We start from the raw sequence: 113,022 nt of genomic DNA, 5'->3' as shown, positions 1-113,022 counted from the left end.
CACCGCTGCGGCCGTTGGCCACGCCAGAAGGCGGGGTCCGCCCTCTCACCAGCGGCGAGATCGCAATGGCGCGGCTGCTCTTCAAGGACGCGATCGACTACAGCCGGGTGAAGGTCCACAACGACGAGTACCTTCCCTTCGGCTTGCAGCCCGACGACACGGCGATGACGCCCAACGGGGAGATCTATTTCAACAAGAAGCACTTCAAGGAAGACTTCTCATCAACCGACGTCTACACCAAGCAGTGGTTCATCCACGAGATGGTGCATGTCTGGCAGTACCAACTCGGTTACCCGGTGCGGCTGCGTGGTGCCATCCGCATCGGGTTGGGCTACGACTACGAGCTCAAGGCTGGCGCCAAGCTGGGCGACTACAACATGGAGTCACAGGGCGACCTGCTGGCCGACTACTTCGCGCTCAAGCACCTGAACGCGCCGCAAGCGATGCGCCAGGCGCAGTTCGCGCAACAACTGGCCCTTTTCGAAGAGGTGCTGAATGCCTTCCTCACCAACCCGTCCGACACCGCGAACCTGCCTTGACGCGACGCTGGCGCTGGCCTTGTGCGCCGCGCTCGGCACGGCCTGCGCGACCTCGCGGGTAGGCGACGCCGAAGTGCGGCTTCAGGAGGGGCAGCCCTGCTTCACGATCAGCGCCAAGGAGGCTGCGCGCGGGCCCACGATCCGCTTGCAGGCGGTGATGGTCAGTGACGTGTCGGTCAGCCCGGTCGCCGAGGTCTGGTCGGTACTGCTGGATGCGCAGCGCCTGGAGACGATGTCGTCGGCCAGCTGCTTCGCCTACGGCCAGGCACCGGACGGCGCAAGCGCGCGGCCCGCGACTGCACCGATGCTGCAGCCCGGCCGGGTCTACCAGGTCTACCTGAACATCCGCTCATCGGACCGGTCCGATCCCACGCGGGGCTACATGGCCAAGTTCTGCCTGGCGGCCGATCCAGCCGATCCCTCCGGGCCTCGCCGTTTGATGCCAGTGCTCTACGGCACGCGCGCCTGGGACGAGGGCTTCTGCCGCTGAACCGCCTCACGGCGGCCTCACCCCGACGTCAAGTCGACCTCACGCCGGAGCGTGGCAGACCATCTCGATGTTGTGCCCGTCCGGATCGATGACGAAGGCCGCGTAGTAGTTCGGGTGGTACTTCGGACGCAGCCCGGGCGGTCCGTTGTCCCGGCCGCCGGCGGCCAGGGCGGCGCGATGGAACGCATCGACCTGCTCGCGCCGCGGCGCCACGAATGCGATGTGCAGGTGGGCCGGCGTCTCGGTGGTCTCGAACAGGCATAGCGAGGACTCGCCGCCGGCGCTCAGTTCCGCGCCGTAGGAGGGCTCGCCCTCCCCGACCACCGACACGCCGATCGGCGCCAGCGCCTGCAGGTAGAAGGCCTTGCTGGCGGCGTAGTCGCGGACACCGAACTTGACGTGGTCGAACATGAAAGCTCCTGTGCTTGGAATGACGCGACGCGGCGGGGAAGCGATGGCGCCGGCCCGGCGCTCAGCCCCAGTGCTCCGCGTCCGGCGGCGGCACGACCCAGGCGTGCATGCGGTCCTCGTAGACCGACACGGTGGGCGCGGGGAAGGTCGGATCGGCGAAGGCGCCGACGGGAATCGCGATGAAGTCCGGCAGCGCCTCGGGCTCGTAGAAGACCGTCGAGCCGCAGTCTGGACAGAAGTGGAAGCGGGCCCGCGTTCCCTCGTCGCCGACGCGCACGTATTCGGTCGAGCGGCCGGCCACCGTCACCTCCTCGCGGCGGAAGCGCGCCTGCTGGCCGAAGACGCTGCCGGTGCGGCGCTGGCAGGCCAGGCAGTGGCAGATGGACACCCGCACCGGCTGGCCCACGACGCGCGCGCTGAGCTGGCCGCAACAGCAGGCCGCGAGGCGCTCGGGCCCGCGATCGGAAGGGGATGAGGTCATGGGGCTCGACGATAACGGCCTGCCGCCGCAATGCAAGACGCGCCGCGATCTCCCGACAGGCGGCGCGTCCATTCAGCTCGACGTCGAGGCCGAAGGCCAGGCGCCAAGGCCCCGGCCTCTGGCTCGGTCCGGGCTCAGCGCGACAGCTCGACGCGCTGCGCGTTCAGGCCGTCCGACACGATGAACTCGAAGCGACCGCCGGTCGGCAGCTCCTGCGTGTCCAGCGTCACCTCGCCGCCCTGCAGGTCCTGCGCCAGGTTCAGGCGGCGGGTGCCGTCGGTCCAGGTCACGCTCAGGAAGGGCGTCGCCTCGGCATCCCAGCGCAGCGTGGCCTTGCCGCCAGCTTCCTTGACCTGCACCTGCGCGCGGCTGCTGCCGGTGGCCAGCGCCTTCTGGCGCGCGTTGCTCACCCGGGCCTGCGCCTGCGCCAGCGTCGCGCCGTCGCTCAGCACGCTGATGCTGGCGATGTTGTCGACCTTGGGCACCAGCACGCTAAAGTGCAGCAGCTCGCCGTCATGGTCCACCGACTGCGGCGTGAAGCGCTGCTCGACGATCTGGCCGCCGGCCGTCTGCACGCGCAGCAGGTAGGCGCCGCCGCTCGCGTCGGGCCTGGCCACCAGCGTCTTGACCGGGTTGATCTCGACCTGCTTGCCCCGGATGCTGCCGCTGACCAGCAGCACGTCCTGCGTCGCCACCGGACGGTCGCCGTCGGCGCCCGCGGCCGTGCCCTTGACCTGCGCAGCGGCCGTTTCGGCCGGCGTCAGGAAGGTCTGCATGCGGCGGTAGTTGTAGTCCGAGAACACCGTGCCGCCGCAGTAGCTCATGATGTCGTGGCGGTCGGTCGGGCGCGGGTCGTAGAACGCGTTCACGTCCGACAGGTAGCTCCAGACGTAGCGGCCCGGCTTGCCCAGGTTGGCGTCCGGATACGGATAGTTGGGGTCCGGCGAACCCGCGCCGCCGCAGGCCGCGTGCGGCAGCGAGAAGTTGTGGCCCAGCTCGTGCGCCACCACGTCGCGCACGGTGTCCGGTGCGCTCGGCATGTCGAAGCCGACGGCCGAGCTGCCGGGCATGTAGCCCAGGCCCGCCAGGCCCCAGGTGCGCTTGGGGATGAAGCCGAAGTAGTAGTCCTGGCGCGCGGCGCCCTCGATGCGGTGCAGGTCGTTGAGCTCGCCCAGGATCTTGCCGAAGGCATCGCTCCAGCCCGAGTCCGTGGTCGGCAGCGTGGTCACCTTGGACGACACGAAGGTCGGATGCGAGCGCAGCGTCACCGACGACACCGGGAACAGCGCGCGCAGGTGCGCGGTCTGGTCGGCCGGCAGCTGGCCGGTGGTGCCGGCGATGCGCACCGGGATCGGGATGAAGCGCATCGGCGTGCCGCCGCCCACCCGCGGCGTGAAGCTCTGGGCCGCGGCGCCGGCCACGGTCACCGTGACCTTCAGGCCGCTCTTCACCAGCTCGGCCGGGACGGTGACGCTGTAGGCGTCGTCGAAGGACTGCGTCTCCGACACGGTCGTCGGCAGGCCGCGCCGCGGCGCTGCCAGCGGCAGGTCGCGGCTGCTGCCGTCGACGGTGTTGTCGACGCGCACGACGCCGGTTGGCGCGGTGGTGCCGGCCGGCGCGGTCACGTTGACCTTCAGCAGCGTGGGCTTGTTGGCGACCAGCACCAGCTGGCTGTCACCGCTGGCGTAGAGCATCGACTGCGCGAACTGCACCGAGGCCAGGGTCACCTTGGACGGCGCCGCGGGCGGCGTCACGCGCATCGAGGACACCGCGTCGTTCAGGCCCAGACCGACCAGGTTGGCGCTGTCCGCCGTCAGCGTGACGGTGGTGCCGCGCAGGTCCCTGTCGGCGAAGAGCTCGACCTTGTAGCCGGCCGGCACGCGGATCGACGAGATGCGGTCGTTCCAGGCCGCGCCGATCCAGCTGGTGCTGGTGCTGGTGCACAGGCTGGCGCCGGCATAGTTCACATGCTCGTAGAAGCACACTTGCGCGCCGGCGGCCGCCGCGGTGGCGCCGGAGGTGGCGCCGCCTCCGGGCAGACGCGCCTCCTGGACCGACGCGTCGTCGGAGGATCCGCCGCCGCAACCGGCGAGCACGCCGGCCAGCGCCAGCGACAGGGCCAGCGGATGCAGGCGGGGAGCGCCACCGGGGCGCGTCGAAGTGATCGTCATGGAATCCGTCCTCCGGGGATGTGGGGTGCCTCAAGGGCGGCGGATTATTCGGAGCGCCCCTCACACGCCCTGCAACCGAAGGCGCCGATTCGTAAGCGGCAGCAAGCGGCGGCCGGGCCACGTGCTTTACAGGACAGACACGAAGGGCCGCGCGCCCGCAACGCCCGGTTGCATCGGATACGACGCGCGCGTCGCCGATTCAGGGGAGCGCGGCAGCGTCACCGGCTCACTCGGCGCTGAAGCCCTTGCCGGTGGCGGCCCAGTAGATGCCGCCGAACAGGTGGTGCTGGAACCGCTCGTCGCCGTAGGAGGCGGGCAGGTGGCCGAGGGCGGTGTAGAAGCTGCGCCCGCCGTCGACCTGCTGGTACCAGCTGATCGGGTGGCTGGCGCCCATGGGCGCGACCGGCTTGCCACCCCATTCGGTGGCGGGCTGGTAGGTCCGCTCGTCCACCGTCAGCAGCACCTTCAGGCCCTCCGACCGGGGCGGCCCGAACTGGTACCACTCCTCGGTGAAGAGGAAGCGCCGCGGGAAGCGGTCCATGCCGGGGAAGTTGCTGTCCTGCACCACCAGCGTCGCCGTCTGGTTGGCCGGATGCGCCTGGAACATCCGCCCCACCAGGCGCCCATACCAGGGCCAGCCATGTTCCGTGTCCGCGGCGCTGTGCACGCCCACGAAGCCGCCGCCGGCGCGGATGTAGCGCTCGAAGGCCGCCTGCTGCGCCGCGTCCAGGACGTCGCCGGTGGTGAGGAGGAAGACGACGGCCTGGTACTTCGCCAGTTCCTGGTCGTTCATCACCCGGTTCGCATCCTCGGTCCAGCACACGCCGAAGTCGTGCAGCTGCCCGAGCCGCTGGATCGCCGCCACGCCGGCCGGGATGGACTCGTGATGCCAGCCCGCGGTCTTGCTGAAGACCAGCACCTTGAACTGCTCGGCCAGTGCCAGCGGCGTCACGGCCAGCAGGCCCAGCGCCATTGCGAAGAAGCGGAGACGCTGGCCCATGGAGCTTCCTGGTCGAGGGGACGAAGGCGCGATGATGCCAGGACCGCGCGCCCGGCGAGCGCCGCGGGCGGCGCAGAATCCGCCGCATGAGCACCGACATCCCCCGCCCCCTCACCCTCGTCACCGGCGCCAGCCGCGGCATCGGCGCCGCCACCGCCCGGCTGCTGGCCCGCCAGGGGCACGACCTGGCGCTCAACTACCGGCACGACGCCGCCGCGGCGGAGGCGGTCGCGCAGGACGTCCGCCGCCTGGGCCGGCGCGCGCTGACCGTGCAGGCGGACGTCGCCGATCCGGCGCAGGTCGAGGCGATGTTCCGGCAGGTCGACGAGGCGCTCGGCCGCGTCACCGGGCTGGTCAACAACGCCGGCATCGTGGCGCCCGCCACCTCGCTGGACGGCATCACGCCCGAGCGGCTGCGTCGCATGTTCGAGGTCAATGTCTTCAGCGTCGTCTTCTGCACGCAGCAGGCGGCGCTGCGCATGAGCACCGCCCGCGGCGGCGCCGGCGGCGCGATCGTCAACCTGTCGTCGCGCGCGGCGCAGCGGGGCTCGGCGGATCTCTACAGCGACTACGCCGCCAGCAAGGGGGCGGTCGACACGCTGACGCTGAGCCTGGGCCAGGAGCTGATCGGCCAGGGCATCCGGGTGAACGGCGTCCGGCCCGGGATCATCGAGACCGAGATCCATGCCGACAGCCGGCCCGCCGCCGACTTGCCGGCCCTGCTCGCGGCGGCCGCCGCCACCGTCCCGATCGGGCGGCTGGGCCGGGCGGAGGAGATCGCGGAGGCGATCGCCTGGCTGCTGTCCCCGGCGGCGAGCTACACGGTGGGCGCGACCCTGGACGTGGCGGGCGGCCGCTGACGCGGTCTTCCTGGAGCGCCAGCGCTGCTTCGACGGAACCGATGGGCGCCGGCTGCCGACGGTCTGTCCGGCGCCGATGCAGTTCGCGCCGTCGCGATGCGGCTTCGTCGCCCGCCGCTCGAAAGGCGCGGCGGCGATGACGACACTGACTCCATCGACACCGCACACCGCTTCAGGAGATCGACATGAGCACCACCCGCCGCCTCGCCCTCGCTTCCGCCACCCACACCACGGTCAAGGCCGTCGCCTTCGGCGCCGTCGCCGCCCTGACGCTGGCGCTGGGCATGGCCCACGCCCAGGGCCAGCGCGAGTTGCGCGCCTCGGTCATCACGCTCGATCCGGTGGTGATCTCGGTCAAGCGCGAGCAACTGCCCACCGTCGTCATCACCGGCCGCCGCGACGCGTCCGCCGACACGCAGGTGGCCTCGATCCAGTGAGCCCGCGGGCCGCTGTGTCGGCGGCGCGATCCGCGCCCGGACGCCGTCGGATCGCTCCCTGCAGAACGCCCGGCATGCCGGGCGTTCTGTCGTTCCGGGCGGCCGATTTCCGGTCGTCCGCTCGTCCGCGGATTTGCGCGTCCGATCAGGCGGTCACGCCGGGCCGGACGGCAGCGGGCAAGGTCCAGGGTCGGACACCCCGCTCGCGGGCGTCCATCCGATGACGCCCTGGGCATTGCGGACCTTCACGGCGGTCGAGGAGCACGAGCTGCGCCCCAGCACGACCAGGTCGGCGCTGCGTTCCAGCGCGAGCGGCACCGGCCCGAACCGTCCCGCCACGACGTCGAGGGCGTCCGCTTCCGTCCGATAGATCGAGACGGCCTGCGTGGTCCAGGACGGATCGTCCGATGGCGCGGGCGACTGGCAGGCCGTGAGGCCGAGGGTGGCCAGGCCGGCCGCCGCCATCCGAAAACGCTGCATGTCGAGGTCTTTCATGTCCAGGCACCAGGGGTCGCGGGCAGCCGCCGTGGACAGCGCCGCCCGAGCGACGCGCATTCTCCCCTGCCGGCGTCCCGCCCTCACCGTGACCGACGGCCGGCCTCCCTGCCTTGCGGCATCATCGCGGGCCATCGGTCCAACCCTCTTCCGGAAGCCAGCATGAGCACAGCGCGCTTTTATCCCATCGGCACCCCCGGCGTCCCCTGGGGCGACGCGGAACGGACTGCCTGGCGCGAGCGCCAGGTCCGGCATCGCCGCCACGACCAGGACGTGGTCCCGCGCGTCGAGGCGCTCGCCGACGATTTCGAGATCGTCCGCTATGGCGAGCTCGCCTACGGCGACGACCGCTACCCCCTGCTGGCGCTCAAGAGCCGCGACTGGCGGCCGGACCTGCCCGTCGCGCTGGTCACCGGCGGCGTCCATGGCTACGAGACCAGCGGCGTGCTGGGCGCGCTGGGTTTCGCCGAGGACCACGCGGCGCGCTACGCCGGCCGCGTCAACCTGCTGGTCGTGCCCTGCGTCAGCCCCTGGGCCTATGAGCGGATCTGCCGCTGGAACTACCACGCGGTCGATCCCAACCGCAATTTCGGCGCGCGCCGCGAGGCCGCGGAGTCGAGCGCGCTGATCGCGCTGGTCGAGCCGCTGGCGGGCCGGTTCCTGCTGCACATCGACCTGCACGAGACCACCGACACCGACGCCACCGAATTCCAGCCGGCGCTGGCGGCCCGCGACGGCAAGGAGCCCGACCGCGACGGCGTGCCGGACGGCTTCTACCTGGTCGGCGACAGCGAGACCACGCGGCTCGATTTCCAGCAGGCCGTGATCGAGGCCGTGCGGCGGGTGACCCACATCGCGCCGCCCGACGCGCAAGGCCGGATCATCGGCTTCCCGGTGATCGCGGACGGCGTGATCGAGTTCCCGGTGCGCCAGTCCGGCCTGTGCGCGAGCCTCACCGGCGCGCCCTTCACCACCACCACCGAGGTCTATCCCGACAGCCCGCGCACCACGCCGGACGAATGCGTCGCGGCGCAGGTGACGGCCGTGTGCGCGGCGCTGGATTTCGCGCTCGCGCACGCGCATTGAAGCGGGGCTCGCCCCCGCTCAGTTCACAACACCGGCCGCCGGCGCGAACAGCCGACATTGGCGGACGTGTGTGCCGATTCGCCGCGGCCTTCACTGACCGAAGAACACGCGCCGCACGAAGCGCGTCGCATCCTCGCGCGAGGCCTGGAAGGCCGCCTCGTTGCGGCCGACGTGCGCGCCGCGCGTCATGCACGCGTTGATGAACGCCGTCAGTTGATCCGACGGGATCACCTGCCCGGTGCGCTCGGAGGTCACCACCCAGGTCGGGATGTCGGTGCGGATGACGCCGCAGGCGTAGCCGCTGGTCGCATCGGCCCGGTAGCGCACCGGCAGCAGGCTGTCCCACGCATGATGCGCATCGGCGTAGCGATGCGTCTCCACCGGCGTGCCCAGCGTGGCGTACTCGGCGGCCAGAGCCTCGCAGGGCTCCGGATGCGTGTAGTCGTCGGCGGCCCCGACGAGGTTGAGCAGCGGCGCGCGCGTCAGGTTCGGCGAGGTATAGATCTGCGAGCAGCCGGCATAGGTCGCGATGTGCAGCGCGAAGGCCTGGCCGGTCTTCACCACGGCCCGCAGAAACGGCAACTGCGCCGTCTGCAGCGCCACGGTGCCGCCGCGCGAGAAACCCATGACGCCGATGCGCCTGGCGTCGATGCGGGGGTCGGCCGACAGCAACCGCAGCGCCTGGAAGGCGTCCATCACGTTGGCCGCGGCCGGCACGCTGGTCTGGTCCGCCGCGGTCGACGACACGCCTCGCGGCGCGAAGCTGTCGACAATGAAGGTCGCCACGCCGATGCCGTTGAAGGCCTGGACCCACTGCTGCAGACCCGGCCCCACGCCATCGCTGCCGTGCGCGAGCACGATCGCGGGCACCGGTCCGGCAACACCGGCCGGCAGGCTCAGATCGCCCCATACCGGCGTCGGCACCCATTGCGCACGGCGCTCGCGCGCGAGGTCGAAGAGCGACTTGGGCGTGAAGCTGTCGAACGCGATGCGGGTGCTGTCGTCGGCGCGCGCGGCCGTGACGGACAGGCCGAGCACGCACACGGAGACCAGGACTCGGAACAGTCGATGCATGAAGCCCTCGGGCAGTGAAGGAACGCGGCGGGGCGCCTGGCCGGCGCTCCTCGTGAGCGAGGCCGCCACACGGGACGTGAGCGACCGCCGGAGGTTAACCGCGTGCCGCCGCGCGGCCGACTCTTCGGTTGTCCCACCCTTCGGGCACACGAGACCGCGCCACGGCGCTGCAGCCCTTCGAAGCAGCCGCTCTCCCTGCCCTTTCCCTCCTCGCGGGGGCGAGGGCGTTCATGCCGATACAGACATTCCCCGCCGAAGGCACCGACACTCGCGTCCCATGAACAAGTTGAACCGGCTCCTGCACGATGTCCTGCCCGCCTGGGCCGCCGAGTGGCTCGACCTCCTGGTCCCACTGATCGAGGTCATCCTGATCGGTCTGGGCGCCTGGCTCGTGATGCGCATCGCGCGCCACCTCACCCGCAAGCTCACCAGCGCCTACGCCTTGCCCGTGACCGTCGCCACGGTCTTCCTGCGCTCGGTCGCGGTGCTGATCTATGGCGGCGCCGTGCTCTGGTCGCTGGAGCGTTTGGGCGTCTCCGGCGCCGTCCTCTGGACCGCCTTCACCGGCTTCGCGACCGTGGGCGCGGTCGCGTTCTTCGCCGCGTGGAGCGTGCTGTCCAACCTCTTCTGCGCGCTGCTGATCTACGTCACCCGCGCCTTCCGCATCGGCGACGTCGTGGAACTGCTGGAATCTGGCGACAAGCCCGGCGTGAAGGGCCGCGTGGTCGACATCAACCTGGTCTACACGACGCTGCTCGAAAGCGGCGACCCGGCCAGTGGCACCAGCCTGCAACTGCCCAACAGCCTGTTCTTCCAGCGCGCGCTGCGGCGCTGGCACGGCTCCGCGGCCGACGGCGCGATCCTGCCGGCGCAACAGATCAGGCTTGAATGACTGTCGGGTGTGAGCCCGGACATGGCTGGAAGTTCAGGGTTTCTTCAGGAAGGGCTGCGTAACCTGCCGCTCGTCGCGTCGCACTGGCGGCCCGGCCTGTCCGCTTGCCCGTCCAGTCCCCAAGGAGCCCCCATGGATCCCGACCCCAGTTGTCGACGCCACGCGGCACCCGCCGCCGCCCCTCGCCGATTCCCTTCGCCGCGAGCGACGACCGTCCGGATCCCTCCAGCCCACGCTTGAGGGGCGTCCTGCGGCCGTCGCCCGCAGGAGCCCCTCATGCTGCCTCTCCGTTTCCTCCGCATCACCGATCGCGGCACGCCACGGTCGTTCACGACCCCGGCCTGCCTGCTCCTGCTCGCCAGCGCGCCGCTCTGGCTCGCCGGCTGTGACGACTCCCCGGCCCACGCCGCCTCCGCCCCGCCCGCCGCGACCGCCGCGACGGCATCCGCGCACCGCGAGGGCGCGGACATCGTGGTGCCGGCGGACTCGCCGCTGCGCGAGCGCCTCGTGGTCGCCGCGGTGCGGAGCCAGGCGGTCGAGCAGCCCATCGCCGCGCCCGGCACGATCGAGGCGCTGCCCGACCACCTCGCCCGCATCGCGCCGCCGGTCACGGGTCGCGTGGTGGGACTGCACCGCGCGCTGGGCGATCCGGTGCGCGCGGGCGACGTGCTCTTCACGCTGGACTCCTCCGACCTGAGCGCGGCCCGCGGCGATGCGGCCAGGGCGCGCGACGCGGCCGCCCAGGCGAGCCGTGACCTCGACCGCCAACAGCTGCTCTTCGACGCCGACATCGCCGCGCGCAAGGACCTGGAGGCCGCGCAGCTCGCCCGCGCGCAGGCGGCCAACGACCTGCGCACCGCGCAGGCCCGGCTCGCGCAACTGGGCGCGAGCGCGGAGGACAACGCCGGGCGTCGCCTGTCGGTCCGCGCGCCGCTGGCTGGCCGCGTCATCGAGATGAACGCCGCGCCGGGCGGCTACTGGAACGACGTCAATGCGCCGCTGATGACGATCGCGGACCTGAGCCGGGTCTCGGTGACCGCCGCCGTGCCGGAGAAGGACCTGGCCAGGATCTTCGTCGGGCAGTCGGCCCAGGTCGTGCTGAACGCCTATCCCGACGATCCGCGCGCCGGCACGGTGCGCTACATCGGCGAGGTGCTGGATCCCGACACCCGCACCGTCAAGGTCCGCCTGATCCTGGACAACGCCGACGGCCGCCTGCGGCCCGGCATGTTCGTGAAGCTGCGCTTCGCCGGCCCCTCGCACCCGGCACCGGTGGTGCCCGCCTCGGCGCTGCTGCAGGAGGGCCTGTTCACGCGCGTCTTCGTCGAACGCGCGCCGGGTCGGTATGTCGCCCGCGAGGTGAGCGTCGGCGCCGCGCTGGGCGACCAGGTGGAGATCGTCTCGGGCCTGCGGCCCGGCGAGCGCGTGGTCGTGCGCGACGGAGTGCTCCTCCATGATTGAGCGCCTCGTCACCCTGTGCTTCGACCGCCGCGGCATCGTCTGGCTGGTCTTCGCCTTCGCCGCGCTCTACGGCGTCCACAGCTTCCGGCAGCTGCCCATCGAGGCCTATCCGGACATCGCCGACGTGACCTCGCAGATCGTCACCCAGGTCAACGGCCTGGCCGCCGAGGAGGTCGAGCAGCAGATCACCATCCCGATCGAGCGCGCCCTGCTCGGCACGCCCGGCATGCAGGTGCTGCGCACGCGCAGTCTGTTCGGCCTGTCGCTGGTGACTGTGGTGTTCCAGGACGGCGTCGAGGGCTACTGGTCGCGCGAGCGGCTGCAGGAGCGCCTGGCCGAGCTCTCGCTGCCCTATGGCGCGCGGCCGGGGCTGGACCCCTACACCTCGCCCACCGGCGAGATCTACCGCTACACGCTGGAGAGCCCCACGCGCAGCCTGCGCGAGCTCTCCGAGCTGCAGGCATGGACCGTCATCCCGCGGCTGAAGAAGGTGGCGGGCGTCGTGGACGTCACCAACTTCGGCGGACTGACCACGCAGTTCACGCTCTCGCTCGATCCCGCGCGGCTGACGCAGTACGGCCTGACGCTGAGCCAGGTCGTGGACGCGCTGAACGCCAACAACAGCAGCGGCGGCGGCAGCGTGATCGACCGCGGCGAGCAGTCCTACGTCGTGCGCGGCGTCGGCCTGCTGCGCTCGCTGCAGGACATGGGCCACGTGGTGGTGAAGACGGCCGCCGGCGTGCCGGTGCTGGTCCAGGACCTGGGCGAGCTGCGCCTGGGCGAGGTCGAGCGCCGCGGCATCCTGGGCAAGGACACCGACGGCGACACGATCGAGGGCATCGTGCTGCTGCTCAAGGACACCAACCCGTCGCGCACGCTCGATGGCCTGCATGCGGCCGTCGACGAGCTCAACACCGCGCTGCTGCCGGGCGACGTCAAGGTCGTGCCCTACCTCGACCGCGCCACGCTGATCGAGGCGACGGCCCACACCGTCGGCCACACCCTGGTGGAAGGCATGGTCGTCGTCACGCTGGTGCTGCTGCTCTTCCTCGGCAGTCCACGCGCGGCGCTGGTCGTGGCCGTCACCATCCCGCTGGCACTGCTGGCGGCCTTCATCTTCATGCACCACGCCCATGTGCCGGCCAACCTGCTGTCGCTGGGCGCGATCGACTTCGGCATCCTCGTGGACGGCGCCGTCGTGGTCGTCGAGCACCTGCTGCGCCGGCGCGAGCAGGCGGCCGACCGGCCGCTGACCCCGCGCGACGCGATCGTCGCGACGCTGCAGGTGGCGCGGCCGATCTTCTTCGGCATGGCGGTGATTGCCGCGGCCTACCTGCCGCTGTTCGCGTTCGAGCGCATCGAATACAAGCTCTTCAGCCCGATGGCCTACGCGGTCGGCGCGGCGCTGGTGGGCGCGCTACTGGTGGCGCTGACGCTCACGCCGGCGCTGGCCTGGCTGGCCTTCCGGCGACCGCGCCCGCCCTTCCGCAACCGGCCGCTGGAGGCGCTGCAGGCGCGGTATGCCGCCTTCCTCGCGCGCGCCGTCGGACGCGGCCGCTGGCTGGCGGCGGCCCTGGCCGCGTCGGCGCTGGCCCTGGCCGCGCTGGCCGGCACGATCGGGCGGGACTTCCTGCCCTACCTCGACGAGGGCTCGATCTGGCTGCAGGTCCAGATGCCGCCCGGCATCACGCTGGAGAAGGCCGCCGGCATGGCCGATGCGCTGCGCCGCGCGACGCTGGAGTTCCCCGAGGTCGCCCACGTGGTCACGCAGACCGGCCGCAACGACGACGGTACCGACTACTGGACGCCCTCCCACATCGAGGCCAGCATCAGCCTCACGCCCTACGAGCGCTGGACCGCGCCGGGCGGCAAGCAGGGCCTGATCCGGCGCCTGGCCGAGCGTTATGCCCGCATGCCGGGCTACAGCGTGTCCTTCATGCAGCCGATGATCGACGGCGTGCAGGACAAGCTGTCGGGCGCGCACAGCGACCTGGTGGTCAAGGTCTTCGGCGACGACCTCGACGAAGGACGCCGCATCGCGGCCCGGGTGGCCGAGGTGCTGCGGACGGTGCCGGGCGCCGCCGACGTGGCGGTGGACGTCGAGCCGCCGCTGCCCAACCTGCGCATCGACCTGGACCGCGCCGCCGCGGCGCGGCTGGGCATCAACGCCGCCGACGTCGCCACGCTGGTGTCCACCGGCATCGGCGGCGCGGCCATCGGGCAGGTCTACGTCGGCGAGAAGAGCTACGACATGACGGTCCGCTTCACGCCCGAGTCGCGTGCCAGCCCGCAGGCGATCGGTGATCTGCGCCTGACGGGGGCCAATGGCGCGCAGGTGCCGCTGTCGGACGTCGCGCGCATCCGCACCACGGTGGGCGAAAGCGTCATCGTGCGCGAGATGGGCCAGCGCCATCTCATCGTGCGGCTCAACACGCGGGGCCGCGACCTGTCGAGCTTCCTGGCCGAGGCCCAGCCGGCGCTCGAGCGGCAGGTCCGTTTCGACCGCCAGCGCTGGCGCCTCGAGTGGGGCGGGCAGTTCGAGAACCTGCAGCGCGCGCTGCAGCGCCTGGCGGTGATCCTGCCGCTGACGCTGGGGGTGATGCTGCTGTTGCTCTTCGGCGAGTTCCGCAACCTGCGCCAGCCGCTGCTGGTGCTGGGGGTGGTGCCGCTGGCGATGATCGGCGGCTTCGCGGCGCTGCACCTGCGCGGCATGACGCTCAACGTCTCCAGCGCGGTGGGATTCATCGCGCTGTTCGGCGTGGCCGTGCTCGGCGGCGTACTGATGGTGGCGCAGATCAACCGGCTGCGGCGCGACGACGGCCGGCCGCTGCGCGAGGCGGTGCTCGAAGGCGCCGCCGGCCGCATGCGCCCGGTGCTGATGACGGCGGCGGTCGCGGCCTTCGGCCTGACGCCGGCGATGCTGGCCACGGGCCTGGGCAGCGACGTCCAAAGGCCGCTGGCCACGGTCGTCGTCGGTGGGCTGGTGACGGCGACGCTGCTCACGCTGCTGCTCCTGCCGGCCCTCTACCACGCGATCGAAGCGCGCGTGGAGCGCGCCGCCGCCCGGCGTGCCGCGCAGGCGCCGCTCGATCACGACCACGACCCCGCATCGGAACCCCTGGCATGAAGCGCCTCATCTTTCTCTCCCCTCGCCGCGAAGGCGCCGGCATCAGCGCCAAGACCACGGGCCAGCGACAGCGTTCGACCAGCCGCCGTGACACCCTGGTCCTGGCAGCCGCGCTCATGACCGGCTTCCCGATGACGTATGCGTCAACGCCGGACGCCGACACCAACGCCACCGGCGTGCCCTTCGCCGCCTACCTGGACGCCGTGGAGCGCTTCAGCAATACGATCGCCGCGCAGCGCGAGGCGGTGGCGGCCGCACGCGCGGGCGTGCCGATGGCGGGACTGCGGCCCGATCCGTCGCTGTCGCTCGGTGTCGGGCCGGCGGAACTCGGCCGGGAGGTGCGCCCCAAGCCGCGTCTGGCGCAGAGCATCGGGCTGAGCTACACGATCGAGACCGGCGACAAGCGCGAGCGCCGCGTCGCGGCCGCGCGCAGCCAGGTGAGCGCCGACGAGGCCGCGCTGGCCGGCGCCGGTCGCCAGGCCGCCGCCGACGCGGCCGCCGCCTTCATCGAGGCCTGCCGCACGCGCGAGGCGCTGCAGCGGCAGGAGGTCTCGCTGGCCGCGCTGGGCGACATCGTCCGGATGAACGAGCGACGCCATGGCGCCGGCGATCTCGGCGGCCTGGAACTGCTGCAATCGCGCAACGAGCGCGATCAGTTCCTCGCCACCGTCGTGCGCGCGAGGGCCGACGCCCGGACCGCGATGGAAGCGCTGGCCGCGCCGCTGGGTCGCCGCTGGCGCGAGGCCTTCGGCGACGCGTCGCCGCTGTGCACCTTCCGGGACGGACAGGCGCCCGAGGGACTCGACGGCGTCGAGGGCATCGAGGGCACCGGCGGCTCGGTCGGCATTCAGGAGAGCCATGAGGACGAGGCGCTCGATGCCCTCGTGGCGCGAGCGCTCGATCAGCGCGACGACGTGCGCATCGCCCGCGCGGCGGTGGACAGCGCCCGTGCCGCCGCGGACCTGGTCCGCGCCAACCGCTGGGTCGATCCGAGCGTCAGCCTCAGCTACGGCTACACGCCACAGGGACGTCGCGGCGTGGCGGCGGACGGCTCGGCGGTCGATCCCTCGCCGCGGTCCAACACCGTGTCGGTCTCGGTCTCGGTGCCGATCCCGCTGTCGCGGTTGGACCGCGGCGACCTGGTGCAGGCCGAGTCGGCCGTCACCCAGGCCCTGCTCGCGCTGCGCCAGACCGAGCTCCAGGCGCAGGCCGACGTCCGCGCGACCCACGCCCAGTACCGCGCCGCGCTCGAGAACCTGACCCGCTACCGCGACGCGACCCTGGGCGACGCGCGGCGCGTGGTGGAAGGCTTGCGCCTCTCGTACCGGCACGGCGCTGCCTCGCTGCTGGAGCTGCTGTCGGCCCAGCGCGCGGCGGACGACACCGAGCTCGCCTACCTGCAGGCGCGCAGCGAGCTCGCCGCCGCCACCGTGCGGCTGCAGCTCAGCCTCGGCCGCGCGCCGGCGCCTTGAGCCAGCGGGGAAGCCGACGGGGAATCGCGCCGGCATGCGAGACTGCCGCCCATTCGGAGAGAGGCGATGAGGATTCTTCTGGTCGAGGATGACCGCAAGGCCGCGGGGCTGCTGGTGCGCGGCCTGCGCGAGGAGGGTTTCGTGGTGGACCACGCGGCCAGCCTGGCCGAGGCCGACGAGGCTGCCTTCGTGACCACCCACGACCTGATCGTGCTGGACGGCATGCTGCCCGACGGCGACGGCGTCACCCTGTGCCGCACGCTGCGCGCGCGCGGCCAACAGGTGCCGGTGCTGATGCTCACCGCCCGCGACGCGCTGTCCGATCGCGTCGACGGCCTGAACGCCGGCGCCGACGACTACCTGACCAAGCCCTTCGAGTTCGAGGAACTGCTGGCGCGGCTGCGCGCGCTGCTGCGGCGCTCGGACATGACGCGGCCGCCGGTGCTGGTCGCGGACGACCTGCGCCTGGACCCGGCCTCGCTGCAGGTCACGCGCGCGGGGCGGCCCATCGAGCTGACGCCCAAGGAATTCGCCCTGCTGCAGGCGCTGATGCGGCAGCCCGGCGCCGTGGTTCCGCGCCAGCGCCTGGCCGAGCAGATCTGGCACGGCGACCCGCTGGCGATCGACAACCTGATCGACGCCCACATGAGCAAGCTGCGGCGCAAGATCGACGCGGCCGGCGCCCGGCCGCTGATCGAGACGGTGCGTGGTCGCGGCTTCCGGCTGCGGGGACCGGACGATGCTTAGCTTCCGCCGTCGGCTGGCGCTGCTGCACGTGGTCGTGGTCACCACGGTGCTGGCGGTGGCGGCGACGCTCACCTACCTGAGCCTGGTCACCGCCCTGCGCGCCCAGCTGGACGGCGCGCTGCTGGCCCTGGCGGAGCAGGAAGCCAGCATCCTCGCCGCCAGCCCCGGCCTGCCGGTCGCCGTGCACGAGCCCGGCACCACCGCCGCGCCACCGCCCTACGCGCGGCTGGACCGGCTGGTGCAGATCATCGGCCCGCGCGGCGAGGTGCTCGCGCGCAGCGCCAACCTCGGCGCCGCGTCGCTGCCGAACGAGGCCGCGCTGCTGGCGCGCCTGGCCCGCGGCGAGACCGTCTTCGAGCACCTGGCCTTCGGCGACGAGCCGACACGCCGCGTGTCGGTGCCGGTGCATGGCGGCCGCGCGCTGGCGGTGCAGGTGGCCGGCTCGCTCGACGACGTCGACCATGCCGTCGCCTCGGCGGGCTGGGTGTTCCTCGTCATGAGCCTGGTGCTCGTGGTGGTGCTCACCACCGCGGGCGCGCAGCTGACCGGCCGCGTCTTCGGCGCCGTCGACGACATCGTCCGGCAGGCGCGGCGCATCGGCGGCCGCACCCTCGCCGAGCGGCTGCCGCATCCCGGCACGCGCGACGAGATCGGCCGGCTGATCGACACGCTCAACGACATGCTGGCCCGGCTCGAGCACGCCTTCGAGGCGCAGCGCCGCTTCACCGCCGACGCCTCGCATGAGCTGCGTTCGCCGCTCTCCCGGCTGCGCACGGAGCTCGAGATCACCCTGCGCCGGCCGCGCGGCGCCGACGAGTATGTCCAGGCGCTGCGCTCGGGGCTGGAGGACGTCGCGCGGCTGACGGCGCTGGTGGAGGAACTGCTGACGCTGGCGCGGCTGGATGCCGGGCAGGACTCGGCGCCGGTCGCACCGGTGGCCATCGGCCCGATCGTCGAGGCCGTCGTGCGGCGCGCCCGGCCCGCGGCCCAGGCACGCGGCATGACGCTGAGCCTGGCGGGCGCTGAGAACCCAGGTGCGGATGCGCTGGAGGCAAACGCGGCGGCCCGCGTGCCGCGCGAACTGCTGATGCTGGTCGCGACCAACCTGGTGGAGAACGCGGTCAAGTACGGCGCCGCCGGCGGCTCGGTGCTGGTCTCGGTGGTCGCGCGGCCGGACGGGACGGAACTGGTCGTCGAGGACGATGGCCCGGGCCTTCCCGCCGAGGAGCGCGAGCGCGTGTTCGAGCGCTTCTACCGGGGCGCCGCGGCGCGCGCGGCGGACATCGAAGGCACCGGCCTGGGGCTGGCGCTGTGTGACCTGATCGTGCGCGCCGCCGGCGGGCGCATCGAGGTGGGCGTCTCCCGCTGGGGCGGCGCGCGGTTCTCGGTGCATCTGCCGGCCGGCGACGCCTGAGCGCCGCCGCGCCGGCGCCCGTTCACATGTCGCGTCCGTTGAAGTGCGTCACCGGAATGCCGTCGAGCTCGATGCCCTCCAGGCAGCGGACGTTGATCGCCGCCATCGCGTTGCCCTTCGGGTCGGTGCCCTCGGCATAGGGATGGATGCCGCACACCGCGCAGAAGCGGTGCTTGATGGCGTGCTTGTTGAACTCGTAGGTGCTGGCCGCCGCCTCGTCGGTCTTCAAGCGGAATTGCCCGCGCGGCACGAACCACAGCAGCGAACCCTTGCGCTGGCAGATCGAGCAGTTGCAGGCCATCGCCCCGTCGATCTCGCCGTCCACCTCATAGGCCACCCGGCCGCAATGGCAGCTGCCCTGGTACGTCGTCATGTCGTCTCCGCTCGGTTTTATTGAAGCGGCCGACCTTACCTCAGCCGGGCGCGCGCCGCGCGTCACTTGAGCATCAGCTCGACGTCCTGTCCCGGATCACCGCAGCCATCCAGGCGCAGCCGCAGGAAGTCCAGGTCCATGTGCAGGTGCTCCACCAGCTCCGGCACCGCGAGCTCCAGCGCGGCGATGCGGTCGGACTGCTGGTCGCAGGCATCGGCGAGCACCTCGGCCAGGTGCAGGATCGCCGCCAGCATCGAGAACGGCCGGATCTCCAGCGGCGCGTTGGCGTCCTTGAAGGCCTCGACCAGGTCGGCCGGGAAGTGCCAGTGCGCCGCCAGCGCCGCCGTCACGTCGGCATGCGTGCAGCCGAAGCGATGCATCTCCAGCGAGAACCGGCTGCCCGGCTCGGCCGCGTGGGCCTCGACGTCGGCGACCTGGTCCGGCTCGCTCATCGCCATCATGAGCTGCCCGGTGCGCAGCATCAGCCCGGCGAGGTAGGCGGTGTCGGCATCGCCCTGCAGCAGCTTGGCCAGCAGGCGCGCGTAGCCGGCGGTGCGCACGCTGTGGCGCCAGAAGCGCTGGCGGTCCAGGCCCTTCACCTCGGGGAAGGTGGCGGAGATGCTGGCCGCCATCGCGAGGTTGCGCAGCGTCTCCAGGCCCAGCGCCATCGCGGCGTCCTGCAGCGTGCCGATCGTGTGGGAGGGGCTGTAGCGCGCGGAGTTGGCCAGCCGCAGCACCTTGGCCGCCAGCGTGGAATCCTTGCCGATCAGCTCGGCGATCTGGCCGAGCGAGACGCCGTCGTCGTCCAGGCTGCGCAAGAGCTTGCGCCCGACTTCAGGCATCACCGGGAGGCTGGCGTGCCCCCCGAGGAAACGCTCCGCGCTGGCGGAAACGGGAGTCGTGGGGGTCATGCTGGCAATCGTCACGGCGGCCTCCTCTGGACGCGACGGCAGGTGGAGGCGAGTCTATGCCGCCCGGCCGCAGCGCGCCAGCGCCAGCAGCGCCACCGGGTCCAGCAGGCCGATGCGGTAGCCCTGCACCGCCAGGATGCCCCGGTCGGCGAGCTGCCGCAGCGCGCGCGACAGCGTCTCCGGCGAGATCGACAGCCGCGCCGCCACGTCGCGCTTGCGCTCGGCCAGCCGCACCTCGGCCGACCCGCCGGCCTGCGCCAGCAGCCAGGCGGCGATGCGCGCGGTCGCGTCCTTCGTGGTCAGCCCGCGCAGCGCGTCCTGCGCCTCACGCAGCTGCGCCGCGCTGGCGCGCAGCAGCGCGGCCAGCACCGGCGGCTGCGAGCGCAGCCACAGGGTCGCCGCCGCCATCGGCCACTCCATCACCAGCGCGGTGGCCGAGACGATCCGCGCGTCTTCCTCGTAGCGCCCGTCCAGCCAGGCGGTGTGCAGGTCCAGCCAGCACGGGCCGGCCAGCGGGCCGCCCGCCACGACCCGCCCTTCGCAGAGCGCCACCATCGCCACCGCCGCGTCCCCGCGGCGGAGCGCCAAGTCGCCGGCCCGGCAGCGGCGCACCCGCGCCATGCTGGCCAGCGCGGACCAGTCGTCGGCCTCCAGCAGCACATCGCCGAGCAGTGCGCGCCACGGCACCGGATGGGCGGGACCCGGCATCAGGGCGGCGTTGTGGGCCGCATCGCCTTCCGCGGCGGCGGGCGACGAGACGCCGCGAGCAACGGGCGCGGCGGGATCGGACAGGAAGTCGGCGGTCACGGGGCATTCTCGGAAACCGGGGATGCCGGACTGTCGCGGGACTGGCCGGAAATTGCCATGAGGGAGGTCAACATCCGAGCGATCGGACGCCTCCCGGATCAGCGGATCAGCAGCGCGCGGAAGTCGTTGACGTTGGTCTGCGTCGGACCGGTGATCAGCAGGTCGCCGAGCGCCTCGAAGAGCGCGTAGCCGTTGTTGGCGGCCAGCAGCTCGGCCGGCTTCAGGCCCAGCGCGCGGGCGCGCTGCAGCGTGCTCGGGCTGAGGAAGGCACCGGCGTTGTCCTCCACGCCATCGATGCCGTCGGTGTCCGCGGCCAGGCCCCAGACGCCCTCCTGCCCGTCCAGCGCGATCGCGCAGCCGAGCACGAACTCGCCAGCACGACCGCCGCGCCCGGGCTGCGGCACCAGCGTCACCGTGGTCTCGCCGCCGGAGAGGATCAGGCAGGGCCTGGCGAAAGGCTCGCCATGCCGCGCCACCGAGCGCGCCAGCGCCGCATGCACGCGGCCGACCTCGCGCGACTCGCCCTCGATCTCGTCCGAGAGCACGTGCGCGGTCAGGCCGAGCGCGCGCGCCGCCTCGGCCGCGGCCAGCAGGCTCTGACGCGGCGCGGCGATGATGCGCTGCTCATGACCGTCGAAGCAGGCGTCGCCCGGCTTGGGCGTCTCCCAGTCGCCGCGCTCCAGCGCCTCGACCGCCTGCGGCGGCAGCGCGATGCGATAGCGACGGCAGATGGCCAGCGCGTCGGCGCAGGTCGTCGCGTCGGGCACGGTCGGGCCGGAGGCGATCACCTGCGGGTCGTCGCCGGGCACGTCGGAAATCATCAGCGTGAGCACCTTGGCCGGCGCGCAGGCGGCGGCCAGCCGGCCGCCCTTGATCGCGCTGAGGTGCTTGCGCACGCAGTTCATCTCGGCGATGTTGGCGCCGCTGGCCAGCAGCGCGCGGTTCACCGCCTGCTTGTCGGCCAGCGTCAGCCCGGGCGCCGGCAAGGGCATCAGCGCCGAGCCGCCCCCGGAGATCAGGCAGATCACCTGGTCGTCGGCGGTCGGCCGGAAATCGCGCACCAGCTGCATCATCCGCGCCGCGGCCCGCTCGCCGGCGGCGTCGGGGACCGGGTGCGCGGCCTCGACCATCTCGATGCGCCGCGGCTGGTAGTCCGGCGGGATGTGGCCGTAGCGCGTGATGACCAGCCCGCTCATCGGCGCGGACGCGGGCCAGGCCGCCTCCATCGCCTGCGCCATCGAGCCACCGCCCTTGCCCGCGCCGATCACCAGCGTGCGGCCCTTGGGCGGCGGCGGGAGATGGCCGGCGAGGATCTTGCCCGGCAGCGCGCGATCGACCGCGACGCGGTAGAGGTGCTTGAGCAGCGCGCGCGGGTCGTCGAGCGGCGCCCGGGTCCGTGCGTCCGTAGCTTCCGGGGCGTCCGCCGCGTTCGATGACGCCGAGCGCGCCGATGAAGCCACCGGCGACGAGGATGCGTCGCCGGACGCCAAGGAAGCAGCAGGGCCGGCGGCGCCGGAGGCGGCGGCCCGCGCCGCGTCGGAGGTGGAGCTCATGGGCGCCGATTGTGGGCAGCGACCGCTCAGCCGGCGTCCGTAGTGCTACCGACCTCGTGGTTGCCCATGACCTCGAGCGCGCGCACCAGCGCCGAGTGGTCCAGCTGGTCCCAGCCCTGCGCCGCGGCGGCCTGCATCAGCTGCGCGGTGCCGGCGGTGTTGGGCAGCGCCAGGTTCATCGCCTTGGCGCTCTGCAGCGCCAGGTTCAGGTCCTTCTGGTGCAGCGCGATGCGGAAGCCCGGGTTGAAGGTGCGCTTGATCATGCGCTCGCCATGGACTTCCAGGATGCGGCTGGAGGCGAAGCCGCCCATCAGCGCCTCGCGCACCTTGGCCGGATCGGCGCCGGCCTTGGAGGCGAAGACCAGCGCCTCGCCGACGGCGGCGATGTTCAGCGCCACGATGATCTGATTGGCGACCTTGGTCGTCTGGCCGGCGCCCGCGCCGCCGACCCGCGTGATGTTCTTGCCCATCAGCTCGAACAGCGGCTTGATGCGGGCGAAGGTGGCTTCCTCGCCGCCGACCATGATGGACAGCGTGCCGGCCTTGGCGCCGACCTCGCCGCCGGAGACCGGCGCGTCCAGCCATTCGGCGCCCAGTGCCTCGATGCGCCGCGCGAAGTCCTTGGTCGCCATCGGCGAGATGGAGCTCATGTCCACGACGGTCTTGCCGGCGCTCAGGCCCGCGGCCACGCCGCCCTCGCCGAACAGCACGCGCTCGACGTCCGGCGTGTCCGGCACCATCGTGAAGATGACGTCGGCGCGCTGCGCGACTTCGGTCGCGCTGGCGCAGACGGTGGCGCCGGTGGCGGTCACTTCCTCGCGGACCTGGCTGCGGGTGTGCACGAACAGCGCATGCCCGCCCTGCGCGAGGCGCACCGCCATGGGCGCGCCCATGATGCCCAGGCCGATGAAGCCGATCTTGATGCTCATGAGGGTCTCTCTCTTTCAGTCCTTGAACTTGTCTCGCAGGGCCTGCGTCGCGGCGCGGAACACGCCCAGGTCGCTGCCGACGGCCACGAAGGTCGCGCCCTGCTCGAGGTAGCGGCGCGCGTCGGCCTCGACCGGCGCGAGGATGCCCACCGGCTTGCCGGCGGCGCGGCAGGCGGCATGGATGCTCGCCATCGCGGCCTGCACCTCCGGATGCTGCGGATGGCCGAGGTGCCCGTAGCCGGCCGCCAGGTCGGAGGGGCCGATGAAGACGGCATCGACGCCCTCGACCGCGGCGATCTGCGCGGCGGCGGCCACGCCGGCCGGGCTTTCGATCTGCACGATCACGGCGATCTGCTCGTTGATGCCCTGGAAGTAGCCGGGCACGGTGCCGTAGCGGTTGTTGCGCTGCGAGACCGACACGCCGCGGATGCCCTGCGGCGGGTAGCGCGTGGCGGCGACCGCGGCGGCGGCCTGCTCGGCGGTCTCGACGAAGGGGATCAGCAGGTTGGAGAAGCCCGCGTCGAGCAGCCGCTTGATCTCGACGGCGTTGTTGCTGCTCGGCCGCACGACCGGCGCGCTGACGCTGTCCTTGAGCGCCATCAGCTGCGGCACGAAGCTGCTGACCTCGTTGGGCGAATGCTCGCCATCGAGCAGCAGCCAGTCGAAGCCGGCCACGCCCAGCACCTCGGTGCTGATCGGGTTGGCCAGCGAGCACCAGCAGCCGATCAGGCGCTCGCCGGCGCGCAGGCGCTGGCGCAGCGTGTTGGGGAAGCTCGAATAGGGCGTGGTCGGCGTCGGCATGACTGGACTCCTCACTGCGTCATCAATCGAGCTTGAGCCCGCTCTTGGCCACGACGCCCGCCCACTTCTTGCGCTCGGCATTGAAGAAGGTGTCCATCTCGGCCGCGTTCATCGTGTTGACCTCGGCGCCCTGGGCGGCCAGCCGCGCGCGCACGTCGGGCGAGCGGATGATGCTGATCAGCGCGGCGGACAGCTTGTCGACATGGGCCTTGGGCATGCCGGCCGGGGCCAGGATGCCCTGCCAGGTGCCGGACTCGAAGCCGGTGGCGCCCTGCTCCGCCAGCGTGGGCACGTTGGGCAGCAGCGGCACGCGGGTGGCCTTGCTCACGCCGATGACCTTGAGCTTGTTCTGCTGCACGAAGGGCAGCGTCGCCAGCATGCCGTTCATCAGCACCTGCGTCTGGCCGGCGATCGTGTCGGTGACGGCCTGCGAGCCGCCCTTGTACGGGATGTATTCCCACTTCGCGCCGGTCAGGCTGGCGACCTGGTAGCCGGCCAGGTGCGGCGCGCTGCCCATGGCGGTGACGGCGAAGTCGATCTTGGACTTCTTCGACAGCTCGACCAGTTCCTTCAGGTTGCTGGCCGGCACCGAGGGATGCACCACCAGCATGTGCGGCGAGTAGGCCAGCATCGCCACGCCGCGCAGGTCCTTGGACGGATCGAAGGGCAGCTTGGTGTAGAGCGAGGGGCTGATGGCCAGCGCGCTGACGTCGCACAGCATGACGGTGTAGCCGTCGTTCGCCTTGGCGGTCTGGTCCGCGCCCATGTTGCCGCTGGCGCCGGGCTTGTTCTCGACGATGACGGTCTGCTTGAGCTGCTCCGACAGCAGCGGCGACAGGATGCGCGCGATGATGTCCGAGGAGCCGCCCGGCGTGTACGGGACGATGATCCGCAGCGGCTTGGCGGGCCAGTTCGCCTGCGCGAAGGCGCTGGGCGCGAGGCCGGCGATCGCGCCGGCGGCGGCCGCGGCGAGGACCGCGCGACGCGCGACGCGGGCCTGCCCGGTCGTCATGGACTTTTTGGTGTTCGTGTTCTTGGCGGTCTTCTGATCGTGCATGTCTCTCTCCATGTGGGAAGCCGCACTCGCGCCCCGCGTGGGAACGGTGAGGCTCCGGGGGTTGGTCCTCAGCGGACCATGCAAGGCTTCTTCGGATCGAACTTCCAGCCCGGAATCAGGTGCTGCATCGCGACCGCGTCGTCGCGCGCGCCCAGCCCGTGCTTCAGGTAGAGCTGGTGGGCGGCCTCGACGGCCTGCATGTCGAGCTGCACGCCCAGGCCCGGCGCGGTCGGCACCGCGACCTCGCCGTCGACGATCTTCAGCGGCCGCTGCGTGAGGTGCTGGCCGTCCTGCCAGATCCAGTGGGTGTCGATCGCGGTGAGGCGTCCCGGCGCGGCGGCCGCGGCATGCGTGAACATCGCCAGCGAGACGTCGAAGTGGTTGTTGGAATGCGAGCCCCAGGTGAGGCCGAAGTCACGGCAGGTCTGCGCCACGCGGACCGCGCCGGACATCGTCCAGAAGTGCGGGTCGGCCAGCGGGATGTCCACCGACTGCAGGCTCAGCGCGTGCGTGAACTGGCGCCAGTCGGTGGCCACCATGTTGGTCGCGGTGGGCAGTCCGGTGGCGCGGCGGAACTCGGCCATCACCTCGCGGCCGGAGAAGCCGTCCTCGGCGCCGCAGGGGTCCTCGGCATAGGCAAGCACGCCGCCCAGGTCGCGCAGCAGGCGCACCGCGTCCTTGAGCAGCCAGCCGCCGTTCGGGTCGAGCGTGACGCGCGCCTCGGGGAAGCGCGCCTTCAGCGCGCGGATCGCCTCGACCTCTTCCTCGCCGCGCAGCACGCCGCCCTTGAGCTTGAAGTCCTTGAAGCCGTAGCGCGCCTGCGCGGCGACGGCCTGCTCGACGATGGCCTCGGGCGTCATCGCGACCTGGTGGCGCACCCGCAGCCAGGCGTCGGCGGGGGCGTCGCTGCCCGGCTCGTCGTCGGGCGTCTTGTAGGCCATGCCGGTCCTGGCGCGGTCGCCGACGAAGAACAGGTAGCCCAGCATGGCGACGCGGTCGCGCTGCCGGCCCTCGCCCAGCAGCTCGCACACCGGCACGCCCAGGTGCTGGCCCAGCAGGTCCAGCAGCGCGCATTCGACGGCGGTCAGCACGTGGATGGTGGTCCGCAGGTCGAAGGTCTGCAGGCCGCGGCCGCCGCTGTCCAGGCCCTGGAACCGCTCGCGGACCTGCGCCAGCAGCGCGTTCCACTTCGCCACCGGCTGGCCGACGAGCAGCTCGCCGGCCTGTTCCAGCGTCTTGCGGATGGGCTCGCCGCCGGGGATCTCGGCGATGCCGACGTGGCCGGCGTTGTCCTCCAGGACCAGCAGGTTGCGGGTGAAGAACGGCGCGTGCGCGCCGCTCAGGTTCATGAGCATGCCGTCGTGGCCCGCGACGGGGATCGCGCGGGCGGACGTGACGAGGGGACTGCTTGCGCTCACAGGGGGCTCCTGGTCGGGATCGCGGGAACGGGGATCAATCGGCGGTGATCTTGCGGGTCTCGATGACCTGCTTCCAGCGGGCGAATTCGGCCTTCTGGAAGCTTTGCGCCTGGTCCGGCGTGTTGGCGACGATCTCGATGCCGATGTCGGTGAACTTCTGCTTCACGGCGGGCTCGTGCAGCGCCGCGACCAGGTCCTTCTGCAGCTGCGCGCGCACCGCCGGCGGCAGGCCGCGCGGGGCGGCCACGCCCTGCCAGGAGTAGACGTCGGCGCCCTTGATGCCGGACTCGGCCAGCGTCGGCACGTTGGGCAGCACGGCCGAGCGCTTGTCGCCGGTGACGGCCAGCGCGCGCAGCTTGCCGCCGACGATGTGCGGCAGCACCGCGTTGACGTTCTGGAAGGAGGCGTCGACCTGCGCGCCGAGCAGGTCGGTGATGGCCGGCGAGCCGCCCTTGTAGGGCACGTGCAGGCCGTTGGTGCCGGTCTGCAGCCAGAAGAGCTCGGCGGTGAGGTGGTCGGAGGAGCCGTTGCCCGAGGAGGCGAAGGTCATCTTGCCCGGGTCCTTCTTCAGCGCGTCGATGACGTCCTTGACGCTCTTGAGCGGCGAGGCCGCCGGCACGACCAGCACGTTGGGCGCCTGCATGGCGACGGTGAGCAGGTCGATGTCCTTGAGCGCGTCGTACTGGACCGCCTTGAGCAGGTGGGGCGCGATCACGAACGGACCGAGCGAGGACACCAGCAGCGTGTAGCCGTCGGCCGGCGCGCGTTTGACCTGCGAGGTGCCGAGCGTGCCGGTGGCGCCGGGGCGGTTGTCGACGATGACGGTCTGGCCCCACTTCTTCTGCAGCTCGGCGCCCAGGGCGCGGGCGAGCATGTCGGTCGACCCGCCGGCCGGGAAAGGCACGACGAGGGTGACGGGGTGGTCGGGGAAGCCGTTGGCGTGGGCCAGGGTGGCGGTGCACAGGGACAGGACGGCGGCGCCGAGGGCGGCGCCGGCCTTGACGGCCAGGCGGCGGGTCAGGACGGTCATGGTTTGTCTCCGGGAAGGAACCGTGGAAGCCGCTCTTGATGCGCCCCGTGCTCAGTCCGAAGCGGCGGTGGCGGCCTTGTTGTCAGTCATCATACAAGTTGAGTTCCGGCGGTGACAAGGCGCGTACACCGCTCCGCTGCTCAGGGAAAACGCGCACAACCCCCTATTGCAGTCGCCACGCAACCCATAAAAACTATGGCATCGGCGCGACACGAATGCCGCAGTGCTTCCTGGGAAAGCCTACGATGCAACCCATAAAAATTACGGGGAGCAACGAGGCACGGAGGCACGACCGTCGTGACGTTCAAGCGACTGACCCTTCCTCAACTACAGCGGCACATCCGTCAGACGGCGCGAGACACCGGTCTGATCTTCCTGACCACGCACGCGAGGGTGCGCATGCGCGAGCGGCAGGTCGGCAATGAGGAAGTCTTTGACTGTCTTCGACTCGGACGATTGCTCACGCCAGCAGAGGAAGACCTGAAGACGGGCCATCTGGTGTGCCGGATGAACTGGTATGGCTCATGGCGCGAGCTGGCGGTCTGCGTGGCCCTGGATGACGCAAGGCCCGGGCTTCTCGTGGTGACCGTGATCGCCTAGCAGGGAAATGAAGATGTATCACTACACCGAATGTGGACTCGACAACGTGTGGCTCGTGAATGGCTACAACGAGATCGACACCGCCTACGGAAAGGCCTACTCGGTCACCGCGGCCGACGAACTGCTGCGGGAGATCGCCATCCAGGTCGCCCGTAAACCTGGGCGTCTCACCGGGAAAGAGTTCCGCTACCTGCGCGTTCATATGCGGCTCTCGCAGGCCGCGATGGCGAAGGTCCAAGGCGTCAGCGAACAGAACGTGAGCCTCTGGGAGCGACACGGCAAGATTCCCAAGGCCAATGACACGCTGCTGCGTCTGTACTTCCTGGCGCACGCGTCGGGAGACGAGTCGGTGAGGTCCGCCTTCGACCGGATCATGACCGTCGAGCGCCTGGTCAATCAGAAGATCGTCGCCACTTCCGGCCGGAAGGGGTGGAGGTTCAAGGTGGAAGAGGCGAAGAAGGACGACGACGTGGCGAAGGCCAGCGCCTGAGCCGCCGGCAAGGTCCGGTCAGCGCTGTTCCTGCAACGCCAGCGCCGCGCGCCGGCGGCGTTCGCGGCTGTTGGCCAAGTGGGTGCGCATGGCCGCGCGCGCGGCCTCGGCGTCGCGCGCGGCGATCGCGTCGAGGATGCTTTCATGCTCCGCGTTCACGCGCAGCAGATAGTCGCGCTGCGCGATCGGGTCCTCGTCGCCGGCGGCCTGCAGGCTGGCCAGGCGCGCCCGCGGGATGCTCGGCGCGCCCAGCGTCGCCATCAGTTGCTCGAAATGCGGATTGCCCGTCGCGCGGGCGATCTCCAGGTGGAACTGGAAGTCCGCCGCCACCGCGTCGCGGCCCGCCAGCGCCGCTTCCGCGAAGGCGCCCACCGCCGCCCGCATCGCGTCCAGGTGCGCGTCCCCGCGCCGCTGCGCCGCCAGCGCCGCGGCTTCGGTCTCGACGCCGATGCGCAGTTCCAGCACCGCGACGACATCGTGCAGCGTCGCCATCTGCTCGGCACCGATGCGGAAGGGCCCGCCCTCCCCCAGCCCCAGCACGAAGGTCCCGATGCCATGCCGCGTCTCGACCAGCCCGGCCGCCTGCAGCTTGGAGATCGCTTCCCGGACCACCGTCCGGCTGACCTCGAACTCGGCCATGATCGCCGCTTCGGTCGGCAGCTTGTCACCGCTGGCCAGCGCGCCCGCGCGGATGCGGTCCTCCAGCGCCCGGACAAGTCCGAGGGCCAGCGATTTCGGGCGGGTACGGGTCAGCGGCACAGTCATCAGGGGCTCAGTTGTACGACAACATCGGTCCACGCGACAACCGCGTTATCGCGGTGTCGCGCCGATGCAGCGCGAAAAGGGAATGGGACGGGAACGAAGAAGGCCGCGATTGTCCCGTGCCTGAGCCGCCCGGGTTCAGGTGTCGAGCGGGAACTTCGCGCAGCCCAGCCGCGCCGAGATGTCGCGGCTGGCCGCCTGCAGCATCGCCACCACCTCGGGCGCCTTGGCCTCGTCGTAGCGGAAGGTGGGGAAGCTCACGCTCATGCCGGCGATGGGCTGGCCCAGCCGGTCGAAGATCGGCACGCCCAGGCAGCGGATGTGGTCGTCGAATTCCTCGCGGTCCTCGCCGAAGCCCTGCGCCTTCACCCGCTCCAGCTCGGCCTGGAAGGCGGCCGGCTCGGTGATCGTCTTGTCGCGGAAGCGCTGGAACTCCGCGCCGGCCAGCACGCGCGCGCGGCGCTCCGGATGCTCCCAGGCCATCAGCACCTTGCCGATCGCGGTGCAGTGCAGCGGCGCGCGGCGACCGATGCGCGAGTACATGCCCAGCATGTGCCGGGAGTCGACCTTGTGGACGTAGATGATCTCGCTGTCGATCAGCGTGCCCAGGTGGACCGTCTCGCCGGTGGCGTCGGCCAGCATCTGCATGTGGTGCTTGGACAGGTCGACCAGGTCCGGATACTGCAACGCCTTGGCGCCGATCTCGAAGACCTTCATCGCCAGGCCGTAGCGCTCGCTGTCGGACTCCTGGTGCACGTAGCCCAGGGTCTTCATCGTCTGCAGGAAGCGGTAGACCGTGGCCTTGGGCATGGCCAGCCGCACCGAGAGCTCCGAGATGCCGGTGTCGCTGCGTTCCGACAGGGCCTGCAGGATGGCAAAGACCTTGAGCACCGCGGCCACCGACTCGGGCTGCTGCTTGCCATCGTTCAGATCGTCATCCATGCGCAACGTGTTCCTGGAAAGGGAAGATTTCACCACAGCCGGCCGGTGCCCGCGCCCGCGCGAACCCGGGCCGGCACCTCGGTCGCGGCCTCGATGGGCAGGCGGTACGGCGGCGTCCAGCCGGCCTCGCCGGCGACCGGCCGGTCCGGATTCGCGGCACGGAGCATGCCCACCAGGTCGATCGGCTCGCCGTTGAAGCGCGAGCCGCGGTCCTCGATCCGGTCGCCCTTGAGCAGCCGCGCCACCCGCCCCGGCGCGATGCCGGCCGCCGCCTCCCAGGCGTTGGCCTCGCTCAGCACCTGCGACTCGAGGCCCGCGCCGATCGAGTAGGCGTAGGGATAGTCCCCCGCCGGCGCCGGCAGGTAGAGGTTGTTGGCGACATGCACCTGGCCGTAGCGCACCCGCGGCGCGCGCTCCTTCACCTGCTCCCACAGGTTGTGATGCAGCGTGACGCGCAGGTGCCCGCGGTCGTCGCGATGGCCGTCGCCGCCGCCGATCAGCATGGTCTTGTCGTGGCGGCGGAAGACGTTCCAGGACACGGTCACGAAGTCGGAGCGCCGCGTGATGTCCAGCAAGCCGTCATGGCGCTGCATCCGCTGGCCGAGCACCACCGGCTCGCGCGGATCGGGCCGGGCGCCGTCGTCGAAGACGCAGTGGTCGATCCACACCTGCGTCGCCTCGCGCAGCGAGACGGTGTCGTACTCGGAGTTCCATTCGCCATGCCCGTTGTCGTTCGGGTCCCAGGCGGGGAAGAAATCGTAGGCATCGGAGAAACGCAGGTTGCGCAGGATCACCTGCGAGACCTTCTCCAGCATCAGCGAGCCGTTGTCGAATCCGGCATCGGGCGTGAGGCCGACGATCGTCGTGTTGGACGGCACCTTGACGACGACCTGCGCCGCCTGGCGCCGCGCGGACCGCTTGCGCGCCTCCTCGAGCGGCCCTTCGGGCGGGCGACGACCCCAGGTGGCCGGGTCGTACTGGCGCGCGAAGGCGTCGAGATCGAAAGCCGGATCGCGGAAATCCTCGATGCCCAGCGGGCGGCCGGACGCGTCCGCCGCCAGGTCGATGCGCGCCGCCAGCGCGATCAGCTTGGGCGTGTCGCCGAGCGCCAGCGCGGCATCGAGCTCGGCCCGCGTGCGCACGACGCGGATGGCCTCGGCCTTCGCCTTCGCGCCGCCTGCCGTGCCGCCGTTCATCGAGGCCCAGCCATCGCCGGGCGCGATCGCGTCGAAGGCCGCGGCGGGCACCGCGTCGGGGGACGCGGCTGGCGACGCGGCGGTCGACGCGACATTGCGGTACTCGGCCATGCGGTTGGCCGCTTCGCCGGTCGCGGCGAAAGGGCGGCGCGAGGTCGAGGCCGCCCAGGCCGTCAGATGAGGACCGAGCTGGCTGTCCCGGATCACCGCCTGGCCGTTGGGCGCCGACGGCGACCGGCGCCATTCGCCGGCCTTCACGCCGCGGTCCCAGGCCCGGCCCAGGCGCACGCTGCCCGGCGCGACGCCGGGCTCCGCCACCCAGCGTGTGCCCTGCACGAGGAAGCCGCGCGGCACGCCATCGGGCGTGCTGGGCGCGAGCACGACGCCGCCCTGCCCCGGCGAGCGCCGTCCGGCGCGGCTCACGATGACGCTGTCGTCGATCACCAGCGTCGCGCCGCCGAAGATGAAATCGACGTCGCCGCGGATCTCGCCCGCATGCACGAACACGCGCGATTCGCTCGCGAGGTCCTCACTGGCGCGCTCGGCATAGAAGGTGTCCTGGTGCCCGAGCAGCCGCACCTGCTCGAGCTGGATCCGGTCGCCGCGCGTCATCAGCGCGACGGCCTGCGCGCCGCCGCTCTCGCCGACGCCCGGCGGGTACCCCTGCCCGGCGCGCACGGGGTCCATCGCATCGTTGGCGATGGTCAGCCGCGCGAGCTGCACGTCGTCGCTGAACAGCATCACGCTGGCGCTGCCCGGTGTCCCGAAGGTCTCCGCGTCGAGCAGCGGCATGCAGCGGTGCGCGACGGCGCCGCGCGCCTTCGGCAGCGCGTTGTAGCGGCACTCGACGATCACGACCTCCGCGGGATCGCCACGCCCATACAGCGTGAACGGCGCCTTGTCCTGGATGCAGAGCGGCTCACGATAAGTGCCCGGCTTGACGAGCACGTAGGCGCGCGCCGGGGCCGCCGATCCGCCCTGCCCCTTGGCCGGCAAGGCATCGATCGCGGCCTGGAGCGTGCGGTGCGTGCCGCTCCCATCGGCGGCGACGACGAAGGTCGGCGTCCAGCGCGCGGGATCGAGCGTCTGCGGCCGCCAATCACCGAGGTAGCGCGCGGCCGTGGCCTGGGCGGCCGCGTCGTCGCCGAGTTGCGGCCGGTCCTGCGCCCACGCGGCCTGCAGCGCCGCCACGCACAGCCCCGCCATCACCGCGCCACGCCAGCCCCGCATCACAGGTCCGCCAGGTACAGCGCCGGCTCGCCCTCGGCATCGGCGCTGAACAGCACCTGCCGCTCGTCGGGCGTGAACGACGGATGCGGATGCGTGACCTGCCGGTTGCCCTTGTAGACACGCCACGAGCTGTCATGCCGCGCCACGCGCCGTTCGGTGCCGGCCTTCAGGTCGAACAGGTGCAGGAAGGGATCGGTCGCGATCTGGTGGCTGCCGGTGTCGGCGACATCGGCTGGCGAGTCGCAGCCATCGCCGATCAGCAGCGTGCCGTCGTGGTTGCTCATCAGGTGCGAGCAGGGTGGCATCTTCGTGAGGCGCCGGGATTGAAGCGTCATGGGATCGAGCGCGCAGATCCATCGATCGCGCTGCCCCTTCAGGTAGGAGACGTAGATCATCGCGGAACCGTCCGGCACCCAGAACTCATGGGTGCAGCTTTCGCCCTTGTCTTGACGCCGCCCGCACCGGACGTTGCCGCCGTCCTCGTCGACGAACCACATGCGCGCATCCACCAGGTCGTGCGGCCCTTCGTGGCAGTACGCGACCGTGTGGTCGTCGCCGGGTCGGTACTGCGGATGGCCCAGCCAGCCCTGCTGCTCGAGGATCACCTCGCGCGCACCGGTGGCCAGGTCGATGCGGATCAGCCGGCAGCGCGGCTTCGCATGGAACATCTGGTGGAACTTCTGCCAGTCGCTGAGCGGGAACCAGTCGCTCGCGGCGATCTCGATGCCGACCATCTTCGTGCAGGCGCTGTTCGAGACCCAGGTGCCGTAACCCACCCAGCCCTCGGGCACGGTGTAGACGACCTCCTCGCTCAGGTCGCGCAGCGCCAGGCGGATCAGGCGCCGCTCCGCGCGGACGAAGTACAGGTGCTGGTCGTCGGGGCTCAGGAAGCCGCCGAAGGTGTTCTCGCCCGCCTGGTCGGTGAGCTGCGTCGCGACCTGCGAGCCGAGGTCCAGCAGGTGGTAGTTCCAGCTCGAGCCGGGCCCGAACTCGGCGCCGAAGATCAGCCGCTGCCCATCGTTGGTGAAGCACTTCTGATAGAAGTAGTTGCGGTGGCAGGTCACGTCGGTGGGCGTGAGCCGGGTGACGCGCGCACCGGTATATGGGTCCTCGCGGGTGACGAAGCGCAGCTGGCGTTCGGTGGCTTTCATGGTCGCTTTGATCCTCGGGAAGACAGGTTCACTTGATCCGTTGCAGCAGGGCCTGGCCTTCGCCGACCAGGCGGCGCGCGGCGTCGACCTCGGTGGTCTTGCCATAGGCGACGGTCTCGAAGACCTCGCGCATGAACTTGTGCAGCCGCGCATGCTCGAACAGCGGCGCCGGGCGCTTGAGCCGGCCCGACTCGCGCTGCGCCTTGATCTGCTCATGCGCCGCGACCTCCAGCGGCGGCAGGGTGCCGGCCGCCTTCAGCTGCTCGAAGGGGCCACGCGCCGACGGCAGGCCGCGCGTGCGGCCGAGCACCGTCGCGGCCTCGGGGTCGGTCAGCAGGAAGTTGACGAGCCGCGCGGCCAGCTCGGCCCGGCCGTTCTTCTCGGCATGGCGGCTCACCGCGTACATCACCGTGGGCCGGCCGAACATGCCGCTGTCCAGCGCGCCGGGCAGCGTCGGGAAGTCGCCGAGCACCAGCTTCTGCTGCTTGTCCAGCGTCGACGCGCGCAGCCCGATCACCGAGTCCCAGGTGTAGTTCCCCGCCCAGCGGCCGACCACCCAGTCGGGTTGCTGCTCGGTCGGCTTCTCGGCGCCGCCCAGGCTCGCGCGCAGCGGCAGCGGCGTGGCGACGTGCTCGGTGACGAGCCGCTTGTAGATGCGGACCCAGTCCAGCGCGGCCGCCTCGTTCATCGCCACGCGCGGCGACGCGGGATCGACATAGGGCGTGCCGTGGCGCTGCTGCACCCAGGCCTGGGAGAGCAGCATCATGTCGTACAGCTCGCCGTCCAGCGGGTAGGCGTCCTGGCCCAGGAGGCGGCGGAAGGCCGGTCCGGTGGCGAAGAGCTCGTCCCAGCTGCGCGGCAGCGCGAGGCCCGCACGATCGAAGGCCGCCTGGTTCCACAGCATCACCCGCGCGCTGAAGGACACCGGCAGTGCGTTGAGCTTGCCCGCGACCTCGCCATACGCGAGGTCTTCCCGGTCGAACTGGGCCAGGTCCAGCAGCGCCGCATGCCGGTGCAGGTCGGCGAAGCCGTTGCCGCGCTTGCTGAACATCGCCAGCCAGGCCCAGTTGATCTGCATGACTTCGGGCTCGGAGCCGCCGGCGATCTGCGTCGTCAGGCGCTCCAGGTAGCCGTTGAAGCCCATGTATTCGGCCTTCACCCGCACGCCGTGGCGGCGCTCGAAAAGCGCCAGCGCCTTGAGCGTCGCTTCGTGCCGGCCCGCGCCGCCCCACCAGGCGAAGCGCAGCACGGTGGCCTTGTCCTGCGCGCGCAGCACCGCCGGCGCCGTCAGCGCGGCGCCCAGCCCCGCGGCGGCGACCGCGGCGCCGCCTGCCGCCAGACCCAGCACCTGTCGTCTCGGCAGGCTCATGCGCGCGTCCCCAGCGCGGCGGACATCAGGTTCACGCCACTGCCCGCGTCGAAGAGGTGGCAGGCCGACAGCTGCAGATGCAGCGTCAGCGCATCGCCGCGCGCCAGGCCCTGCAACGCGATCGCCTGCTCGGCCGGGATGCGCGCCGTGATCGGCAGCGCGCCCAGCTCTGCATGCAGGTAGACCTCCGAGCCCATGTGCTCGGTGAAGCGCAGCCGCGCCGTGACGCCGACGCTGTCGCCCTGCACGCGCGGCGCCAGGCCGATGTGCTCCGGCCGCAGGCCGAAGGTCACCGCCGCATCCGCCAGGCGCGGCAGCGCCGCGATGCCCGCTGCCTTGTCCGCGGGCAGCGGCAGCCGCGCGCCGCCGACCTCGACGGCCAGCCCGGTGTCGGTGGCTTGCAGGCGCGCCTCGAGCAGGTTCATCTCCGGCGAGCCGATGAAGCCGGCGACAAAGGCGTTGGCCGGCCGGTCGTAGAGCGCCGTCGGCGTGTCGACCTGCTGGATCACGCCCTCCTTGAGGACGCAGATGCGCTCGCCCATCGTCATCGCCTCAACCTGGTCGTGGGTGACGTAGATCGTGGTGGCGGGCTGCTGGCTGTCGCGCAGCGTGCGGTGCAGCTCGGTCAGCCGCACCCGCATCGCGGCGCGCAGCTTGGCGTCGAGGTTGGACAGCGGCTCGTCGAAGAGGAAGACGTCCGGCTTCTTCACGATCGCCCGGCCCACCGCGACGCGCTGCGCCTGGCCGCCGGACAGCTGCTTCGGATAGCGGTCCAGCAGGTGCTCCATCTCCAGCAGCTTCGCGGCATGGCGCACGCGCTGGTCGAGCTCGGCCTTGGGCGTGCCCGCCAGCTTCAGGCCGAAGGCCAGGTTGTCGTAGACCTTCATGTGGGGATACAGCGCGTAGTTCTGGAACACCATCGCGATGCCGCGCTGCTTGGGCGCCAGCGCGTTGACGGCGCGGTCGCCGATGCGCAACTCGCCGCCGGTGATGCTCTCCAGCCCCGCGATCATCCGCAGCAGCGTCGACTTCGCGCAGCCCGAGGGGCCGACGAAGACCATGAACTCGCCGTCGCGCACCTCCAGGTCCACGCCGTGCACGGCCTTGAATCCGTTGGGGTACACCTTCTCGACCTTGTTGAGGCTCAGTCTTGCCATGCCGATGTCCTTGTCAGCCTTTGACGCCCGAGGACGTCGCGCCCTCGATGAAATGCTTCTGCGCCGCGAAGAACACGGCGATCGACGGGATCAGCGCCACCACCGAGATCGCGATCACGTTGGCCCACTCGACCTCCTCGGTCGCGCCGATGCTCATCTTCAGCGCCAGCGAGACCGGGTACTTCTCCACCGAGGCCAGGTAGATCAGCGGGCCCATGAAGTCGTTCATCGTCCAGATGAACTGGAAGACGATCACCGAGATGATGGCCGGCTTGAGCAGCGGCACGATGATGTGCCACAGCAGCTGCAGCGCATTGCAGCCGTCGATCTGGGCGGCCTCCTCCATGTCGCGCGGGATGCCGCGCAGGAACTGCACCAGCATGAAGACGAAGAAGGTGTCCGTGGCGAAGGCCGAGGGCACGATCAGCGGCAGGTAGGAGTCCAGCCAGCCGATCTCGCGGAACACCAGGTACTGCGGCAGGCGCAGCACGATCAGCGGCAGCATCATCGTGGCGATCATGATGCTGAACAGCAGCTTGCGGCCCCAGAACTCGAAGCGCGCGAAGGCGTAGGCCACCAGCACGCAGGAGATCACCGTCACGACGATGCGCGGGATCGTGATCAGGAAGCTGTTCAGGAAGTAGGTCGCGAAGGTGTACTCGGTGCTGGTCTTCCAGCCCTTGGCGTAGGCGCCGAAGTCGAAGCGGTCGGGCCAGAAGCCGGCGGAGCTGAAGATCTCGGCGTTGCTCTTGAAGGAGGCGCCGACCAGCCACAGCAGGGGGTAGAGCATCACGATGGCGACCGCGGCCAGCGCCAGGTAGCGCAGCGGGCGGTTGCCGCGGTCGCGGCCCAGGGTCAGGGTGGGCGCGGTGCCACTGCCGCGGCCCTCACCCCCGCCCTCTCCCGCAAGCGGGAGAGGGGGTTGGATGGGCGTACTGCGACGCTGGGGGGAGGGAAGGCGGCTCATCGCTTCGACTCCTTCTCGCCCGAATAGAAGACCCAGTACTTCGAGCTCCAGAAGGACAGCGCCGCCAGTCCGCCGACGAGCGCGAACAGCACCCACGACAGCGCCGCGCCGTAGCCCAGGTTGAAGAAGCGGAAGCTCTGGTCGTAGATGTAGAGCGCCAGCACATAGGTCGAGTGCAGCGGGCCGCCCTCGGTGATCATGTACGGGCCGTTGAATTCCTGGAACGCGTGGACCATCTGCATGATCACGTTGAAGAAGATCACCGGCGTGATCAGCGGCACGGTGATCTTCCAGAACTGCTGGGCCTTGCTGGCGCCATCGCACTCGGCCGCCTCGTACAGCGAGATCGACACGTTCTGCAGCGCCGCCAGGAAGATCACCATCGCCGAGCCGAACTGCCACGTGAACAGCAGCACGATGGTCCACATCGAGTAATGCTCGTCGGCAAGCCACGGGATCGGCTCGAGGCCGAGCTTCACCAGCACCAGGTTCACCAGCCCGTTGCGCGCGAAGACGAAGCGCCACAGCACCGCCACCGCGATCGAGCCGCCGAGGATGGACGGGATGTAGAACGCCGCCCGGAAGAAGTTGATGCTGCGCAGCTTGAAATTGAGCACGTGCGCGATGAACAGCGCGAAGCCCACCCGCAGCGGCACCGCCAGCAGCGCGAAGAGCAGCGTCACGCCCAGCGACTTGCGGAACAGCGGGTCCGCGGTGGCCAGCTCCTCGTAGTTGCGCAGTCCCACGAATTGGGGCGGGTCGATCAGGTCGTACTGCGTGAAGCTGAGCGCGAAGCTCATCACGAAGGGGAAGAGCTTGAACAGCAGCACGCCCAGCACGAAAGGCAGGACGAACAGGAAGCCCAGTCGCTTGTTCTCATACATGAGCCGTGTCTCCGTCGGCGGGCGCGCGGGGCCTCTGCGGGCCCCGTCGCGCCGAACATGGCGTCAGCGGGCGAGCCACCCGCCGTCGACCGCGACGGTATACCCGTTCACGTAGTCCGAGGCCTTGGAGGCGAGGAACACCACCGGCCCGGCCAGGTCGTCGGGCACGCCCCAGCGGCCCGCGGGGATGCGGTCCAGGATCGCGGCGTTGCGGCTCTCGTCCTGGCGCAGCGCGGCGGTGTTGTTGGTGGCCATGTAGCCGGGCGCGATCGCGTTGACGTTGATGCCGTGCGCCGCCCATTCATTGGCCATCAGCCGGGTGATGCCCATCACGCCGCTCTTGCTGGCGGTGTACGAGGGCACCCGCACGCCGCCCTGGAAGGACAGCATCGACGCCACGTTGATGATCTTGCCGCCGCCGCCCTGCGCGAGGTACTGCCTGGCCACGGCCTGCGAGAAGAAGAACACCGTCTTGAGGTTGAGGTCGACGACGTCGTCCCAGTCCTTCTCGCTGAAGCGGATCGCATCCTCGCGCCGGATGATGCCGGCGTTGTTGACCAGGATGTCGACGCGGCCGGTCAGCGACTTGGCCTCGGCCACCAGGCCCTCGATGCAGCTGATGTCGCCGAGGTTGGCGCGCAGGTCCAGGAAGCGCCGGCCCAGGCGCTCGACCTCGGTCCGGGTCTCGACCGGGTCGGACACGTTGACGCCGACGATGTGCGCGCCGGCCTGCGCCAGCGCCACCGCCATGCCCTGCCCCAGCCCGGTGTTGCAGCCGGAGACGATGGCCACGCGGCCATCGAGTTGGAAGTTGTCCAGGATCATCTCGTTCATTCCCTTGGTCGGGTGGGGTCGCGAGCCGCGGCGCTTCAGCGCAGCGTCGTCATCGGCACGTGGTCCATGTCCTTGAAGACCTGGTTCTCGCCGACCATGCCCCAGATGAAGGTGTAGGCCTGGGTGCCGACGCCGGAATGGATGGACCAGCTCGGGCTGATCACCGCCTGCTCGTTGCGCACGACCAGGTGGCGGGTCTGCGTCGGCTCGCCCAGCATGTGGAAGACCACCGCGTCGGCCTTCATGTCGAAGTAGAAATAGACCTCCATGCGGCGGTCGTGCTGGTGGCAGGGCATGGTGTTCCACAGGCTGCCCGGCTCCAGCTGCGTCATGCCCATCAGCAGCTGGCAGGTCGGCAGCACATCGGGCACGAGGAACTTGTAGATGGTGCGGCGGTTGCTCGTCTCGGGTGCGCCCAGCGTCTCGGGCGAGGCCTCGGCCAGCGTGACCTTGCGCGTCGGATAGGACGTGTGGGCCGGCGCGCAGTTGAAGTAGAGCTTCGCCGGGTTGGCGCCGTCGACGCTCTTGAACTCGACGATCTTCGCGCCCTGGCCGATGTAGAGCGCCTCCCGCGGGCCGACTTCGTACTGTGTGTCGTCGACGAAGACGCGGGCCGCGCCGCCGATGTTGATCAGCCCCAGTTCGCGGCGCTGCAGGAAGTAGTCGGTGCCGGTGTGCTTGCCCAGGTCCGCCGAGAAGGTCACCGGCTGGGTCACCGGCATGATGCCGCCGACGATGATCCGGTCGATCTGGCTGTAGGTCAGCGTCGCGCGGTCGGGCTGGAACAGCTCCTCGACCAGGAACTGGCGGCGCAGGCCTTCGGTGTCCAGCGTGCGGGCATGCTCGCTGTGGATGGGTTGGCGGATGTCCATGTCTTCCTCGGTGCGGTGGGGGTGTCCGAGCCGCGCGGCATCGCGCGGCGGCGGAAGGAAACACCCGGCATCGGGGTGCTTCCGGCGACTGATGGGAGCGAAGCGTACGGGCCTGCGGACTTTCCCGGAACTATGGTTTCTATGTAGTGAACCGCTGTTTCAATTTTTCGCGACCTCGCTATAGTTGCTCGCAACGACGGCCGGGACCCTCCCGGCGCCAGCCGCACCGGCGCTTGCCGGGATCGCGAGGAGACCGCCCCGATGAATCCGTATTTCCTGAACGACGACGCGCCCTGGACCGAGCTTGGCGACGGCATCCGCCGCAAGATCGTCGGCCACACGCCGGAGCTGATGTCGGTGCTGGTGCAGTTCGACGAAGGCGCCATCGGGACGCCGCATGCGCACGACGCGCATGACCAGATCGCGTTCGTCCTGAGCGGCTCCTTCGCCTGCGAGGTCGGCGGCGTGAAACGCACGCTCAAGCCGGGCGACGCCTTCGTCGCGCCGCGGCTGACGACGCATGGCGTCGTCGCGCTGGAGCCCGGCAGCACGCTGCTGGACCAGTTCTCGCCACGGCGCGAGGACTACCTCTGACCCCGACCTGACCCCAGGGTCCGCGCGCGGCGCGGATCGCAGACATCCGCAGTACCGAGGCGGCGATCGCACTGCAGCGACGGCCGCTCCCGACCTGCCGGCGCCCTGCGTGCGCCCGCGACCGACCGATGCCGCGAGAGCGAGGGCCACGATCCCGAGCCCGCGGCCGCAGAAGCACCTTGGAGACAACGTCATGCCCCACCGTCATGGGACTCGCCTCGGGACGACCTCGTCCGATCGTCAGCGCCGCGCGCATCGCGCCGCGTCGCCCACGCCCCGCCTGACCCGCCTCGCCGCCTGCCTGCTGGGCACGGCGACGCTCACGCTGCCCGCCTGGAGCCAGGACCAGGCCGCCCCGGCACCGGCCGCGCCGGCGGCCTCCGCCGCCGCCAGCGACAAGGCGCTCGAGACGGTGGTCGTCACCGGCATCCGGGCGTCGCTGGAAAGCGCGCTGAACGCCAAGCGCCAGGACCGCGGCATCGTCGACGTCATCAAGGCCGAGGACATCGCCAAGTTCCCCGACACCAACCTGGCCGAATCGCTGCAGCGCGTTCCCGGCGTCGTGATCGACCGCGACGCCGGCGAAGGCCGCAACATCACGGTGCGCGGCCTGGGCGCCGACTTCACCCGGGTGCGCATCAACGGCATCGAGGCGCTCGCCACCACGGGCGGCACCGACAGCTCCGGCGGCGCCAACCGCTCGCGCGGCTTCGACTTCAACGTCTTCGCCTCCGAGCTCTTCAACACCATCACCGTGCGCAAGAGCAGCTCGGCGGAAGTGGACGAAGGCTCGCTCGGCGCGACGGTGGACCTGCAGGCGGCGCGGCCCTTCGACTTCAACAAGCGCGTGATCACCGCCTCGGTGAAGGCGCGCTACAACGACCTGGCGCGCGAGACCGACCCCCGCGCCGCCTTCCTGATCAGCGACGTCTTCCTCGACAAGCGGCTGGGCGTGCTGGTGTCCGGCGCGTACTCGAAGCGCCGGCTGTTCGAGGAAGGCTTCTCCACGGTGCGCTGGGACAACGGCCCATCCTCGGGCGGCTGGTGCTCGCCGCAGGGCACGACGCCCGCGAATCCCGCCACCACCGCGGCCAACTGCGGCCCGGCCGCGCAGGGCGTGCCGCGCCTGCCGGCGTCCGCCGGCGCGAGCTCGGCCTACAGCCTGGCCAGCAGCGCCGACAACTTCCACCCGCGCCTGCCGCGCTACGGCCGACTCACCCACGACCAGGACCGGCTGGGCCTGACCGGCTCGGTGCAGTTCAAGCCCACCGACCGCACGCTGCTCACCTTCGACATGCTGTATTCGAAGCTGGATGCGACGCGGCGCGAAGACTTCCTCGAGGCGATCTCCTTCAGCCGCACCGCGAGCCAGGGCGGCAAGCCGCAGACCAGCGTCGTCGAGGCGCAGTACGCGCCCAACGGCGCGCTCCAGTACGGCGTCTTCAACGGCGTCGACATCCGCGCCGAGTCGCGCTACGACGAGCTCACCACCACCTTCCGCCAGCCCAGCCTGACGCTGGAGCAGGAGCTCACCGACCACCTCAAGCTCAATGCCAAGGTGGGCCGCGCGGACTCCAAGTTCCGCAACCCGGTGCAGACCACGGTCACGCTGGATGCGCTCAACGTCAACGGCTACACGCTGGACTTCCGCAACGACGACCGCCTGCCGGTCATCAAGTACCCGTTCGACCCGACGGTGTCGAACGGCGCGCTGCAGGTCGTCGGCGTCCCGCAGGTCAGCACCGGCACGCAGCCCACCACGGTCGCCAACACGACCACCAGCGAGGTCCGCATCCGGCCGCAGGGGGCCAACAACCGCAACGACATCGCCCACCTGGATCTGGCGTGGGAGGTCCTGCCCGACACGCTGACCCTCAAGGCGGGCTACGACTACAAGAAGTACAGCTTCGACACCTACGAATTCCGCCGCATCAACCAGAACGACACCATCTTCTCGCCGGCCGCCGGATCGGGCGTGCTGACGACGATGCTGACCAACTTCGGTCGCGGCCTGAGCCTGCCGGCGGGCACGCCCACGTCCTGGGTCATTCCCGACCTCAAGGCCATCGCCGCCGCCTACGACATCTACTGCAACTGCCTCAAGAGCGGGCCGGCGGGCGGACCGGGCGACTTCACCCTGTCCTCCATCACCAACGGCAATGCGCGCGGCAACAACCGCGCGGTGGTCGAGCGCGACCGCGGCGGCTTCGTGCAGGCGGACTTCGAGGGCCGCGTGCTGGGCCTGCGGATGCAGGGCAACGTCGGCGTGCGCTACGTCGTCACCGAGCAGGAGGCCACCGGCTACCTGGCCACCGGCGGCGGCACCGAGGTCGTCATCGGCCAGAAGTACAAGGACTGGCTGCCCGCGCTGAACGTCTCGGCCAACCTCACCAAGGACCTCATCGCGCGCTTCGCCGCGGCCAAGGTCATGGCGCGTCCGCAGCTGGGCAACCTCAACCCGGGCGGCACCATCAGCACCACGGGCACCTTGTCGATCACCACCGGCAATCCGTATCTGAAGCCCTTCCGCGCCAAGACCTTCGACGGCAGCCTGGAGTGGTACTTCGGCCGCAATGCCTTCATCGGCGTGGGCGTGTTCCAGAAGAACATCGACACCTACATCCAGAGCCTGCGCACCAACGCGCCGTACAACCAGACCGGCCTGCCGCTCTCGCTGCTGCCCTCCAACTTCACCGGCGAGGAGGTCTTCCAGCTCACCACGCCGATCAACACCCCGGGGGGCAAGCTGCGCGGCATCGAGCTGAACTACCAGCAGCCGTTCACCTTCCTGCCGTCGTGGGGGCGCAACTTCGGCACGGTCCTCAACTACACCTACGTCAAGTCGAAGATCACCTACCTGGTCTCGCCGACCAGCAACGCCACCATCACCGACGACCTGCTCAACATGTCGCCGAAGTCTTGGAACGCCACGCTGTACTACGACGACGACACCTTCAGCGCCCGGGTCTCGGCCTCCAAGCGCTCGTCCTTCCTGACGCGGGTGCCGGGTCAGAACAACAACGACGTCGAAGGGAAGAACGCCACACTCAACGTGGACGCGTCGATCTCCTACAAGATCAACGACCGGCTCACGGTCACGCTGGAGGGCGTCAACCTGACCAACGAGGCGAACGACCAGTTCATCTCGCGGGCCCGCAACAGCCCGGTGGTCTATCACGTCACCGGCCGCGAGTTCCTGCTGGGCGCCAGCTACAAGTTCTGAGCCACCTCCGCCCTCCCCGCAGCCAGCGAGCCCTTCCACGAAGTGCACGCTGGTCATGGGGTCCGGGAAGGGCTGGGGGTTCCCGGACGGGACGCCCCCTGCCCTGGCCGGGCCCGCGCTCAGAAGTCGCGCAGTCGAGGAACGTTTCGGAGTACAACAACGACCGCCCACCGGCGCTGGCCAAGCGCCGACTCTCCACGGGGCATGGGGCTCCCTCCGGGACCCCCAAGCCCCATTCCGGTCGCACACCCTTGGAGGACTCATGAAGAAGGCATGGCTCGCTGCGCTCAGCGTCGTGGCTGGCGTCGCACAGGCGCAAACGCAAGCACCGGCGCCATTGCCATCGCCGCCGTCGTCGCTGCGCGTGATCCTTGTCGGCGATTCGACGATGGCCACGAAGAGCGGCTACGGCGACGCGCTGTGCGCGCGCTTCCAGCCCGAGGTGAGCTGCCTCAACCTCGCCAAGGGCGGCCGCAGCACGAAGAGCTTCCGTGCCGAAGGCCTGTGGGACCAGGTGATGGCGCTGCTGCGCGAGCGGCACGAGGGCCTGGCCGACGTGGTGCTGATGCAGTTCGGCCACAACGACCAGCCCGGCAAGCCGGGCCGCTCGACCGACCTCCAGACCGAGTTCCCCGCCAATCTCGCCCGCTACATCGACGACGTCGCGCCGACCGGCGCGCGCCTGGTGATGCTGACGCCGCTGACGCGACGCAGCTTCGACGCACAGGGGCGGCTCGACAACGCGCTGCGTCCCTGGGCCGAGGCGATGATCCGCGTCGCCACCGAGCACCGCGTGCCGGTGATCGACCTGAACGCGATCAGCCATGCCGCGGTGCAGGCGATGGGTGAAGCGGAGGCCGACACGCTCGCGATGGCGCCCAAGCCGATCGATGCGCCCGCGCAGGGCGCCTCCTCGCCCGAACGCGCCGGCGCGGCCAATCCGGTGTTCGATCGCACCCACCTGGGCGCCAAGGGCGCGCAGGTGTTCTCGGCGATGGTCGCCGGGCAGTTGCCCGTCGCGATGCCGGAACTTCAGCGTTGGCTGCGCTGAGCGAATCAGCCATGGATGGGAGATCTCCGATGACTCGACGCGTCGCCGTGATCGGCGAATGCATGCTGGAACTCAAGGGCCAGGCCTTCGGGCCCATGACCCAGGGCTATGGCGGCGACACCTTCAACACCGCCGTGTACCTCAAGCGCTGCGGCGATGCGGCCGGCGTGCAGGTGGCCTATGCGACCGCCCTCGGCGACGACGGCCTGAGCACCGGCCTGCTGGAGCGCTGGCGCGACCAGGGCATCGACACCCGGCTGGTGCGGCGGATCCCCGGACGCATGCCCGGGCTGTACCTGATCGAGGTCGATCCTGCCGGCGAGCGCAGCTTCCACTACTGGCGCGACACCGCCGCGGCGAAGGCGTATTTCGATGAGGCCGTCAGCCCGCTCGAGCGCCATGCCGAGGACTTCGACGCGCTCTACCTCAGCGGCATCACGCTGGCCGTGCTGCCGCCCGCGGGGCGGGAGCGGCTCTTCGCGCTGATGGAGCGCCTGCGCGCACGCGGCGCGCAGGTGGTGTTCGACAACAACTTCCGCCCGCGCCTATGGCCCGACCGCGCCGCGGCACGCGCCGCCTTCGAGCGCGCGTTCTCGCTGGCCACGATCGCGCTGGTGACCGCGGACGACCATCAGGCGCTGACGGGCCTCGACTCTTTGGAGGCTGCGATCGCGCAGGCACAGTCGCTGCCAACGCCGGAGATGCTGATCAAGCGCGGTGCATCGCCCACGCTGGTGCACAGCGCGCAGGCGCCCGGGCACTGGGCCGAGGCGCCGACGGAGGAAGTGGCGCGCGTCGTCGACACGACCGCCGCGGGCGATGCCTTCGCGGGCGGCTACCTGGCGCGGCGCCTGGCCGGCGCGGATGCGGTGAGCGCGGCGGTCTTCGGCAATCGCGTCGCGGCGCGGGTGATCCAGCATCCGGGCGCAATCATTCCGATCGAGGTCATGGGCGATCTGGTCTGAGCGAGTGGCTCCGGCCAGGAGCCTGCGGCGGCGTCAACGCTCCTTGAACCAGCGTCCGAGCGTCGCCCGCTCCTCGTCGGTGATGCCGGTCGCGTTGTTGAGCGGCATGCTCTTCTGCACGACCACCTGCTGGTAGATCTCGGCCGCGTGCTGCTCGATCAGCCGCGGCTCGTGGAACTGGATGCGCTTGGGCGCCAGCGCCGCGTTGTGGCAGGCCAGGCAGCGGGCGGCGACGATGGCCTTCACCGTCTCGAAGGACACCTTGCCGTCGGCCGCCGTCGCGGTTGCCCCCGTCGAGGCGGCGCCGGGCGTGGCCGGGGCGCTCAGCGCGGGGGCCGCGGTCACGGGCACCATCGCCGGTTGCGGTGCGAGCCACGCGATCAGTCCCGCCAGCAGCATGACAACGGCCACCAGCAGCGGCCAGGCATCGACGCCCTTGTGGCGCTTCACGAACCAGGTCCGCACCAGCGCGCCCACCAGCATCAGCAGCACCAGCACCAGCCAGTTCTGCGGATGGCTGTAGAGCATGCCGTAGTGGTTGGACAGCATCGCGATCAGCACCGGCAGCGTGAAGTAGGTGTTGTGCACGCTGCGCTGCTTGCCGCGCTGGCCGTGGACCGGGTCCACCGGCCGACCGGCCCGCATGTCGGCGATCACCTGCTTCTGGCCGGGGATGATCCAGAAGAAGACGTTCGCGCTCATCATCGTGGCGATCATCGCGCCGGTGATCAGGAAGGCCGCACGCCCGGCGAAGAGCTGGCTCGCGCCCCAGGCCGCGGCGACGATCGCCACGGCGACCAGTCCGAGCACCACGCCGTCGTTGCCGATCGAGCCGTCGGCCTTGCGACCGAAGCGCCGGCAGATCTGGTCGTAGACGATCCAGCCGCCGGCCAGGAAGCCCAGCGCCGCGGCCACCGCCGCGCCGGCGCTCCAGTCATGGACGCGCTTGTCGATCAGGTAGGTGTCGGCGTTGAACAGGTAGAGCAGCGCGAACAGCGCGAAGCCGCTCATCCAGGTCCAGTAGCTTTCCCAGTAGAACCAGTGCAGCTCCCGCGGCAGGTTGGCGGGCGCCACCATGTATTTCTGCGGGTTGTAGAAGCCACCGCCGTGCACCGCCCAGAGCTCGCCGTCCACGCCCTTGGCCTTCAGGTCCTCGGCCTGCGGCTTGAGCAGGTGGTTGTCCAGCCAGACGAAATAGAACGAGGCGCCGATCCAGGCGATGGCCACGATCACGTGCAGCCAGCGCAGCAGCAGATTGGCCCAGTCAAGCAGGTAGCTGTCCATCAACGAACGTTGAGCAAGTTCCGGACCACCACTGCGGGCGCTGTGAACCGGCAAGCGTCGCGCTGAGAAAAACTGGGCGCCGCGGCGACGTTGAGGAGCGGAGTGTATACAGTTTGGTGCGCTAAGGAGGTCGCTGGCCCTCACCCCTGCCCTCTCCCGCAAGCGGGAGAGGGAATAGATGGCGGGCCTGCGCCAGGAGGGAGAGGAGTCGGGCGGAGGGAGAGCTCAGCGGGGCTCGGTCGGCGTCTGCATCGCCTGGGCGACGACCGAGAGCGCCACGATCTCCGGCTGCTTGCCCACGATGCCCGGAATGCCGATCGGGCAGGTCACGTGGGCGAGTTCGGCCGGGCTGAAGCCCCGTGCCTCCAGCCGGTGCCGGAAGGTCGCCCACTTGCTCCTGCTGCCGATCAGACCGATGGAGGGCAGGTCGCGGGCCTCGCGCTGGCGCTTCAGGCACGCGGCCACGATGTCCAGGTCCTCCGCGTGGCTGAAGCTCATGATCAACACCTGCGAGCCGGCCGCCAGCGTCGGCACCGCGCCCTGCACCGGCTCGGACTGCTCGGCGCGGACGTTGTCGGGCAGCGTCTCGGGGAAGACGCCCTCGCGGCTGTCGATCCAGTGGACCCGCACCGGCAGCCGGGCCAGCAGGTCCACGATCGCGCGGCCCACGTGGCCGCCACCGAACAGCGCGATCGGCCGCCAGCCGCTCTGGTCGCCCAGGCGCTCGGCAAGGCCCGCGATCGACCGGGCGTCCAGCCACTCGAAGCCCAGCCACACGACGCCGCCGCAGCACTGGCCCAGCGACGGCCCGAGCGCGAAGCGCTGGCGCGCCTCCATCACCCGGCCCGCCGCAAGCGCGGCGCGCGCCTTGGCGATCGCATCGAATTCCAGTTGACCGCCGCCGATCGTGTTCACCACCTCCGACGCGGTCACCGCCATCCAGGCCCCGACCTCCCGCGGCCCGCTGCCCTGCAGCGTCTCGACGCGCACCAGCACCGCCGGCTCGCGCGCGAGCTTCAGGGCCAGGGTCTGCCAGGGCCGCATCGGTCGCCTCAACTGCCCCGGTAGGTGGAGTACGACCAAGGGGTGGTCAGCAACGGCACGTGGTAGTGCGCCGCCGGATCGGCGATGCCGAAGTCCAGCGGGACCTCGTCGAGGAATGCGGGCTCGGGCAACTCGACGCGCTGGCCGCGGAAATAGGCGGCAACTTCGAACACCAGGCGGTAGCGGCCCGCGCGCAGCGCCTCGTCCGCCAGCAGCGGCGCGTCCGCGCGGCCGTCGGCATTGAGCGTCAGCGCCTGCAGCAGTTGCGGCCCGCCCGCCTCCAGCCGGTACAGCCGCACCGCCATGCCGGCCGCCGGCCGGCCGTGCATCGTGTCCAGGACGTGTGTGGTGAGCTTGCCCATCGGCGCCTTCGATGAATGGGAGGAATGAAAGCGCAAAGTGTATACACTCTGGGACACACCGCCCACCCCATCATGAACGCCCGCGACCTCGACGCCAGCGCTTCCGTCACCGAGCGCATCACCGCCGCCATCACGCAGGCCATCGTCGAGCGCCGCCTGATGCCGGGCACCAAGCTGGTCGAGCAGCAGCTGGCGGACATCTTCGACTGCTCGCGCACGCTGGTGCGCCAGGCGCTGAACCAACTCAGCCGCGACCGGCTGGTGAAGCTGGAGCCGGCCCGCGGCGCCTTCGTCGCGCAGCCCAGCGTCGAGGAGGCGCGCCAGGTCTTCGAGGTGCGCAAGATGCTGGAGGCGGCGATGCTGACCCACCTCTGCCAGCGCATCACCCCGGCGCAGATCAAGCAGCTGCGCGCCCACCTGAAGCAGGAACGCGACGCCATCGGCCGCACCGACGTGCCGGGTCGCACGCGGCTGCTGGCGGACTTTCATGTCGTGCTGGCCCGCATGCAGGGCAACGAGGTGCTCGCGCAGTTGCTGACCGACCTGCTCTCGCGCAGCTCGCTGATCGCGCTGATGTACCAGAGCTCCCATTCCGCCGCCGAATCGCAGTCCGAGCACGAAGCCATCGTCGACGCGCTCGAGGCCCGCGACAAGCGCGCGGCGCTGAAGCTGCTCGAGGCGCATCTCGGCAACGTCGAGGCCAACCTGCGGCTCGATCCTCGCGTGCAGGACCTGAAGTCGGTCCTCCAACCCTGACCCCGCCCCGCCCATGAAGCCCGTCGTCTCCCCTGGTTATCCCCGCGACCTCGTCGGCTACGGCGAACACCCGCCGCATGCGCAATGGCCCGGCCAGGCGCGCATCGCGGTGCAGTTCGTCCTCAACTACGAGGAAGGCGGCGAGAACTCGGTGCTGCACGGCGACGCCGGCAGCGAGCAGTTCCTGTCCGAGATGTTCAATCCGCCCGCCTTCCCGGCGCGCCACCTGAGCATGGAGGGCATCTACGAATACGGCTCGCGCGCCGGCGTCTGGCGGCTGCTGCGCGAATTCGAGAAACGCGCGATGCCGCTGACCGTCTTCGGCGTGTCGATGGCGCTGGAGCGGCATCCGGAGCTGACACGGGCCTTCGTCGAGTTGAATCACGAGATCGCCTGCCACGGCTGGCGCTGGATCCATTACCAGCAGGTCGACGAGGCCACCGAGCGCCAGCACATGGACATCGGCATGGACATCATCCAGCGCCTGACCGGCGAGCGGCCGTCGGGCTGGTACACCGGCCGCGACAGCCCGCACACGCGGCGCCTGGTCGCCGACTTCGGCGGCTTCGAGTACGACAGCGACTACTACGGCGACGACCTGCCCTTCTGGCTCAACGTGCGCAAGACCGATGGCACGCTGGCGCCGCAGCTGGTCGTGCCCTACACGCTGGACTGCAACGACATGCGCTTCGCGCTGCCGCAGGGCTTCAGCCACGGCGACGAGTTCTTCGAGTACCTGCGCGACAGCTTCGACGTGCTCTACGCCGAGGGCGCCGAGGCGCCGAAGATGATGAGCATCGGCATGCATTGCCGGCTGCTCGGCCGGCCCGGCCGCATGCGCGCGCTGCAGCGCTTCCTCGATCACGTCGAGAAGCATGACCGCGTCTGGATCGCCCGCCGCGTCGACATCGCCCGCCACTGGCGCGCGACGCATCCATTCGATGCGGACAAGGCCTTCGTCTGGGGCTGAGGCCCCGGATCCTTCGAGTCTTCCGAGCCGCCGATGAGCCCCACCGCCGTTCCGCCCTCTCCCGTCCTGTCCCTGCCCGCGCTGAACGCGGCGGGCGAGGACGCCTTCGTCGCGCTGCTGGACGGCGTCTACGAGCATTCGCCCTGGATCGCGCGACGGGCCTTCGCCGCGCGGCCCGCCGAAGGCTTCGCGAGCCTCGCCGCGCTCAAGCATGCGCTGGCCACCGTGGTTCGCGAGGCCGCGATCGACGAGCAGCTCGGCCTCATCCGCGCGCACCCGGAACTCGCCGGCAAGGCGATGGTCGCAAAGTCGCTGACCGCCGAGTCCACCCACGAGCAGCGCACCGCCGGCCTCACCGCCTGCACGCCCGAGGAGTTCGCGCGCCTGCAGCAGCTGAACGCCGACTACAACGCGCGCTTCGGCTGGCCCTTCATCCTGGCGGTGCGCGGCCCGCGCGGCGACGGCCTGTCGCGCCAGCAGATCATCGACACCTTCGCGCGGCGCCTGAACGCGCATCCGGACATCGAGCGCGCCGAGTGCCTGCGCAACATCCACCGCATCGCGGAGATCCGGCTCAACGACAAGTTCGGCGTCGAGCCCCAGCTCGGCAACCAGGTCTGGGACTGGGCGGAATCGCTGGCGCGTTTCTCCGATCCAGGCTTCGCCGAGAACGGCCAGCTCACGGTGCTCTACCTGACGCAGGCCCACCGGGCGGTCGCGGCGCAGCTCGCCGACTGGATGCGCGAGTGCGGCTTCGACGAGGTCCGCATCGATGCCGTCGGCAATGTCGTCGGCGTCTACCACGGCGAGGACCACGGGCAGCCCGGCGAGGCGCCGCGCCTGCTCACCGGCAGCCATTACGACACGGTGCGCAACGGCGGCAAGTACGACGGCCGGCTCGGCATCCTCGTGCCCATGGCCTGCGTGCGCGAGCTGCATCGCGCGGGCCGTCGGCTCAAGCATGGCATCGAGGTGGTCGGGTTCTCGGAGGAGGAAGGGCAGCGCTACAAGGCGACCTTCCTCGGCTCCAGCGCGTTGGTCGGCCGCTTCGATCCGGCCTGGCTGGACCAGGCCGACGCCGATGGCGTCGTGCTGCGCGACCTCATGCGCGACGCCGGCCTGCCCGCGACGATGGACGCCATCGAGGCGCTGCGGCGCGATCCGGCGCGCTACCTCGGTTTCGTCGAGGTCCACATCGAGCAGGGGCCGGTGCTCAACGAGCTCGACCTGCCGCTGGGCATCGTCACCTCGATCAACGGCAGCATCCGCTACCTCGGCGAGGTGCGCGGCCTGGCCTCGCACGCGGGCACCACGCCGATGGACCGGCGCCGCGATGCGGCCGCGGCGGTCGCGGAGCTCATCCTGTATGTCGAGGAACGCGCCGGCGCGGTGCCTGAAGTCGTCGGCACCGTCGGCCAGCTGCAGGTGCCGAATGGCTCGATCAACGTCATCCCCGGCCGCTGCCGATTCAGCCTCGACCTGCGCGCGACCACCGACGCCGCGCGCGATGCGCTCGATGCCGACGTGCGTGCGCGCCTGGCGCAGATCTGCGAGCGGCGCGGTCTGAGCTTCACGCTCGAACGCACCGAAGCTGCCGCCGCCGCCCCGAGCGACGCGCATTGGCAGTCGCGCTGGGAGCGGGCCGTGAACGCCCTCGGCCTGCCCGTCCACCGGATGCCGTCGGGCGCGGGCCACGACGCGATGAAGCTCCACCAGGCGATGCCGCAGGCCATGCTGTTCCAGCGCGGCCTGAACCTGGGCATCAGCCACAACCCGCTGGAGGCGATCAGCAACGACGACACCGAGCTCTGCGTGCGCGCTTTCCAGGCGCTGCTCGACGACCTCTGAATCCCGTCAGGTCGCCGCGCCAGCTCGCCCCGTCCGATCGTCCGCCGCCACACCGTCCAGGCCGCATCACCTTCCGTCATCGCTCCGCGCTTCAGGATTGCCTCCCCATGACCGCTTCCCCGCCCTCCCTGCATGACGCGCTCGACGCGTGGATCGACGCCCACTTCGACGACGAAGTGCGCTTCCTGCAAGCGCTGGTGCGCGTGCCTACCGACACGCCGCCGGGCAACAACGCGCCACATGCGGAGCGCACGGCCGAGCTGCTGGCCGAGATGGGCTATGTCGCCGAGCAGCATCCCGTGCCGCAGGCGCAGGTCCGTGAGTACGGCCTGGAATCGCTGACCAACCTCATCGTGCGACGCCGCTTCGCGGACGGGGGGCCGGTGATCGCGCTGAACGCGCATGGGGACGTCGTGCCGCCCGGAGAGGGCTGGACACACGACCCGTACGGCGCCGAGGTCGTTGACGGCCGGCTGTACGGGCGCGCGTCGGCGGTCAGCAAGAGCGACTTCGCGACTTACACCTTCGCGCTGCGGGCGCTGGAGGCGCTGGGCGCGCCGCTGCAGGGCGGCGTCGAACTGCACTTCACCTACGACGAGGAATTCGGCGGCGAACTGGGTCCGGGCTGGTTGCTCCGGCAGGGGCTGACGAAGCCGGACTACCTGCTGGCCGCTGGCTTCAGCTACCAGGTGGTGACCGCGCACAACGGCTGCCTGCAGATGGAAGTGACGGTGCACGGCAGGATGGCGCATGCCGCGATTCCGGACACCGGCATCGATGCGTTGCAGGGCGCGGTCGTGATCCTCAATGCGCTGTATGCGCGCAATGCCGAGTACCGGCGCATCACGTCGCAGGTCGAGGGCATCAAGCATCCCTATCTGAATGTTGGCCGCGTCGAGGGTGGCACCAACACGAATGTCGTGCCGGGCAAGGTGACCTTGAAGCTGGACCGCCGGATGATTCCGGAGGAGGACCCGGTGGTGGTCGAGGCCGAGATCCGCGAGACGATCGCGACGGCGGCGGCGTCGTATCCCGGCATCGAGGTGGACGTGAAGCGCCTGCTGCTGGCGCGCTCGCTGAAGCCGTTGCCGTCCAACCGTCCGCTGGTCGAGGCCTTGCAGCGTCATGGCGAGTTGATCTTCGGCGAGCCGATTCCCACCTCTGGCACGCCGCTGTACACCGATGTCCGTCTGTATGGTGAGCACGGCGTTCCTGCGGCGATCTATGGTGCGGGTCCGCGCACGGTGCTGGAGTCGCATGCCAAGCGTGCGGACGAGCGGGTCGAGCTGTCGGATCTTCGTCGTGCGACGAAGGTGGTTGCCCGCACCTTGCTGGACCTGCTCCAGAAGCGCTGACCGCCGCCTCCCGGGCCCCTCACCGTACGCCGCGGTGTCTGAGGCGTGCATGGCGGGGGCCGGCGGCGAAGCCGAGCGTTCCATCTGACTGGAGCGCCGTCTGTGTGAGCGACGCGAGCCGAAGGTGAGCAGAGCGAGTTGGCGCGTCCGCTCGGCTTCGCCGCCGGCCCCCGCCATGCTCGCGCGCTCGGCCCTAGAATCCCCCGCGTCATGCGTCTGCGATTCCCCTCTGCTTCCACCCGCTGGATGGCCGTCCTGGTCTTCTGGTTGGCGGCGGTATTGCCCTCAGCCTCGATGGCAGCGCAGGCCTTGAGCGGGGAGTTGGCACCGTGGACGCAGATTTGCCGATCCAGCGTGGTGGGTCCGCGGGCTGCCGAGTTGCGTGAGGGTTTGGCGGGCAGTGGTGTGGAGGATCAGGATCACGTGCTGTTCCAGCACTGTGCGTTCTGTCATTTGCATCAGGATGCGTTGCCGCTGCCGCCGGTACCGGGTGTGTTGGCGCTGCGGGTTGAGTTGCGTGAGGGTTTGCCGGAGCGGTTCTTCAGCGCGGCGATCACTGCGCATGTGTGGCGGAGGGCGCCGGCGAGGGCGCCGCCTTCGGTGGTTTGAGGCCGCTGCATCGGTGAGGTTCTGCAGCAAGGGGCACCGCATCGGGCGGGAGCTCCCACCCTCACCCCTCCCTCTCCCGCCCTGCGGGAGAGGGTGAAAAACGGGGAGCTGAGGGAGAGGCCCGACCGTGGGCTCTGCAGGAAACAGCTTTTCCGGTGCTCCTTCATTCCGTTGGAGTCCCTTCATGCAAAGACATTTCCGTGCGCGCCGCCTGCAAGTCGGCGTGCTTGCCCTGCTTGCGGGCGCCTGCGCCGCCACCGCCGCGGCAGACGACACTGTGCGTCGCACCGCGTCCCCCAGCACCGACCGAGTCGACGACACCGGGCTGCGTGCCGCATCCCTCGGCGTCGTCCGGGTCGATGGCGCAGCGCCGACCTCCCTCCCCAGCCGCATCCCCACGACGATGGAGGGCGTTTCGGGCGAGGACATCGCCCGCGACATCAACGCCACCGATGCCGAGGATGCGCTCAAGTACCTGCCCAGCCTGCTGGTGCGCAAGCGCTACATCGGCGACTACAACCACGCGGTGCTGTCCACGCGCGCCTCCGGCACGGGCAACAGCGCGCGATCGCTGGTCTATGCGGACGGCATCCTGCTGTCCAACCTGCTCGGCAATGGCGCCACCTTCGCGCCGCGCTGGGGGTTGGTGTCGCCCGAGGAAATCAGCCGCGTCGACGTGATGTACGGGCCGTTCTCGGCGGCGTATCCGGGCAACGCGGTGGGCGCGGTGGTCGACTACCAGACCCGCATGCCCACGCGCTTCGAAGCGCACGCGCGGGTTGGCTACAGCCATCAGCCCGATGGCCTGTACGGCGCGCGGCGGAGCTACGACGCGAAACAGGCCAGCGCCTCGATCGGCAGCGCCGACGGCGCGTTTGCGTGGTGGCTGCACGCCGGTCGCACCGACAGCGAGGGCCAGCCGCAGACCTTCGCGACCCGGTCTGTGAGCAGCTCGGCCGCCAATCCGGCCGCCCCAACGGTGACAGGCGCAGTGCCAGGGCTGAACCGCACCAATCAGCCGTGGCTGCTGCTCGGCAGCGGCACGCAGTACGACACCGTCCAGGATCAGGCGAAGCTGAAGCTGGCCTACGAGCTGGCGCCGGGCCTGCGGGCGCTCTATGTCTTCGGGCTGTGGAGCAACCGGTCGGATGGCCGCTCGCGAAGCTTCCTGATTGACGCCAGCGGCCAGCCGGTCGACCACCGCTACGGTGGCGGCCTCACGCAGCCGGTCAACATCGACGGCCAGAGCTACACGCTGGCCGCGAGCGACTTCCCGCAGACACGGGATGAGCTCGAACACCGCATGCATGCGCTCTCGCTGAAGCGGCGCGTCAGCGACGGGCTCGGCTGGGAGCTGTCGGGCAGCGTCTACGACTACCTCGCCGATCGCTCGCGCGCCTATGCGCCGACGCAGAAGGCCAGCGACGGCGGCCGCCTCACCGACCAGGCCGGCACGGGGTGGAACACGCTGTCCGCCAAGCTGACCTGGACGCCGGCGGGCAGCGATCACGCGATCGATGCCGGCCTCTCGCAGGAGCGCTACCAGCTGCGCACGCGGGTGTCCGCGCTCAGCGACTGGCGCTGGGGGGCGGCGGGCGCGCAGACCTCGCGCTTCGAAGGCGACACGCGCGTGCGGGCCGTCTTCGCGCAGGACGCCTGGAGCTTCGCGCCGGACTGGACCGCGGTGCTGGGCCTGCGCGGCGAGCGCTGGCAGGCCTTCGACGGTCTCACGCAGGCCGCTGCCGACGCCACGCCGCATCGGCACGAGGATCGCGCCCGCACCGCGTGGTCGCCGAAGGCGGCGCTGTCCTACGGCCTCTCCGAGCACTGGGTGCTGAAGGCCAGCACCGGACGCGCGGTGCGCTTTCCCACGGTGAGCGAGTTGTTCCAGGGCGGCTTCGACCCGGCCGGCAACTTCATCAACAGCAACCCGCTGCTGAAGCCCGAGCGCAGCTGGACCAGCGAGCTCAGCGCCGAATGGACGGGCCGAGGACGCGACAGCCTGAGGATCACGCTGTTCCACGAAGACAGCCGGGATGCGCTCTATTCGCAGATCAATCCGGGCGTGAGCACCTCGACCAGCACGGTGCAGAACATCGATCATGTGCGCACGCGCGGAGTGGAGTTCAGCGGCACGGCGACGTTGCCACAGCGGGTCACGCTGACGGGCAGCCTCACATTCGCGGACTCGATCATCCTGGCCAACAGCGGCTACGCGGCGGTGCCCGGCGACACGATCGGCAAATGGCAGCCGCGCGTGCCGCGCTGGCGGGCGACGCTGCTGGCGCAATGGCAGGCGCGGGACGAGCTGAGCCTGAGCCTGGGGGCGCGCTACAGCGGCAAGCAGTTCAGCGCCCTGGACAACAGCGACGTCAACGGCTTCGCCTACATGGCGGCGAGCAAGTACTTCACCGTCGATACGCGGGCCCAGTGGAAGATCGACCGCCAGTGGACGCTGGCCGCAGGCGTCGACAACCTCAACAACTGCCGCTACTGGAACTTCCATCCGTATCCGGGACGGACCTTCCAGGTGGAAGCGAGGTGGGATTACTGAGGGGCTGCTTCAGCCAGGTGGCCACAGCCTCGCCGTGTGGATGATCCGCGCGATCCAGAGCACCTCGTCTTCCACGCGATAGACGATGCGGTAGCGTCCCTTGACAAAAGTCTCTCGAGTCTCGAAGTCTTCCCCTCGCGTCCCCAAGCCTGGCTGGAACGCCAGCAGGGACAGCTTCCTGAGGAACTCCTTCCGCATCTTTCGGGCGGCGAAGGGGTTCTCGTGGAAGATTCGAATGAGGATGTCGAAGAGTTCTGTCTGGGCAACTCGGCTGAAGGCGACCTTCACCGTTTCGACGGGAGGTCCTCGGACCCCGCCGCTCCGAGAAGCTGGTCCAGCGACTTCTCGACGTCCTCCCACGAGACCGTCTCGCCGCGATGGATCTCGGCCAGGCCGGCCTCGATCATGCGGAACTCCTTCGCACGTTCGCTGGAAGGATCGTGGTACTCGGCTGAGCTTCGGAACAGCGCGGCGCGGATCATCTGCTCGACCAGTTCGTCGACCGTGAAGCGAGCGCGCCGCGCTCGCTCCTCAAGTTCGCTTTTCAGTTCCGCTGCAATGTGAACGGTCAATGCGGAGAGCTTGCTCATATACGGACTGAAGTCGATGCGCTCAAGGAGGGCATTCATTCTGCACCTGCACTTTCCAACAAGGAGGAGAAGAGCAGTCTGAGCGCGCTGGCGACAACCCGGATTCAGCCAGCCGCCCAAAACGACTGGGACCAGTCAGCGCTCGCCGAAAGTCGACCACTTTGAGCCAGTCCCTCACGCCACAGCCCGGCGCGGTCGCCGCTGGCCGACGCCCTCCGAGCCCCTCGGTGTTTCCCCGCCCTGACCAAAGGCACCCCCGGGTGGGCCGGGCACAATGCCGGCCCACCGCCCCGCCCGGCCACGAGCCCCGCGGGGCGGCTCCCCGACTCTCAGGAGCACACCGCATGCATTCCCGTCTCACGCTGACCGCCGCGCTGGTGGTCGGACTCGGCGCCAGCGCGGCCGCCACCGCGCAAACCCCCGCGCCCGCCGCTGCCTCCGCCACCGCCTCGCAGGGCCTGAGCTACCCGGTCACCCGCAAGGTCGAGCAGACCGACAACTACCACGGCACCACCGTGGCCGATCCGTACCGCTGGCTCGAGGACGACAACAGCACCGACACCAAGGCCTGGGTCCAGGCCGAGAACGCGGTCACCGACAAGTTCCTCGCCGCGATGCCGCAGCGCCTGCCCGCGCGCAAGCTCTACACCGACCTCTACAACTTCGAGAAGTTCGGCGTCCCCTACAAGGAAGGCGGCCGCTACTTCTGGACCCGCAACGACGGCCTGCAGCAGCAGGCGGTGCTCTACACCGCGCGCAGCCTGAAGGACACGCCGCAGGTCGCGCTCGATCCCAACACGCTGTCCAAGGACGGCACCGTCGCCCTGACCGGCGGCGCCGTGTCGCGCGACGGCAAGCTGATGGCCTACGGCACCGCCGGCGCCGGCTCCGACTGGCAGACCTGGAAGGTCCGCGACCTCGACACCGGCAAGGACCTGCCCGACACCATCGAGTGGGTCAAGTTCTCCAGCGCGTCCTGGACGCCCGACGGCAAGGGCTTCTTCTACTCGCGCTACGACGCGCCCAAGGCCGGCGCGGCCCTCACCGGCGCCAACTACTTCCAGAAGGTGTACTACCACCGCCTGGGCACGGCCCAGTCCGCCGACGTGCTCGTCGCCGAGAACCCGGCCGAGAAGGAATGGGGCTTCAACGTCGAGGTCACCGACGACGGCCGCCTCGCGCTCATCAATGTCTGGAAGGGCTCGGCCCGCAAGAACGGCCTGATGCTGCTGCCGCTGGACGGCCAGGGCGGCTACGCCGGCGCCAAGCCGGTCCCGCTGACGCTGAGCTTCGATGCGGAGTACAGCCCCGTCGTGCTCGACGGCCAGCGCCTGATCGTCAAGACCGACAAGGACGCGCCGCGCGGCCGCCTGATCGCGATCGACCTCGACAAGGACTGGACCGCCAAGGATCCCAAGACCTGGACCACGCTGGTGCCCGAGACCAAGGACGCGCTGACCGCCGCGAGCGGCGTCGGCGGCCACCTGGTGCTGAGCTACCTGCAGGATGCCTCGACGCTGGTGCGCCTGCATGCGCCCAGCGGCAAGCATGTCCGCGACCTGCAGCTGCCGGGCGTCGGCACCGCCGCCGGCTTCGGCGGCAAGTGGAACGATCCCGAGACCTTCTTCAGCTACACCAGCCTGACCACGCCGGGCGAGATCTGGCGCCTGGACGCGAAGACCGGCCGCGCCGAGCTCTTCAAGCGCACCCAGACCGCGTTCGACGCCAGCCAGTTCGAGAGCAAGCGCGTCTTCGTCACCAGCAAGGACGGCACGAAGCTGCCGATCTTCATCGCGCACCGCAAGGGCCTGAAGCTGGACGGCAGCAACCCGACGCTGCTCTACGGCTACGGCGGCTTCAACGTGCCGATGACGCCCGGCTACGGCGTCACCGCCGCGACCTGGATGAAGATGGGCGGCGTCTACGTGCTGGCCGTGCTGCGCGGCGGCGGCGAGTACGGCGCCGGCTGGCACGAGGCCGGCACCAAGCTCAAGAAGCAGAACGTCTTCGACGACTTCATCGCCGCCGGCGAGTACCTGGTCGCCAACAAGTACACCCAGCCGGCCAAGCTCGCCATCAACGGCGGCTCCAACGGCGGCCTGCTGGTGGGCGCGGTCGTGAACCAGCGTCCGGAGCTGTTCGGCGCGGCGGTGCCGCAGGTCGGCGTGATGGACATGCTGCGCTTCCACAAGTTCACCATCGGCTGGGCATGGACCTCGGACTACGGCAGCTCGGAGAACGCGGACGAGTTCAAGGCGCTGCTGGCCTATTCGCCGCTACACACGATCAAGAGCGGCCCCGGCGTGCGCTACCCCGCGATCCTGGTCACCACCGGCGACCATGACGACCGCGTCGTGCCGGCCCACAGCTTCAAGTACACCGCGACGCTGCAGGCCGCCGAGACCGGCCCTGCACCCAAGCTGATCCGCATCGAGACGCAGGCCGGCCATGGCGCCGGCAAGCCGACCTCCAAGATCATCGAGGAGCGCGCGGACATCCTGGCCTTCATCGCCAACACCTTCGGCATGGACGTCAAGTGAGCTGAGGACCTCCGCGTCCCGATCGGCGCCGGTGCGCGCGCCACGGCGCCCTGCCAGCGGAAATGGCGGTGAAATCCGGCCAGTTGTTTGGCCGGATTTGGGGCCTGTTCTTCGCGGCTCGCCGGCGCGCCCGGCGGCGATGATGCGAAGCATGAAGACACGCCGCACGCCCGCCTGCCCGCAGACCACGCTCCCGCGTCCCTGCTCGCATACCTGCCCGGCCAGGCCCGCCCCGGCGCGGTCGCGACGCGACTGACGTCCTCCCCGATCCACGCGCCCAGGCCGCGGCCCCTCGCGGGTCGCCTCATGGCCGGCGCGCACGCGCTTCCGAATCGCCACGCCGCAGCGCCACGCCCTCGCAGTCAGGGTGTCCAGGCGGCGTCCCAGCGCTCTTGCCCGGCCCTTCTCACGAGGGGCCGGGCTTCTTTTCTTCCGGCGCTCAGCGCTTTTCCAGCGCGTAGGCGCGCACGTGGTCGCCAGGCTTGGTGCCCGTGGACCCATGCCCACCGGCGACCACCAGCAGGTACTGTCGCCCGTCCGCGCCGAGATAGGTCATCGGCGTGGCCTGGCCGCCTGCGGGCAGACGGCTTTCCCACACCACGCGGCCGTCGTTGACGTCGTAGGCGCGGACGTAGTCGTCCATGCTGCCCGACAGGAAAGCCAGGCCGCCGGCGGTCATCAGCGGTCCGCCCAGGCTGGGCACGCCCAGGCGCAGCGGCAGGGGCAGCGGCGAGAGGTCGCGCACCGTGCCGTTGCGGTGGCGCCAGACGATGCGGCCCTCGTTCAGGTCGACACCGGCCACCGTGCCCCACGGCGGCGCCTGGCACGGCACGCCCAGCGGCGAGGTGAAGGGCTTCATCCGCGACGCGAAGGGCGCGCCGAAGTTCTCGTTCAGCGCCGGCAGCGAGCCGCTGGGCGGTCCCTCGTCCTGCACCAGCTGCGAGCTGTCGTCGCGGCGCGGCACCAGCTGCGAGGTGAAGGCCAGCACCGCCGGCGTCGTGAAGGCGATGCCGCGCACCGGATCGACGGCGATGCTGCCCCAGTTGAAGACGCCGAAGTTGCCGGGGTTGATCAGCGAGCCTTGCGTCGACGGCGGCGTGAAGCGGCCCTCGTAACGCAGGCGGTGGAAGGCGATGCGGCACCAGAGCTGGTCGAACATCGTCACGCCCCACAAGTCGCGCTCGCGCAGCACCGGCGGGTTGAAGGAGATCGCCGAGACCGGCTGCGTCGGCGCGGTGAAGTCGCCCGCCGCGGCGCCCTGCGGCGCCGGCGTCTCGGTCACCGGGAACACCGGCCGGCCATCGCGGCGATCCAGCACGAACAGCTCGCCCTGCTTGGTCGGCTGCACCAGCGCCGGCACCCGGGCGCCGCGCACCGTCAGGTCCACCAGCACCGGCTGCGCGGGCACGTCGTAATCCCACAGGTCGTGGTGGACCGTCTGGAAGACCCAGCGCAGCCGGCCGGTCGCCAGGTCGAGCGCCACCACCGAGGACGAATGCCGCTCCACCGCCGCCGAGCGCTTGCCGCCCCACTGGTCGGGCGGCTGGTTGCCCATCGGGAGGTAGACCAGGCCGAGGTCCTCGTCCACGCTGGCCACCGACCAGCTGTTGGGCGAGTTGGCCGTGTAGGTCTGCCCGGCCGGCAGCGGCGCGGTCGCATCCGGGTTGGCCGAGTCCCAGTTCCAGACCAGCGCGCCGGTCTCGATGTCGTAGGCGCGGATCACGCCGGACTGTTCCTTGACCGACGCGTTGTCCAGCACCGTGCCGCCGACGATCACCAGCCGCCGCGTGACGACCACCGGCGAGGTCGAGTAGTACGCGCCCGGCTTGGCGTTGGGCATGCCGGCCCACAGGTCGACCGCGCCCTGCCGGCCGAAAGCGGGGCAAGGCTTGCCGGAGGCGGGATCCAGCGCGATCAGGCGCGCGTCGGCCGTCGGCATGAAGAGCTTGGCCGCGCAGGCCGGCGCTTGCGCGCCGGCGGCGGCCATCGGATCGGGCGGCGGCTGGTAGGACAGGCCCCGGCAGGTCAGGTGCTGCAGCGCGAGTTCACCGCGCACCTGCGGATCGAAGCGCCAGAGCTCGCGGCCCGTCGTCGCGTCCAGCGCCAGCACCGTCTGGTGCGGGGTGCAGAGGAAGAGCCGCTCGCCGACCTTGAGCGGGGTGACCTCGAAGGTGGTCTCCTTCGGGTCGCCGGGCCGGCCGCGGACATCGCCGGTGCGGAACTCCCAGGCGAGCTTGAGGTCGCCGACGTTGGCCGGCGTGATCTGCGCCAGCGGCGACCAGCGCTGGCCGAAGCCGGTGCGGCCGTAAGCGTGCCATTCACCATCGGGCACAGCCGCGGCGCCCGAGGCCGCCACGCCCGGGGGACGCGCCGCGCCATTGGCCGGCATCGTGCCCTCCAGCGCGTGCAGGTCCCGCGTCCAGGACACGACGGCCACGACCACGAAGGCGCCCAGCGCCGCGGCCAGCACCAGCGCCGTCGGACTGCGCCACGCGACGCGCCGCGGATCGTCCACCGGCAGGTGGCGGCGCATCGTCGGCACCAGCGCCAGCAGCACTGCGCCGAGGACGAAGGGCACGCCCAGCCGCGCGCCCAGCGGCCACCAGTCCAGGCCCGCCTCCCACAGGCTCCATGCCAGCGTGGCGAGGAAGTAGAGCGCGTAGCCGAACACCGCCTCGCGCAACCGGCCCCACATCAGCGCGCCGATGAGGGCCCAGGCCAGGCCCGACAGCGCATAGAACCAGCTGCCGCCCAGCGAAGCCAGCAGGCCGCCCGCGGCCAGCATGACGAATCCGAGGATCAGCAGCACCACGCCGAGGACGCGGGCGAGCCAGGGCACCGGGGCGGGAATGGGGGCGAGGACATTCGACATGTCGCCGAAGCGGCAATCGACATGCCGATTGCCCACGGCCGCTGTGGACAAGTCGTGGGAAAAGCTGAGGCCGGCGCCTTCAAGCCCTTGATCCGCCAGGACCTTTCTTGCGCTGCCTCAATTTCAGGCAGCACCCTCGGCGCAGCGGCCTTCCGGGGAGCTTCACGCGCGGTTCACGCCGCCGTCGACCTCGAGCCGCCCTTCGACGCGCAGCAGCGTCTCCAGCGCCTGGCTGCGCAGGCCGTAGAAACGCTTGATCTCGTCGAGCTGCGACAGCAGCTCCACGCGCCGCGCCGGGGACAGGTCTTGCGGCCGCTTCACCGCCAGCACCATCTTGTTCTTGCTGGTGTGCTCCAGCGCGATGAACTCGATGACCTGCGTGTCGTAGCCCATCAGCTCCAGCAGCAGCGCGCGCAGCGAGTCGGTGACCATCTCGGCCTCCTGGCCCAGGTGGATGCCGTGCTGCAGCAGCGGCCGCAGCGCGGCCGGCGTGTTCATCTGCGGCCGGATCTCCTTGTGGCAGCAGGGCGCGCACATGATGATCCGCGCGCCGCTGCGCAGGCCGAAGTGCATCGCGTGGTCGGTCGCGATGTCGCAGGCATGCAGCGCGACCATGACGTCCAGCGGCTGGTCGCCGCGCTCGCGCACGTCGCCATGCTCGAAGCTCAGTCCCGCCAGCCCGTGCCGGGCCGCGGCCGCGTTGCCCAGCGCCACCATGTCCTGCTTGAGCTCCACGCCCTGCACCTGTGGCACCAGGCCCTGCGCGCGCAGCCAGTCGTGCATCGCGAAGGTCAGGTAGCCCTTGCCGGAACCGAAGTCGGCCACCCGCACCGGGCGGTCCGCGCTGGCCGGCGCGTCCAGGCCCGCCTTGCGGACCGCGGCGCCGAAGATCTCGATGAACTTGTTGATCTGCTTCCACTTGCGAGCCATCGCCGGCACCAGCGCGGCCTGGCCCTTGAGCTCGTGGGTGACGCCCAGGTCGCGCCAGAAGGGCTGCGCCATCGACAGCTCGCGCGGCTTGGCGCGGTCATGGCCGCCGGGCGCGATCGAAGCGCCCTCGCCGGCCGGGCCGTCGGGGCCGGCCGGGCCGCCCGCCTGCGGCGCGGCCTTCTTCCCCACCTGCAGCAGCGGCTTGCCCTTGCGGCTGAAGCGCAACTGGACCTCCTCGCCGAGCGTGTCCAGGTGGGCCTGCTGGAAATCGCGGCCCAGCAACTGCTCCAGCAGCGCCAGGCCTTCCTCCAGCGGATGGTTCTTGGTCACGTCCTTGGTCTTGTGCCGCCACAGGAAGCTGAGCGCGCGCTCGCCGCGCAGTTCGATGTCGCGCACCGTCAGGCGCTCGATCGAGGCGTCCTCGCCCTCATGGCGGCCCAGCAGCAGGCGCTGGAAGCGGCGCTCGGCCAGCGCGGTGCGCAGCAGGCGCAGGAAGCGCTGGCGCTCGTCGGGCGCAGGCGTGTCGGGAACAGGGGAGCTGAACAGGGGATTTCCGGCGGACATGGGGCCGGATTGTCCCCTGTCCGGCTCAGGCCGGCCGGTCCAGGACCTGGCGGGCGCGCTCGAGCGCCTGCATCAGGTCGCTCACCGCCAGGCGGCGGCACAGCGCGTCGACCCGCGTCCCGTAGGCCGCCTCGCTCAGGCCCAGGGCCTCGGCCTGCTGGTCCGGGCGCGGGCGGCCCAGCAGCCCGAAGAGCAGTTCGGCGTCGGCCTGCGGCAGGTCCAGCGCCTTGGCCAGCATCGCGATGCTGGCGGCCTCGTCGGCTTCGCGCAGGACCAGCAGCCAGTGGCCGTCGCCGATGACCTCCGGGTCGGCGGCCATCAGCGCGAAGCTCAGGCGCTGGCGCGGCGCGCCGGAGGGCGGCGCCACGGTCAGCGAGGACGGCGGCGCGCCGGCGCGCCGACGCAGCGTCTCGCGGTGCAGCCAGGCCAGCACCTCCGGCGGCAGGCGCGCATGGTCCGACCACGGCGGCGGGAAGTAGGCGCCCATCAAGGCCCGCGCCTGCGGCGTCTGCCAGGCGCAGTGGCCGTCGCGCTCGCGCACCGTCATGCTGGCCGTCGGCCGGCGCGGCGCCGCCGTGCCCGTGCCGCGCGCCGGGCGCAGCAGGCGCTCGATCCGCATCAGCAGCTCGCTCATGCGCACTGGCTTGATCAGGCACTCGGCCGCCCCGGCGGTCAGCAGCGCGCCGATCCGCGGCGGGTCCTGCGGCCGGCTCAGCGTCAGCACCGGCGCCGGGCCGGCGGCCAGCCGCCGCAGCAACGCCAGCGGGCCGTCGCCCGGCAGGTCGGGCAGGGTCATGTCCATGATCACCAACGAGGGCCGCGCGCCCAGGCCGTCGACCGCCGCGATCGCATCCGCGGCGCGGAGCAGCTCGTAGCCGCTCTCCTCCAGCACGGCGGCCAGCGGCTGCACGCTCAGCGCCTGCACGACCAGCAGGCGGGTGCGGGCGTCGGCGCCAGTGCCAGTGCCAACGCCTGCGCCATCACCCATGCCCGAGGAGCCAGGAGATCCGGTTCCCGTCCCGGAAGCGCTGGCATCGACGGCCTCTTCGGTGCGGGCGGGCGGCATGTCGGCGCGCGGCTGGGGGGGGCGAGGTGGCGGGAGCGGCAAGGACGGCATGCGTTCCACCATACAAATCCCATGCCCGCTTCTCAAGGGGACGGGACCGGGCCGAAGCCTCGAATTCCAGGGCCTTCGCCCCGGTCGCGCGGCGATCGGCCCGCAGGGGCTGACGCACAATGGCCGGCGCCATGGACGATACCCCCGCCTCGCCCGACGTCGACCCGACCGCCCCGCCGCCCGACGGCGGCGCGGTCGCGCCCGCCGCCACGCCCGCCCCCGCCGCGCCGGCCGCGCCGTGGGAAGGACCGTCGCCGGACGTCGTCGCCTGGCTGCTGGTGAACTGGCACAACAAACATCCGCTGGCGCGTCGCATCGGCATCGCGGACGTGCACACCGTCGGTGCCGTCGCCCTGCCCTTCATGGCGCAGGCGCTGCCCAAGGAACCGAGCCTCGAGGCCGCCACCGCGCCGCCCGAGGGCGCCGCCCCCGCGCCGGCGAAGCGACGCCTGCCGTGGCAGCGCAAGGCCGCCGCGAACGGGCCTCGGCCGGCGTGGGTCGATGAATTCATCCCGGGGCTGAAGACCTCGGCGGTGGCCGCGATGGCGCTGGACCACGGCTTCACCGCCGCGCCGGAGGAACTGCCGCTGCGGCGCGTCGAGATCGATGAACGCGCGCTGGCCGCCGACGCGAACCAGGCTGGTGCATGGCCGATGGAATTGGTGCTGCTGAGCGCCGCCTTCGATGCGGGGCCGGCGCGACGGCGGGTGCTCGTCGGCCGGCGCGACCGGGTGCTGGGTCGACGCGCGCTGGATCCGGCGCGGCTGGGCGTGGCTGCCAGCGTTGGCGCACTCGTGCTCATCGCCGCAGTTTGGGCGCTGTGGCCGTCGTCCAAGCCATCGGAGGAAGAGCGCGCCGCGCAGGCCGCGGCCGAGGCCGCGTCGGCGGCGTCCGCGGCCCTGGCGACGCAGGCGGCTTCCGCCGCGTCGGCATCGGCATCGGCATCGGCATCGGCATCGGCATCGGCGCCGGCTGCCGCGGCGTCCGAGGCACCGACGGCCGCGAGCGCCGCTGCCTCGCAAGTCGCTCCCTCGGCCGACGCTTCGGCCGCCTCAGCCACTTCCGCCGCTGCGGCGTCTTCGGCCCCCGCGAGCGCCGCGACCGCCGCCACGGCGCCGAGCGCACCCGCGATCCCGAGCATCCGCCCGACGCTGCAAAGCGGCGTGGAGCGGGCCCAGCGCGAGCAGGCGGCCGCCGCCACCGCGAAGGAGAGCCCGGCACCGGACACCGGCAAGCCGGCCGCCTCGTCGCCGGAGGCCGAGCGCCGGGTGAGCGTGGACGACGCCGGACTGGGCAACCTGATGAAGCGCGACGCCGCGCCCGGCGGCAAGCTGGTGGCGCTGGTCGGTCAGCCGCAGAAGAACAAGGCCGATGCCGAGGCCCAGCTGGCGCGCATGCGCGAGATGATCGGCCAGACGCTGGGCGGCAACGCCGTGCCCAACGGCGAGGTCTTCCAGACCAAGGATGGCTGGCGCGCGGCCGTCTGGCCCTTCGGCAGCCGCGAGGAAGCGCAGCTCATCAACGCGACGCTGCTGGCGCGCGGCGTTCGCGGCACGCGCGCGGTCGATTTCTGACGCGGCAGACGACAACGGCGGCCCTCGGGCCGCCGTTCGCGCTTCATGCACCGCCGTCGGCGGCTTCGATCAGGAGCGGTAGTCCGCGTTGATCGTCACGTACTCGTGGCTGAAGTCGCAGGTCCAGACCGTCGTCTCGGCCGGACCGCGGTTCAGGTGCACCCGCACCGTGATCTCGCTCTGCTTCATCACGCGCTGGCCGTCCTCTTCCTTGTACTCGGGGCGGCGGCCACCCTTGGTCACGACATGCACGTCGTCGAGGAACAGGTCGATCAGGCCCTGGTCGAGGTCGTCGATGCCGGCATAACCGACCGCCGCCAGGATGCGGCCCAGGTTGGGATCGCTGGCGAAGAACGCGGTCTTCACCAGCGGCGAGTGCGCGATCGCGTAGGCCGCCTTGCGGCATTCCTCTTCGGTCTTGCCGCCCTGCACCACCACCGAGATGAACTTGGTCGCGCCCTCGCCGTCGCGCACGATGGCCTGCGCCAGCTGCTGCGAGACCGCCACCACCGCGTCGCGCAGCGCGCGGCCTTCGGCACTGGTCAGCGAGGTGATGCGATCGTGGCCGGCCTGGTGCGTGGCGATCAGCACGAAGGAATCGTTCGTCGAGGTGTCGCCATCGATGGTGATGCGGTTGAAGGACAGGTCGGCCGCTTCCTTGACCAGCGGCTGCAGCAGCTCCGGCGCGAGCACCGCGTCGGTGGCGACGAAGCCCAGCATCGTCGCCATGTTCGGGCGGATCATGCCGGCGCCCTTGGACACGCCGGAGATGGTGACCGTCCGGCCGCCGATCGTGAGCTGGCGCGAGCAGGCCTTGGGCAGCGTGTCCGTGGTCATGATGCCGGCGGCGGCCTCGCCCCAGTGGTCCGGCTTCAGCGCGGCGATCGCGGCCGGCAGGCCGGCGACGATGCGGTCCACCGGCAGCGTCTCCATGATCACGCCGGTCGAGAACGGCAGCACCTGCTTCGCATCGAGCTTCAATTCGGCGGCGAGCGCGTCGCAGGTCTGGCGCGCGCGCGCCAGGCCGTCGGCGCCTGTGCCGGCGTTGGCATTGCCGGTGTTGATGACGATCGCGCGGATCGCCGCGCCCGACGCGAGGTGCTCGCGGCAGACCTGCACCGGCGCGGCGCAGAAGCGGTTGGCGGTGAAGACGCCGGCGACGCTGGCGCCCTCGTCGAGCGCGATCACCGTGAGGTCGCGGCGGTTGGCCTTGCGCACGCCGGCCATCGTGACGCCCAGGCGCACGCCGGGCACGGGCAGCAGGGTTTGCGGATCGGGAGCGGTCAGGTTGACGGGCATGGTGGGCGGTCGTTGAGGGTCGGCGTCCGGACGCGGCGGTCCGGTGCGAGCGCGAGCGTCGGCGCCCGCGCGCGGGATTGTAGGAGGCTCGGCCCCTCACCCCCGCCCTCTCCCCGCAAGCGGGCCGAGGGAGTTTCTTTGCGGGACCGCGAGGAGCGGGCCAAAACAAACGGCGCCCGCGAGGGGCGCCGTTCATCAGCGGGAGCCGGACCGGATCAGGCCAGCTTGCCGTGGCAGCTCTTGAACTTCTTGCCGCTGCCGCACGGGCAGGGATCGTTGCGGCCGACATGGCCCCACTCGCTGGGCACGGCCTGCGTGCCGCCCGCCACCGGTGCCGCGTCCTGCGACACCGAGCCATCCTCGTTCGGATGGGTGTAGGTCACGTTGCTGACGTTCTCGGCGCGCTGCTCGATCGCGTCGGCGGCGGCGGTGGCCTCCTCCTGCGACTGGATGCGCACGTTCAGCAGCACGCGCGTCACTTCCAGCTTCACCGCGTCCAGCAGCTGCGAGAACAGCTCAAAGGCCTCGCGCTTGTATTCCTGCTTGGGGTTCTTCTGCGCGTAGCCGCGCAGGTGGATACCCTGGCGCAGGTAGTCCAGCGACGCGAGGTGCTCGCGCCAGTGCTGGTCGATGCTCTGCAGCAGCACCATGCGCATGAAGGGCGTGAACTGCTCCAGGCCGACGCGGTCCAGCTTGTCCTGGAAGGCGGCGTCGCCGGCCTTGAGCACGGCGTTCAGCACATCCTCGTCGGTCAGCGTCTCGCTCTTCTTGAGCATCTCGCCCAGCGGCACCTCGAGCTTCCACTCGTCGCGCAGCACGCGCTCCAGCGCCACCAGGTCCCATTGCTCCTCGAGCGATTCCTCCGGCACGAAGCCGCGCACCACGTCGGTCAGCGTGCCGGTGCGCAGATGCGAGATCTGCGCCAGCAGGTCCTCGGCCTCGAGGATCTCGTTGCGCTGCTGGTAGATGACCTTGCGCTGGTCGTTCGACACGTCGTCGTACTCGAGCAGCTGCTTGCGGATGTCGAAGTTGCGGGCCTCGACCTTGCGCTGCGCGCTCTCGATCGAGCGCGTCACGATGCCTGCCTCGATCGCCTCGCCCTCGGGCATCTTCAGGCGGTCCATGATGGCGCGCACGCGGTCGCCCGCGAAGATGCGCATCAGCTGGTCGTCCAGCGACAGGTAGAAGCGCGACGAGCCCGGGTCGCCCTGGCGGCCCGAGCGGCCGCGCAGCTGGTTGTCGATGCGGCGGCTCTCGTGGCGCTCGGTGGAGATCACGCGCAGGCCGCCGGCGGCCTTCACCTGCTCGTGCAGCTGCTGCCATTCGGCCTTGAGCGCGGCGATCTTGGCCTGCTTCTCGGACTCGGACAGGGCCTCGTCGTTCTCGATCGCGACCACGTCCTTCTCGATGCTGCCGCCCAGCACGATGTCGGTGCCACGGCCCGCCATGTTGGTCGCGATCGTGATCACGCCCGGACGACCGGCCTGGGTGATGATGTCTGCCTCGCGCGCATGCTGCTTGGCGTTCAGCACCTGGTGCGGGAGCTTGGCCTTGGTCAGCAGCTCGGAGACCTTCTCCGAGTTCTCGATCGAGGTCGTGCCCACCAGCACCGGCTGGCCGCGCTCGTGGCAGTCGCGGATGTCCTGCGTGACGGCGTCGTACTTCTCCTTCGTGGTCTTGTAGACCAGGTCCAGCTCGTCGCGGCGCACCGTCGGGCGGTTCGGCGGGATCACCACGGTCTCCAGGCCGTAGATCTCCTGGAACTCGTAGGCCTCGGTGTCGGCCGTGCCGGTCATGCCGGACAGCTTGCCGTACATGCGGAAGTAGTTCTGGAAGGTGACCGAGGCCAGCGTCTGGTTCTCGGCCTGGATCTGCACGCCTTCCTTGGCCTCGACGGCCTGGTGCAGGCCATCGCTCCAGCGGCGGCCCGTCATCAGGCGGCCGGTGAACTCGTCGACGATCACGACTTCGCCGTTCTGCACGACGTAGTGTGTGTCGCGGTGATACACGTGGTGCGCCCGCAGCGAGGCGTACAGGTGGTGCATCAGCGTGATGTTGGCGGCGTCGTAGAGCGACGCGCCCTCGGTCAGCAGCCCGGCCTGCGACAGCAGTCGCTCGGCGTTCTCGTGGCCGTCTTCCGTCAGGTAGATCTGGTGCGACTTCTCGTCGACGGTGAAGTCGCCCGGCTCGATCACGCCCTCGCCGGTGCGCGGGTCCAGCTCGCCGATCTGGCGCTTGAGCTGCGGCGCGACCGCGTTGATCGCGACGTAGAGCTGGGTGTGGTCCTCGGCCTGGCCGGAGATGATCAGCGGGGTGCGCGCCTCGTCGATCAGGATCGAGTCCACCTCGTCGACGATCGCGTAGGCCAGACCGCGCTGCACGCGGTCGCGGACCTCGTAGACCATGTTGTCGCGCAGGTGGTCGAAGCCGTATTCGTTGTTGGTGCCGTAGGTGACGTCGGCGTTGTACGCGGCCTGCTTCTCGTCGCGCGGCAGGCCCGAGTAGTTGATGCCCACGGTCAGGCCGAGGAAGCGGTACAGGCGGCCCATCCACTCGGCGTCGCGACGCGCGAGGTAGTCGTTGACCGTCACGACGTGCACGCCCTTGCCGGTCAGCGCATTCAGGTAGACCGGCAGCGTGGCCATCAGGGTCTTGCCTTCGCCGGTGCGCATTTCAGCGATCTTGCCGGCGTTCAGGACCATGCCGCCGATCAGCTGCACGTCGAAGTGGCGCATCTTGAGGACGCGCTTGCTGCCCTCGCGGCAGACGGCGAAGGCCTCCGGCAGGATGTCGTCGACGGTCTCGCCCTTGGCGATGCGCTGCTTGAACTCCTCGGTCTTGGCGCGCAACTGGTCGTCGCTCAGGCCTTCGAACTGCGGTTCCAGCGCGTTGATCTGCTGGACGACCTTGCGGTAGGTCTTGAGCAGGCGCTCGTTCCGACTGCCGAAAATCTGGGTCAAAAGCTTGGGCAACATGCGGCTTCGTGAAGTTCTTTTGTGGGGCCCGGTCGACCGGGCTCGGACGCCCGCCGGACCGCCTCGTGGGCGGCCTCCGAGGGCAGTTCCGCGCGACCGGTGCAGTTGGGGACGCAAACCCCGGCCTGCAAGCGCCAGCGCGGAAAAAAACCGGCGGAGTTTAGCACCCGCCCCTCGCGCGCCCGGGCCGGCCCAGGCGCGCGCCCTCCCGGTCCTGATGCGGGTTTTCCAGTGCCGGGACTACACTGCCGACCCATGCCGCCCCGCTACCTGCCACCCCGCGTCAAGCCCGAAGCGCCCGATCCGCTGGACTTCGGCCGGGCGATGTCGCAGCACGGCGTGCTGGCGCGGCTGGGGCAGCAGCTGGCGCTGTCGCAGCGGCACCTGGCCGCGGTGAGCGTGGCGCTGCCGGGCGCGATGAAGCGCTTCGTCCAGGCCGGCACGCTCGACGAGCAGGGATGGACCCTGGTCGCCGACAACGCCGCCATCGCCGCCAAGTTGCGGCACCTGCAGCCGACGCTGCTGCGGCTGCTGCGCGAGGAAGGCCTGCTGCTCGAGGGCGAACTGCGCATCCGCGTGCGCCAGTCGTGAAGCGGCGCGCCGGGCCTTTGACGGCGTCCGGCCCCTGCGTTGACAGTCGTCAACACGCGGCATGAGGCTGCGGCGAAGAATCGCCGCCCATGTTCCCCGCAACACCTGCCCCCGTCGGGACGACCTGCGCGCGATGTCCCTGTGATCGGGGCCTTGGGCCGGTTACACGCGGGTTCTCGTTGACAGTCCGAGGAGGCGGCCGCTATAACCGGTTGGTCGCCCCGCGCACAAAACAGAAACCGCCAGGTTCAAGGGGCCGACCGCCAGGGAGAAGCCGTCATGCCATTGTTCCCTCCGACCGACGCCTCGCCGTCGACGCGCACCGAAGAGCTGCGCAGCTTCCTGTTCCTCGCTGTCGTGATGGCGCCCGTGCTGGCCGTCGTCACCGTCGCGGGTTATGGATTCACCGTCTGGGTCTACCAGATGTTCGCCGGCCCGCCCGGCGGGTAGCAACCGCCCCCCACCGCCGCCGCCGCGGCGTCTCCACGCGATCCGTCCGGCTACACGCCGCCGATCGCGGCCCTGAACCCCTTCCGAGGCATGCCATGCCCGCAGAGATGCACATCGCCAGCGTGGTGGTGCAGGTGTTGCCACGCCTGCTCGACGCCGCCGCCGCCGCGGTCGACCGGATGCCGTCGGCGCGACTCCACGGTCGCTCGGCCAGCGGCAAGCTGGTCGTGACGCTGGACGGCAACACCGCCGGCGAGATCCTGGACCAGGTCGGCGAGCTGCAAGGCCTGCCCGGCGTGGTCAACGTCGCGCTGGTCTACCAGCACATCGAACCCGAGCCTTGCCTTCAAGAGGAACCCCGACCATGAGCACTCGCCGCGACTTCGTCCGACATTCCGCCGCCGTCGCCGCCGGCGCCGTGGCGGGCGTTCCCATCGAGGTCCTGGCCCAGGACGGCAACGCCTACGCGCAGGCCTCGAAGCTGACCTGGTCCAAGGCGCCGTGCCGTTTCTGCGGCACCGGCTGCCACGTGCAGGTGGCGGTCAAGGACAACCGCGTCGTGGCGACCCAGGGCGACCCCGAGGCGGAGGTCAACCGCGGCCTGAACTGCGTCAAGGGCTACTTCCTGTCCAAGATCATGTACGGTGCGGACCGGCTCACCACGCCGCTGCTGCGGATGAAGGACGGCCAGTACGCCAAGGACGGCGAGTTCCAGCCGGTGAGCTGGGACCGCGCCTTCGACGTGATGGCCGAGCAGTTCAAGAAGACGCTCAAGGCCAAGGGACCGACGGCGGTGGGCATGTTCGGCTCGGGCCAGTGGACGGTCTGGGAGGGCTACGCCGCGTCCAAGCTGATGAAGGCGGGCTTGCGCAGCAACAACCTCGATCCCAACGCGCGCCACTGCATGGCCTCGGCGGTGACCGGCTTCATGCGGACCTTCGGCATGGACGAGCCCATGGGCTGCTACGACGACATCGAGAACGCCACCGTCTTCGTGCTGTGGGGCTCCAACATGGCCGAGATGCATCCGGTGCTGTGGACCCGCGTCACCGACCGGCGGCTCAGCGGCCCGGACGTGAAGGTCGCGGTGCTGTCGACCTTCGAGCACCGCTCCTGCGAGCTGGCCGACATCGAGCTGATCTTCAAGCCGCAGACCGACCTGGCGATCCTCAACTACATCGCCCACCACATCATCTCGACCAACCGCGTCAACAAGGAGTTCGTCGAGAAGCACGCCAACTTCAAGCTGGGCAATCCGGACATCGGCTACGGCCTGCGGCCGGAGCACCCGCTGCAGAAGGCCGCGAAGAATGCCGGCGACCCCAATGGCGCCAAGCCCATCACCTTCGACGAGTACGCGAAGTTCGTCAGCAAGTACGACCTGGACTACACCGCCGAACTGACCGGCGTGCCGAAGAACCGGCTCAAGGCGCTGGCCGAGCTGTACGCGGACCCCAAGACCAAGGTCACCTCGTTCTGGACCATGGGCTTCAACCAGCACACGCGCGGCACCTGGGCCAACAACCTCATCTACAACATCCACCTGCTCACCGGCAAGATCTCGACGCCGGGCAACAGCCCGTTCTCGCTGACGGGACAGCCCTCGGCCTGCGGCACCGCGCGCGAGGTCGGCACCTTCGCCCACCGGCTGCCAGCGGACATGGTGGTGACCAATCCCAAGCACCGCGCGCACGCCGAGGAGATCTGGCGCCTGCCCGAGGGCACCATCCCGGCCAAGCCCGGCTATCACGCGGTGGAGCAGAACCGCAAGCTCAAGGACGGCGCGCTCAATGCCTACTGGGTGATGGTCAACAACAACATGCAGGCCGGCGCCAACCTGATGCAGGAGACCTACCCGGGCTACCGCAATCCGGAGAACTTCATCGTCGTCTCCGACGTCTACCCGACGGTGACCGCCGTCGCCGCCGACCTGATCCTGCCCAGCGCGATGTGGGTCGAGAAGGAAGGCGCCTACGGCAACGCCGAGCGCCGCACCCACTTCTGGCACCAGCTGGTGAAGGCGCCGGGCGACGCGCGTTCCGACCTGTGGCAGTTGGTGGAGTTCTCCAAGCGCTTCAAGGTCGAGGAGGTCTGGCCGCAGGAACTGATCGACCAGAAACCCGGCCTGCGCGGCAAGACGCTGTATGACGTGCTCTACCGCAACGGCCATGTCGACAAGTTCCCGCTGGCGGACGTCGACAAGGCCTACGCCAACGACGAGGCGCAGGCCTTCGGCTTCTACCTGCAGAAGGGCCTCTTCGAGGAGTACGCCAGCTTCGGCCGCGGCCATGGGCACGACCTGGCCCCGTTCGACGAGTACCACAAGGCGCGTGGCATCCGCTGGCCGGTGGTCAACGGCAAGGAGACGCGCTGGCGCTACCGCGAGGGGGAGGATCCCTACGTCAAGGCCGGCACCGGCTGGCAGTTCTACGGCAACCCGGATGGCAAGGCCAACATCTTCGCCCTGCCCTACGAGCCGCCGCCCGAGTCCCCGGACAAGGACTATCCGTTCTGGCTCTCGACCGGGCGGGTGCTGGAGCACTGGCATTCGGGCTCGATGACGCGCCGCGTGCCGGAACTGCATCGCGCGGTGCCCAACGCCTACTGCTACATGCATCCGGACGACGCCAAGGCACTGGGCGTGCGGCGCGGCTCGCTGGTCGAGATCTCGTCGCGACGCGGGAAGATGCAGACCCGGGTCGAGACCCGCGGCCGCAACCGGCCGCCGCAGGGCCTGGTGTTCGTGCCCTGGTTCGACGCGAGCGAGCTGATCAACAAGGTGACCCTGGACGCGACCGATCCGATCTCGCTGCAGACGGATTACAAGAAGTGCGCGGTCAAGATCACCAAGGTCGCCTGAAGGAGAACGCGCGATGACCCCGATGCACACTCTCCCACGCCGGCTCCTGGCGATCGTCGCCCGTGTGGTCCGTCATGTGGTCGGTCACGCAGCCGGCATGGCGGGCGCCGCGCTGCTGGCCGCAGGCCTCGCCGCGGCGCAGCCCGCCGGCCCGAAGCCAGGCCAGCCCTTCATCGACGCGGCGCGCGGCCCCACGCCGATCACCGAGACCACCAAGCCGCCGTTGCTGGGCAACCAGATCAACGACGACCTGCGCCGCACCCGCAACTACGCGATGCAGCCGCCGACGATCCCGCACCGGATCGACGGCTACCAGCTGGACAAGAACTTCAACAAGTGTCTGGACTGCCATGCGCGCGCCAACACCTCGGTGTCGCAGGCGGTGCCGGTGAGCATCACCCACTACATGGACCGCGAGGGGCACATGCTCGGGCAGGTCTCGACGCGGCGCTACTTCTGCGTGCAATGCCACGTGCCGCAGGACGCCGCGCCGCTGGTGGTGCCCAACACTTTCGTCGACATCGACACGCTGATCCGGCGCGACACCCTGAACCCGCAGACCCGCAAGGCCGCCCCGGCGCCCGCGGGCCGCAAGTGAGCCCCGGGAGCGGACCATGCTGCAAGCCACGATCCGGCTCCTGGGGCGCTACTGGACCGTCCTGCGACGGCCCAGCGTCCATTTCAGCCTCGGCTTCCTGACGCTGGGCGGTTTCATCGGCGGCGTCGTCTTCTGGGGCGCGTTCAACACCGCGATGGAAGCGACCAACACCGAGGCCTTCTGCACCGGCTGCCACGAGATGCGCGAGAACGTCTACGCGGAGCTCAAGAGCACCATCCACTACACCAACCGCTCGGGCGTGCGGGCGATCTGCTCCAACTGCCACGTGCCGCACAACTGGACCGACAAGATCGCCCGCAAGATGCAGGCGTCCAAGGAGGTCTGGGGCAAGATCTTCGGGACCATCAGCACGCCGGAGAAATTCCACGACAAGCGGCTCGAGCTGGCCAAGCACGAGTGGGCGCGCTTCAAGGCCAACGACTCGCTGGAGTGTCGCAACTGCCACAACTACGAGTCGATGGACTTCACGCGGCAGAGCGCGCGGGCGCAGGCGATGCACTCGACCTACCTCGCGAGCAAGGAGAAGACCTGCATCGACTGCCACAAGGGCATCGCGCACCGGTTGCCGCACATCCCGCCGGGCGAGGGCCCGTCCGACAGCCCGGGCCAGCATGTGCCCAAGGGCGACGACGCGGCCAGAACGGGCGCGGCCCCCCAGGGCCGTCCGGGCGATGGCGCATCGTGAGCGCGGCGACCTCGACGGTCGCGCCGCCACCGACGCGTCCGACGCGCCCGACGCGGCGCGCCGCGCGCTGCGCGTCGAACGCCTGGGCTGCGCGCGCGGCGGCCGCTGGCTCTTCCGCGACCTGAGTTTCGAGCTTCACGCCGGGCAGGCGCTGGCGCTGCGCGGTCCCAATGGCAGCGGCAAGAGCAGCCTGCTGCGGCAGCTCGCCGGCCTGCTGCCGCGGGAGCACGGCGTGGTCGAGGGCGCCGCCCCGGCGAGCCTGGCCTACCTGGCGCATCAGAACGGCCTGAGCCTGGACCTGAGCGCGCGCGAGAACCTCGCGCTGGCCACGCGCATCGGCGGCCACGCCCTGTCGCCAGCCGCGCTGGAGACCGCGCTCGAGGACGTCGGCCTGCGGCAAGCGGCGGCGATGCCGGCGCGGCGGCTGTCGCAAGGCCAGCGCCGCCGGCTTGCGCTGGCGCGGGTGCGAGCCAGCGCACGCCCGCTGTGGTTGCTCGACGAGCCGACCGCCGCGCTCGATGGCGACGGCGAGCAGGTCTTCGCCCGGCTGCTGACGGCTCACCTGGAGGCCGGTGGCCTCGCCGTCGTCGCCACCCATCAGCCGCTCGCCTTGCCGCTGCCCCGCTGCATCGTGCTGACACTGGGTCCCGCATCCCCTCGGCCCGCATCCTCCCGGCCCGATCCGGACATCGCCTCGGCGACGGCCGTCAGCGCCATGGAGTCCGCGCCGTGATGCTGGCGCTGCTGCATCGCGACCTGCTGCTGGCGGCGCGCCGGCCGGCCGACGCGCTCGGGCCTCTGGTGTTCTTCGCGCTTGTCGCCTGCCTGTTCCCGCTGGCGATCGGCCCCGATCCGGCCTTGCTGGCGGTGCTCGGCCCGGGCGTGATCTGGGTGGCGGCGCTGCTGGCAATGCTGCTCTCCCAATACCGGCTGTTCGAAGCGGACCTGGCCGACGGCAGCCTGGAACAGGCGGTGCTGGCGCCCGGCGGCGCGCTGGCCGTCGTGGCCGCAAAGACGCTGACGCACTGGCTGTCGACTGGCGCGCCGCTGGTGGTGGCCGCGCCGCTGCTGGCCCTGCAGTACGACCTGGCGCCCACGGCCACCGGCGTGCTGGCGCTGGCGCTGCTGATCGGCACGCCGGCCCTGTCGCTGCTCGGCGCCTTCGGCGCGGCGCTGACGCTGGGCCTGCGGGGGCATGTGCTGCTCGCGCTGATCGTGCTGCCGCTGTGCGTGCCGACGCTGATCTTCGGCAGCGGCGCCACCACCGCCGCGCAGCAGGGCCTGGCCGCCGGCCCGCAGCTGTCGCTGCTCGGCGCGGCGCTGCTGGTCTCGCTGATCACCCTGCCCTGGGCCACGGCCGCCGCGCTGCGCCTGGCCGTCGAATGAGGAGGTCCCCGCCATGTCGATGACCGGCATCGCCCCGCTCGCCACGACGTCGACCGACGCCGTCGGCGACATGACGCGCAGCGGCGCGCCTCACGCTCGTTCCGGCGATCCGGCCGCCGCACCCGCGTCCCACGCACCCCAGGCTGCTCGCCCGCGTGCCCACCCGCTCGATCACCCACTCAATCCCCCCCTCGATCAGCCACTCGCTCGCCCACGCCGCTGGCGCGCGCTCGCCTCGCCCGTCGTCTTCGACCGCTGGGCCGCCCGCGTCGTCCCGTGGTTCGCCGGCGCCGCCGCGCTGCTGGGCGCCGCGGGCCTGTGGATCGGCTTCGTCGTCGCGCCCACCGACCACCAGCAAGGCGAGGTCTATCGCCTGATCTACCTCCATGTCCCGGCGGCCTGGATGTCGATGTTCCTGTACCTGGTGGCGGCGCTGCATGCGGCGCTGGGGCTGATCTACCGCACGCGGCTGTCGCCGGTGATGGCGCGCGCGCTGGCGCCCACCGGCGCCGTCTTCACCGCCATCGCGCTGTGGACCGGCGCCGCCTGGGGCAAGCCGACCTGGGGCACCTGGTGGGTCTGGGACGCGCGGCTGACCTCGGAGCTGCTGCTGCTGTTCCTCTATCTCGGCTACCTGGCCCTGGTCTCGGCCATCGACGACGTCCGCCGCGCCGATCACGCCGGGGCCTTGCTGCTGCTGGTCGGTGTCGTCAACGTGCCGGTCATCTACTTCTCGGTGAAGTGGTGGAACACGCTGCATCAAGGCGCGTCGATCCGCTTCGATGCCGCCCCGTCCATGGCGAGCTCGATGCTCGCCGGCATGCTGCTGATGGCGCTGGCCTGCTGGGCCTACGCGATCGCGGTCTCGCTGGCGCGCGCCCGCTGCCTGCTGCGCGAACGCCACCTGGAGGCACTGCCATGAGCCACGCGTTCTACCTCGCCATCGGCTGGGCCGCGGGCCTGCTGCTGCTGGTTGAAGTCCTGGAGCTGTGGCGCCGTGCCCGCCAATCGTCTCCGCTCCCTGAACCGGCCGGCGAGGAGGAGTCCGCTTGAAAGCCCGTCAACGCCGCCTGCTGGCCGTGCTGCTCGGTGTCGGTGCCCTCGGGCTCGCGACCACGCTGGTGCTGCGCGCGCTGGGCGACAACGTCATGTTCTTCTTCAGCCCGACCCAGATCGCCGCGGCGCAGGCGCCGCGCGACGCGGCCTTCCGCCTCGGCGGGCTGGTGGAGCCGGCCTCGCTGCATCGCGACGCCGTCGACAGCCTCACCGTCCGCTTCGTCGTCACCGACCAGGTCCATCGCGTGCCGGTGCGCTATCGCGGCGTGCTGCCCGACCTGTTCAAGGAGGGCAAGGGCGTCGTCGTGGCCGGCCGCCTGCGCGAGGACGGCGCCTTCGTCGCCACGCAGGTCCTGGCCAAGCATGACGAGAACTACATGCCGCCGGAAGCGGCCGCGGCGCTCGATCACGCCAGGCAGGCCGGCGCCACCGGCGGGGCCCGCCACGCTGGCGGTGTCGCGGCGGACTCGCCCGCGCTCGTCCCGGGAGCCGCGCCATGATGCCGGAGATCGGCCTGTTCGCGCTGGTGCTCGCCCTGCTGGTGGCCGTCGTGCAGGCGGTGCTGCCGCTGGTCGGCGCGCACTGCGGCGTGGCTCCATGGATGCGCGTGGCCCGGCCCGCCGCGCTGCTGCAATGCGCGCTGTGCCTGCTGGCCTTCGGCGTGCTGGCCGCCTGCTTCCTGAGGGGCGACTTCTCGGTGCTGTACGTCGCGGCGAACTCGCATTCGACGCTGCCCGCGATCTACCGCTTCACCGCGGTCTGGGGCGGCCACGAGGGCTCGATGCTGCTCTGGCAGACGCTGCTGAGCGTCTGGGGGGCGGCGGTGGCGCTGCTCAGCGGCCGCCTGCCGCGCGATTACGTCGCGCGCGTGCTCGCGGTGCTGGGCGCGCTGAGCATCGGCATGCTGGTGTTCCTGCTGTGGCTGTCCAACCCCTTCGCGCGGCTGTCGCCGGCCGCGCCGGAGGGCCGGGACCTCAACCCGCTGCTGCAGGACCCCGGCATGGTCGCGCATCCGCCCTTCCTCTACATGGGCTACGTCGGTTTCTCGGTGGCCTTCGCCTTCGGACTGGCCGCGCTGCTGTCGGGACGCCTGGACGCAGCGTGGGCGCGCTGGTCGCGGCCGTGGACGCTGGCCGCCTGGAGCTTCCTCACGCTGGGCATCCTGCTGGGCAGCGCCTGGGCCTACGGCGTGCTCGGCTGGGGTGGCTGGTGGTTCTGGGACCCGGTCGAGAATGCGTCGCTGATGCCCTGGCTGGTCGGCACGGCGCTGATCCACTCGCTGGTCATCACCGACCGCCGCGGCGCCTTCCGCAGCTGGACCGTGCTGCTCGCCATCGCGGCGTTCTCGCTGAGCCTGCTGGGCACCTTCCTCGTGCGCTCGGGCGTGCTCACCTCGGTGCATGCCTTCGCGGTCGACCCGGGTCGCGGCCTCTACATCCTGTCGATGATGATCGCCGTGGTCGGCGGCTCGCTGCTGCTCTTCGCCTGGCGCGCGCCGCAGGTCGGGCTGGGCGGCCGCTTCGCGGCGCTGTCGCGCGAGACCCTGCTGCTGCTCAACAACGTGCTGCTCGGCGTGGCCGCGCTGGCCGTGCTGCTGGGCACGCTCTATCCGCTGGCGCTGGACGTGCTGCGCGGCGAGAAGATCTCCGTCGGCCCGCCCTACTTCGAAGCGGTCTTCATGCCGATGCTGGTGCCGGCGCTGGTGCTGATGGGCGTCGGTCCGCTGGCGCGCTGGAAGCGGGCGCCGGTGCCGGAGCTGCGCCGCCAGCTGCGCGGCGCGCTCATCGCCAGCGGCGCCTGCGCGCTGGCGCTGCTCGGGCTCACCGGCGGCCGCTTGTCCGGCTGGACGCCGCTGGCCGGCTTCGGCGTGGTGCTGGCGGCCTGGTGCATCGGCTCGGCGCTGTCCCACGCCCACGACCGGCTGCGCACCGCCGGCGAGGGCGGACTCGGACGCCGCGCGCGGCGCCAGCCGGCCGGCTGGTGGGGCATGCTGGCCGCGCATGCGGGCCTGGGGGTGTTCGTGCTCGGCGCGACGCTGGCCACCGGTTTCGAGCAGCGCCAGGAGGCGGCGCTCGCGGTCGGGGAGGCCGTGGTGCTCGATGGCGTGCGCTTCCAGTTCGAGTCGCTGGATCCGGTGGCCGGTCCCAACCACGACAGCGTGCGGGCGACCTTCCGAGCCGGCGCGGCGACGCTGCATCCGGAGAAGCGCGTGTTCCGCGCCGACGGCACGGCCCTGAGCCAGCCCGCCATCGACGTCGGCTGGCGGCGCGACCTGTTCGTCGTGCTGGCCGATCCGGTGGGGGACGGCCGCTGGCATGTGCGGCTGCACGTCAAGCCGTTCATGGCCTGGATCTGGGCCGGCGTGGCCTTGATGGCGATCGGCGGGCTGCTGGCGATGGCGGACCGACGGCTGCGCATGCCCCGGCATGAGCGCGATCCGGTGTCGTCCCATCCGGCGGCGCCCGCACGGGCCACGGCGCCCGGCCGCGCGCGCTCGCCGGGCTCGGCGCCCGCCGGCGTCGCCTTGCCCGGCGGTCCGGCCCTCACCCGGGAGGAGACCGCCTGATGCGCTACCTGTTGCCACTGCTGCTTTTCCTGGGCCTGGCGCTGATGCTGGCCCTCGGGCTGGAACGCGATCCGCGCGTGCTGCCTTCGGCGCTGCTGGATCGCCCGGTCCCGGTGTTCGAGCGTCCAGTGCTCGAGGACCCCGGCCAGCAACTGGGAAGCGCCGCGCTGCGCGGGCAGCCGTGGATGCTCAACGTCTGGGCGTCCTGGTGCGAGCCCTGCCGGCAGGAGCTGCCGGCGCTGCGCCAGCTGTCGGCGCGCGACGGCGTGCCGCTGTACGGCCTCAACTACAAGGACCGGGACGACGCGGCCCGCGCGCTGCTGGGCGCCGTGGGCAACCCGTACCGGGCGTCGGCGATCGACGCCGATGGCCGGGTCGGCCTGGACTTCGGCGTGCAGGGCGTGCCGGAGACCTTCGTCATCGACGCCCGCGGGCGCGTGCGCTATCGCCACCAGGGACCGGTGACCGCCGAGGTCTGGCGCGACAAGCTGCTGCCCGCGCTGAAGGCGGCGCGATGAGCACGCGCCTGCGTCGTGCCGCGAGACGTCTGGCGCCGGTGGCGCTGGGCGCGCTGATCGCCTTGACCGCGTCGTCGGCCTCGGGTGCGCCGGAGGACGGCACGGCGACGGTCTCGGCCGCAGCGCCGGCCGCCGCGATCGCGGAGCTCGAGGCGCGCGAATCGCGCCTCGCCCACCAGCTGCGCTGCGTCGTCTGCCAGAACCAGACACTGGCCGAATCCAACGCGCCGCTGGCCGCCGACATGCGCCAGGCCATCCGCGAGCAACTGCGCGACGGTCGCAGCGACGCCGAAGTCGTCGCCTTTTTCGAGGCGCGTTATGGCGCCTTCGTCCGTTACTCGCCGCCGTGGCAACCATCGACCTGGCTGCTGTGGACCGGCCCCTTCCTGCTGCTGGGCGCCGGCCTGGCCGCGCTGGCCGCGGCGCTGCACCGGCGCGGCGCTTTCGCACAGGGCGCGGCGCTCGATGCGCTCGCGGACGAGGCGCCCTTCGATCCCGACAACGATGAATTCGAGGAAGGACGGCCCGCATGAACGCGATGTTTCCGCTCTGGGCCAGCGCGCTCGTATTGCTGCTGGCGGTGCTCGCGGTGCTGCTGCGGCCGCTGCTGCAGGGCGACGAGCGGTCCTCCGATGCGCCGGACGAGGCCTTCGCGATCGAGGTCGCCGTGCCGGCAGGGTCGACCCGCCGCGCGCGTGGCGCCGTGTGGCGGCAGGGGACGGCGGCGGTCTTGAGCCTCACCTTGCCCGTGGCGGCGCTGGCGGTGTACCTGGAGGTCGGCGATCCGCGCGCGGCGGCCGAAGCGAACACCGAGGGCGGCGCCACGCATGCGACGCAGGGGGTGGATGTCGAGGCGATGGTCGAAGGGCTGGCGGCGCGCCTGCAGGCCTCGCCCGAGGATCTGCAAGGCTGGATGGTCCTGGCCCGGTCGCGCGAGGTGCAGGAACGTTATGCCGAGGCGGCGACAGCCTATCGCCGCGCGATCGCCCTGGCGACGGCGCCCGACCAGACCCTGTTGCGGGCAAAGCTGCAGGCCGACCTGGCCGACACCTTGGGCTCGCAGCAGCAAGGCGACCTCGGCGGCCCGGCGCTGGCGGCGATCGAGGCGGCGCTCGCGCTCGATCCCGACCAGCCGAAGGCGCTGGCCCTGGCTGGCGCGGCCGCAGTGCGCCAAGGCGACCTGGCGCTGGCGCGTCGGCATTGGACGAGGCTGCAGAGGCTGCTGGAGCCGGGTTCGGACATGGCGCAGCGCGTTGGCGCCGACCTGGCGCGGCTTGCCGAAGACACCTCGCCGGCCTCCGCTCGGCCGGCCGCGCCCGCCCCGGCGGCGGACCGATAACAGTCGCGCAAATGACCGAAGCCCCGGTTCGTCGTGCGACGAACGGGGGCTTCTGCGTGTTGGATGGTGCCGGCTATCGGATTCGAACTGATGACCTACCGCTTACAAGGCGGTTGCTCTACCAACTGAGCTAAGCCGGCACACGGAGAACTGGTGCGTCGCAGCACTGCGACGCGGGCTGCATTCTAGACGCAGCGATGAGGGCCGATGAACGAAAACAGCTCGCTCATCCCCTCATCTGGACGATCACTTGATGCGCTTGAGCGCCGGGCGACCGCCCGACGGACCCGCGCCCGGATCGTCGTCGTCCGGTGCGGGCGCCACGACCGGCGCCGGGGAAGCGACGGGTTCGGGTTTGGTCTCGCTCTGGCCCTGGCCGTCGCCCTCGGAGGCCAGGCGCAGGCCTCGGGGAGCGCTCCCGGACGGAGCCCGCGCGGCAGCGCTGGCTTCTTCCGGGCTCGGCGGCGGGAAGGCCATGCCCTGCCCGTTCTCCCGCGCGTAGATCGCCACCACATGATCGACCGGCACGATGATTTCGCGCGCCACGCCACCGAACCGGGCCTTGAACTGGATCAGTTCATTGCCGAGGTCCAGGTTGCTGGTCGCGTCGAAACCCACGTTGAGCACGATCTCGTTGTTGCTCACGTACTCGAGCGGCACCTGCACCATGCGGTCCACGTGGACCGCGATGTAGGGCGTGAACCCGTTGTCGGTGCACCACTCGTGCAGGGCGCGGATCAGATACGGCCGCGTCGAACTGGCGGCGAGCCCGCCGCCATCCTTGCTGTCATCCATGGGGAGGCAGTGTATTACTTGCGCATCACCTTCTCGGACGGCGTCAGCGCCTCGATGTAGGCCGGACGCGAGAAGATCCGCTCCGCATACTTCAGCAGCGGCACCGCGTTCTTCGACATGTCGATGCCGTAGTAGTCCAGGCGCCACAGCAGCGGCGCGATCGCGACGTCCAGCATCGAGAAGTCGTCGCCCAGCATGTACTTGTTCTTCAGGAAGATCGGCGCCAGCTGCGTCAGGCGGTCGCGGATCTGCGAACGCGCCTTCTCCAGCTGCTTCTCGGTCGGCTTGACCGACTGGCCGCGGTTCTCCAGCACGTTGACGTGGGCGAACAGTTCCTTCTCGAAGTTGAACAGGAACAGGCGCACGCGGGCGCGGGCCACCGGGTCGCCAGGCATCAGCTGCGGATGCGGGAAGCGCTCGTCGATGTACTCGTTGATGATGTGCGACTCGTACAGGATGAGGTCGCGTTCGACGAGGATGGGCACCTCGTTGTACGGGTTCATCAGCGCGATGTCCTCGGGCTTGGCGAAGAGGTCGACATCACGGATCTCGAAGTCCATGCCCTTCTCGAACAGCACGAACCGGCAACGGTGCGAGTAGGGGCAAGTGGTTCCGGAATAAAGCACCATCATGGCAGTGGACTCCTGATCGACGCCTCTCGGCGTCCTCGTTTTCTAACAACAACACCAGCCAAGGGCCGGCGTGGTCAAAGACCAAACAAACAAACGACAACGCAGTGGGAGCCTCTTCGGCGCCCCACTGCGCTTGAGGGCCCGGCCAGCGGCCGAGCCATCGGGACTTACTTGACGTCCTTCCAGAAGGAAGCGTTCAAGCGCCAGGCGAACACGGTGAACCCCAGCAGGAACAGCACCACGATGATGCCGAGCCGGAAACGCAGTCCCTGCGCCGGTTCGCCCATCCATTGGAGGTAGGCGACCAGGTCGGCGATGGACTCGTCGTACTGCTGCGGTGTCATCGTCCCGGGCGTGACCTGTTCGAAGCCCTTGAAGACATGCACGACCTTGCCGTGGTCGTGCGGGTCCTTTTCCTCTTCGAACCTGGCGGTGCGGACGCCCTGGAGTTCCCACAGCACGTGCGGCATCGCCACGCTGGGGAAGGCGAGATTATTCCATCCCGTGGCCTTGGTTTCGTCCCGGTAGTACTTTCTGAGGTAGGTATACAGGTAATCCGCCCCCGTTCCCTTGGCACCGTCGGCCCTCGATCGGGCGATCACGGTCAGGTCGGGCGGCGTCGCGCCGAACCAGTCCTTCGCCTGCTTCGGGTCCAGCGAGACCTTCATCGTCTCGCCCACCTTCTCCCCGGCGAACAGCAGGTTGCCCTTGATCTGCTCGTCGGTCAGGCCGATGTCCTTGAGCCGGTTGTAGCGCATGAAGTTCGCGCTATGGCAGTTCAGGCAGTAGTTGACGAAGAGCTTGGCGCCGTTCTGCAGCGCGGCCAGGTCGTTCATCTTCTGCGTCGGGAAGCGGTCCCACTCGATCCCGCCCTCCGACGCGAGCGCCGTCGACGTCAGGCCCGCGCCTAGGCACAGCGACGTCAGCAGCGTGGCGATGATTTTCTTCATTCGTTCGACTCCGTGACGTTGGCGGTTCAGTGCGGGTGATACGTGACGCGATCGGGCACCGGCTTGAACTGGCCGGCCCTGCTCCACCACGGCATCAGCAGGAAGAAGCCGAAGTAGTACAGCGTGCCGATCTGCGACACGATCGTTCCCGCATCCGACGGCGGCTTCACGCCCAGGTAGCCCAGCACGAGGAACAGCAGCACGAAGATTCCATAGAGATACTTGTGCCAGTCGGGCCGGTAGCGGATCGACTTGACCGGGCTGTGGTCCAGCCAGGGCAGGAAGAACAGGATGATGACCGCGCCGCCCATCACGACGACGCCCCAGAACTTGGCGTCGAAGGTCAGCAGCAGCGCGATGCCCACGACCGCGCCCACGACCACGATCCCCTTGCCCAGCGTCGACAGCCCGCCGCGCAGCAGCGTGATGACCGCGGAGATCCCGATCACGCCGCACAGCACCTGGACCATCACGTCGGTGGTGGCGCGCAGCATCGAGTAGAACGGCGTGAAGTACCAGACCGGCGCGATGTGCGGCGGCGTCTTCAGCGGGTCGGCGGGGATGAAGTTGTTGTACTCGAGGAAGTAGCCGCCCAGTTCCGGCGCGAAGAAGATCACCGCGGAGAAGGCCATCAGGAAGAGGCCGACGCCGAAGATGTCATGCACCGTGTAGTACGGATGGAACGGGATGCCGTCGAGCGGGCGGCCGTCCGGCCCCTTCTTGGCCTTGATCTCCACGCCGTCCGGATTGTTCGAGCCCACCTCGTGCAACGCGATGATGTGCGCCACCACCAGGCCCAGCAGCACCAGCGGCACGGCGATCACGTGGAAGCTGAAGAAGCGGTTCAGCGTGGCATCGCCGACGACGTAGTCGCCGCGGATCAGCAGCGCCAGGTCGTTGCCGACGAAGGGCACGGCCGCGAACAGGTTCACGATCACCTGCGCGCCCCAGTAGGACATCTGTCCCCAGGGGAGCAGGTAGCCCATGAAGGCCTCGGCCATCAGGCACAGGAAGATCGCGCAGCCGAAGATCCAGACCAGCTCGCGCGGCTTTCTGTAGGAGCCGTACAGCAGCCCGCGGAACATGTGCAGGTAGACCACGACGAAGAACGCCGAGGCGCCCGTCGAGTGCATGTAGCGGATCAGCCAGCCCCAGGGGACGTCCCGCATGATGTACTCGACCGACGCGAAGGCCAGCGCCGAGTCGGGCTTGTAGTGCATCACCAGGAAGATCCCGGTGACGATCTGGATCACCAGCACCAGCAGCGCCAGCGAGCCGAAGATGTACCACCAGTTGAAGTTCTTCGGAGCGTAGTACTCCGACATGTGCTCCTTGTAGAGCTTGGACGCCGGGAACCGGTTGTCCACCCAGGTCATGAGCCGGACGCCCATCGGAGCGCCGGCGGGTGCTTCCTTGAATTCAGCCATGTCGTGAATCTCGCTCCGGGTTAGGCCTGCTTGTCTTCACCGATCAACAGCTTGGTGTCCGACAGGAATGTGTAGGGGGGCACCTCGAGGTTGTCGGGGGCAGGCTTGTTCTTGAAGACGCGGCCGGCCATGTCGAAGGTCGAGCCGTGGCAGGGGCAGAGGAAGCCGCCGTGCCAGTTGTCCGGGAGCGAGGGCTGCGGCCCCGACTGGAACTTGTCGCTGGGCGAGCAGCCCAGGTGGCTGCAGATGCCGACGACGACCAGATACTCGGGCTTGCGCGAGCGCCACTCGTTCTTGGCGTACTCGGGGATGGGGAAGGCCTTGCGGTCCGACTGCGGATCGGCGAGGTCCGGGTCGTTGGACTTGAGCGCGTCCAGCTGCTCCTTGGTCCGGTGGACGATCCACACCGGCTTGCCGCGCCATTCGACGGTCAGCTTCTGACCCGGGGCGAGTCCGCCGATGTCCACTTCAACGGCGGCGCCGGCCGCCTTGGCCCGCTCGCTGGGAGCGAAGGTACTGACGAACGGGACGGCGGTGGCCACGCCGCCTACTGCTCCCGCGCAGCCGGTGGCGATCAGCCAGGTGCGCTTGCCTTGGTCCACTTGTGGGTCACTCATGAGGGTCCTTACAGGGAACTTCTGATCAGGGGCAACCAACGATTCTAGGTAAGAAAGTTCCGGGCCGCCCCTAGGCGCTCTACCGATGTGCATCGGTGCACCACGTTGACATCGGTCGTGGCGCAAACGCCGTTAGGATGCTTGCCCGGAGGCGGAGGGCCACCCGGGAAAGCGCTTGGTAGTGGGCGCCTTCGCACACGTGGAGCACAAGGAGCAAGCGATGGGTTTTTTGACCGAATTCCGTGAGTTCGCCGTCAAGGGCAACGTCATGGACCTCGCCGTCGGCGTGATCATCGGCGCCGCCTTCGGCAAGATCGTGGACTCCGTGGTCAAGGACCTGATCATGCCGATCATCGGCAAGGCGGTCGGCGGGCTGGACTTCAGCAGCTACTTCATCCTCCTGTCGGACCCGCCGGCCAACTACACCGGTCCCATGACCTACGAGGCGCTCACCAAGGCCGGCGTCCCGCTCTTCGCCTACGGCAACTTCCTGACGGTGCTGCTGAACTTCATCATCCTGGCCTTCATCATCTTCGTGATGGTGAAGCAGGTGAACCGCCTGAAGCGCGACACCCCCGCCGCCCCGGCCGAGCCGGCGGCGCCGCCGGAAGACATCCAGCTGCTTCGCGAGATCCGCGACGCGCTGAGACGTGACAAAGCGTAAAGCTTTCATCAATCGTCACCTTTTGCGCACAAGCCGGGTGAGCCCCACCCGGAGGTGGGATGGTCATCGCCGATACTTATCATGTGGTGTGGTCACCACAATGTGCCTGAAGCTTCGATGAACCGTCTGAATCCCCACGTCGACGCGGCGCTGCAGCGCGTGCGCCTGGCGGCGGAACAAGCCGCCGAGCGCGGCGCCGAAGGTATGGGTCTCGCCGCACTGTCCTCCGGACAGGCGAAGCGGCGGGACGCGCTGCTGTCCGCGCAATTCATCTTCCGCAAGCATCAGGCGCTGTTCTCTCAGCGCTTCGACCAGTCCATGCGACAGCAGGCCGCCGATACACCGTCGCCGGGCGGCGCCGCGGCGGGCACGTCGCGTGCCGCGCCCAAGGTGACGCAGTGGGACGAGCTCTCGCTGATGGACGACGACCAGGTCAACACCATGGTCGCCACCGACCGGATCGGCCTGGCCCTCGGCCACCAGAGCGAGTGGGAGCTGCGCGAGGTCAATTCCTACATGGGCGACATTCCCGGCGTGGCCGAGGACCGTCACCCGCTGCGCCCGCAGGCGATCGCCCAGGCGCTGATCGAGGGGGTCAACGCCGTCACCGACGACGCCGACACCCGCCAGGTGCTGGTCGACGAGCTCACCCGCGCGCTCTCGCTGGAGATGCGCGCCTGCTACGCCGACATCGCGGGCCTGTTCCGCAGCCGCGGCCTGCGCCCGCAGGACCTGCGCGTGCGGGCGACCGCGGGCGCCGTGCGCAGCGGCCATTCGATGCAGGGCGCCACCACCTCGGGCGTGCCGCTGCACGACAGCCGCTACGCGACGATGCCCGGCGCGCTCCACCCCTTGCAAGGCAGTCGCGCCGGCGGCCTGCACAGCATGGCCGGCGGTTTCCAGGGCAGCGGCCATGGCGGTTATCCGGCCAGCGGCAGCGGCGCCCATGCCGGCGGCTTCGGCGGCGGTTTTGGCGGTGGGGTGGATCCCCAACTGATGGAACTGCTGCGCCGGCTGGCGCAGACGCCCTCGGCCGGCCTCGGCGGTCCGACCACCGGCGGCAGCCTGCCGACCAACAGCCAGTGGCAAGGCTGGGAGGGCGACGCCGGCGCCTATGTCGAGGGCGCGCCGCTGGTGCTGCCGCCCAACCTGATCCACCTGCATCGCGACGAACTGCGGCAGGCGGCCAACGGCTCGCTCGACCACATGGTGATCGACGTCGTGGCCGGCCTGTTCGACCAGATCCTGTCCGACGCCAAGCTGCCGCCGCTGATGGCGCAGCAGATCGCCCGGCTGCAGCTGCCGGTGCTGCGCGCGGCGCTGGGCGACCGCTCCTTCTTCTCCTCGCGCCGGCATCCGGTGCGCCGCCTGGTCAACCGCATCGCGACCCTGGCGGCCGCCTACGACGATTTCACCGACGACCCCGGCAAGTCCTTCCTCGCGCTGGTGCGCGAACTGGTCCAGGACGTCGTCAGCGGCGACTTCGACCGCATGGACCTCTACGAGTCCAAGCTGGTCCAGCTCGAGCAGTTCATCGAGGACCAGACCTCCGAGGCCCTCAAGGCCCAGGGCGACGCGGCCGCGCTGCTCGAGCGCAAGGAGACCGAGCTGCGCCTGCAGCGCCGCTACATGCAGCAGCTGCAGCAGGCGATGGCGAACGTCGACATGCGGGACTTCCTGCGCGACTTCCTCACCCAGACCTGGAGCGAGGTGCTGGTGCATGCGTCGCGGCACCCCGACCTGGACGCCGCCCTGGTCGACCGGCTGCGCCAGATGGGCCGCGACCTGGTGCTGTCGGTGCAGCCCAAGACCACGCCGCAGCAGCGCCAGGCCTTCCTGGCCTCGCTGCCGGTGCTGATGCGCACGCTCAACGAAGGCCTGGACCTGATCCGCTGGCCCGAACCCGAGCGCAAGAAGTTCTTCGCCGAACTGCTGCCGGCGCACGCCGATTCGCTCAAGGGCCAGGCGCTCAGCCCGCTCGAGTACAACCTGCTGGCCAAGCAGCTGGAGGCCGTGTTCGGCATGGCCCCGCCGCGCGAGCAGGACCTGCCCGCCCCCAGCGCGGCGCCGCTGGACCTGGACCTGAGCGAGAAGCTGTCCGAGGAGGAAGCCGAGAGACTCGGCCTGGTGCAGGAGGAGCACGTCGACTGGGACGGCCATGTCGACATCGACCTGGACCTGGGCGCCGACGAACAGCAACCGCTGCAGGCGGTGGACATCAGCATCGATGGTCTGCCCGCGGCCGAGGAAGACCCGTCGCCCCCGGCCGGTGAGCTGCTGATCGACCACCTGCAGATCGGCACGGCCTACCGGATGCACCGCGACGGCGATTGGATCAAGGTGCGGCTCGCCCACATCAGCGCGACCCGCAGCTTCTTCATCTTCACCCACGGCAGCAAGCACCAGGAGACGCTGACGATGACGGCGCGGATGCTGCGCAAGCTCTGCGAAGCGGAACGGCTGCGCGCCTTCGAGCATGCCTACCTGCTGGAGCGCGCCACGGCGCGCGCGCGGCAGCAGCTGGCGGCGCTGGGCGCCAAGGCGACCTGAGGCGCCGGCCCCACCGCCGATCGTCCCGGCCGGCCCCTCAGCTCACAGCTTGCGCGGGTCGCGGAAATCGACCGGCATGTTGTCCTCGGTCCGGAATCTCAACGGCACCACATACTCGCCCTCGACCGGCTTGCCGTTCACTTCCTGCGGCTTGAAGCGCCACTGCGCCATCGAGGTCCGGCCATATCGCTTCAGCGACTGCGGCATGCCCGCGGGCATCTCGACCGTCGACTCCACGCAGGTCCCGTCGACGCCGACACGGCACACCATCCGGATCTCGCCTTCCCAGCCCGCCAGCGCCGCCGCGTCGTCCGGGTAGGCCGCGTAGTAGAGCTTGGTGGGGATGGGCATCAGCTGCATCGAACGGATGCCGACCGTCGACTTCTCCTTGTCCACGGCCAGGTAGAGCACGACGCCGGTGCGGAAGGTGGCGTTGCGGCCCTCCTCCTGGCGCGGCGGGATCTTGGCCTTCTGCAGCCGGGCCGTCATCTGCTTCCAGAAGCCGGGCGACTGCGACGCCTCGTCGACCGGCGTGATCTCCTTGACCTGGCCGTTCTCATCGAACAGCACGTCGAACCAGACGTTCAGCGCCTGATTGACCTCCTGCGCCGCCGCCGTGCCCAGCGCGCCGAACTGCATCACGCCGGCCAGCGCCAACGCGGCCAGCCACTGCGGTCGCCTCGTCTTTCCGATCTCCATCTGGCTCCCCCTGTTGATTTGGATGGCGGGGATTATGGGCGCGGCCCGAAGGCAGTTCCACCGTGGCCCGCTCCCTCCTGAGGGGGAGCGGGCCACGGAGCGACGAGGACGCCGCTCAGGCCGACATCGCGCGCGCCATGCGGATCGCCGCGGCCATGCTGGACGGATCCGCGCGGCCGGTGCCGGCGATGTCGAAGGCGGTGCCGTGGTCCGGGCTGGTCCGCACCAGCGGCAGGCCCAGGGTCACGTTGACGCCCTCCTCCACGCCCAGGTACTTCACCGGAATCAGCCCCTGGTCGTGGGTCATCGCCACGACCGCATCGAACTCACCGACGTGCCGCGGCGGCGCGTGGCGCGCGCGCATGAACACCGTGTCCGGCGCGAACGGTCCGTGGGCATCGATGCCCAGCGTCCGCGCCTGCGCGATCGCCGGCGCGATGTGCTCGATCTCCTCGGTGCCGAACAGGCCGCCCTCGCCGGCGTGCGGATTCAGGCCCGCCACGGCGATGCGCGGCGCGTCCAGGCCGGCGCGGCGCAGCGCGGCGTCGGTGATGCGCAGGGTCTGCAGCACTCGCCCCGTCGTGATCTGGTCGACCGCCTGGCGCAGGGCCACATGGATGGTCACCAGCACCACCCGCAGTTCCTCGTTGGCCAGCATCATGCGCACCGGCGGCAGTTGCCCTTGCGCGTCGGCGCAGAGCGCCTGCAGCAGCTCGGTGTGGCCGGGATGGTCGATGCCGCCGGCATGCAGCGCTTCCTTGTGGATGGGCGCCGTGACCAGCGCGCGCGAGCGGCCGGCCTGCTGCTCATGCACCGCCGCGACGATGCAGCGCGCCGCCGCCGCGCCCGCCGCCGCGCTGACGCGGCCCAGCGGCTGGTCGACCAGGTCCGCGGGCAGGCCCGGCGGCTGCCAGACCGGCAGGCAATCGGGCGGCGCGAGATCGTCGGCCCGCTCGAGCACCGCCACCGGCAGGTCCAGGCCCAGGATGCCGACGGCGCGCCGGAAGACCGCGACGTCACCCACCAGGCGCAGGTCCGCGCCGCGGTCGCGGGCCCAGGCGGCGACGGCGATCTCGGGCCCGATGCCGCAGGCGTCGCCCATCGTCAGCAGCAGCGGGCGCGGGCTCGCGGGCGAAGTGGACGGCCGGTTCATGCGGGATTGGGGATGTCGATGAAGCGGTAGTGCAGGCCGAGCTGCTCCGACACCTGCCGCCCCAGGGCCTGCACGCCGTAGCGCTCGGTCGCATGGTGGCCGGCCGCGATGAAGGCCACGCCGGTCTCGGCGGCGTAATGGGCCTGCGGCTCGGAGATCTCGCCGGTGATGAAGACATCGGCGCCGGCGGCGATGGCGGCCTCGAAGTAGCCTTGCGCGCCGCCGGTGCACCAGGCCACGCGCCGCAGCGCGCGACCGTCGCCGGCCGCCTGCACGGTGGCGCGGCCCAGCCGCTCGCCGACGTGGGCGGTCAGCGCATCGAGCGTGTCCAGCGCCGCCGGCAAAGCGCCGACGCAGCCCAGGTCCTGCTCGCCGAAACGGCCGTCGGCGGCCCAGCCCAGGTGTTTCGCCAGTTGCGCGTTGTTGCCGAGTTCCGGATGCGCATCCAGCGGCAGGTGGTAGGCGAACAGGTTGATCTCATGCGTCAGCAGCCGGGCCAGTCGCTGCTTCATCCAGCCGGTGACGCGGCCGTCCTGGCCGCGCCAGAACAGGCCGTGGTGGACCAGGATCGCATCGGCGCCGGCCTCGATGGCGGCGTCGATCAGCGCGAGGCTGGCGGTGACCCCGCACACCAGTTGCCGGATCTGGTCGCGGCCCTCGACCTGCAGACCGTTCGGCCCATAATCCTTGAACCGCGTGGGCTCCAGCGTGGCGGCGAGCAGCCGCTCCAGCTCCGTGCGATGTGCCATGACAGGATCTCTCTTGCGTCAAACCTGGCTGATTTTCTCCCAGGCCACCACGGTGGCGCTGGCCGGCTACTTCGTCGTGTCGACGCTCAAGCCGGAATGGCTGCACGAGGCGCCCAAGGTTGTGCCCACGCTGCCGGCCGCCGCCGGCGCCCCGCCGCGCGCGGCGGTCCAGTTCAGCTTCGCCGCCGCGGCGCAGGCGGCCTCGCCCGCGGTCGTCGCGGTGCTCGCCAACAAGCCCGCGCCCAGCCAGCGCGAGATCGACGCCGACCCCTGGCTGCGCTTCCATTTCGGCAAGCGGCTGCCGCAGCAGCAGCGGCCGCAGACCGGCCTGGGCTCGGGCGTGATCGTCTCGCCGGACGGCTACGTGCTGACCAACAACCATGTCGTCTCCGGCGCCACCGAGATCCGGGTCCAGCTGGCCGATGGCCGCGACACCGCGGCGCGCCTGGTCGGCACCGATCCGGAGACCGACCTGGCCGTCCTGCGCATCACGCTGCCGCCGCCGCTGCCGGTGATCCATCCCGGCAAGGCCGGCGAGCTGCAGGTCGGCGACGTGGTGCTGGCGATCGGCAATCCCTTCAACGTCGGCCAGACGGTCACCTCCGGCATCGTCAGCGCGCTGGGCCGCACGCAGCTGGGCCTGAGCACCTTCGAGAACTTCATCCAGACCGACGCCGCCATCAACCCCGGCAACTCCGGCGGCGCGCTGGTGGACGTGCAGGGGCGGCTGGTGGGCATCAACACCGCGATCTACTCGCGCACCGGCGGCGGCAGCCTGGGCATCGGCTTCGCGATCCCGGTGGACTCCGCCTACCAGGTGCTGGAGGCGCTGGTGAAGGACGGCAAGGTCTCGCGCGGCTGGCTCGGCGTCATCACCGGCGACGTCAATCCGGAGGTCGTCGACACGCTCAAGCTGGCCGTCGATCACGGCGTGCTGGTCAAGGAAGTCTTCAAGGCCAGCCCCGCCGCGAAGGCCGGCCTGGAGGCGGGCGACGTCGTCACCGCGGTTGGCGGCCAGGCGGTGCGCTCGCCGCGGGAACTGGTCAACGTGGTGGCGGCGCTGCGGCCCGAGAGCCAGACGGTGATCGCGGTGCAGCGCGGCAAGGAGCTGCTCAAGCTGCCGCTGCAGGTGGGCCTGCGCCAGCCGCAGACCAGCGACGAGACCCCGCCGGAATGAACCATGGATGACGACCAACTGCTGCGCTACTCGCGCCACATCCTGCTGGACGACATCGGCGTCGAGGGCCAGCAGCGCCTGCTGGACGCGCATGCGCTGGTGATCGGCGCCGGCGGCCTGGGCTCGCCGGCGGCGCTGTTCCTGGGCACGGCGGGCGTCGGGCGCATCACGCTGGTCGACCATGACCGCGTCGACGTGACCAACCTGCAGCGCCAGATCGCGCACAGCCTGGCGCGGGTGGACCAGCCCAAGGCCGAATCGGCCGCCGCCGGCATCGCCGCCATCAATCCCGAACCGCGCGTGCGCGCGATCACCGAGCGCGCCGACGCCGCGCTGCTGGACACGCTCGTGCCGCAGGCCGACGTGGTGCTGGACTGCACCGACAACTTCCCCACCCGCCACCTCGTCAACGCGGCCTGCGTCAAGCACGGCAAGCCGCTGGTCTCGGGCGCCGCGCTGGGCTTCGACGCGCAGCTGAGCGTCTACGACAGCCGCGAGCGGCGCTTCCCCTGCTACGCCTGCCTGTTCCCGGCGGACCAGCCGCCGGAAGAGCAGCGCTGCGCGGTGATGGGCGTGTTCGCGCCGCTGGTCGGGATCATCGGCAGCATGCAGGCGGCCGAGGCGCTCAAGCTGCTCACCGGCATGGGCTCGGCGCTGCCGGGCCGGCTGCTGATGCTGGATGCGCGGCGGATGGAATGGACCGACCTGCAGGTCGCGCGCGACCCGCGCTGCCCGTGCTGCGGCGACCGCTGAGCGCGCGCAACAAACCGTCGTCCACGCCGCTGCGCCGCCGCGCGAGACGAACAGAAATTAAGTGGCAACGCCCGTAAGCTCCCGGGCCATCGAATCATGATCAGAAGCGACAAACTCACCGCCCGCAACTTCCCCTCCGCGCAGGAGGAGGCCGCGCAACAAGCGGCCTTCGACGCCGCGTTCGACGCCAATCCCCCCAGCGCCTACCAGCTGGCGTTCACCGACACCGACTTCCTGCTCCGCCCCGAGCTGCGCCCGGTGCGCATGCAGCTCGAGCTGCTGAAACCGGAGCTGATCCAGCAGGAGCTGGACATCCAGTCGACGGTGGTGATCTTCGGCAGCGCGCGCATCGCCGACCGCGAGTCCGCGCAGGCGGCGGTCGAGGCCGCGCGCGCCGCCAAGGACGAGGCCGCGCTGCAACGCGCCGAGCGCCGTCTGGTGATGAGCGGCTACTACGAGGAAGCGCGCAGGTTCGCGCGCCTGATCACCGAGCACACCAAGGACTTCGCGCATCCGCTGTACGTCGTCACCGGCGGCGGTCCCGGCATCATGGAAGCCGGCAACCGCGGCGCGCACGAGGCCGGCGGCCGCAGCATCGGCCTGAACATCGTGCTGCCGCACGAGCAGCGGCCCAACCAGTACATCACGCCGGAGCTCTGCTTCCGCTTCCACTACTTCGGGCTGCGCAAGATGCACTTCCTGATCCGGTCGGTGGCGCTGGCGGCCTTCCCTGGCGGCTACGGCACGCTGGACGAGCTCTTCGAGACGCTGACGCTGATCCAGACCGGCAAGTGCCGCCGTCGCCCCATCCTGCTGTTCGGACGCGACTTCTGGTCGCGCCTGATCGACTTCGAGCTGCTGATCGACACCGGCATGATCAGCCCGGGCGACGAGCAGCTCTTCCACTACGTCGAGACCGCCGACGAGGCCTGGGCGCTGCTGATGAAGGAATACGACATCGGCTCGCCCGCGAACGGCAACGGCAGCGGGGGCGACGGCACCTGATCCGCCCTTCCGGGGGCATCCCAAAGCAAGAGAGGTTGGACCATGACCGCAGCACGACACGTGAGCCTGATCGGCGCCCCCACCGACGTGGGGGCCGGCGCCCGAGGCGCCAGCATGGGGCCGGAGGCCCTGCGGGTGGCCGGCCTGGCCGAGGCGCTGCGGGCACATGGCGTCGAGGTCAAGGACTGCGGCAACCTCACCGGCCCGTCCAACCCCTGGCAGCCGCCGACCGCCGGCTACCGACACCTGGACGAGGTCACCGCCTGGAACCAGGCGGTGCACGACGCGGTCTACGCCGAACTGGGCGCCGGCCGCATGCCCATCCTGCTCGGCGGCGACCACTGCCTGGGGCTGGGCTCGATCGCGGCGGTGGCGCACCACTGCCGCGACACCGGCAAGAAGCTGCGCGTGCTGTGGCTGGACGCCCATGCCGACTTCAACACCAGCCAGCTCACGCCCAGCGGCAACATCCACGGCATGCCGGTCGCCTGCCTGTGCGGCTACGGCCCGCAGGAGCTGATCCAGATCGGCGGCAAGGTCCCCGCGATCGATCCGAAGTGGATCCGTCAGATCGGCATCCGCAGCGTCGACCCCGGCGAGAAACGCTTCGTCCACGAGGTCGGCCTGGAAGTCTTCGACATGCGCTACATCGACGAGATGGGCATGCGCCACACGATGGAGCTGGCGCTGGCCACGATGGACGCCAACACCCACCTGCATGTCAGCTTCGACGTGGACTTCCTGGACCCGGACGTCGCGCCCGGCGTCGGCACCACCATCCCGGGGGGACCGACCTACCGCGAGGCCCAGCTCTGCATGGAGATGATCGCGGACACCGGCCGGCTGGCGTCGCTGGACATCATGGAGCTCAACCCGGCGCTGGACGTGCGCAACAAGACCGCGCTGGTGGCGGTGGACCTGGTCGAGTCACTGTTCGGCAAGTCGACGCTGATGCGCAAGTGAAGCGCGCCCCGGGCACCGTCCCTTGAGGGCCAGGCCGCGCGCCGGCCACCGTCACGAAGCCGGGCTCGTCCCGGCTTCTTCACGTTGGGGACGGCTTCCACCGCGGCCTGGGGTCGGCCGCCAGTCAGTCGCGGCTGAGCTCCGCCAGATGGACCAGCGTGTGCAGCACGCGGTTGGCCGGCGTGGGCACGCCCAGCGCCTCCCCGCGCCGGACCAGGAATCCGTTCAGGTGATCGATCTCGGTCGGCTTGCCGCGGGCCAGGTCCTGGGCGGTCGAGGAGAACTGGCCCGGCATCGTCTCCGCGATCTTGCGCACCGCCTGACGGACGTCCCCCAGCAGGGTGACGCCGTCGGCCGCCGCCACCGCCAGGCCCTCGTCGACGAGCTGGTCCATCACCGTCCAGACACCCTCCCCCTTCACCAGCTCGCCGTAAGGCTGCTGCGTCAGCGCGGACAGCGCGTTGTAGGCGCAGTTGATCAGCAGCTTGGACCACAGCGCGCCGCGCACGTTGTCCGAGACGTCGACCGGCACGCCGGCCGCCACCAGCGCCTGCGCGGCGCGCTCGGCACCGGGTGCGGGCTCGATCACCAGCTCACCGCGGCCGTGGTGCTTCACATGGCCGGGCCCGGCCATCTCCGTCGCGACGTACACCACCGCCGCGGATACCGGCTGCGGCACGGTTTCGCGCAGCCGCTCGGCGTTGTCGACGCCGTTCTGCATCGACAGCAGCAGCGTGTCCGCGCCGAGATGCGGCGCCAGCGCCTGCGCCGCCGACACCGTGTCGGTCGACTTCACGCAGAACAGCACCAGCTGCGCGCCGCGGGCGGCGGCGGGCTCGGTATCGGCGCGCAGGCGGACCTGCTCGTCGAACATCCGCGTCTCCATGCGCAAGCCGTGATCGCGGACCGCCGCCACGTGGGCCGGACGCCCGATCAGCGTCACGTCATGGCCGGCGCGCGCCAGCATGCCGCCGAAAAAGCAGCCCACCGCGCCGGCGCCCATCACGGCGACCTGCAACGGCACCTGCGGCGGTGTTTGCAGCGGCGCTTGCGCCTCGGGAACATCGACTGGCGTCATGGGATCTTCCTTGTCATCGCGTGGGGGAGCCGGGCGCCTCGCCGGGCGATCCCGATTCAAGCACAGACGATCCAGCCTTCGAGCGGGTCCATGCCGGCGGGCTGGCCGTAGCCCGCCCGCGCATCGGCCCAGGCCGCCTGCATCAGGCACAGCACCGCGTCGAGCTTGTCGCCGCTGCCGTCATCGGCGAGTTCGTCGCGCTGCGCGTGGCTGAGCTTGAGCCGCAGGCCCAGCCGCGTGCGGCCCTGCTCCAGCGCCTCGATCAGGTCCTTGCGGGCGATCAGGCGCTCGGGCGTGTGCTTGGCGCGGTCGTCGCTCTTGTAGCTGCGCTGGCCGATCAGCTCGCGTGCGAGCAGCCCGGGATACGCCTCCAGCGCCACGCGCGACGGGTCGCCCGCATGCAGCCCCGGCAGATGCACGCCCGCGGCCACCAGCCGGGGCACGCCCGCGTGCAGCATGTAGGCCACAGGCGGATTCACCCACTTCATGCTCGGCGACGAGCCGGCCGGCGCGTCGCAGGCGCGGTGCGCGAACTTGCGGCCCGCCGGACGGGCATCGCAGAAGGCGGCGAAGGTGTCGCGGATCTCCGCGCGCGACAGGCTCGCGTAATGCGCGATCAGCGGGGCCCACTCGGTGGGCCAACCCAGCGTCTCGACCAGCTCGCGCGGCAGGCCGAACGGCAGGTCGAAGCCGCCCAGCCACGACCCCGGCGCCGCCAGCCAGGCCGCGAAGGCGTCCAGCGACGGGAGCGCCTCCTGCCGCTCCAGCTTCACGACCGCGCCGCGGCGATGCCCGAAGGCCAGCCGGATCGGCTTGCGGGCCGTCGGCGCGCTGCTGAAGTCCACGCCGACCAGGACGCGCGCGGCCGGTACCGCAACCATCGATGCGGGGGCAGCGACGGGCGGGGTTGGCGCGGCGGCAGGGACCGGCGCTTTCGAGACTTTTCGCATGCCCGCGACTGTATCCATCGTCCACTGGGGCCAGCCGCGATTGACGTGCGATGTGCGCCGACCAATGCTGAGGTCTTCCGGTCGTCCGCATCGCCGAAGGAGGAGTCGCCTTGTTCCAGCGCGAACTGGCCCGAGCCCTGCACCTGAGCCGCCGCGGCGCCTACCGCGACGCGACCGATGCGCTGGAACTGGCGCTGGTGGCGGCCGATTCGGTGCGGGAGCGCGCACGGGCGCTGATCCTGATCGCCCACAACCTGCCCCGCCAGGGCGACCTGCCCGCGGCGCTGCGACGCGCCAGCGAGGCGGTGGCGCTGGTGCGGCTGATCGACGGCCCCGACCAGGACGAATGGACCGCGCAGGCGCTGACCGAGCTCTGCTACATCTACGCGCAGTTCCAGATGGGGCGGGACGCGATGCAGGCCGGCTGGCAAGGCCTGGCCGCGGCGCGGCGCGCGCAGGATCCGGCGCGCGAAGCCTGGGCGCTGAACCGGCTGGCGGTGGCCTTCGCGGTGACCGACCAGGTCGAGCAGGCCTGCCAGCACACGCTGCAGGCGCTGGAGATCGCCCAGCAGCAGGCCGCCGGCGAGCGCGAACTGCTGCTGTCCTGCCTGAACAACCTGGCGCATTTCTGGCTGCAGGCGCACGCGGAGGCGATCCGTGACGAGGACCGGCGCTCGGCCGCCGAGGCGCTGGCCCAGGCCGAGCCCTACGCGGTGCGCGCCGCCGACCTGGTGCGGGAGGAAGGCAATCCCTTCCTGGTCGTGGTGTCGCTGTCCAACCTGGTCGAGCTGCAGCTGGGCACCGGCGCGATCGACGACGCGCTGCTCATCGCCGACGAATACGAGCGGCTGGCGCAGCGCCACGGCTACGCCGGCATGGTGCTGCAGGCGCGCGCGCAGCGGGCGCTGCTGCAGCTCAAGCGCGACGACGGCGCCGGCGCGACCGACGCGCTGCCGGCGCTGGCGACGCTGCAGGACCTGGTCGGCCAACAGGCGCCGCAGGCATTGCCCACGCGCCTGCGGCGGCAGCTCGCGCTGGCCATCTATCGGGCCTGCAAGCTGCGCGGCGATGCGGCGCGGGCGCTGGCGGCGCACGAGTTGCTGTCGTCGCTGGAGCGCCAGACGGCCCGCAGCGCGATGGCGCTGCAGACCGAGGCGATGCTGATCCGGCAGGAATTCGAGCAGGCCCAGGCGCGGGCCGAGCATGCGATGCAGGACGCGCGTCGCGAGCGCGAGCGGGCCGAGCTGGCCGAGCAGGAGCAGCAGCGCCTGCGACGCGAGGCCGCGGAGCTCGGCCGCATGGCCCATGAAGACGCGCTGACCGGCCTCAACAACCGGCGTCACGCCGAGTTCGCGCTGCCGCTGCTGCTCGAGCGGGCGCGGCAGGAGCACAAGCCGATCGCGCTGGGGCTGCTGGACATCGACCACTTCAAGCAGGTCAACGATGCCTTCGGGCACGGCGTCGGCGACCAGGCGCTGCAGAAGGTGGCGCAGGTGCTGCGGCGGCAGCTGCGCAGCGCCGACCTGCTGGCGCGGGTCGGCGGCGAGGAGTTCATGCTGGTCTTCGTCGGCGTCCCGGCCGAGCGCGGCCAGGAGATCTGCGAGCGCCTGCGCGGCGCGATCGCGAACCACGCGTGGGGCGAGCTCGCGCCGGACCTGCGCGTCACGGTGTCCATCGGCCTGGCGGCCGGGGAGCCGCCCGCGAAGGCCGCGATGCTGGTGGAGACTGCCGACCAGGCGCTGTACGCGGCCAAGCACGCCGGCCGCAACCGCGTGCAGGTGATGGGGGTCTGAGCCGGCGGGGCGCCGCCGGGCCCTGTCAGCCCAGCTTGAAGACGGCCACCGACTGCGACAGCGCATCCGCCTGATGCTGCAGGCTCTGCGCCGCGGCGGCGGATTCCTCGACCAGCGCGGCGTTCTGCTGCGTCATCTGGTCCAGCTGCGCGATCGCCGAGCCGATCTGGTTGATGCCGCCGCTCTGCTCGGCGGTCGCATGGCTGATCTCGGCCACGATGCGCGACACGCGGGTGATGGAGTCGGAGATCTCGTTGATCGTCTCGCCCGCGCGCTCCACCAGCGCCGCGCCGCTGGCGACGCTCTCGCCGCTGGCGGTGATCAGCTGCTTGATCTCCTTGGCGGCCTCGGCGCTGCGCTGCGCCAGCGAGCGCACCTCGCTCGCCACCACCGCGAAGCCGCGGCCCTGCTCGCCCGCGCGCGCGGCCTCCACCGCGGCGTTCAGCGCCAGGATGTTGGTCTGGAAGGCGATGCCGTCGATGGTGCCGATGATGTCGCCGATGCGCGCCGACGAGGCGCTGATGCGCCCCATCGTCTGCACCACCTCGCCGACCACGCTGACGCCGCGGCCGGCGACGTCGGCGGCCTGCTCGGCCAGCGCCTTGGCCTCGCCGGCCGAGGCCGCGTTGTGCTGCACGCTGGCGGTCAGCTGTCCCATCGCGGAGGCCGTCGCCTGCAGGTTGGAGGCCGCCTGCTCGGTGCGCTGGCTCAGGTCGTGCGCGCCGGCCGCGACCTCGCGCGACGCGGTGGCGATGCTGTCGGTGGCGCTGCGCACGCCGCCGACGACCTCGCGCAGCGCGTCCTGCATGCCCTGCACGCCGCGCGCCATCGCGGTCGTCTCGTCGGCGCCCTGCACGGTCACCGGCTCGCTCAGGTCCTTGCGGGCGATGCGTTCGGTGGTGTCCACCGCCTGCGCGAGCGGCGCCAGGATGGAACGGATGTTCAGCACGGTCAGCAGGCCGATCAGCACCACGCCGATCAGCAGCACCACGCCGAGCGCGCCGCGCACCGCGCGTTCGCGCGTGCTCAGGCGCGCCACTTCGTCCTCGCCGTGCTGCAGGATGGCCCGGGTCATCTCGGCCACGCCGCTGTCCATCGCCTGCACCGGCGCCTTGATGACGTCGGTGGAGCGGTTGGCCTCGGCGGCATCGACGAAATCGGCGTTCAGGATGCGCTTGGCGATGTCGTCCACGCCGGTCTTGTAGGCCTGCAGCGCCTGCTTCAGCTTCGGCGGCATGGCGGCGGTCTGGGCGCCGGTCTCCATCGCGGCCAGCGCGTCCAGGCTGCGGATCACGCCGGCATAGGTCTTCTGCCAGTCGGCCTGGGCCTGCTTGACGGTGCCGTCGTCGCCGATGTTGATCAGCATGTCCTTCTCGAAGCGGCGCAGGTTGCCGATGCCGGCGCGCACCTCGGAGAGCTGGGTCAGCGAGCCCACGTCCTGGGCGACGTACTGCTGGAACTCGGACCGCGTGCTGCCCATGGCCCAGAGGCCGGCGCCCCCGATCAGCAGGAGCGCCAGGACCGACAGGAGGCCCAGTCCCAGCAGGCGGGTCCGGATCGTGTAATTGCGCAGAGACTGCATGTTTTCCCGACGATTGGATCGAAGCGAAAAGCCTAGCAGCCCGCATGCCGGCGCCGGGCGACGCGGCGCTCTAAACCGGGTGGAGCGTGCACTCCTCCCGGACGGAAGTCACGCTCCTCAGGAGAGCTTGAACACCGCCACCGACTGCGACAGCGCATCCGCCTGGTGCTGCAGGCTCTGCGCCGCGGCGGCGGATTCCTCGACCAGCGCCGCGTTCTGCTGCGTCATCTGGTCCAACTGCGAGATCGCGGTGCCGATCTGGTTGATCCCGCCGCTCTGCTCGACGGTCGCGTGGCTGATCTCGGCCACGATGCGCGACACCCGCGTGATCGACTCGGAGATCTCGTTCATCGTCTGCCCGGCGCGCTCCACCAGGGCCGAGCCGCTGGCGACGCTTTCGCCGCTGGCGGTGATCAGCTGCTTGATCTCCTTGGCCGCCTCGGCGCTGCGCTGGGCCAGCGTGCGGACCTCCCCGGCCACGACGGCGAAGCCGCGGCCCTGCTCGCCGGCGCGCGCGGACTCCACCGCCGCGTTCAGCGCCAGGATGTTGGTCTGGAAGGCGATGCCGTCGATGGTGCCGATGATGTGGCCGATGCGCGCCGACGAGGCGCTGATCCGGCCCATCGTCGCCACCACCTCGCCCACCACGCTGACGCCGCGGTCGGCCGCGCCGGCGGCTTCCTCGGCCAGCTGGTCGGCCTGCCGGGCCGAGTCGGCGTTGTGCTGCACGCTGGCCGTCAGCTCCTCCATCGCCGACGCGGTCTCCTGCAGGTTGGAGGCCGCCTGCTCGGTGCGATGGCTGAGGTCGTGCGCGCCGGCCGCGACCTCGCGCGACGCCGTCGCGATGCTGTCCGTGGCGCTGCGCACCCCGCTAACCACGTGGCGGATCGAGTGCTGCATGCCCTGCACGCCGCGCATCATCGCGGCGGTCTCGTCGGTGCCGTGCACGTCCACGCGCTCGCTCAGGTCCTGGCGGGCGATGCGTTCGGTGGAGCTGACCGCCTGCGCCAGCGGCATCAGGATGGACGCGATGTTGAAGAAGGTGAAGGTGCCGATGACCACGACGCCGAGCAGCATCACGCCGCCCAGCGCCATGCGCACGCGGGTCTCCTCGCCGTCGATGCGCTGCACCTCCTGGTTGCCGCGGGCCATGATGGCCTGCGTCATCTCGCCGAGCTGCTTGTCCATCTCCCGGACCGGCCCCTTGATCGGCTCCGTCTGCCGGTTGGCCTCGGCCGAGTCGACGAACTCCTGCTTCAGGATGCGCGCCACGATGCCGTCCAGGCCGTTCCGGTAGTTGCCCAGCGAGGCCTTCATCGCCGGCGGCATCGCCTTGATCTCGGGCAGGATCTCCAGCCCCGCGATCACGTCCAGGCTGCGCAGGACGCCCTCGAAGGTCTTGCGCCACTCCTCGTGATAACGCTTCACCGCGGCGTCGTCGCCGATGTTGATCAGCATGTCCTTCTCGTAGCGGCGCAGGTTGCCGACACCGGCACGCACTTCCGAGAGCTGCACCAGCGACTCGACGTCCTGCCGCACGTAATGCTGGAAGTCCTGCTTGGTGCGGGCCATCGCCCAAAGCCCGTCGCCGCCGATCAGCAGCATCGCGAGGACCGACAGGAGTCCCAGCGCCATGAGGCGCGTCCGGATGGTGAAGTTGCGCAGGGTCCGCATGGCTGCTCCCGACGAAGTTGCCGAACGGAAACAGCCTAGCAGCCGGCGTGCCGGCCCGGAACCCTGTGGAAACGGGGGGCCCGCCCGCGTCAGCGCCAGAGCGCGGCCATGGTCGCCTGGAAGCGCTCGCGGCGGCCGGCGTCGTCGATCGAGCGCGGCTGGCCGGCGACATAGACCTCGCGCCAGGCGGCGCCCTGGCTGGCGAAGATCAGGCCGTCCAGCAGCGCGGCGTCCGGCAGGCCCGCCAGCCCGCTGGCCGACGTGTCCAGCACCAGGAAGTCGGCCCGCGCCCCGGCCTGCAAGCCCCAGGACCGCAGCCCGGCCGCCCGCGCGCTGCCCGCGACGCAGGCATCGAACAGCCGCGCCGCCGTCGAGGGCTGGTGCCCCGGCCGCGCCGCCACGTTGCGCCGCTGCAGGCCCAGGCGCTGGCCGTATTCCAGCCAGCGCAGTTCCTCGACCCAGCCGCGCGTGACCTGGCTGTCCGAGCCCACCGTCAGCGGCACACCGGCCGCCAGCCAGCCCGGCAGGTCCGCCAGCCCGTCGCCGAGGTTGCCTTCGGTGCCCGGGCAGATCACCACGCCCGCGCCGCTGGCGGCAATGCGCGCGATCTCCTCGCGCGTGCTGTGGGTGGCATGCACCAGCTGCCAGCGCGGATCCAGGCCGTAGTCGGCCAGGAAATCGATCGGCCGCCGGCCGGTCGCCGCGAGGCAGTCATTGACCTCCTGCATCTGCTCGGCGACGTGCACGTGGATGGGAATGTCCGCGTCCCCGACCAGCGCCTGCAGCGCGCGCACGTCGGCCTCATGGGCCGCGCGCAGCGAGTGCACCGCCACGCCGGCGCGCACCAGCGGCAGCCCGGCGGCGCTGATGCGGCGGCAGGCCTGCCAAACCCAGTCGGCATCGGTGCGGAAACGGCGCTGCGTCTCGCGCAGTCCCGGGTGCGCGAAGCCGGCGTGCGCGTACAACACCGGCAGCAGCGTCAGCCCGATGCCCACCTCCTGCGCGGCCTCGGCCAGCGCCAGCGCCATCGCGTGTTCGTCCTCGTAGGGCGTGCCGTCCTCGCGGTGATGCAGGTAGTGGAACTCGCAGACCTGCGTGTAGCCGCCAGCCAGCAGCTCGGTGTAGAGCTGCGCGGCGATGTCCTTCAGCTGCGCCGGCGTCACGCGCAACGCCACGCCGTACATGCGGTCGCGCCAGGACCAGAAATCGTCGCTGTCGCTGTCGCGCTGCTCGGCCAGGCCGGCGAAGGCGCGCTGGAACGCGTGGCTGTGGGCATCGACCAGCGTCGGCAGCACCGGCCCGCCCAGGCGCAGCGCATCGGCCGGCGCCGGCACGCCGGCGTTCAGCGCGGTCCAGTGCCCGTCGGCGCCCACGCGCATCAGCACGTCAGCCTGCCAGCGCCCGTCCAGCCAGGCCAGCGGCGCGTGGAAGGCCGTCGGCGTCACGGCGGCGGCGCTCATGCGGCGCTCCGCGGCGGGTGGGTCGGTGGGTTGGCGGACGGGTTGGCCGACGGGTTGGCCATCAGGTAGGCCTGCAGCAGCATCGTCAGCACCGGCCGCACCCGCTCGACACAGCCCGCGTCGAGCTCGTAGCCGGTGAAGCCCATGTCGTTCTCGACCATGTAGCAGCGATAGCACATCTCCAGCTGCACCGCCTGCTGGCCCAGCTCGGGCCGGCCGTACTGGCGCGTGATGTAGCCGCCCTTGAAGCGGCCGTCGACGACCCAGCTGAAGTCGTCCTGCGCCTGCAGCACGATCTCGATCGCCTGGCGCGTGATCTGCTTGCAGGACTTGCCCTCGACGGTGCCGATGTTGAGGTCGGGCAGGCGGCCCTCGAAGAGCCAGGGCAGTTCCGAGCGGATGCTGTGGGCCTCGAACAGCAGCGCGAAGCCGTGCTCCTGCCGCAGCCGCTGCAGCTCGCCCTGCAGCGCCTGGTGGTAGGGCGCCCAGTACTGCTCGATGCGGCGCTGCTTCTCGGCAGCGTCCGGCGCCAGGCCGTCCTGGTAGAGCGGCTCGCCGGTGAAGAAGCGCGTCGGGCAGAGCTCGGTGTTGGAGGCGCCGGGATACATCGGCGTGTCCTCGGGCGGGCGGTTCAGGTCGATCAGGTAGCGCGAGAAGCGCGGCACCAGCATCCCGGCGCCGAGCTGCTCGGCGATCGGCGCGTACAGCGGCTCCAGGTGCCAGTCGGTGTCCTCGCTGCCCAGCGCGCGCGGCACATAACGGTGATGCTGGTCGGCCGGGATCTCGCGGCCCACGTGCGGCATGCTGATCAGCAGCGGGGTGCGGCCGCGCCGCAGTTCAAAGACGTCGTGCTTCATCGCTCGTTCCTCTTGTCTCCGCGCGACGGCAACAGGCCGCCGCGCCGCGGCCGCGATCACGTCGTCGCGCGATCGTCCGCCGCTTGTCTCACGCTCGCGCCTGGCCGCCGACCACCACCTGGCGCAGCGGGTTGCGTCCGAACCAGTAGGCCAGCTCGCGCGGATGCGTGGCCTCCCAGACGCAGAAATCGGCGCGCAGGCCGGCGACCAGCCGCCCGCGGTCGGGCAAGCCGAGCGCCCGCGCCGCGTTCACCGTCAGGCCTCGCAGCGCCTCCTCCGGCGTCATGCGGAAGAAGGTGCAGGCCATGTTCAGCATCAGCAGCAGCGACAGGCCCGGCGAGCTGCCGGGGTTATGGTCGGTCGCCAGGGCGATCGGCACGCCGGCGTCGCGCAGCGCCTGGACCGGCGGCAGCTTGGTCTCGCGCAGGAAGTAGAACGCGCCGGGCAGCAGCACCGCGACGGTGCCGGCCCGCGCCATCGCGGCGATGCCGTCCTCGCTCAGCCATTCGAGGTGGTCGCAGGACAGCGCGCCGAATTCCGCCGCCAGCGCGGCGCCGCCCTGGTCGCTGAGCTGTTCCGCATGCAGCTTGACCGGCAGCCCGAGCGCGCGCGCGGCCTCGAAGACGCGGCGGGTCTGCGCCGGCGTGAAGGCGATGCGCTCGCAGAACACGTCGACCGCGTCGACCAGGCCCTCGCGCTGGAGTTGCGGCAGCCAGGCGCAGACGGCGTCGACGTACTCGTCCTGGCGGCCTTCGAATTCCGGCGGCAGCGCATGCGCGCCCAGGCAGGTGGTGCGCACCGTCAGGCCCAGCCCGGCCAGCTGGCGCGCCACCCGCAGGCACTTCGCCTCGTCCGCCAGCGACAGGCCGTAGCCGGACTTCACCTCCAGCGTGGTCAGCCCCTCGGCCATCAGCGCGCGGGCGCGCGCCACCGCCAGCGTCCACAGCGCCTGCTCGCCGGCGGCGCGCGTCGCGGCGACGGTGGAGCGGATGCCGCCGCCGGCGCGGGCGATCTCCTCATAGGTCGCGCCCTGCAGGCGCAACTCGAATTCCGCCGATCGCTCGCCGCCGTAGACCAAGTGCGTGTGGCAGTCGATCAGCCCGGGCGTCACCAGCGCACCGCCCAGGTCGTGCGTGTCGGCGACGCCGTCGCGCAGGTCGGCCGGCAGCTCCGCCGCGGGGCCGACCCAGCGCAGTTGTTCGTCCTCGACCAGCAGCGCGCCGTCGTGCACCAGTCCCCAGTCGCGCTCGCCGGCGAAGGTCGCCAGTGTCGCGTGGGTCCACAGGGCGCGGCGTGGCGCGGCGGTCGAGGTCATCGTCATGTGTCGCTCCAGACCAGCCACCAGGCCGGCCCATGTTGATCGCCGTCGTCGAAGACGCAGCTGTGCGCGGCCGGCGATTCGCACCAGGCCAGCGTGTGGGGCGCCAGCGGCACCGAGCGGTGACCGTGGATCAGCAAGCCGCCTTCCTGCGTGAACAGGCCCAGCCAGCGCGCGCCGTGCGGGATCAGCGGCCGGTCGGCCGGCTGCAGCCGGAACACGCCGGCATCGCGCCGGTGCATCACGTTGAAGTCCTGCGTCGGGCCGTCGATCAGCGTGCAGTCGGGCGCGTCCTCGCCGGGAAACCGGACCATGCCCTCGTTGGGCTTGAGCGCACGGCCACGCATGATCACGCCTTCCCCCGACAGCACGCCGAACCAGCGGTCCACGCCGGGGTAGGCCGAGAACGGCCCGTCGCGGTCGATGTCCGCGACGCTGATGCGCACCTTCCAGTCCGCGACGTGCGGCCACGCGAGCAGCTCGCGGGTCCGGCCTCCCCCATTGCGCCACGGGGTCGGGGCAACCTCGTCGGCGGTGATCCTCATCCAGCTCATGTCATCCAACTGCGCAGGGCTATTGCTGAAGGGCGGGATTCTCGAAGACTCGCTCATGAGGACACGTCACCAAACGTCAACCCGGGGGTCACGCCTGGAAGCTCCCCTCTAGCAGGTAGCGGCTGGCCGGATGCACCAATCGCACCGCCGTCACCGCGCGGCCCTGGCTGGATGTGACACGTTTCACGACCAGGCAGGGTTCGCCGCGCGGCATGCCCAGCAGCCGGGCCTCGAGCGCCACCGGCATGGCGGCCTCGATGGTGTAGCGCGCTTCCGACAGCGGCGCCACTTCCAGCAGGTAATGGGTGGGCGTGACGCGCGTGAAGTCCTGGTCCATGTAGGCCGGCGCGCAGGCCGGATTCACGAGCCGGTCCTCGCACTGGATCGCCACGCCGTTCTCGCGATGCACGATGACGCTGTGGAACAGCGTCGCGCCGGTACGCACGCCCAGCAGGCCGGCCTGTTCGGCATCGGCCTTGATCGTCTCCAGGACATGGACGCTGGCCTCGTGCCGGTGATTGCGCGCGGCGATTTCCTCATGCACGTCGCGCACCGTCAGCGTCGAGGCGATCCGGTGCAGCTGCGCCACGAAGCTGCCCACGCCCTGCACGCGCTCGACCAGGCCTTCCTGGTGCAGCTCGCGCAGCGCGCGATTGACCGTCATGCGGCTGACGCCGAAGGTCTCGGTCAGGTCCGCCTCCGACGGCAGGCGCTCGCCCGGCCGCCAGCGCCCGCCCGCGATGCCTTCGCGCAGGTGCGTCTTGACCTTCAGGTACTGCGGCGCGGGGCCGCCCGCACCGCTCAACGCGGAGGCCGGAAGAGAGCTCGAGGACTTCGTCGCCATGGGGTCGCATCCTACTTGACTGTACTTGTATAGACAACTAGAGTCCGCCGCATCCCGCCAGCAGATGCGACACGCACGACGGCGCCCAGGAGACATCCATGACCGTATCGATTTCCGCCGCGTCGTGCGCCGGCGCGTCCGCCCCGGCGGACCGGCTGCTGGAGACGCGCACCATCGACCGCGTGCCCGAACGCGAGCGCCACGGCAGCCCGGGCAGCCAGTTCAGCCTCTGGATGGCGGCCAACCTGCAGATCACCGCGGTGGTGGACGGCGCCCTGGCCATCGTCTTCGGCGCGGAGGCGCTGACGGCGATCGTCGGCCTGCTGCTGGGCAACCTGCTGGGCGGCGCGGTGATGGCGCTGCATTCGGCGCAGGGACCGCGGCTGGGCCTGCCGCAGATGATCTCCAGCCGGGTGCAGTTCGGCGTCAAGGGCGCGGCCCTGCCGCTGCTGCTGACGCTGGTGATGTACCTGGGCTTCGCCGCGACCGGCACGGTGCTCTCGGGCCAGGCGATCAACCTGCTGCTGGGCGCCGAGTCGCCGCTGGTGGGCATCGCGATCTTCGGCGGGCTGACCGCGCTGATCGCCACCGTGGGCTACCGGCTGATCCACGTCGTCGGTCGCATCGCCACGGTGCTGGGCATCCTGGGCTTCGGCTACCTGGCGCTGCGGCTGTTCCAGCAGCAGGACGTGGGCGCCGTCTTCGGCCAGAAGCCCTTCACCATGGCCTCGCTGCTGCTGACGATGGCGCTGTCGGCCGGCTGGCAGCTGACCTTCGCGCCCTACGTGGCCGACTATTCGCGCTATCTGCCCTCCGGCACCTCGACCGCGCGCACCTTCTGGACCACCTTCGCCGGCACGGTGCTGGGCGCGCAGCTGGCGATGACCTTCGGCGTGCTGGTGGCGGCCGCGGGCGGCGGATTCCTGAAGAACCAGGTCGGCTTCATGGGCGAGCTCGCCGGGCCGGCCGTGGCCGCGGCGATCTACGCGGTGATCGTCGCCGGCAAGCTGACCGTCAACTGCCTGAACGCCTACGGCGGCTGCATGACGCTGCTGACCACGCTGGGCGCCTTCCGGCCGTCGCTGCGCATCGGCGCGGCGGCCCGCGCGGCGACCATCCTGGGCTTCGTGCTGGCCTCGATGGCGATCGCGGTGCTGGCCAGCGCCGACTTCCTGAACCACTTCAAGAACTTCGTGCTGCTGCTGCTCGCGGTCTTCGTGCCCTGGAGCGCGATCAACCTGGTGGACTACTACCTGGTCTCGCGCGAGAAGGTCGACATTCCCGCGCTCTACGACCCGCAGGGCCGCTACGGCGCCTGGAACGCGATGGCGCTGGGCTGCTACCTGCTGGGCGTGGTCGTGCAGATCCCCTTCCTCAACCAGAAGCTGTACCGCGGCCCGATCGCCGACTGGCTGGGCGGCGCCGACATCTCCTGGATCGTCAGCCTGGTGCTGACCTCGCTGGTCTATTACCCGCTGGCGCGCCGCACGATGCGCGTGCCCGCCACCATGATCTATCCCGACGGCGAGACGGCCCCCGGCCGCCGCTGACCCCACGCCCCCTCACGCCACACGATCCCGAGCCTCCCGAGAAGGAACCGCCATGAGCCACGCGCATCACGCCCAACCCCGTCCCGTCCGTGCCCCGATCGGCACGCAGCTCACCTGCAAGAACTGGCTGATCGAGGCCGCCTACCGGATGATCCAGAACAACCTGGATCCGGTCGTGGCCGAGAACCCCGATGCGCTGGTGGTCTACGGCGGCATCGGCAAGGCGGCGCGCAACTGGGACTGCTTCGAGCAGATCCTGACGTCGCTGAAGAACCTCAACGAGGACGAGACCCTGCTGATCCAGTCCGGCAAGCCGGTGGGCGTCTTCCCCTCGCACGTGGACGCGCCGCGCGTGCTGCTGGCCAACTCCAACCTGGTGCCGGCCTGGGCCAATTGGGAACACTTCAACGAGCTGGACCGCAAGGGCCTGATGATGTACGGCCAGATGACGGCCGGCTCGTGGATCTACATCGGCTCGCAGGGCATCGTGCAGGGCACCTATGAAACCTTCGCCGAGGCCGGCCGCCAGCACTTCGGCGGCGACATGGTCGGCCGCTGGGTGCTGACCGCGGGCCTGGGCGGCATGGGCGGCGCGCAGCCGCTGGCGGCGACCTTCGCCGGCGCCTGCTCGCTGACCATCGAATGCCAGCAGTCGCGCATCGATTTCCGCCTCAAGACCCGCTACGTCGACGAGCAGGCCAGCGACCTGGATGACGCGCTGGCGCGCATCGCCCGGTACACGGCCGAGAAGAAGGCCGTCTCCATCGCGCTGCTGGGCAACGCGGCGGAAGTGCTGCCGGCGCTGGTGGCCCGGGTGAAGGCCGGCAGCGCGATCAAGCCGGACCTGGTCACCGACCAGACCTCCGCGCACGACCTGATCAACGGCTACCTGCCGGTGGGCTGGACCGTCGAGCAGTGGAAGGCCGCCGCCGCCGATCCCGCCAAGCACGCCGACCTGAAGGCCGCCGCCGCGCGCGGCTGCGCGGTGCATGTGCAGGCGATGCTGGACTTCCAGGCGATGGGCATTCCCACCGTCGACTACGGCAACAACATCCGCCAGGTCGCGTTCGACCAGGGCGTGAAGAACGCCTTCGACTTCCCCGGCTTCGTGCCCGCCTACGTGCGCCCGCAGTTCTGCGAGGGCCGCGGCCCGTTCCGCTGGGTCGCGCTGTCCGGCGATCCGGAGGACATCTACAAGACCGACGCCAAGATCAAGGAGCTGTTCCCGCACCACGCCGGCGTGCACCGCTGGCTGGACATGGCGCGCGAGCGCATCGCCTTCCAGGGCCTGCCGGCGCGCATCTGCTGGCTGGGCCTGGGCGAGCGCCACAAGGCGGGCCTGGCCTTCAACGAGATGGTCCGCACCGGCGAGCTCAAGGCGCCCATCGTCATCGGCCGCGACCACCTGGATTCCGGCTCGGTGTCCAGCCCCAACCGCGAGACCGAGTCGATGAAGGACGGTTCCGACGCCGTCTCCGACTGGCCGCTGCTCAACGCGATGCTCAACACCGCCGGCGGCGCGACCTGGGTGTCGCTGCACCACGGCGGCGGCGTGGGCATGGGCTACTCGCAGCACAGCGGCGTGGTGATCGTCTGCGACGGCACCGAAGCCGCCGACAAGCGCCTGGCCCGCGTGCTGTGGAACGACCCCGGCACGGGCGTCATGCGGCATGCCGACGCGGGCTACGAGATCGCGCAGCAGACCGCGCAGGAGCGCGGCCTGAAGCTGCCGATGCTCGGCCGCTGAGCCCGCCGCCCTGGTCGATCCACGATCCCCGATCCACGAATCCGTTCTCGAACCGAGTTCCCATGACGACTTCCCTTGAACTCATCCCCGGCCGGCTGACGCTGGACCAGCTGCGCCGCATCCGCGCCGGCGGCGTGACGCTGACGCTGCATGCCGACGCCTGGCCGACGATCCGCCGCGGCGCCGCCGTTGTGCAGGCCGCCGCGGCCGGCGACGATCCGGTCTACGGCGTCAACACCGGCTTCGGCAAGCTGGCCTCCAAGCGCATCGGCAAGGACGAGCTGGCCGCGCTGCAGCGCAACCTGATCCGCTCGCACTGCGTGGGCGTGGGCGCACCGCTGGCGCCGCCGGTCGTGCGGCTGATGCTGGCGACCAAGGCGGCCTCGCTGGCGCGGGGCTTCTCCGGGGTGCGCGAGTCCGTCGTGCAGAGCATCCTGGACGCCTTCAACGCGGGCCTGGTGCCCTACGTGCCGGCGCAGGGATCGGTGGGCGCCTCCGGCGACCTCGCCCCGCTGTCGCACATGACGCTGGCGCTGATGGGCGAAGGCGAGATGCTGGTCGACGGCCAGCGCCAGCCCGCGCTCGCGGTGCTGGAGCGCGCCGGCCTGAAGCCGCTGGTGCTGGAGGCCAAGGAGGGCCTGGCGCTGATCAACGGCACGCAGACCTCGACGGCGCTGGCGTTGGAGGGCCTGCTGCGTTTCGAGACCGTCTATGCCGCCGCCGTCGTCAGCGGCGCGCTGAGCCTGGACGCCGCGCGCGGCAGCGACGGCCCCTTCGATCCCCGCATCCATGAGGTGCGCGGCCAGCCCGGCCAGATCGAGACGGCCGCGGCCTACCGCGCGCTG

102 protein-coding genes and 1 tRNA gene (1 of these 103 running past the window's edge) are annotated in these 113,022 nt (G+C 70.7%); 50 read left to right on the top strand and 53 right to left on the bottom strand.

The window, feature by feature from the left end; genetic code table 11:
* Positions 1–65: 65 nt before the first annotated feature.
* Both FHT37_RS24465 and FHT37_RS24460 read left to right on the top strand, forming a co-directional pair.
* Positions 66–539: a Rhs element Vgr protein gene (locus tag FHT37_RS24465; protein WP_091722014.1), complete on the top strand. Its 474-nt coding sequence runs from the start codon at positions 66–68 to the stop codon at positions 537–539.
* Entirely contained in the window at positions 496–1,029 is a 534-nt protein-coding gene (locus tag FHT37_RS24460) for a hypothetical protein (protein WP_141225212.1), read from the top strand. Before FHT37_RS24465 ends, FHT37_RS24460 begins: the two co-directional genes overlap by 44 nt.
* 39 nt (positions 1,030–1,068) lie before the next feature.
* Here FHT37_RS24460 and FHT37_RS24455 read toward each other — a convergent pair whose 3' ends face one another.
* The 4 genes from FHT37_RS24455 to FHT37_RS24440 form a co-directional block, all read right to left on the bottom strand.
* Complete coding sequence (locus FHT37_RS24455) at positions 1,069–1,440, bottom strand: VOC family protein (protein ID WP_091722007.1); 372 nt, start codon at positions 1,438–1,440, stop codon at positions 1,069–1,071.
* 61 nt (positions 1,441–1,501) lie between these two features.
* Complete coding sequence (locus FHT37_RS24450) at positions 1,502–1,921, bottom strand: GFA family protein (RefSeq protein ID WP_183485598.1); 420 nt, start codon at positions 1,919–1,921, stop codon at positions 1,502–1,504.
* A gap of 134 nt (positions 1,922–2,055) precedes the next feature.
* Complete coding sequence (locus FHT37_RS24445) at positions 2,056–4,092, bottom strand: peptidase inhibitor family I36 protein (RefSeq protein ID WP_183485595.1); 2,037 nt, start codon at positions 4,090–4,092, stop codon at positions 2,056–2,058.
* 226 nt (positions 4,093–4,318) lie between these two features.
* Entirely contained in the window at positions 4,319–5,092 is a 774-nt protein-coding gene (locus FHT37_RS24440) for a ThuA domain-containing protein (protein ID WP_183485592.1), read from the bottom strand.
* A gap of 86 nt (positions 5,093–5,178) precedes the next feature.
* Here FHT37_RS24440 and FHT37_RS24435 point away from each other — a divergent pair, with 86 nt between their 5' ends.
* Positions 5,179–5,952, top strand: coding sequence for an SDR family oxidoreductase (locus FHT37_RS24435; protein ID WP_183485590.1), 774 nt, complete (start codon positions 5,179–5,181; stop codon positions 5,950–5,952).
* Between the two features lie 185 nt (positions 5,953–6,137).
* A complete protein-coding gene (locus tag FHT37_RS24430; RefSeq protein WP_183485587.1) occupies positions 6,138–6,389 on the top strand; it encodes a hypothetical protein in 252 nt (83 codons plus the stop codon).
* Between the two features lie 153 nt (positions 6,390–6,542).
* On the opposite strand, the gene FHT37_RS24425 is transcribed toward FHT37_RS24430, so the two are convergent.
* Complete coding sequence (locus tag FHT37_RS24425; protein WP_147241626.1) at positions 6,543–6,884, bottom strand: hypothetical protein; 342 nt, start codon at positions 6,882–6,884, stop codon at positions 6,543–6,545.
* Positions 6,885–7,046: 162 nt separating this feature from the next.
* Between FHT37_RS24425 and FHT37_RS24420 the strand changes: the two genes are divergently transcribed.
* The gene (locus FHT37_RS24420) at positions 7,047–7,970 is read left to right on the top strand and encodes a M14 family metallocarboxypeptidase (protein ID WP_183485584.1); all 924 of its coding nucleotides are present in this window, start codon (positions 7,047–7,049) and stop codon (positions 7,968–7,970) included.
* Between the two features lie 90 nt (positions 7,971–8,060).
* Here FHT37_RS24420 and FHT37_RS24415 read toward each other — a convergent pair whose 3' ends face one another.
* Complete coding sequence (locus FHT37_RS24415) at positions 8,061–9,044, bottom strand: dienelactone hydrolase family protein (RefSeq protein ID WP_183485581.1); 984 nt, start codon at positions 9,042–9,044, stop codon at positions 8,061–8,063.
* Between the two features lie 277 nt (positions 9,045–9,321).
* On the opposite strand from FHT37_RS24415, the gene FHT37_RS24410 reads away from it, so the two are divergent.
* The 6 genes from FHT37_RS24410 to FHT37_RS24385 all read left to right on the top strand — a co-directional run bounded on the left by FHT37_RS24410 (position 9,322) and on the right by FHT37_RS24385 (position 18,157).
* Positions 9,322–9,936: a mechanosensitive ion channel family protein gene (locus FHT37_RS24410; RefSeq protein ID WP_183485578.1), complete on the top strand. Its 615-nt coding sequence runs from the start codon at positions 9,322–9,324 to the stop codon at positions 9,934–9,936.
* Positions 9,937–10,212: 276 nt separating this feature from the next.
* On the top strand, positions 10,213–11,397 hold the full coding sequence (locus tag FHT37_RS24405; RefSeq protein ID WP_183485575.1) for an efflux RND transporter periplasmic adaptor subunit: 1,185 nt from the start codon (positions 10,213–10,215) through the stop codon (positions 11,395–11,397).
* Positions 11,390–14,524 carry an efflux RND transporter permease subunit gene (locus FHT37_RS24400; RefSeq protein WP_183485572.1) on the top strand — a complete coding sequence of 1,045 codons (3,135 nt, stop codon included), beginning with the start codon at positions 11,390–11,392 and terminating at the stop codon, positions 14,522–14,524. The genes FHT37_RS24405 and FHT37_RS24400 overlap by 8 nt, the downstream gene beginning before the upstream one ends.
* A complete protein-coding gene (locus FHT37_RS24395) occupies positions 14,521–15,996 on the top strand; it encodes a TolC family protein (protein WP_183485569.1) in 1,476 nt (491 codons plus the stop codon). The genes FHT37_RS24400 and FHT37_RS24395 overlap by 4 nt, the downstream gene beginning before the upstream one ends.
* Before the next feature lie 66 nt (positions 15,997–16,062).
* Positions 16,063–16,743, top strand: coding sequence for a response regulator transcription factor (locus FHT37_RS24390; RefSeq protein WP_183485566.1), 681 nt, complete (start codon positions 16,063–16,065; stop codon positions 16,741–16,743).
* Positions 16,736–18,157: a cell wall metabolism sensor histidine kinase WalK gene (locus FHT37_RS24385; protein ID WP_183485563.1), complete on the top strand. Its 1,422-nt coding sequence runs from the start codon at positions 16,736–16,738 to the stop codon at positions 18,155–18,157. Before FHT37_RS24390 ends, FHT37_RS24385 begins: the two co-directional genes overlap by 8 nt.
* A 22-nt stretch (positions 18,158–18,179) precedes the next feature.
* Here FHT37_RS24385 and FHT37_RS24380 read toward each other — a convergent pair whose 3' ends face one another.
* The 9 genes from FHT37_RS24380 to FHT37_RS24340 all read right to left on the bottom strand — a co-directional run bounded on the left by FHT37_RS24380 (position 18,180) and on the right by FHT37_RS24340 (position 27,036).
* A complete protein-coding gene (locus FHT37_RS24380; RefSeq protein ID WP_183485560.1) occupies positions 18,180–18,530 on the bottom strand; it encodes a GFA family protein in 351 nt (116 codons plus the stop codon).
* A 62-nt stretch (positions 18,531–18,592) separates the two neighbouring features.
* Positions 18,593–19,441, bottom strand: coding sequence for an HDOD domain-containing protein (locus tag FHT37_RS24375; RefSeq protein ID WP_091721954.1), 849 nt, complete (start codon positions 19,439–19,441; stop codon positions 18,593–18,595).
* A gap of 54 nt (positions 19,442–19,495) precedes the next feature.
* A complete protein-coding gene (locus FHT37_RS25755) occupies positions 19,496–20,248 on the bottom strand; it encodes a Crp/Fnr family transcriptional regulator (protein WP_183485557.1) in 753 nt (250 codons plus the stop codon).
* 98 nt (positions 20,249–20,346) lie between these two features.
* Complete coding sequence (locus FHT37_RS24365; RefSeq protein ID WP_183485554.1) at positions 20,347–21,801, bottom strand: glycerate kinase; 1,455 nt, start codon at positions 21,799–21,801, stop codon at positions 20,347–20,349.
* Between the two features lie 26 nt (positions 21,802–21,827).
* Positions 21,828–22,730: a 2-hydroxy-3-oxopropionate reductase gene (gene glxR / locus FHT37_RS24360; protein WP_183485551.1), complete on the bottom strand. Its 903-nt coding sequence runs from the start codon at positions 22,728–22,730 to the stop codon at positions 21,828–21,830.
* Positions 22,731–22,745: 15 nt separating this feature from the next.
* Positions 22,746–23,531 (bottom strand): 2-dehydro-3-deoxyglucarate aldolase, encoded by a 786-nt coding sequence (gene garL / locus FHT37_RS24355; protein WP_091721935.1) that lies wholly within the window; start codon positions 23,529–23,531, stop codon positions 22,746–22,748.
* A 22-nt stretch (positions 23,532–23,553) separates the two neighbouring features.
* The gene (locus FHT37_RS24350) at positions 23,554–24,543 is read right to left on the bottom strand and encodes a tripartite tricarboxylate transporter substrate binding protein (RefSeq protein ID WP_183485804.1); all 990 of its coding nucleotides are present in this window, start codon (positions 24,541–24,543) and stop codon (positions 23,554–23,556) included.
* A gap of 113 nt (positions 24,544–24,656) precedes the next feature.
* Positions 24,657–26,006 carry an enolase C-terminal domain-like protein gene (locus tag FHT37_RS24345; protein ID WP_310737342.1) on the bottom strand — a complete coding sequence of 450 codons (1,350 nt, stop codon included), beginning with the start codon at positions 26,004–26,006 and terminating at the stop codon, positions 24,657–24,659.
* Between the two features lie 34 nt (positions 26,007–26,040).
* Complete coding sequence (locus tag FHT37_RS24340) at positions 26,041–27,036, bottom strand: tripartite tricarboxylate transporter substrate binding protein (protein WP_091721929.1); 996 nt, start codon at positions 27,034–27,036, stop codon at positions 26,041–26,043.
* Positions 27,037–27,333: 297 nt separating this feature from the next.
* Here FHT37_RS24340 and FHT37_RS24335 point away from each other — a divergent pair, with 297 nt between their 5' ends.
* Both FHT37_RS24335 and FHT37_RS24330 read left to right on the top strand, forming a co-directional pair.
* Positions 27,334–27,636 carry a DUF4258 domain-containing protein gene (locus FHT37_RS24335; protein ID WP_183485548.1) on the top strand — a complete coding sequence of 101 codons (303 nt, stop codon included), beginning with the start codon at positions 27,334–27,336 and terminating at the stop codon, positions 27,634–27,636.
* Between the two features lie 13 nt (positions 27,637–27,649).
* Positions 27,650–28,126, top strand: a complete 477-nt coding sequence (locus FHT37_RS24330) for a DNA-binding transcriptional regulator (RefSeq protein ID WP_183485545.1) — start codon at positions 27,650–27,652, stop codon at positions 28,124–28,126.
* Positions 28,127–28,144: 18 nt separating this feature from the next.
* Here the strand turns inward: FHT37_RS24330 and FHT37_RS24325 are convergent, their stop codons facing one another.
* From FHT37_RS24325 to kduI, 10 genes are all read right to left on the bottom strand, one after another.
* Entirely contained in the window at positions 28,145–28,891 is a 747-nt protein-coding gene (locus tag FHT37_RS24325) for a FadR/GntR family transcriptional regulator (RefSeq protein ID WP_091721926.1), read from the bottom strand.
* A gap of 135 nt (positions 28,892–29,026) precedes the next feature.
* The gene (gene kdgR, locus FHT37_RS24320; protein WP_091721923.1) at positions 29,027–29,830 is read right to left on the bottom strand and encodes a DNA-binding transcriptional regulator KdgR; all 804 of its coding nucleotides are present in this window, start codon (positions 29,828–29,830) and stop codon (positions 29,027–29,029) included.
* A 29-nt stretch (positions 29,831–29,859) separates the two neighbouring features.
* Positions 29,860–32,256, bottom strand: a complete 2,397-nt coding sequence (locus FHT37_RS24315; protein ID WP_183485543.1) for a pectinesterase family protein — start codon at positions 32,254–32,256, stop codon at positions 29,860–29,862.
* Entirely contained in the window at positions 32,256–33,407 is a 1,152-nt protein-coding gene (locus FHT37_RS24310) for an oligogalacturonate lyase family protein (protein ID WP_183485540.1), read from the bottom strand. Before FHT37_RS24310 ends, FHT37_RS24315 begins: the two co-directional genes overlap by 1 nt.
* A 28-nt stretch (positions 33,408–33,435) precedes the next feature.
* Positions 33,436–34,776, bottom strand: coding sequence for an ABC transporter substrate-binding protein (locus FHT37_RS24305; protein WP_183485537.1), 1,341 nt, complete (start codon positions 34,774–34,776; stop codon positions 33,436–33,438).
* Positions 34,773–35,933 carry an ABC transporter ATP-binding protein gene (locus FHT37_RS24300; protein WP_091721910.1) on the bottom strand — a complete coding sequence of 387 codons (1,161 nt, stop codon included), beginning with the start codon at positions 35,931–35,933 and terminating at the stop codon, positions 34,773–34,775. Before FHT37_RS24300 ends, FHT37_RS24305 begins: the two co-directional genes overlap by 4 nt.
* Positions 35,934–35,946: 13 nt before the next feature.
* Entirely contained in the window at positions 35,947–36,900 is a 954-nt protein-coding gene (locus tag FHT37_RS24295; RefSeq protein ID WP_183485534.1) for a carbohydrate ABC transporter permease, read from the bottom strand.
* Positions 36,897–37,784, bottom strand: coding sequence for a carbohydrate ABC transporter permease (locus tag FHT37_RS24290; RefSeq protein ID WP_183485531.1), 888 nt, complete (start codon positions 37,782–37,784; stop codon positions 36,897–36,899). The genes FHT37_RS24295 and FHT37_RS24290 overlap by 4 nt, the downstream gene beginning before the upstream one ends.
* A gap of 63 nt (positions 37,785–37,847) precedes the next feature.
* A complete protein-coding gene (gene kduD / locus FHT37_RS24285) occupies positions 37,848–38,618 on the bottom strand; it encodes a 2-dehydro-3-deoxy-D-gluconate 5-dehydrogenase KduD (RefSeq protein WP_254783191.1) in 771 nt (256 codons plus the stop codon).
* Between the two features lie 35 nt (positions 38,619–38,653).
* A complete protein-coding gene (kduI, locus tag FHT37_RS24280; protein ID WP_183485528.1) occupies positions 38,654–39,490 on the bottom strand; it encodes a 5-dehydro-4-deoxy-D-glucuronate isomerase in 837 nt (278 codons plus the stop codon).
* A 261-nt stretch (positions 39,491–39,751) separates the two neighbouring features.
* Between kduI and FHT37_RS24275 the strand changes: the two genes are divergently transcribed.
* From FHT37_RS24275 to FHT37_RS24260, 4 genes are all read left to right on the top strand, one after another.
* Positions 39,752–40,084: a cupin domain-containing protein gene (locus FHT37_RS24275; protein WP_091721894.1), complete on the top strand. Its 333-nt coding sequence runs from the start codon at positions 39,752–39,754 to the stop codon at positions 40,082–40,084.
* 193 nt (positions 40,085–40,277) lie between these two features.
* Positions 40,278–43,307, top strand: a complete 3,030-nt coding sequence (locus tag FHT37_RS24270; RefSeq protein WP_183485525.1) for a TonB-dependent receptor — start codon at positions 40,278–40,280, stop codon at positions 43,305–43,307.
* A gap of 262 nt (positions 43,308–43,569) precedes the next feature.
* Positions 43,570–44,358 carry a rhamnogalacturonan acetylesterase gene (locus FHT37_RS24265; RefSeq protein ID WP_183485522.1) on the top strand — a complete coding sequence of 263 codons (789 nt, stop codon included), beginning with the start codon at positions 43,570–43,572 and terminating at the stop codon, positions 44,356–44,358.
* Positions 44,359–44,387: 29 nt separating this feature from the next.
* Positions 44,388–45,323, top strand: a complete 936-nt coding sequence (locus FHT37_RS24260; protein WP_221211210.1) for a sugar kinase — start codon at positions 44,388–44,390, stop codon at positions 45,321–45,323.
* A 33-nt stretch (positions 45,324–45,356) separates the two neighbouring features.
* Here FHT37_RS24260 and FHT37_RS24255 read toward each other — a convergent pair whose 3' ends face one another.
* The 3 genes from FHT37_RS24255 to uraH form a co-directional block, all read right to left on the bottom strand.
* Positions 45,357–46,607, bottom strand: a complete 1,251-nt coding sequence (locus FHT37_RS24255; protein ID WP_183485515.1) for a urate hydroxylase PuuD — start codon at positions 46,605–46,607, stop codon at positions 45,357–45,359.
* A 225-nt stretch (positions 46,608–46,832) separates the two neighbouring features.
* Positions 46,833–47,651, bottom strand: coding sequence for a xanthine dehydrogenase accessory protein XdhC (gene xdhC, locus FHT37_RS24250; protein ID WP_183485512.1), 819 nt, complete (start codon positions 47,649–47,651; stop codon positions 46,833–46,835).
* Between the two features lie 8 nt (positions 47,652–47,659).
* Complete coding sequence (uraH, locus tag FHT37_RS24245) at positions 47,660–48,013, bottom strand: hydroxyisourate hydrolase (RefSeq protein ID WP_091721870.1); 354 nt, start codon at positions 48,011–48,013, stop codon at positions 47,660–47,662.
* A gap of 72 nt (positions 48,014–48,085) precedes the next feature.
* Between uraH and FHT37_RS24240 the strand changes: the two genes are divergently transcribed.
* From FHT37_RS24240 to FHT37_RS24215, 6 genes are all read left to right on the top strand, one after another.
* Entirely contained in the window at positions 48,086–48,769 is a 684-nt protein-coding gene (locus FHT37_RS24240; RefSeq protein WP_091721867.1) for a GntR family transcriptional regulator, read from the top strand.
* Between the two features lie 13 nt (positions 48,770–48,782).
* Positions 48,783–49,739 (top strand): allantoinase PuuE, encoded by a 957-nt coding sequence (gene puuE, locus FHT37_RS24235; RefSeq protein ID WP_183485509.1) that lies wholly within the window; start codon positions 48,783–48,785, stop codon positions 49,737–49,739.
* A gap of 33 nt (positions 49,740–49,772) precedes the next feature.
* On the top strand, positions 49,773–51,587 hold the full coding sequence (uraD, locus tag FHT37_RS24230; RefSeq protein WP_183485506.1) for a 2-oxo-4-hydroxy-4-carboxy-5-ureidoimidazoline decarboxylase: 1,815 nt from the start codon (positions 49,773–49,775) through the stop codon (positions 51,585–51,587).
* Positions 51,588–51,694: 107 nt separating this feature from the next.
* Positions 51,695–52,942 (top strand): M20/M25/M40 family metallo-hydrolase, encoded by a 1,248-nt coding sequence (locus tag FHT37_RS24225; protein ID WP_091721856.1) that lies wholly within the window; start codon positions 51,695–51,697, stop codon positions 52,940–52,942.
* 210 nt (positions 52,943–53,152) lie between these two features.
* Positions 53,153–53,551 (top strand): DUF2946 domain-containing protein, encoded by a 399-nt coding sequence (locus tag FHT37_RS24220; RefSeq protein ID WP_221211209.1) that lies wholly within the window; start codon positions 53,153–53,155, stop codon positions 53,549–53,551.
* A gap of 184 nt (positions 53,552–53,735) precedes the next feature.
* Positions 53,736–56,105, top strand: coding sequence for a TonB-dependent receptor (locus tag FHT37_RS24215; protein WP_183485500.1), 2,370 nt, complete (start codon positions 53,736–53,738; stop codon positions 56,103–56,105).
* A 9-nt stretch (positions 56,106–56,114) separates the two neighbouring features.
* Here FHT37_RS24215 and FHT37_RS24210 read toward each other — a convergent pair whose 3' ends face one another.
* Entirely contained in the window at positions 56,115–56,393 is a 279-nt protein-coding gene (locus tag FHT37_RS24210; protein WP_183485497.1) for a type II toxin-antitoxin system RelE/ParE family toxin, read from the bottom strand.
* A complete protein-coding gene (locus FHT37_RS24205) occupies positions 56,390–56,734 on the bottom strand; it encodes a hypothetical protein (protein ID WP_091721839.1) in 345 nt (114 codons plus the stop codon). The genes FHT37_RS24210 and FHT37_RS24205 overlap by 4 nt, the downstream gene beginning before the upstream one ends.
* A gap of 305 nt (positions 56,735–57,039) precedes the next feature.
* Here FHT37_RS24205 and FHT37_RS24200 point away from each other — a divergent pair, with 305 nt between their 5' ends.
* Positions 57,040–59,235: a prolyl oligopeptidase family protein gene (locus FHT37_RS24200; protein ID WP_183485495.1), complete on the top strand. Its 2,196-nt coding sequence runs from the start codon at positions 57,040–57,042 to the stop codon at positions 59,233–59,235.
* Positions 59,236–59,674: 439 nt separating this feature from the next.
* On the opposite strand, the gene FHT37_RS24195 is transcribed toward FHT37_RS24200, so the two are convergent.
* From FHT37_RS24195 to FHT37_RS24185, 3 genes are all read right to left on the bottom strand, one after another.
* Positions 59,675–62,107: a membrane-bound PQQ-dependent dehydrogenase, glucose/quinate/shikimate family gene (locus FHT37_RS24195; protein WP_183485492.1), complete on the bottom strand. Its 2,433-nt coding sequence runs from the start codon at positions 62,105–62,107 to the stop codon at positions 59,675–59,677.
* Between the two features lie 162 nt (positions 62,108–62,269).
* Entirely contained in the window at positions 62,270–63,601 is a 1,332-nt protein-coding gene (locus FHT37_RS24190; RefSeq protein WP_183485489.1) for an SAM-dependent methyltransferase, read from the bottom strand.
* Between the two features lie 25 nt (positions 63,602–63,626).
* On the bottom strand, positions 63,627–64,589 hold the full coding sequence (locus FHT37_RS24185) for a response regulator transcription factor (RefSeq protein WP_183485486.1): 963 nt from the start codon (positions 64,587–64,589) through the stop codon (positions 63,627–63,629).
* 260 nt (positions 64,590–64,849) lie between these two features.
* On the opposite strand from FHT37_RS24185, the gene FHT37_RS24180 reads away from it, so the two are divergent.
* A complete protein-coding gene (locus FHT37_RS24180) occupies positions 64,850–66,292 on the top strand; it encodes a hypothetical protein (RefSeq protein ID WP_183485483.1) in 1,443 nt (480 codons plus the stop codon).
* A 69-nt stretch (positions 66,293–66,361) separates the two neighbouring features.
* Here FHT37_RS24180 and argJ read toward each other — a convergent pair whose 3' ends face one another.
* Entirely contained in the window at positions 66,362–67,591 is a 1,230-nt protein-coding gene (gene argJ, locus FHT37_RS24175; protein ID WP_091721819.1) for a bifunctional glutamate N-acetyltransferase/amino-acid acetyltransferase ArgJ, read from the bottom strand.
* Between the two features lie 215 nt (positions 67,592–67,806).
* On the bottom strand, positions 67,807–70,566 hold the full coding sequence (gene secA / locus FHT37_RS24170; protein WP_091721816.1) for a preprotein translocase subunit SecA: 2,760 nt from the start codon (positions 70,564–70,566) through the stop codon (positions 67,807–67,809).
* A 255-nt stretch (positions 70,567–70,821) separates the two neighbouring features.
* On the opposite strand from secA, the gene FHT37_RS24165 reads away from it, so the two are divergent.
* The 15 genes from FHT37_RS24165 to FHT37_RS24100 all read left to right on the top strand — a co-directional run bounded on the left by FHT37_RS24165 (position 70,822) and on the right by FHT37_RS24100 (position 82,636).
* Positions 70,822–71,157: a hypothetical protein gene (locus FHT37_RS24165; RefSeq protein WP_091721812.1), complete on the top strand. Its 336-nt coding sequence runs from the start codon at positions 70,822–70,824 to the stop codon at positions 71,155–71,157.
* A 279-nt stretch (positions 71,158–71,436) separates the two neighbouring features.
* A complete protein-coding gene (gene napE / locus FHT37_RS24160; protein WP_091721808.1) occupies positions 71,437–71,607 on the top strand; it encodes a periplasmic nitrate reductase, NapE protein in 171 nt (56 codons plus the stop codon).
* Positions 71,608–71,702: 95 nt separating this feature from the next.
* Positions 71,703–71,975: a chaperone NapD gene (locus FHT37_RS24155; protein WP_255488592.1), complete on the top strand. Its 273-nt coding sequence runs from the start codon at positions 71,703–71,705 to the stop codon at positions 71,973–71,975.
* Positions 71,972–74,467: a periplasmic nitrate reductase subunit alpha gene (gene napA / locus FHT37_RS24150; RefSeq protein WP_091721798.1), complete on the top strand. Its 2,496-nt coding sequence runs from the start codon at positions 71,972–71,974 to the stop codon at positions 74,465–74,467. Before FHT37_RS24155 ends, napA begins: the two co-directional genes overlap by 4 nt.
* A gap of 97 nt (positions 74,468–74,564) precedes the next feature.
* Positions 74,565–75,065 carry a nitrate reductase cytochrome c-type subunit gene (locus FHT37_RS24145; protein WP_183485797.1) on the top strand — a complete coding sequence of 167 codons (501 nt, stop codon included), beginning with the start codon at positions 74,565–74,567 and terminating at the stop codon, positions 75,063–75,065.
* A 16-nt stretch (positions 75,066–75,081) separates the two neighbouring features.
* Positions 75,082–75,771: a cytochrome c3 family protein gene (locus FHT37_RS24140; protein ID WP_221211208.1), complete on the top strand. Its 690-nt coding sequence runs from the start codon at positions 75,082–75,084 to the stop codon at positions 75,769–75,771.
* A complete protein-coding gene (gene ccmA, locus FHT37_RS24135; RefSeq protein WP_183485480.1) occupies positions 75,758–76,504 on the top strand; it encodes a heme ABC exporter ATP-binding protein CcmA in 747 nt (248 codons plus the stop codon). Before FHT37_RS24140 ends, ccmA begins: the two co-directional genes overlap by 14 nt.
* Positions 76,504–77,157: a heme exporter protein CcmB gene (gene ccmB, locus FHT37_RS24130; RefSeq protein WP_183485792.1), complete on the top strand. Its 654-nt coding sequence runs from the start codon at positions 76,504–76,506 to the stop codon at positions 77,155–77,157. Before ccmA ends, ccmB begins: the two co-directional genes overlap by 1 nt.
* Positions 77,158–77,227: 70 nt before the next feature.
* Entirely contained in the window at positions 77,228–78,079 is an 852-nt protein-coding gene (gene ccmC, locus FHT37_RS24125) for a heme ABC transporter permease CcmC (RefSeq protein WP_183485789.1), read from the top strand.
* Entirely contained in the window at positions 78,076–78,210 is a 135-nt protein-coding gene (locus FHT37_RS25560) for a hypothetical protein (RefSeq protein WP_255489957.1), read from the top strand. Before ccmC ends, FHT37_RS25560 begins: the two co-directional genes overlap by 4 nt.
* A complete protein-coding gene (ccmE, locus tag FHT37_RS24120) occupies positions 78,207–78,713 on the top strand; it encodes a cytochrome c maturation protein CcmE (protein ID WP_183485477.1) in 507 nt (168 codons plus the stop codon). Before FHT37_RS25560 ends, ccmE begins: the two co-directional genes overlap by 4 nt.
* Entirely contained in the window at positions 78,710–80,779 is a 2,070-nt protein-coding gene (locus FHT37_RS24115) for a heme lyase CcmF/NrfE family subunit (protein WP_183485474.1), read from the top strand. Before ccmE ends, FHT37_RS24115 begins: the two co-directional genes overlap by 4 nt.
* Entirely contained in the window at positions 80,779–81,297 is a 519-nt protein-coding gene (locus FHT37_RS24110) for a DsbE family thiol:disulfide interchange protein (RefSeq protein WP_183485471.1), read from the top strand. Before FHT37_RS24115 ends, FHT37_RS24110 begins: the two co-directional genes overlap by 1 nt.
* Complete coding sequence (locus tag FHT37_RS24105) at positions 81,294–81,830, top strand: cytochrome c-type biogenesis protein (protein WP_183485469.1); 537 nt, start codon at positions 81,294–81,296, stop codon at positions 81,828–81,830. The genes FHT37_RS24110 and FHT37_RS24105 overlap by 4 nt, the downstream gene beginning before the upstream one ends.
* A complete protein-coding gene (locus FHT37_RS24100) occupies positions 81,827–82,636 on the top strand; it encodes a hypothetical protein (protein ID WP_183485466.1) in 810 nt (269 codons plus the stop codon). The genes FHT37_RS24105 and FHT37_RS24100 overlap by 4 nt, the downstream gene beginning before the upstream one ends.
* Before the next feature lie 64 nt (positions 82,637–82,700).
* Here FHT37_RS24100 and FHT37_RS24095 read toward each other — a convergent pair.
* The 6 genes from FHT37_RS24095 to petA all read right to left on the bottom strand — a co-directional run bounded on the left by FHT37_RS24095 (position 82,701) and on the right by petA (position 87,057).
* A tRNA-Thr gene (locus tag FHT37_RS24095) sits at positions 82,701–82,776 on the bottom strand.
* Positions 82,777–82,882: 106 nt separating this feature from the next.
* Positions 82,883–83,431: a ClpXP protease specificity-enhancing factor gene (locus FHT37_RS24090; protein WP_091721763.1), complete on the bottom strand. Its 549-nt coding sequence runs from the start codon at positions 83,429–83,431 to the stop codon at positions 82,883–82,885.
* A 14-nt stretch (positions 83,432–83,445) separates the two neighbouring features.
* Complete coding sequence (locus FHT37_RS24085; protein WP_091721758.1) at positions 83,446–84,063, bottom strand: glutathione S-transferase N-terminal domain-containing protein; 618 nt, start codon at positions 84,061–84,063, stop codon at positions 83,446–83,448.
* 167 nt (positions 84,064–84,230) lie between these two features.
* Positions 84,231–85,013 (bottom strand): cytochrome c1, encoded by a 783-nt coding sequence (locus FHT37_RS24080; RefSeq protein WP_091721753.1) that lies wholly within the window; start codon positions 85,011–85,013, stop codon positions 84,231–84,233.
* A gap of 26 nt (positions 85,014–85,039) precedes the next feature.
* Positions 85,040–86,440 carry a cytochrome bc complex cytochrome b subunit gene (locus FHT37_RS24075; RefSeq protein ID WP_091721750.1) on the bottom strand — a complete coding sequence of 467 codons (1,401 nt, stop codon included), beginning with the start codon at positions 86,438–86,440 and terminating at the stop codon, positions 85,040–85,042.
* A gap of 20 nt (positions 86,441–86,460) precedes the next feature.
* Entirely contained in the window at positions 86,461–87,057 is a 597-nt protein-coding gene (petA, locus tag FHT37_RS24070) for a ubiquinol-cytochrome c reductase iron-sulfur subunit (protein ID WP_091721747.1), read from the bottom strand.
* Positions 87,058–87,277: 220 nt separating this feature from the next.
* Between petA and mscL the strand changes: the two genes are divergently transcribed.
* A complete protein-coding gene (gene mscL / locus FHT37_RS24065; RefSeq protein WP_091721743.1) occupies positions 87,278–87,721 on the top strand; it encodes a large conductance mechanosensitive channel protein MscL in 444 nt (147 codons plus the stop codon).
* Between the two features lie 117 nt (positions 87,722–87,838).
* On the top strand, positions 87,839–90,271 hold the full coding sequence (locus tag FHT37_RS24060) for a DUF1631 family protein (protein WP_255489956.1): 2,433 nt from the start codon (positions 87,839–87,841) through the stop codon (positions 90,269–90,271).
* A gap of 42 nt (positions 90,272–90,313) precedes the next feature.
* Here FHT37_RS24060 and FHT37_RS24055 read toward each other — a convergent pair whose 3' ends face one another.
* The 3 genes from FHT37_RS24055 to FHT37_RS24045 form a co-directional block, all read right to left on the bottom strand.
* Positions 90,314–90,970, bottom strand: coding sequence for an energy transducer TonB (locus FHT37_RS24055; RefSeq protein WP_183485460.1), 657 nt, complete (start codon positions 90,968–90,970; stop codon positions 90,314–90,316).
* 115 nt (positions 90,971–91,085) lie between these two features.
* Positions 91,086–92,123, bottom strand: a complete 1,038-nt coding sequence (gene pdxA / locus FHT37_RS24050; RefSeq protein WP_183485457.1) for a 4-hydroxythreonine-4-phosphate dehydrogenase PdxA — start codon at positions 92,121–92,123, stop codon at positions 91,086–91,088.
* Positions 92,120–92,872, bottom strand: coding sequence for a Nif3-like dinuclear metal center hexameric protein (locus tag FHT37_RS24045; RefSeq protein WP_091721727.1), 753 nt, complete (start codon positions 92,870–92,872; stop codon positions 92,120–92,122). Before FHT37_RS24045 ends, pdxA begins: the two co-directional genes overlap by 4 nt.
* A 13-nt stretch (positions 92,873–92,885) precedes the next feature.
* Here FHT37_RS24045 and FHT37_RS24040 point away from each other — a divergent pair, with 13 nt between their 5' ends.
* The 4 genes from FHT37_RS24040 to rocF all read left to right on the top strand — a co-directional run bounded on the left by FHT37_RS24040 (position 92,886) and on the right by rocF (position 96,770).
* Positions 92,886–94,049, top strand: coding sequence for a trypsin-like peptidase domain-containing protein (locus FHT37_RS24040; protein WP_183485454.1), 1,164 nt, complete (start codon positions 92,886–92,888; stop codon positions 94,047–94,049).
* A gap of 3 nt (positions 94,050–94,052) precedes the next feature.
* The gene (locus FHT37_RS24035; RefSeq protein WP_183485451.1) at positions 94,053–94,802 is read left to right on the top strand and encodes a HesA/MoeB/ThiF family protein; all 750 of its coding nucleotides are present in this window, start codon (positions 94,053–94,055) and stop codon (positions 94,800–94,802) included.
* A 96-nt stretch (positions 94,803–94,898) separates the two neighbouring features.
* Positions 94,899–95,807, top strand: coding sequence for an LOG family protein (locus FHT37_RS24030; RefSeq protein ID WP_091721713.1), 909 nt, complete (start codon positions 94,899–94,901; stop codon positions 95,805–95,807).
* Positions 95,808–95,849: 42 nt separating this feature from the next.
* Complete coding sequence (gene rocF, locus FHT37_RS24025) at positions 95,850–96,770, top strand: arginase (RefSeq protein ID WP_091721709.1); 921 nt, start codon at positions 95,850–95,852, stop codon at positions 96,768–96,770.
* A gap of 124 nt (positions 96,771–96,894) precedes the next feature.
* Here the strand turns inward: rocF and FHT37_RS24020 are convergent, their stop codons facing one another.
* On the bottom strand, positions 96,895–97,788 hold the full coding sequence (locus FHT37_RS24020; protein WP_183485775.1) for a ketopantoate reductase family protein: 894 nt from the start codon (positions 97,786–97,788) through the stop codon (positions 96,895–96,897).
* 116 nt (positions 97,789–97,904) lie between these two features.
* On the bottom strand, positions 97,905–98,729 hold the full coding sequence (locus tag FHT37_RS24015; protein ID WP_183485448.1) for a DUF429 domain-containing protein: 825 nt from the start codon (positions 98,727–98,729) through the stop codon (positions 97,905–97,907).
* Between the two features lie 179 nt (positions 98,730–98,908).
* Between FHT37_RS24015 and FHT37_RS24010 the strand changes: the two genes are divergently transcribed.
* Positions 98,909–100,591, top strand: coding sequence for a diguanylate cyclase (locus FHT37_RS24010; RefSeq protein WP_183485445.1), 1,683 nt, complete (start codon positions 98,909–98,911; stop codon positions 100,589–100,591).
* Between the two features lie 25 nt (positions 100,592–100,616).
* Here FHT37_RS24010 and FHT37_RS24005 read toward each other — a convergent pair whose 3' ends face one another.
* The 7 genes from FHT37_RS24005 to hutC form a co-directional block, all read right to left on the bottom strand.
* Positions 100,617–102,173 (bottom strand): methyl-accepting chemotaxis protein, encoded by a 1,557-nt coding sequence (locus FHT37_RS24005; protein ID WP_183485430.1) that lies wholly within the window; start codon positions 102,171–102,173, stop codon positions 100,617–100,619.
* Between the two features lie 117 nt (positions 102,174–102,290).
* On the bottom strand, positions 102,291–103,847 hold the full coding sequence (locus tag FHT37_RS25750; protein ID WP_183485427.1) for a methyl-accepting chemotaxis protein: 1,557 nt from the start codon (positions 103,845–103,847) through the stop codon (positions 102,291–102,293).
* Between the two features lie 89 nt (positions 103,848–103,936).
* Positions 103,937–105,307 carry a formimidoylglutamate deiminase gene (gene hutF / locus FHT37_RS23995; RefSeq protein WP_183485424.1) on the bottom strand — a complete coding sequence of 457 codons (1,371 nt, stop codon included), beginning with the start codon at positions 105,305–105,307 and terminating at the stop codon, positions 103,937–103,939.
* Positions 105,304–106,164 carry an N-formylglutamate deformylase gene (hutG, locus tag FHT37_RS23990; RefSeq protein ID WP_091721680.1) on the bottom strand — a complete coding sequence of 287 codons (861 nt, stop codon included), beginning with the start codon at positions 106,162–106,164 and terminating at the stop codon, positions 105,304–105,306. The genes hutF and hutG overlap by 4 nt, the downstream gene beginning before the upstream one ends.
* A gap of 88 nt (positions 106,165–106,252) precedes the next feature.
* A complete protein-coding gene (gene hutI, locus FHT37_RS23985; protein ID WP_183485772.1) occupies positions 106,253–107,479 on the bottom strand; it encodes an imidazolonepropionase in 1,227 nt (408 codons plus the stop codon).
* Positions 107,480–107,481: 2 nt separating this feature from the next.
* Positions 107,482–108,036 (bottom strand): HutD family protein, encoded by a 555-nt coding sequence (locus tag FHT37_RS23980; RefSeq protein WP_175538170.1) that lies wholly within the window; start codon positions 108,034–108,036, stop codon positions 107,482–107,484.
* Between the two features lie 88 nt (positions 108,037–108,124).
* The gene (gene hutC, locus FHT37_RS23975; RefSeq protein WP_183485410.1) at positions 108,125–108,880 is read right to left on the bottom strand and encodes a histidine utilization repressor; all 756 of its coding nucleotides are present in this window, start codon (positions 108,878–108,880) and stop codon (positions 108,125–108,127) included.
* A 98-nt stretch (positions 108,881–108,978) separates the two neighbouring features.
* On the opposite strand from hutC, the gene FHT37_RS23970 reads away from it, so the two are divergent.
* The 3 genes from FHT37_RS23970 to hutH all read left to right on the top strand — a co-directional run.
* Positions 108,979–110,430: a cytosine permease gene (locus tag FHT37_RS23970; RefSeq protein WP_183485407.1), complete on the top strand. Its 1,452-nt coding sequence runs from the start codon at positions 108,979–108,981 to the stop codon at positions 110,428–110,430.
* Positions 110,431–110,482: 52 nt separating this feature from the next.
* Positions 110,483–112,177, top strand: coding sequence for a urocanate hydratase (gene hutU, locus FHT37_RS23965; RefSeq protein ID WP_183485405.1), 1,695 nt, complete (start codon positions 110,483–110,485; stop codon positions 112,175–112,177).
* A 62-nt stretch (positions 112,178–112,239) separates the two neighbouring features.
* Positions 112,240–113,022: the 5' portion of a histidine ammonia-lyase gene (hutH, locus tag FHT37_RS23960; RefSeq protein ID WP_183485402.1), read on the top strand. 777 nt of this gene lie beyond the right edge of the window; only the first 783 of its 1,560 coding nucleotides appear in the window; its start codon is at positions 112,240–112,242; its stop codon lies off the right edge, out of view.

This window comes from Mitsuaria sp. BK037, from assembly GCF_014193045.1.
Taxonomy (GTDB): Bacteria; Pseudomonadota; Gammaproteobacteria; order Burkholderiales; family Burkholderiaceae_C; genus Roseateles.
The sequence above is the reverse complement of the archived record's forward strand: the minus strand, read 5'-3'. Positions and strand labels throughout refer to the sequence as shown.

Bases quoted from the DNA above. Each gene is read 5' to 3' on its own strand.
- FHT37_RS24305 (WP_183485537.1), bottom strand. From the start codon at position 34,776: ATGAGCCTGCCGAGACGACAGGTGCTGGGTCTGGCGGCAGGCGGCGCC.
- FHT37_RS24385 (WP_183485563.1), top strand. From the start codon at position 16,736: ATGCTTAGCTTCCGCCGTCGGCTGGCGCTGCTGCACGTGGTCGTGGTC.
- FHT37_RS24330 (WP_183485545.1), top strand. From the start codon at position 27,650: ATGTATCACTACACCGAATGTGGACTCGACAACGTGTGGCTCGTGAAT.
- hutI (WP_183485772.1), bottom strand. From the start codon at position 107,479: ATGACCTCGACCGCCGCGCCACGCCGCGCCCTGTGGACCCACGCGACA.
- FHT37_RS24380 (WP_183485560.1), bottom strand. From the start codon at position 18,530: ATGACGACGTACCAGGGCAGCTGCCATTGCGGCCGGGTGGCCTATGAG.
- FHT37_RS24390 (WP_183485566.1), top strand. From the start codon at position 16,063: ATGAGGATTCTTCTGGTCGAGGATGACCGCAAGGCCGCGGGGCTGCTG.
- FHT37_RS24045 (WP_091721727.1), bottom strand. From the start codon at position 92,872: ATGGCACATCGCACGGAGCTGGAGCGGCTGCTCGCCGCCACGCTGGAG.
- FHT37_RS24180 (WP_183485483.1), top strand. From the start codon at position 64,850: ATGGACGATACCCCCGCCTCGCCCGACGTCGACCCGACCGCCCCGCCG.
- FHT37_RS24075 (WP_091721750.1), bottom strand. From the start codon at position 86,440: ATGGCTGAATTCAAGGAAGCACCCGCCGGCGCTCCGATGGGCGTCCGG.
- FHT37_RS24080 (WP_091721753.1), bottom strand. From the start codon at position 85,013: ATGAAGAAAATCATCGCCACGCTGCTGACGTCGCTGTGCCTAGGCGCG.
- FHT37_RS24410 (WP_183485578.1), top strand. From the start codon at position 9,322: ATGAACAAGTTGAACCGGCTCCTGCACGATGTCCTGCCCGCCTGGGCC.
- napA (WP_091721798.1), top strand. From the start codon at position 71,972: ATGAGCACTCGCCGCGACTTCGTCCGACATTCCGCCGCCGTCGCCGCC.
- FHT37_RS24430 (WP_183485587.1), top strand. From the start codon at position 6,138: ATGAGCACCACCCGCCGCCTCGCCCTCGCTTCCGCCACCCACACCACG.
- uraH (WP_091721870.1), bottom strand. From the start codon at position 48,013: ATGGGCAAGCTCACCACACACGTCCTGGACACGATGCACGGCCGGCCG.
- FHT37_RS24270 (WP_183485525.1), top strand. From the start codon at position 40,278: ATGCCCCACCGTCATGGGACTCGCCTCGGGACGACCTCGTCCGATCGT.
- FHT37_RS24240 (WP_091721867.1), top strand. From the start codon at position 48,086: ATGAACGCCCGCGACCTCGACGCCAGCGCTTCCGTCACCGAGCGCATC.
- ccmA (WP_183485480.1), top strand. From the start codon at position 75,758: ATGGCGCATCGTGAGCGCGGCGACCTCGACGGTCGCGCCGCCACCGAC.
- FHT37_RS24310 (WP_183485540.1), bottom strand. From the start codon at position 33,407: ATGAAAGCCACCGAACGCCAGCTGCGCTTCGTCACCCGCGAGGACCCA.
- FHT37_RS24265 (WP_183485522.1), top strand. From the start codon at position 43,570: ATGAAGAAGGCATGGCTCGCTGCGCTCAGCGTCGTGGCTGGCGTCGCA.
- FHT37_RS24405 (WP_183485575.1), top strand. From the start codon at position 10,213: ATGCTGCCTCTCCGTTTCCTCCGCATCACCGATCGCGGCACGCCACGG.
- FHT37_RS24395 (WP_183485569.1), top strand. From the start codon at position 14,521: ATGAAGCGCCTCATCTTTCTCTCCCCTCGCCGCGAAGGCGCCGGCATC.
- FHT37_RS24420 (WP_183485584.1), top strand. From the start codon at position 7,047: ATGAGCACAGCGCGCTTTTATCCCATCGGCACCCCCGGCGTCCCCTGG.
- FHT37_RS24115 (WP_183485474.1), top strand. From the start codon at position 78,710: ATGATGCCGGAGATCGGCCTGTTCGCGCTGGTGCTCGCCCTGCTGGTG.
- uraD (WP_183485506.1), top strand. From the start codon at position 49,773: ATGAGCCCCACCGCCGTTCCGCCCTCTCCCGTCCTGTCCCTGCCCGCG.
- FHT37_RS24315 (WP_183485543.1), bottom strand. From the start codon at position 32,256: ATGCGGGGCTGGCGTGGCGCGGTGATGGCGGGGCTGTGCGTGGCGGCG.
- mscL (WP_091721743.1), top strand. From the start codon at position 87,278: ATGGGTTTTTTGACCGAATTCCGTGAGTTCGCCGTCAAGGGCAACGTC.
- FHT37_RS24365 (WP_183485554.1), bottom strand. From the start codon at position 21,801: ATGAGCTCCACCTCCGACGCGGCGCGGGCCGCCGCCTCCGGCGCCGCC.
- FHT37_RS24465 (WP_091722014.1), top strand. From the start codon at position 66: ATGGCGCGGCTGCTCTTCAAGGACGCGATCGACTACAGCCGGGTGAAG.
- FHT37_RS24225 (WP_091721856.1), top strand. From the start codon at position 51,695: ATGACCGCTTCCCCGCCCTCCCTGCATGACGCGCTCGACGCGTGGATC.
- FHT37_RS24255 (WP_183485515.1), bottom strand. From the start codon at position 46,607: ATGGACAGCTACCTGCTTGACTGGGCCAATCTGCTGCTGCGCTGGCTG.
- FHT37_RS24195 (WP_183485492.1), bottom strand. From the start codon at position 62,107: ATGTCGAATGTCCTCGCCCCCATTCCCGCCCCGGTGCCCTGGCTCGCC.
- FHT37_RS24100 (WP_183485466.1), top strand. From the start codon at position 81,827: ATGAACGCGATGTTTCCGCTCTGGGCCAGCGCGCTCGTATTGCTGCTG.
- ccmC (WP_183485789.1), top strand. From the start codon at position 77,228: ATGACGCGCAGCGGCGCGCCTCACGCTCGTTCCGGCGATCCGGCCGCC.
- FHT37_RS24110 (WP_183485471.1), top strand. From the start codon at position 80,779: ATGCGCTACCTGTTGCCACTGCTGCTTTTCCTGGGCCTGGCGCTGATG.
- garL (WP_091721935.1), bottom strand. From the start codon at position 23,531: ATGCCGACGCCGACCACGCCCTATTCGAGCTTCCCCAACACGCTGCGC.
- secA (WP_091721816.1), bottom strand. From the start codon at position 70,566: ATGTTGCCCAAGCTTTTGACCCAGATTTTCGGCAGTCGGAACGAGCGC.
- kduI (WP_183485528.1), bottom strand. From the start codon at position 39,490: ATGGACATCCGCCAACCCATCCACAGCGAGCATGCCCGCACGCTGGAC.
- FHT37_RS24105 (WP_183485469.1), top strand. From the start codon at position 81,294: ATGAGCACGCGCCTGCGTCGTGCCGCGAGACGTCTGGCGCCGGTGGCG.
- hutC (WP_183485410.1), bottom strand. From the start codon at position 108,880: ATGGCGACGAAGTCCTCGAGCTCTCTTCCGGCCTCCGCGTTGAGCGGT.
- FHT37_RS24455 (WP_091722007.1), bottom strand. From the start codon at position 1,440: ATGTTCGACCACGTCAAGTTCGGTGTCCGCGACTACGCCGCCAGCAAG.
- FHT37_RS24005 (WP_183485430.1), bottom strand. From the start codon at position 102,173: ATGCAGTCTCTGCGCAATTACACGATCCGGACCCGCCTGCTGGGACTG.
- FHT37_RS24440 (WP_183485592.1), bottom strand. From the start codon at position 5,092: ATGGGCCAGCGTCTCCGCTTCTTCGCAATGGCGCTGGGCCTGCTGGCC.
- argJ (WP_091721819.1), bottom strand. From the start codon at position 67,591: ATGCCCGTCAACCTGACCGCTCCCGATCCGCAAACCCTGCTGCCCGTG.
- hutG (WP_091721680.1), bottom strand. From the start codon at position 106,164: ATGAAGCACGACGTCTTTGAACTGCGGCGCGGCCGCACCCCGCTGCTG.
- pdxA (WP_183485457.1), bottom strand. From the start codon at position 92,123: ATGAACCGGCCGTCCACTTCGCCCGCGAGCCCGCGCCCGCTGCTGCTG.
- FHT37_RS24155 (WP_255488592.1), top strand. From the start codon at position 71,703: ATGCCCGCAGAGATGCACATCGCCAGCGTGGTGGTGCAGGTGTTGCCA.
- FHT37_RS24200 (WP_183485495.1), top strand. From the start codon at position 57,040: ATGCATTCCCGTCTCACGCTGACCGCCGCGCTGGTGGTCGGACTCGGC.
- FHT37_RS24220 (WP_221211209.1), top strand. From the start codon at position 53,153: ATGCGTCTGCGATTCCCCTCTGCTTCCACCCGCTGGATGGCCGTCCTG.
- rocF (WP_091721709.1), top strand. From the start codon at position 95,850: ATGACCGCAGCACGACACGTGAGCCTGATCGGCGCCCCCACCGACGTG.
- FHT37_RS24030 (WP_091721713.1), top strand. From the start codon at position 94,899: ATGATCAGAAGCGACAAACTCACCGCCCGCAACTTCCCCTCCGCGCAG.
- FHT37_RS24445 (WP_183485595.1), bottom strand. From the start codon at position 4,092: ATGACGATCACTTCGACGCGCCCCGGTGGCGCTCCCCGCCTGCATCCG.
- FHT37_RS24375 (WP_091721954.1), bottom strand. From the start codon at position 19,441: ATGACCCCCACGACTCCCGTTTCCGCCAGCGCGGAGCGTTTCCTCGGG.
- FHT37_RS24275 (WP_091721894.1), top strand. From the start codon at position 39,752: ATGAATCCGTATTTCCTGAACGACGACGCGCCCTGGACCGAGCTTGGC.
- FHT37_RS24350 (WP_183485804.1), bottom strand. From the start codon at position 24,543: ATGACGACCGGGCAGGCCCGCGTCGCGCGTCGCGCGGTCCTCGCCGCG.
- napE (WP_091721808.1), top strand. From the start codon at position 71,437: ATGCCATTGTTCCCTCCGACCGACGCCTCGCCGTCGACGCGCACCGAA.
- FHT37_RS24035 (WP_183485451.1), top strand. From the start codon at position 94,053: ATGGATGACGACCAACTGCTGCGCTACTCGCGCCACATCCTGCTGGAC.
- FHT37_RS24145 (WP_183485797.1), top strand. From the start codon at position 74,565: ATGGCGGGCGCCGCGCTGCTGGCCGCAGGCCTCGCCGCGGCGCAGCCC.
- FHT37_RS24060 (WP_255489956.1), top strand. From the start codon at position 87,839: ATGAACCGTCTGAATCCCCACGTCGACGCGGCGCTGCAGCGCGTGCGC.
- ccmB (WP_183485792.1), top strand. From the start codon at position 76,504: ATGCTGGCGCTGCTGCATCGCGACCTGCTGCTGGCGGCGCGCCGGCCG.
- FHT37_RS25750 (WP_183485427.1), bottom strand. From the start codon at position 103,847: ATGCGGACCCTGCGCAACTTCACCATCCGGACGCGCCTCATGGCGCTG.
- FHT37_RS24190 (WP_183485489.1), bottom strand. From the start codon at position 63,601: ATGTCCGCCGGAAATCCCCTGTTCAGCTCCCCTGTTCCCGACACGCCT.
- petA (WP_091721747.1), bottom strand. From the start codon at position 87,057: ATGAGTGACCCACAAGTGGACCAAGGCAAGCGCACCTGGCTGATCGCC.
- FHT37_RS24290 (WP_183485531.1), bottom strand. From the start codon at position 37,784: ATGTATGAGAACAAGCGACTGGGCTTCCTGTTCGTCCTGCCTTTCGTG.
- FHT37_RS24165 (WP_091721812.1), top strand. From the start codon at position 70,822: ATGCCGCCCCGCTACCTGCCACCCCGCGTCAAGCCCGAAGCGCCCGAT.
- FHT37_RS24015 (WP_183485448.1), bottom strand. From the start codon at position 98,729: ATGGTTGCGGTACCGGCCGCGCGCGTCCTGGTCGGCGTGGACTTCAGC.
- kdgR (WP_091721923.1), bottom strand. From the start codon at position 29,830: ATGGATGACGATCTGAACGATGGCAAGCAGCAGCCCGAGTCGGTGGCC.
- FHT37_RS23980 (WP_175538170.1), bottom strand. From the start codon at position 108,036: ATGAGCTGGATGAGGATCACCGCCGACGAGGTTGCCCCGACCCCGTGG.
- glxR (WP_183485551.1), bottom strand. From the start codon at position 22,730: ATGAGCATCAAGATCGGCTTCATCGGCCTGGGCATCATGGGCGCGCCC.
- FHT37_RS24460 (WP_141225212.1), top strand. From the start codon at position 496: ATGCCTTCCTCACCAACCCGTCCGACACCGCGAACCTGCCTTGACGCG.
- FHT37_RS25560 (WP_255489957.1), top strand. From the start codon at position 78,076: ATGAGCCACGCGTTCTACCTCGCCATCGGCTGGGCCGCGGGCCTGCTG.
- FHT37_RS24300 (WP_091721910.1), bottom strand. From the start codon at position 35,933: ATGGCAAGACTGAGCCTCAACAAGGTCGAGAAGGTGTACCCCAACGGA.
- FHT37_RS24055 (WP_183485460.1), bottom strand. From the start codon at position 90,970: ATGGAGATCGGAAAGACGAGGCGACCGCAGTGGCTGGCCGCGTTGGCG.
- FHT37_RS24140 (WP_221211208.1), top strand. From the start codon at position 75,082: ATGCTGCAAGCCACGATCCGGCTCCTGGGGCGCTACTGGACCGTCCTG.
- FHT37_RS24425 (WP_147241626.1), bottom strand. From the start codon at position 6,884: ATGAAAGACCTCGACATGCAGCGTTTTCGGATGGCGGCGGCCGGCCTG.
- hutF (WP_183485424.1), bottom strand. From the start codon at position 105,307: ATGAGCGCCGCCGCCGTGACGCCGACGGCCTTCCACGCGCCGCTGGCC.
- hutU (WP_183485405.1), top strand. From the start codon at position 110,483: ATGAGCCACGCGCATCACGCCCAACCCCGTCCCGTCCGTGCCCCGATC.
- FHT37_RS24295 (WP_183485534.1), bottom strand. From the start codon at position 36,900: ATGAGCCGCCTTCCCTCCCCCCAGCGTCGCAGTACGCCCATCCAACCC.
- FHT37_RS24185 (WP_183485486.1), bottom strand. From the start codon at position 64,589: ATGGGTGATGGCGCAGGCGTTGGCACTGGCACTGGCGCCGACGCCCGC.
- kduD (WP_254783191.1), bottom strand. From the start codon at position 38,618: ATGAACGAGATGATCCTGGACAACTTCCAACTCGATGGCCGCGTGGCC.
- FHT37_RS24090 (WP_091721763.1), bottom strand. From the start codon at position 83,431: ATGGATGACAGCAAGGATGGCGGCGGGCTCGCCGCCAGTTCGACGCGG.
- FHT37_RS24415 (WP_183485581.1), bottom strand. From the start codon at position 9,044: ATGCATCGACTGTTCCGAGTCCTGGTCTCCGTGTGCGTGCTCGGCCTG.
- FHT37_RS24205 (WP_091721839.1), bottom strand. From the start codon at position 56,734: ATGAATGCCCTCCTTGAGCGCATCGACTTCAGTCCGTATATGAGCAAG.
- FHT37_RS24260 (WP_221211210.1), top strand. From the start codon at position 44,388: ATGACTCGACGCGTCGCCGTGATCGGCGAATGCATGCTGGAACTCAAG.
- FHT37_RS24325 (WP_091721926.1), bottom strand. From the start codon at position 28,891: ATGACTGTGCCGCTGACCCGTACCCGCCCGAAATCGCTGGCCCTCGGA.
- FHT37_RS24435 (WP_183485590.1), top strand. From the start codon at position 5,179: ATGAGCACCGACATCCCCCGCCCCCTCACCCTCGTCACCGGCGCCAGC.
- FHT37_RS24215 (WP_183485500.1), top strand. From the start codon at position 53,736: ATGCAAAGACATTTCCGTGCGCGCCGCCTGCAAGTCGGCGTGCTTGCC.
- FHT37_RS23970 (WP_183485407.1), top strand. From the start codon at position 108,979: ATGACCGTATCGATTTCCGCCGCGTCGTGCGCCGGCGCGTCCGCCCCG.
- FHT37_RS24085 (WP_091721758.1), bottom strand. From the start codon at position 84,063: ATGATGGTGCTTTATTCCGGAACCACTTGCCCCTACTCGCACCGTTGC.
- FHT37_RS24450 (WP_183485598.1), bottom strand. From the start codon at position 1,921: ATGACCTCATCCCCTTCCGATCGCGGGCCCGAGCGCCTCGCGGCCTGC.
- xdhC (WP_183485512.1), bottom strand. From the start codon at position 47,651: ATGCGGCCCTGGCAGACCCTGGCCCTGAAGCTCGCGCGCGAGCCGGCG.
- FHT37_RS24400 (WP_183485572.1), top strand. From the start codon at position 11,390: ATGATTGAGCGCCTCGTCACCCTGTGCTTCGACCGCCGCGGCATCGTC.
- FHT37_RS24340 (WP_091721929.1), bottom strand. From the start codon at position 27,036: ATGACCGTCCTGACCCGCCGCCTGGCCGTCAAGGCCGGCGCCGCCCTC.
- puuE (WP_183485509.1), top strand. From the start codon at position 48,783: ATGAAGCCCGTCGTCTCCCCTGGTTATCCCCGCGACCTCGTCGGCTAC.